Origin of the sequence: Tessaracoccus flavus (genome assembly GCF_001997295.1) — a bacterium.
GTDB classification, from domain to species: Bacteria; Actinomycetota; Actinomycetes; order Propionibacteriales; family Propionibacteriaceae; genus Arachnia; species Arachnia flava.
Genome location: NZ_CP019605.1, coordinates 971,816 through 1,085,390, shown reverse-complemented (window position 1 = coordinate 1,085,390; position 113,575 = coordinate 971,816). Strand labels below are relative to the sequence as shown.

Genomic DNA, 113,575 nt, shown 5'->3' with positions numbered 1-113,575 from the left:
GAGCGACAGAGGCCGGCTCGCATCGAGGGCATGCGCCGGGAGGGATCCGTCTCGCGGAGCAGGGTCGCCGTCTGGGAGCTGTGGCACGCAAGCGAGTGTAGGCCCGGCACAATGGTGGCGATGACTTCTACACCAGCCACCGACCCGCTTCTCCGCCCGGCGACCCCTGAGGACTACCGCGGAGCCCACTCGACGCCCGCCCCCGACGCGACGATCGTCGGCGACCGTTACAGGATCACCGTACTGACCGAGGGCCTGCTCCGGTTCGAGTGGTCCGACTCGGGGGAGTTCGAGGACCGCCCCACCACCCTGGCGATCTTCCGGGATCTGCCTGCGCCAGAGTTCACCGTGGTGCGCTCCGATTCCGGGATCCGGGTCCAGACACAGCGGTTCGACCTCAGCTATGACGAGCAGCCCCCCACCGCCGCCGGTCTGCAGGTCCAGGTCAGGGGCAACGTGACCGCCCACCAGTCCGTCTGGCGATACGGGGACCAGTCCACGCTGCCGGCCTGGCACCTGCAGCCGGACTTCCAGCATCGGGTCCCTGCCCGCGGGAACCTCGGCGGAACCGCGCGCACCCTGGACGAGGCGAACGGTGCGGTCCCACTCGAGCCGGGGGTCGTGTCGGAACGCGGCTTCGCCGTGCTCGACGACTCGTCCTCCATGGTGTTCACACCCGACGGATGGGTTGCCGCCCGCCCTCGACGCACGGCGGCGCAGTACCAGGACCTCTACGTCTTCACCCACGGGCACGACGCCGCTGCCGCCGTCCGTGATCTCTACCGCCTCTCCGGCTCACAGCCCGTCCTACCCCGCTGGGCGCTCGGCAACTGGTGGAGCCGCTACCACCCCTACTCGGCGCAGAGCTACCTCCAACTACTCGACCGCTTCGACGTCGAGAGGGTCCCCTTCAGCGTGGCGGTCCTCGACATGGACTGGCACGTCACCGACGTCGACCCCCGCTTCGGTCCGGGCTGGACCGGTTACACGTGGAACCGCGACCTGTTCCCCGATCCCCCCGCCTTCCTCGACGAGCTCCGGCGACGCGGACTGCGCACGACCCTCAACGTGCATCCCGCCGACGGTGTCCAGCCACACGAGGACGCGTACGAGAAGATGGCTGAGGCCATGGGCATCGACCCGTCGACCGAGCTCTCCGTCCACTTCGACGCGTCGGACCGGCGGTTCATGGACGCGTACTTCCAGTTCCTTCACCACCCGCTCGAGGACGAAGGGGTCCAGTTCTGGTGGCTCGACTGGCAATCGGGCCCCCACTCCCGGGTCCCCGGCATCGACCCCCTGTGGGTGCTCAACCACGCCCACTTCGTCGACAACGGCCGCGGCGACCGCACCCCCCTGACGTTCTCCCGCTACGCCGGCCCCGGATCGCACCGCTACCCCGTCGGCTTCTCCGGCGACACCCACATCACCTGGGAGTCGCTGCACTTCCAGCCGTACTTCACCGCGACCGCGGCCAACATCGGCTACGGCTGGTGGAGCCACGACATCGGCGGTCACATGTTCGGCTACCGCGACGACGAGCTGATGGCGCGGTGGACCCAGCTCGGTGTCTTCTCCCCCATCCTCCGGCTGCATTCGTCGAACTCGCCCTTCGCTGGCAAGGAGCCGTGGCTGTACGCCGAGCCGCACCGCAGCGCCATCTCGGAGGCGCTACGGCTCCGCAACCGGCTGGTCCCCTATCTGCACACGATGAACCGCGTCCAGGCGACCACGGGACAACCGCTGGTGCGGCCCCTCTACCACGTGCATCGCCGGATCGAGGCCCTTCAAGTCCCGAACGAATACTTCTTCGGGACCGAGCTGCTCGTGGCCCCCATCACGCAGCCGGCCGACGATGAGACACGCATGGGTGCGGTCACGGCCTGGCTGCCACCCGGGCAGTGGTTCGACCTTCAAACCGGCTACCGCTACGACGGGGAGCGCCGGCTCCAGCTGCACCGGCCGGCCGACGGCTTCGCAGCGCTGCTCCGCGCCGGAGGCATGGTGCCGATGAGCACCGACGGCCTGCAGCGCGCGGACGCGAACCCCGAGGCGGTCACGGTTGTCACGGCTGCAGGCGCGGACGGAGCCTTCGAGCTCGTCGAGGACGACGGCTCCGACTCGGTCGCGACGACGCGACTGGTCCTCGACTGGGCGGCGGGCACCCTGTCCGTCCACCCGGCCCAGGGCGACACGAGCGTCGTTCCCGAGACGCGCGACTGGACCTTCGAACTGCTCGGCTTCGCGGACATCTCAGCGACGCTGGAGGGCTCCGGGCTCCTCTCCGAGGTCACCCGCCTCGACGATTCCCGCCAGCTGGTCAGTGTGTCCGGGGTCCCGCGCGACGAGGGATTCACACTGCGCGCCGAAGGGCTGGCCGTCTTGGCGCCCAACCCCGCGCTGGCACGGCTCGAGGAGTTCCTACAGCAGGCGCAGATCGGCTTCAGCCTCAAGGAGGCCATCCTCAACCGCGTCCGTGATCTCGGCGTAGGTGCCCTGGCCGAACTCCCCGTCCTGCACGTGGCCTCCCCCTCCGGCCTGGATGAGCCGCACGCGCGGGCCTCGTCGCCGGTGATCTCCGCGGTGACCGAGATCCTGTTGGCGAGTAACTGACCCCATGCGGAAGTTGGCGGCGCTCGTCGACGACGGGGCCAGCCTCCCCTTCGCCTCCGCGACGGCGGCGCTGCGCGACGCGGTGACGCAGCGGCGGCTCGCAGTCGTCGAGGCCCCACCCGGGACCGGCAAGACGACGCTGGGGCCCCCGACCGTCGCCGGGTGTGTTCACGGGCGGGTCATCGTCACGCAGCCCAGGAGGGTTGCCGTGCGCGCCGCTGCCCGGCGTCTCGCGGACCTGACCGGCACCCGCGTCGGCGATCTGATCGGCTTCACCGTCCGCGGCGAGCGGGCGGTCACGCCGCAGACGAAGATCGAGATGGTCACCCCCGGGGTGCTGCTGCGCCGCCTGTTGCGCGACCCGTCGCTCGAGGGCGTCGGCGCAGTGGTTCTCGACGAGGTCCACGAGCGCGGCCTGGACACCGATCTGCTGGTCGGGTTGCTGGCTGAGGTGCGGGAAATGCGGCCCGACCTCGTCCTGGTGGCGATGTCGGCCACCGTCGACGCGGCGGGTTTCGCCTCGCTCCTGGGCGGCGACACCCCCGCCCCGGTGGTGAGCGTCCCGGCGGTGCTGTTTCCCCTGTCCGAGCAGTGGTCGCCGGGTCCCGCCCCCCTGGGCGCGCGGGGGGTCGCTCCGGAGTTCCTCGACCACGTTGCGGCCACGGTACGAACGGCGTTTCGCGAGCGCCCGGACGATGGCGATCTGCTCGTGTTCCTCCCCGGGGTCCGCGAGGTCCGCCACGTGACCGGCCACCTGGGGCTCGACGCCGAGGTGATCGAGCTCCACGGACAGGTCTCCCCCCGGGCACAGGACCGCGCCGTCAGCGGCCGGCGGCCTGGCGATCGGCCCCGCGTCATCGTGTCGACGGCCCTGGCCGAGTCGTCCCTGACCGTGGCCGGGGTGCGGGTGGTCGTCGATGCCGGGCTCTCCCGGGAGCCGCGCCGAGACGCCGGGCGCGGCATGTCGGGGCTGGTCACGGTGCGGTGCTCGCGCTCCTCGGCCGACCAACGAGCAGGCCGGGCGGCGCGGCAAGGGGCCGGCACGGTGTGGCGGTGCTACGACGAGCGGACCTACGGGGCACTCCGCCCGGACGTGACCCCCGAAACCCAGACAGCCGACCTCACCGGCGCGCTGCTGGCGCTGGCCGCCTGGGGAGCGCCCCGCGCCGAGGGGCTGAGGCTGCCCACCCCGCTTCCCGCGGGCCCGGTGCGCGAGGACGAGGCTGTCCTCACGTGGCTCGGTGCGGTCGACGAGAACGGGAGGATCACCGCGCGCGGCCGCCGCCTCGCGGAGACCCCCGTCTCGCCGCGCTGGGCGCGCGCCCTCGTGGACGGCGCACCGCTGGTCGGCAGCCGCAACGCGGCCGAGTACGTGGCAGCCGCAGAGCTGGGCGCAGACGGGGACCTGACCGACGCGATCGTGGCGCTGCGCGCGGGACGGCACCCCCTGAGCCGCCAGTGGCGCGAGGAGGCGTCACGCCTCGCGCGGCTCGTGGCGGACACTCCCGGCCACGGAGAGCCCCCGGCAGCCACCATCGTCCTCGCCTACCCCGAGCGGGTCGCGCGCCGGACAGCGGACGGAGCGTACCTCCTGGCCTCCGGCACCCGTGCCGCCGCCCCCGCCGAGCTGGCGGGCCACGAGTGGCTGGCCGTCGCCGAGGTCTCCAGAGCCGCGGGCAACGCCGCCGCCGGCACCGGCGCCATCATCCGGTCAGGCGCCCCCGTCACCGAGGCCACAGCCCGCTCGGCCGCGCACGAGCTGCTCGTCGAGGAGGTGCGTGGCGAGTTTGCGGGCGGTCGGGTCCGGGCGCGCCGCGTCACCGCACTGGGCGCCATCGAACTGACCTCCACCCCGGTGCCCGCGGCGGAACTCGACGCCGGGGCCGTGACGACGGTCGTGAAGGAGCGGGGGCTGGGGGTCATCGGCTGGTCTCCCGATGCGGAGGAGTTGCGTCGCAGGTTGGCTTTCCTCCGTCGGGAGGTGGGCGACCCGTGGCCCGACGTGTCCGACGCCTCGCTGCTGGACCGGCTGGAGGAGTGGCTCGGACCAGAGCTGGCCCGTGCCTCCCGAACCGGTGATCTGAGGGCCATCTCGTTGACAGCGCCGCTCCGCCGCCTGGTGCCATGGCAGGTCGCGGCACGCCTCGACGACCTGGCCCCCTCCCGACTGGCGGTGCCGAGCGGTTCCACCATCCGACTCAGCTACCCCGACGCCGAGCACGGCGGCCGGGTGGTGTGCGCGGTCAAGCTGCAGGAATGCTTCGGACTCGCGTCATCGCCGCTCCTGGCCGACGGTCGCGTCCCAGTGCAGTTCCAGTTGCTGTCACCCGCTGGCAGGCCGCTCGCCGTCACTGACGATCTGGCCTCATTCTGGTCGGGGCCGTACGCGCAGGTCCGGGCTGAGATGCGTGGGCGCTATCCCAAGCATCCGTGGCCCGAGGATCCGTGGTCGGCCACGGCGACGGCGCGGACGAAGCGCCGGTCCTAGGCACCGTCGCTACTTCTTCGCGGACTCCGAGGTCGACAGCGCGGCGACGAAGGCCTCCTGGGGCACCTCGACCCGGCCCACCATCTTCATCCGCTTCTTGCCTTCCTTCTGCTTCTCCAGCAGCTTCCGCTTACGCGAGATGTCACCGCCGTAGCACTTGGCGAGCACGTCCTTGCGGATGGCGCGGATGGTCTCCCGGGCGATGACCCGCGAGCCGATGGCGGCTTGGATGGGCACCTCGAACTGCTGTCGCGGGATGAGCTCCTTGAGTTTGGAGGCCATCAGGAGGCCGTAGGAGTACGCCTTGTCCTTGTGCACGATCGCCGAGAACGCATCCACCGGATCCCCGTGCAGGAGGATGTCCACCTTGACGAGTTCGCTCGACTCTTCGCCGTCCGGCTCGTAGTCGAGGGAGGCGTAGCCCTTCGTGCGCGACTTCAGCGCGTCGAAGAAGTCGAAGACGATCTCCGCCAGCGGCAGTGTGTACCGGATCTCGACGCGGTCCTCGCTGAGGTAGTCGAGGCCACGCTGGATACCGCGGCGGGTCTGGCAGAGCTCGAGAATCGTGCCGATGTACTCCGACGGCGCGAGGATGGTGGCGCGAACGACCGGCTCGTACACCTCCGCGATCTTCCCCTCGGGATACTCCGACGGGTTCGTGACCGTGTGTTCGGAGCCGTCCTCCATCACGACGCGGTAGACGACGTTGGGTGCGGTGGAGATGAGGTCGAGGTTGAACTCCCGCTCGAGCCGCTCCCTGACGATCTCCATGTGAAGCAGCCCGAGGAAGCCGATCCGGAACCCGAACCCGAGCGCACCGGAGGTCTCCGGTTCGTAGGTGAGCGCCGCGTCGTTGAGCTGGAGCTTCTCGAGCGCCTCGCGCAGCTCGCCGAAGTCGTCGCCGTCGATCGGGTAGAGACCTGCGTAGACCATCGGGTTGGGGTGGCGGTAGCCGCCGAGGTCCTTGGCCGCAGGACGGGAGTCGATGGTGACCGTGTCGCCCACCCGGGACTGGCGCACATCCTTCACGCCGGTGATCAGGTAACCCACCTCGCCCACGCCGATGGCGTCCGACTTGATGGGCTCGGGCGAGATGACGCCCACCTCCAGCAGCTCGTGCGTGCCGCGGGTGGACATCATGAGGATGCGCTCGCGGTGCTTGAGCTCGCCGTCGACCACCCTGACGTAGGTGACCACGCCCCGGTACGTGTCGTAGACGGAGTCGAAGATGAGCGCGCGGGCCGGAGCCGTCGGGTCACCGACGGGGGCTGGCACCATGTCGACGACGTGATCGAGCAGTTCCCGCACGCCGTCACCGGTCTTGCCGGAGACGCGGAGGACATCTCTGACGTCGCAGCCGATGATGCCTGCAATCTCGGCGGCGTACTTGTCGGGGTTCGCGCTGGGCAGATCGATCTTGTTGAGCACCGGGATGATGGTGAGGTTCGCGTCGATGGCCAGGTAGAGGTTGGCCAGCGTCTGCGCCTCGATGCCCTGCGCCGCGTCGACGAGCAGGATCGCGCCTTCGCACGCCTGGAGCGACCGGGAGACCTCGTAGGTGAAGTCGACGTGCCCCGGAGTGTCGATCATGTTGAGGACGTGCGTGACGCCGTCCTTATCCCACGGCATCCGGACGGCCTGGGACTTGATCGTGATGCCGCGCTCGCGCTCGATGTCCATCCGGTCGAGATACTGGGCGCGCATCTGGCGAGCGTCGACGACACCGGTGAACTGCAGCATGCGGTCGGCCAGCGTGGACTTGCCGTGGTCGATGTGTGCAATGATGCAGAAGTTGCGGATGATCGCCGGGTCGGTCTTCCCTGGGCGCGGAGCAGGCATTCGTCTCCTCGTCGATGAACTGGGACAGGCCATACTCTCACGACTGCCGCGATTTTGCAGGCCGGGACCTGCTCAGGTAATCTTGACCGTCGCGTGCAAACGCGAGACCGAGTAATCACAAACTTCACCGTAAAGAGGCTTGCCCAGTGGCGAACATCAAGTCCCAGCAGAAGCGCAACAAGACCAACGAGAAGGCGCGCCTGCGCAACAAGGCCGTCAAGTCGGCTCTCCGCACCCACGTCCGCAACGCCCGCGCCGCCGTCGCCGAGGGCGACCCCGCGAAGGCCGCCGCGCTCGCCGCTGTTGCCAACCGCAGCCTCGACAAGGCCGTGAGCAAGGGCGTCATCCACAAGAACCAGGCTGCCAACCGCAAGTCGGCCATCTCGCAGGCTGTCGCCGCTCTCTGAGCCCAGCTCTCAGCGCTCCAACAACAGCGTCTTGACCCTCGGTCGTCAGGGCGCTGTTTTCGCGCGCCCTGAATCAGCTCAGCGTCGCCGGAGCTTGAGCACCCCGAGCACCATCCTCTCAAGCGCGAAGTCGGCGTTGGTGGCGGCGCCCTTGACCTCGCCGTCGGCAATGCCGATGATCCTGATCGCCGACGCCACAGCGCCTGATTGCCAGTTGCTGGCCGCTCGGGAGTAGTCCTTGATCTTCCAGTACGGAATGCCAATCTGGCGGGCCATGTCAGCGTCGCTCAGCCGGCTCCCCTGCGCATCGAGGTAACGTCCCATCCCGCGGAACGCGCCGGCCATCGCGCTGGTCACCAGGACGGGCGCGGCGCCCGTCGACAAGGCCCACCGCAGCCGTTCCAGCGCCAGGCTCGCATTGCCGGCCAGGACGGCGTCGGCCACGGCGAAGCTCGTGACCTCCGCCCTCCCCGCGAAATACCTCCGGATGAGCGCGGCGTCGATCTCACCGGATCCGGCATCGGAGGCTAGTTGGGACACGGCGGCGGCGAGGCTGCGCAGGTCGTGCCCCACCGCGGCGACCAGCTCGCCCGCGGCCTCCTGACTGATGCGCACCTTGTGTCGCTTGGCTTCCGCTGCAACGAATTTCGGCAGCTCCCAGGGCTTGATCGCCGCCACCTGCTCGACCTGCACCTTCGCCTTCTTCAGCTTGTCGACCAGGCCCTTGCCCTTCATCCCGCCCTGGTGGACGAGGATGAGGCACAGGTCCTCGGGCGGGTCCGCCGCGACGGCCACGAGTTGGTCGACCACCTCAGGTGGGCAGGCGCCGACGTCGTCGATGATGGCGATGATGTGCGAAGAGAACAGCGAGCCGCCCACCACCTCCGACAGCATTGAATCGGCCAGTTCGGTGGCCTGGATCTCGTTGATGTCCGCCTCGGGGTGGGCCGCCAACGCCCGGCGTTTGGTGTCAGCCACAATCCGGCTGGCCAGAAGGCTCTCGGGACCGGTGATGAGGAGCGAGGTGCCGAACGCCGAGGTCATGGTGGATAGCTTGCCAGGGATCACCGTCAACTTCTCCCCCCTCCCGCTGGAATGCCGACGCCACCCGTGGCAGGCTTCATCATGTGAGTGAACGTATCGAGATCAGCACCATCGTCGACGCCCCCATCGAGGCTGCCTGGGCGGCCTTCACCGATGAGGACGCCATCCAGGCCTGGAACCATGCCAGCGACGACTGGCACTGCCCCCTCGCCAGCAACGACCTCCGTGAGGGGGGCGAGTTCAGCTACACCATGGAAGAGGTCGACGGCGACGAGTCGTTCGAGTTTGCAGGGACGTACACCACCGTCGTCGACCACCGGCTCATCGAGTACACGCTCGACGACGGGCGCTCGGTCAGCGTGACCTTCGAGACGCAGGCGGACGGCACCACGCTGGTCCAGCAGTCGTTCGACCCTGACGAGGAGGAGCCCACCGACCCGCAACGCGCCGGCTGGCAGGCCATCCTCGACAACTTCGCCGAGTACGCCGAGAAGGATGCCCAATGAGCGGGGCGATCCGGATCGGGATTCTCGGCGCCGCCGGGATCACACCGACTTCGCTGATCGAGCCGGCCCACACCAACCCGGACGTGGAGCTGGCCGCGGTCGCCGCCAGGGACAGGGCCCGTGCCGAGGAGTTCGCCGCCGAGCACGGCATCGCGCGAGTGGTCGACAGCTACGAGGCGCTCGTGGCCGACCCCGACATCGACGCGATCTACATTCCGCTTCCGAACTCACACCACGCGGCGTGGACGATTCGCTCGCTCCAGGCCGGCAAGCATGTCCTGGTGGAGAAGCCGTTCGCCTCCAACGCCGAGGAGGCGCAGCGCGTGGCGGAGGTCGCGGCCGCATCCGAGCTCGTCGTGATGGAGGCCTTCCACTACCGCTACCACGCCCTCACCAGGAAGATCATCGAACTCGTCGAGCTCGGCAGCATCGGGGAGCTGCAGGACATCACGGCGACGTTCAACATCAACCTGCCGGACCGCACCAACATCCGTTACCGCTACGACGTCGCCGGCGGAGCCACCATGGATCTGGGGTGCTACCCCCTGCATCTGGTGCGCAGCATCGTCGGTGAGGAGCCCACGGTCACCTCGGCCACCTACCGTCCGTCCCCCGAGGACGCCCGCATCGACGAGGCGCTCACGGCCGAACTCGAGTTCCCGTCAGGGGTGACCGCCACGATCTCCAGCTCGCTGCTCGAGGACGAGGAGGTTCAGACCGCCGTGCTCACGGGCACCCGCGGCACGATGGAGGTCTCGGGCTTCGTCAAGCCGCAGGAGGGTAACTGGTTGCGCGTCTCCGGCGAGAATCCGACCATGGAACTGCCCACGAAGCCCACCAGCTACGAGGAGCAGCTGGCGGTGTTCGTCTCGGCGATCCGGGAGGGCACCGAAGTGCTGACCGATCCCACCGACTCGGTCAAGACCATGCGGGTCATCGACGACATGTACCGCGCTGCGGGGCTCACGCCGCGCGAGACGCTGGAGGCATAACCACCCGGATCGGCGGTCAGTCGGCCGCCGGTCGGCGCTCCAGGAGCGGTGCAGGCCTCTCAGCGTCCTTTCCCATGCGCGGTCGAAGCCACAGGAAGCCGAGCACTGTCACGATGAGCGCCGCCGAGGCGTCGATGATCAGATCGATCATCGTGTCGTGGAGCGCCGACCGTCCGATCAGTACCTCCCCCGCCTCGGTCACGTACTTCTGCATGTTCGTGCCGAGCAGTGAGTCCGCCGTGAACTCGTAGATTTCCCACACGACGCCGCTCGCCAGGGCGAAGCAGAAGGCGAAGAAGGACACGAAAGCGGGGCTCAGCTCCACATGGAGGCGCTGTGAGTCGTTCAGCAGTTGCACCAGGACGAAGCCGAGCGCCCCGAGCATGGCGCCACTGAAGAAGTGCAGGACGTTGTCCCAGTACGGGATGCGGAAGTAGAACGAGCGCACCTCTCCCAGGTAGATGGCGCAGTAGAGGAACACGAAGAACGCGATCTCGATGGCGCTCGGAAGGTGCACGGCGAAGCGTCTCTGCACGATGAGGGGCAGGAACATCACCACGATCCCCAGCGCACACTGCAGCAGCATCAGAACGTAGTCGCTCTGCACCCGGACGCTCGGATCAGCGGACGCCGCCGGTGCCGTGGCCAACCGGACCGACGCGAAGACGATGGAGCCCATCAGGGTCACCAGCAGGATCGCCCGGACGACGGTTCGAGCTTCGGGCATGTGGGAGCGGGTCACGCCCCCATCGTGGTGCATTCCCGTTGCCCGACGAAATTGGTGCCCACCATCATCCGGCGGTGCGGATCACGAGCCCGTCCCCGCGCCGTGCGACGGCGACGTCGCCATCCATGTCGGTTCTGGCCACCGTCATGCCGAGGTCTCGGCTCAGTTTCATGGTGCTCGCCGACGGGTGACCGTACGAGTTGCCCTCTCCGGCCGACGCCACCGCGACGCTGGCCGACGTCACCTCGAAGAACCGCGGGTCCTGGCGTGAGGAGCCGTGGTGCGGCAGCTTCAGCACGTCGACGGAGAGGTCGATCCCCTGCCGGGCCGCGGACCTCAGCGCAAGGCTCTGCCCGCCAGGTTCGAGGTCGCCGGCCAGCAGGACGCTGACGTCACGCGAGCGGGCAACCGCCACGACCGACGCATCGTTCTCCGCCGATCCCTCGCCGTCTGGCTCGGGTTGCCAGTCGGCGAAGGGCTCCGTGGCGGACACGGTCTGCCACTGCACCCAGCCGACCCCGAGGACTTCTCCCGCGGCCGCTTCGCGGACGACGACGCCGGCCTGCGTCGCGGCCGAGGCCAGCCAATCCGGAGGCGATCCCGCCCTCACCAGGATCAGCTCTGGACGAAACCTCGCTATGACGGCGGCCGCCCCACCGACGTGGTCAGAGTGGTAGTGGCTGAGTACCAGCATGGGCAGGGAGCGCACGCCGAGCGACTTCAGGCACGCCAGTGTCGGCGCAGCCTCCGGTCCTGCGTCGACCAGAACCGCCGCCCCTCCGCCCGCGTTGAGGACCGTCGCATCCCCCTGCCCGACGTCGCAGAACACCACCGCCCAGTCCCCGGGCCAGCCCAGCGTCACCGGTCGGACCACCGAGCCCCCGAGGATCGCGCCGATGAGAAGCACGAACCCCCACCGCCGCGCCAGGAGGCGGGGCAGCACCCACGTCGCACCCAAGGCGGCGCCGGCCACGATGGTCAAGCCCGCAGCGGTCGGCTGCCATTCCCACGCGGCTGACGGCAGGGCCGCTCCGCCGTCGGCCAGCCAGAGGATGGGTTGGGAGCACCAGCCGGCCAGCCAGCCCGGACCTACCGCCAACACGGGCACGAACCACAGGAGGGCAGCCCCAAGTCCCAGGATCGTGGTGGGACCGACGAACGGCCCCGCCAGGGCGTTGGTGACCACACCGATGACCGACACCTGCTCGCTTAGCGCCGTCACGATCGGCTGAGTCGCCACCTGCGCCGCTAACGGGATTGCGATCGCTTCCGCAAGCCAGCGCGGCGCCCATCTGGTCATGGCCCCCACCAGTCTGGGGCCGAGCAGCACGATGCCGGCACAAGCAGCCACCGACAGCGCGAACCCGGCCGACCTCGACAGCCACGGGTCCAACCACACCAGAGCAAGCACGGCGACGCTGAGTGCCCGGACACTCCGGCGTCCGCGGCCCACCCCGACGGCGGCGAGCGCCACCAGGCCCATCGCCGCGGCTCGCAGCACCGAGGGATCCTGACCGCAGAGGACAACAAACCCAAGTACCCCCGCGACCGCGGCAGCTCGCACGGCCCACCCTCGCACCCCGACGGCGCGGGCAACCGCGAGGACTACCCCGAGCATCAGCGTGAGGTTGGCCCCGGACACCGCCATGAGATGCGTCAGCCCCGTCGCCTGAAAGTTGTCACGCATGCCCCCATCGACCGCAGAGGTGTCACCGACCACGAGCGACGGGACCAGCGCAGCCTGATCGGGTGGCGAGTGGGCCACAGCCGACCGCAGCCCCGCCCTCATCGCGTTGGCGCCGGCGTCGAGGAGGCCTGGCTCCGCGGTCTGACGCACGACGCGGCGCAGCCGCAGCAGCGCGGCCGCCGCGTCGTCGCGCTCGGTTGCGGCCAATCGTCCCTCCAGGAGGTACTCGGCACCCGCGGTGAGCGACAGCAGTTCTTCGCCAACCGTCCCCACACCGATCACGACGATGGGAACCGCGGCTTGGATGCGGCGTCCCCGTGCTTCGGCCCAGACGAGTTCGGCCCGACCGATGCTCGCCTGACGTCCAGGCTGGGGCTCGGCCCTGAGCCTGAGCAGGACCGTCGCTGTGGCGCCCTCCTCGGCCAACTGGGCAACAGCAGACGTGTGACGATGGTGCGACTGCAGTCCCGCCGTGGAGGCCCCCACCGCCAGGACTGCCAGCGTGAGGGCGGTCCACCGACGCCCCGACCGCCCCGCCATCACGCCGAGCAGCCCCACCCCTGCGAGGAGGGCCATGACGACGTCCCGGCCCGGCGTCCAGCCCGCCGTTCCCATCCACGACGCGGCCCACGCTGCGGCCGCCACGGGGACGAGACGCCAGTCGTGCGGCCACGCCTGGTCGGTGCCGCCCATCAACCCACCCTGACCAGCGGAGCCAGTTTCTCAAAGGTCTTGGGTCCGATACCGCTGACCTCCTGGAGCTCAGCGACGGAGGTGAAGCGGCCATGCTCCTCGCGCCACGCCACGATGGACGCGGCCGTCACCGGGCCGATGCCGGGCAGGGACTCCAACTCCGCGGCGGTGGCGGAGTTGAGATCCAACTCTGAGGTGCTGCCTCCCTCCCCGCCATCGCCCTGTCGGATCTCACCCATCGGCTCGTCCCCCGTGCCGACGACGATCTGCATCCCGTCAGCGACGGGGGCCGCCAGGTTGAGCAGTGCCGCGTCCGCCTCCGGGGTCAGGCCGCCGGCGGCGAGGAGGGCGTCCTGGACGATGGAGGCGGCGGGTACCCGGACGACCCCCGGCCGGGCCACCGCGCCTGCCACATGCACCCGCACCGTCGGCGGTGCGCTCGGCGAGGGTGGTGGGGTCGAAGTGACCACGACGGGGGCGACAGGAATCTCCGTCGCGGCACTGCGGCCCAGGGCCGCGAACGCCACTCCTACCGCGCACAGCAGCAGGACCACGACGACGGCCACGTGTCGCGCGGTCACGGCGGGCATGGACCACGGCGCAGGCGTCGTGGCCGGGCGGGTTAGCGGCTCGACGCTCTCGGCGCCCCCATCCGGTACGGCGTTGGCCGGCAGCGCGACGTCGGCATCCGCCTCGGGGGCAGCCCGACGGGGTGCGCTGAGCGGCGGCAGGCCGGCGCTGACGAACGCGAGCCGGGCGCGAGCCAGTTCCTCGGCTTGGTTGGGCTGCATGCCCGCATCGTCGTCAGCGTCGACCCGCTTTTCCCACGCGGATCCTCACCTGTGGACAGGGCACGCCGAGTCGTCAGCGTGAGGTCACTGCGGGACGATGCTCAGCATCTTCGGCAGCCGGGCGATCACCTTGGCTACCCCGCGTCCGTCGAGGCTCCGCTGGACACCCGCGTCGGCGAGCGCCATCTCAACGGCTTCGTCCTCGGAGATGTCAGCCGCGACCTCGAGCTTCGCGCGGATCTTGCCCTGGATCTGCACGACCATCGTCACGGTGTCGTCCACCGTGAGCGAGAGGTCGGCCTCAGGCCAGGCGCTGTTGGCCACCGACGGCTGCAGGCCCAGAACTTCCCACATCTCCTCGGCCACGTACGGCGCGACGACGCTCAGCGACTGGGCCACAAACATGACAGCCTCGCGCACGGCGGGATCAGCGGGTCCGGCCTGCCCGTCGATGGTCTTGCGGGTGGCGTTGACCAGCTCCATCGTCCGCGCCACGGCCACGTTGAACCGACCGGAATCGAGCAGCGTCGTGATCTCGGCGATCGCCTTGTGGGTGGCCTTTCGCAGCTGGGCGTCACCGTCGGCGAAGTCCACCGTGAGCGGCGAGGTGACGTCGGCCGCCAGGCGGTAGGCGCGCTGCAGGAACTTCAGGCTCGATGCCGGGGACATCTCGGCCCAGTCGATGTCGTCCTCCGGCGGTCCGGCGAAAACCATCGTGAGCCGCACGGCGTCGACGCCGAACTCGTCGATCTGTTTGCCCAGGTCGACGCCGTTGCCGAGCGACTTGCTCATGGCGCGGCCCTGGTTAATGACCTGGCCCTGGTTGAGCAGCCGGAGCATGGGCTCGTCGAAGTCGACCAGACCCATGTCGCGCAGCACCTTGGAGAAGAACCGCATGTAGAGCAGGTGCAAGATCGCGTGCTCGACGCCGCCGACGTACTGCGCCACCGGCATCCAGTTGCGCACGTCCTGGGGGTCGAACGGGCCCTCGGTGTAGCCGGGCGAGCAGTAGCGGAAGAAGTACCAGGACGAGTCGACGAAGGTGTCCATGGTGTCGGTGTCGCGCCTGGCGTCCTCACCGCAGGAGGGGCAGGGGACGTTGACCCAGTCGGTGGCAGAAGCCAGAGGGGAGGTGCCCTTCGGGGCGAGCGCCGCGCCGCGGAGGTCGGGGAGGCGGACCGGCAACTGATCGTCGGGCACCGGCACCTCGCCACAGCTCGGGCAGTGGATCACCGGGATGGGGCAACCCCAGAAGCGCTGGCGTGACAGCAGCCAGTCGCGCAACCGGAACTGGACCGTGCCGGTGCCCATCTGGTCTGCCTCGAGCTGCTCGATGATGCGGGCAACGCCCGCGGCCTTGTCGCTGAGTCCGTCCAGGAGGCCGGAGTTCATGTAGGCCCCGTCGCCGACGGTGGCCACGCCCGTCTGCGCCGGATCGGTGCCGTCGACGTCGAGGACGGTCCTCACCGGAAGGTCGAACTTCCGCGCGAAATCGAGGTCACGCTGGTCGTGGGCCGGTACCGCCATGATGGCGCCTGTGCCGTAGTCGGCCAGGACGTAGTCGGCGGCCCAGATGGGCACCTGCTCACCGTTGACGGGGTTGGTGGCGTGCACCCCGAGCCAGACACCGGTCTTCTCATTCTCGGTCGACTGGCGTTGAATCTCGGTGGTCCGCTTCACCTGCTCGAGGTACTCCTCGAACGCCGGCCGGCACTCGTCCGTGACGAGTTCCTGCGCCAGCTCGCCGTCGGGAGCCACCACCATGAACGTTGCCCCGAACAGGGTGTCCGGACGGGTCGTGAAGACCGTGATCGGCGCCTGCCTGCCCTCGACGCGGAAATCCACGTGCGCACCCTCGGAACGGCCGATCCAGTTGCGCTGCATCGCGAGCACATGGTCCGGCCAGCCGCCCTCGAGCTGGCTCATGTCGTCGAGCAGCTCCTGGGCGTAGTCAGTGATCTTGAAGTACCACTGGTTGAGCTTGCGCTTGGTGACGGGGGTCTTGCAGCGTTCGCAGGCGCCGTCGACGACCTGCTCGTTGGCCAGCACCGTCTGGTCCTTCGGGCACCAGTTGACGAACGAGTCCTTGCGGTAGGCGAGCCCACGCTCGTAGAACCGGTTGAAGAGCCACTGGGTCCAGCGGTAGTAGTCCTCGTCCGACGTGTGGAGGCGACGTGACCAGTCAAGGCTCAGCCCATACCGTTTGAACGAACGGGCCTGCGTCTCGATGTTGTTGTAGGTCCAGGTGGCGGGGTGGGCGTCGGCCCTGATCGCCGCGTTCTCCGCGGGCAACCCGAACGAGTCCCAGCCGATCGGGTGCAGCACGTCGTAGCCGCGCAGGCGCCAGTAGCGGGCGACGACGTCGCCCATCGCGTAGGCCTCGGCGTGACCCATGTGGAGGTCGCCCGACGGGTACGGGAACATGTCAAGCACGTACCGGCGCTCACGCGACCCGTCATCCAGGGGCTTGAAGGTCTCGTCTTCCTCCCAGAAAGCCTGCCACTTCTCCTGGGCCTGGACCTTGTCGTACTGTGCGGCCTCTTGGCTCACGACTATTTCTCCTGATGCTGGTTCGCGGGCGCGCCCAGACGGCGCGAAGGCTCAATATACCTCCGAGCCACGGGGGCGCGATTCACTCGAGGAACGCGTCCACCTCCGCGGCGGACGGCGGTTGGGCGCCCTTGCGCGTGCAGACGATCGCGGCGGCCGCTGCCCCGCGCGCCAGTGCCGCCGCGACGTTGTCGGGATCCTCGGCGAAGGCGGACAGGAAACCCGCCATGAAGGTGTCCCCTGCGCCGACGGTGTCCACCACCTGAACCCGGTTCCCAGGGACCCGGATCACCCGTCCGTCGGGCTTGACCGCCGCGACGCCGTCGGCGCCGAGCGTCACGATGAACAGGCTGAGCCCGAACTCCGCCGCCCAGGCCTCGGCGTAACCGAGCGGGTCGGTGTCATCGTCCACGAGCCAGGCAATGTCCTCGTCCGAGGCCTTGACGATGCCCGCATGGCCGCCGACGGCGGTCATCAGGTCGGTCACGAGCGCGAAGTAGGCGGCGCGATCCGGAAGGCACGACGGGCGGACGTTGATGTCGAAGCTGACTGCCGCCTGGGTGGAACGCACGAAGTCGAGGACCCGCTTCGCCCCGGGGCCGATGACGGCACCGATCGAGCCGAAATGCAGCCAGTCGTCGCTGTCGAGGACCGGGAACTCGTCGGCCTTCCAGTTGAAGTTGCTGGTGCCCTCGAAGTGGAAGGTGTAGGAGGCATGCCCGCGTTCGTCGAGCGAAACCACGGCCACAGACGTCGGGTCGTCGGTGGAGACGGAGATATCGGTCTGTACGCCTGACGCCTCGAGGTGGCTGCGGAGCTGTCGGCCGAACGCGTCGTTGCTCAGCCGCCCCAGGAAGTGCGAGTCCCGGCCGAGCTTGGCCAGGGCCGCCGACGTGTTGAGTGGACCGCCACCCGACCGGGCGATCCACCGGCTTTCGGCCGGGGAGATCGACTCCTCGGGCATCAGATCAATGAGGGCTTCACCGCACACCACGAAACGCATGGCATGACACTACCCGCATTCGGACCACCGGCTCGGGGGGATCCCCAGTTGGTGCATCACCTCCAAGGTCCCGGTCACGGGATGGTCCGGGGCCACGCGGCCCAACTGCTCGATGAGCGAGGTGTACTCCGCTCCTCCCCCGCGGAGCCAGGAGGCCATCGCCAGCACCGCCAGCACCTCCCCCTGCCCCTCCTCAGGGACGACGGTGCGCGCGCGGAGGAGATTGGGCCAGGCAGCCTTGGCCGACTCGATGGTGAACGCACCGACGACGCCATCAGCCAGCTCGGTGTCAGAGAGAAGCAGCGCCAACTCGAGGGCGTCGTCATCCGACAGGCGGTCCTCGGCCAGCAGCAGCTCCCACAGCCGATCCTCGGGATCGGCAGTCTCCCCCAGCGCCTCGACGACGCGATCGACCTCGGAGGGACTCGCGGGATGCCAGGTCTCGACGGCGGACACCGCTTCGGCGCGGTCGTGAGAGATGACTCTCCCCTCATAGACCGCCTGCGCCGCCACCGAGGATGTGTCGAACTCGAACGGGAACGGCTCCCCGTCGTCGAGCGACCAGTAGCGAGTTCCGTCAGTCACGAGTGACTCCCGCACCCGCGTCGGACCCAGGGCTGCGGTGAGTTCTGTCACGGAGAGGAACGCAAGATCGGGGTCGGCTGCGTAGCCGAGGATCACGAACTCGTCCGCGCCCACCTCATGGGCGGCATTGCTGATCTGCGCCGAGATCTGCCGTGGTCCGCGCAGGTGCCAGTCGAGGTCCAACCGGGCGGTGAACCCCACGGTCGAGCCGACCATGCCCATCACCACGCAGGATTCCGCCGGGTGGAATCCGAACAGGACGGCTGGCACGGCGAGCAGGTCCGCGCGGGTGGTGCATTTCATCACAGGTATCGTCATGCCTGCACCTTCGGCACGAGGACCGCGCAATTGCCGTGCCAGTACCTGCTTGTGGACAACCTCCCCGTCGGTGACGACGGGTGGCGGGTCTGGGTACGCTGGATCGATCATGAGCAATCAGCAGTGGCCTCCCCCGGGCAGTCAGCAGAACAACCCGTGGGCGCAGCAGGATCCGAACTGGCGTCCGCAGCAGTTCCACGACGCTCAGGGCCGAGACCCGCGCCAGCCGTTCGGCCAGTCCGACCACCGGCAACCGTCCATCGAAGAGTTGACCCCACCGCGCAAGAGCAAGGGCGTCTGGGGGATCGTGATCGGCGTGGTCGTCCTCATCGCGACGCTGCTCGTCGGTGCTCAGTTCTTCACCGGCGGCCCGGCCGAGCCAGCCGCACCTGTCTCCGCCAGCGCCGACGCCCAGGCGACCCCGACCGAGAGCCGAACGGGCAACTACATCCCGTTCGAGGGCAACGGTGACGGGATCTTCGAAATCGTCGATTACCAGTGGGGCGAGCAGAAGCTGCGTCTGCGCATCCGGGTGGAGATCGAAACGGGCGAATACGGTTTCGCGGTGTTCGCCTTCACCAATGAGAGCCGGGACAGCTACGATCCGGTGGACCCCAGCTCGTTCATCGTCAGGGCAGGCGAGCCCGTCGAACGCGAGGTCACGTTCTACATGCCCCAGGCGGACTCGACCATCGTGTTGACCACCCCATCGGGTCGGGTGGCCCTCAACGCGCTGCCGGTCGAAGCACCCTGAGCACTCGCCGACGACGCGTCAGGAGATGGGAGGAGCGGCGGCGGGAGCGTTGGCTTCAGCGGCGACCCTGCGCTCTTCGATCGCGTCCGGGTGATCCTTCGACAGAAGAACGACGCCGTACACGGCCAGCGCGCCGAAGCCAGCCATGCCGAGTGCGGGCCCGACCCCCATGCCTGCACCCTCGCCGAGGACGAGGAGGCCAAACAGGACTGCGACGAACGGATCCACCGTCGTCATCGTCCCCACTGTGATCTCCGCCGGTCCTGAGGCGTAGCCCTGCTGGATCATCCACACCCCGAGGCCGTAGCAGGCCACCATCATCGCGATGGTGCCGAGGACAGCGGGCTCGGCGAAGGATCGGTCGTGCTTGAGGATCATGTCCATGGCTGCCTTCATGAGACCGGAGGCCAGCCCGTAGAAGGTCGCTCCCACCGACGACCACATCATGGCCTTCAGCCAGGGAGCCGACTTCGTGGCGACGTACGACAGGACCGCGCACACGAGGCACACCACCACGAAGGCAACGAACATCGGCGCGAACGTCACGTTCTGCACCGCCGTTGCGAACGTCGAGGAAAACATCGTGAAGCCCACCACGCCCGTCACTGTGATCGCGACCGCGCGCCAGATCTTCCCGGAGAGCTTGTGCTTGTGGATCCGGGCGGCCAGAAGGACGGACCAGGGAACAGCCAGGATGCCGACGGGTTGCACCACCGTGACAGGCGCGAACGACAGTGCGACGAGGTGGATGCCCGCTCCCGCGAACACGAACGTGAGTCCGAGCAACCACTTGGGGATGCGGAACAGCGACAACAGACCGGCGATCGTGAGCCGGTTCGACGAGGCCGTGCCGGTCGGATCGAACGTGCTCTTGACTCCGAGACTCTGCAGGATCGCCCCGCTCGCGAAGAGGAACGAGGAGACAACCTGCATTCCGATGGCCAGCCAGATCACTACCGAGGCCCCTTTCGTCCGGACGCACGAAGACTAGCCCACGGCCGCGCCCTCGGGCAGAGCGACGGTGCCCGCAGGCGAACATCGCTCACTGATAGACGACGACCTTGTCCCCCTCGCGGGAGGCGTCGAAGAGCGCCATGACGGCCTGCTTGTCACGGACGTTGACGCATCCGTGGGAGGCGCCGTCGTAGCCACGCGCCGCGAAGTCCGCCGAATAATGGACGGCCTGCCCGCCGGAGAAGAACAGCGCGAACGGCATCGGCGAGTCGTACAGGCTGGACACATGGTCGCGGGACTTCCAGTAGACCGAGAAGACGCCGTTTCGAGTGGGGGTCTGCACGGATCCGAACCTGACGTCCATCGTCGACTGGATCTTGCCGTCGATCACCCAGGCGAGCCTGCGCTGCGACTTCGAGATGCAGATGACGCGGCCCTGCAGACAGCGGTCGTCCAGCACCATGGCCGGGGTCGGCGCCTTCTCGGGCACGACGTTGTTGAGTTCGTCGGAGGTCGGCTTGCGGGTCATGCCGTAAAGACGGTCAAGGGTTCGCTGATCGACCTCGCCCGTGACCGGGATCTGCCGCTTCTCCTGGAATCCACGGACCGCCTCCGTCGTCTTGGGCCCGTAGGTCTCGGCGATCGCGTCGTGGAACCAGCCGATCTGCTTCAACCTCGCCTGCAGGTCCTTGACGTCGTCGCCCTGGCTGCCGGGCGCGAGGATCGCAGGGCCGGGCCGCAGCACGTTGTACATCTCGTCCTGCGTGGGCTGACGCGTCATGGCGTTCAGCACGTCGAGGGTGGCCTGGTCGACGGCGCCGGTGGCGCGTAGCCCCCGCTTGGTCTGGAACCCTTCGACGGCCAGCCGGGTGGCGTCGCCGTAGCTTCCGGTGATCTTCCCCTCGAACCACTCCAGCTGCAGCAGGCGGTGCTGCAGGTCCCGCACCGAGTCGCCGCTGGCGCCCTGCTCCAGCAGTGCCGGCGGCGCAGGTGGCGCCTCCGGCTCGGGCCGGACGGTCTCGGTTTCCGCCGGCGTGGGTTGGGGTTCAGGAGAGGGGCTTGGCTCAGGCGACAGCACCGGGCTGGAGGTCAGGGTGGGCGTCGGCCTTGAGGTGGGGGTGAAGATCGGCGAGGAGACAACGGTCGGCGCCGGGCTTGTCGGCTCCCCGATCGGAGCGGGGTCGCTGTCCTCGGGGCTTGGCTCGGGGGCCACAACCGGAGGACGGGGCGTCGCCAGGATGTCCGGGGCCATGGCACCCGGGGCGCATCCCGTGGCCAGGATCGCGGTCACGGCCATGGCTGTGAGGAGACGCCTCGCGCCGGGGAAGGAAAACACGCTGGACCTCGCAGGGGGAAGAACTGGGTAGCCAGCGGCAGCATAAACCGATCTATCGGCGGTGTGCGGGTAACACGCGGTGTGGGTCACGGGGAACTCCTTCGAGAGGCTTCACCCTTGTCTACGCACGAGCGACGGTTCCCGGTTGAGTAGATCTTCAGCGATCTCCAGCAGAGCGGTCCTCAAGGGGGCCGCCTCCGCGGCAAAGCCCTTCTGGCGCTCGACGTAGTCGGCCCGCCCCGCCGGCGTCTCCACACGGATCGGTTCAATTCCCCAATCGCTGAGGTCGTAGGCGGACGCAGCCATGTCCACCCGTCGGATCCTTCTCGCGAGCCGGAACGTGTCCAGCAGGACCGTTGACGGGACGGCCGGGCTCAATTTCGAGGCCCACTTGTACAGATCCATATTCACGTGGAGGCAACCCGGTTGATCCAACTCGGCCTGCCGATCCCTTGAGGGAGCGACCAGGTTGAGGGGTTTCGCAGCGGGGGTGAAGAACCGGAACGCGTCGAAGTGGGAACATCGACACCCCACGTCCTCCACGATCTTCGCCAGCGCGTCCGGCGGGAAGCGCAGTTGCAGGTAGGGGTGGCGTGTCTCGTCGGGCTCGAGGCGGTAGACCATGGCCCACTCGTGCATCCCGAAGCAACCGAACCTGGGGGCTGCGGAGGCGGTCGCGGCGAGGAGGTCCCGCGCGGTCACCACTGTCGCCCCTCGCTTGGCCAGGAAGGCTCCCACGTCGAGGCGTGCCACACCGTCGACGGAGGAGTAGAACGGGCGGTCTGCGTACTCGGCGGCGTCGTCCAGCGCCACGCCCGCTCCGGGATGCCACTGGGCGAGCTGGCTCGGCCGCAGGTTGTAGTAGTGGAAGAGGAAGTCGTCGACGGGGTGGCGCTGGCCGCGGTCGCGCCGGTAGACGACGTCGGCCAGTTCGCCCTCGACCTCCACGCGGTGGGTTTCTGCCGCCGCGCGCCAGACCTGCGCCTCCAGCGTCGTCACAAAGGCCCCTTCAACTGGCCCCGGCGTCGCCGCCAGTCCGGCAGAGCCGCATCCATCCGCGCGTAGAACGCGGGGCCGTGCCCCCGCTCCCACAGATGGGTCAGCTCATGCACGAGCACGTACTCGAGTAATTCGGGCCTCCGCTCGGCCAATGCGATGTTGAGGCTGATGGCACCGGTGGCCGGCTGGCAACTCCCCCATCGGCTGGTCATCCGCCGGTACCGGAAGGTCGAGGCCGCGCGCCCCGTGATGGCCGCCCACCGATCGTGCAGTGCCGGCACGGCCGATTGGATCTCCGCGCGGTAGAGGTTTTCAAGCGCCTGGCGGCGCTCCCCCTCGTCCGCGGCGCTCAGCCTGATCGTCCGGCCGTCGACTCGGGCGCTGACGCGGCGTCCCTCCTCCAACCGGACCTCGTGCCATTCTCCCCACAGCAGGGCGCGCCCCCCATCGGTCAGGGGCTCCCGGGCGGGTGCCATGAGCCGCGCCTTCGCACGCGCCTGGACGATCCAGTCGCGCTGGCTGATCACGAACCTCTCCACGTTCTCCGCGGGGGTGCGGTACGGCGCCGAGACGCGCACACGGCCGTCGGGGGGCAGCACGCGCAGGCGGATGTTCTTGATGTCCTTGTAAGTGACCTCCGCCTCGATCCCGTCCACCGTGAGGGAGTCCGTCCACAACGTCCGTTTGTTCATGCGGCGCATCGTAGGCACCCCCTCCGACATTTCGCCGACTTGTTCTAATGCTGCACCGCCGTAGCGTCACCGCCCACCAAATGTACCCGTGCCCTGTGCTCAGGCCGACCCCGATTCGGAGATGCGAAGGCCGTGCGTGCACACTGGAACACGTGCCCCCCGAACTCATCGTGTTAGCGCTCGTTGTCGTCGTTGCTCTGGCCTTCGATTTCACCAACGGATTCCATGACACGGGTAACGCGATGGCGACGTCGATCGCCACCGGCGCCCTGCGTCCGAAGACCGCCGTGACCCTGTCGGCAGTGCTCAACCTCATCGGCGCCTTCCTGTCGGTGGAGGTGGCCCTGACGGTCACCAACGCCGTGGTCAACATCCAGGACTCGAGCGGGGCTCCGCGACCCGAACTCATCGGGGACGGGGGCATGGCACTGCTGATGATCATCCTGGCCGGTCTCGCCGGTGCCATCATCTGGAACCTGCTCACCTGGCTGCTCAGCCTGCCGTCCAGTTCTTCGCACGCCCTCTTCGGAGGGCTTGTCGGTGCGACGATGGCGGGCCTCGGGGTCAACGGGGTCAAGTGGGTCGGGGACGGAACGAAGCTCGACGGTGTCGTCGGCAAGGTCATCCTGCCCGCCCTGATGTCGCCGGTCGTCGCTGTTCTGGTGGCCGCCGTCGGTACCTGGTTGGTGTTCCGGATCACCCGGGGCGTGGCCGAGAAGTACCGTGAGAGCGGCTTCAGGTGGGGCCAGATCGGTTCGGCGAGCCTCGTGTCTCTCGCGCACGGCACCAACGACGCCCAGAAGACGATGGGCGTCATCACGCTCGCGCTCATCGCCACCGGCGCGTGGACCGACCTCACCGCCGTCCCGTTCTGGGTCAAATTCACCTGCGCCCTCGCCATCGCTCTGGGCACCTACCTCGGCGGCTGGCGGATCATCCGCACCTTGGGCAAGGGGCTGGTGGAGATCGCGTCCCCGCAGGGCATGGCCGCCGAGTCGTCCTCGGCCGCGGTCATCCTCGCCTCAAGCCACATGGGCTTCGCCCTGTCCACCACCCACGTCGCCACGGGCTCGATCCTCGGCACAGGCATCGGCAAACGCGACGCCACCGTCAACTGGCGGATCGCCGGGCGAATGCTGCTGGCGTGGGGCATCACCCTGCCAGCCGCGGGCCTCGTCGGTGCAGCCCTGTGGGTCGTCGGTCACCTCATCGGCGGCCTGCCAGGTGCGCTCGTGGTGTTCTCGATCCTCGTCGCGGCCTCGGCCTGGATGTACCAGCGCTCGAAGCGCAGCGCAGTGGACCACCGCAACGTCAACGACGAATGGGTTGAGCTCGCCACGGCCCAGAGCCCCGGCGCTCCCGCCGTCATCCCTGAGGAGCCGCTCGTCATCGACGAGAGCGCCCCGGCCGCTGAGGAGGTCAAGCAGTGAACACAGTGTGGCTTGCGCTCGAAGGGGCGGGAAATGTGCTGCTGGCCGGCCTCGTGCTGGGGGCCGGGCTGCCGGCGATCTTCGCCATGGGCATCCGAGCGCTCAGCTGGGGTTCCGGCACGATGGTCAACACCGAGGACCACAGTCCCCACCTGGTGGGCCGCGTCGTCGGCTACGCCTGCTTCGCGATCGTGGTGGTGGCCATCCTTCTGGGCGTCGGCGTCATCGTCGCGAGCGGGATGGGGATGCGTCTGTCCTTCGACAGCGTCATCCCGATGTTCGTCCCCAAGTGACGCCTGAGCGTCCTACGCCTGGACGGTGACCCCGCCATCCCCCCGGATACAGCGGACCAGCCTCTCGTGACGTCCGACCCGACAGCCGTCCCACACGACTGATTCGACGACAGAGCCCTCCACGACGGCGCCCTCACCGATGACGCTCTCGCCCCCGTTCGCGAGAAGATTGGCCGTGAGGTAGTCAGCGGGCGTGCCGGTGTCGACGACCGGACCGTGTGCCTCCACGAACTCCAGGCGGCCGCGCTCATGCTCCCCAGCCCACACCTCGTCATAGAGGCCGCTGAACCCCGTCGGCAGGTCGCGGACGAAGCGGTTGGGCAGCAGGGAGACCCCGACGTAGTTCCAGCCGCCGAAGTCGCCGACGCCGTCGGCCGGTGTCACCAGCAGACGGGGCAACTCCCCGTCCCAGTTGCTGATCAGCGTGGTGAGGTCGTCGACCAGCCAGGCGTCGGCGTTGTGGATGAGCACGTCGCGGTCCCCGATCCATCCCGCCAACTGTGCGATCGCCCCACCGCTACCGAGAGGCTCCTCCTCGTAGGAGATGTGGACGCCCGTGCCGTCCAGGTGTCGCCGGACCTGGTCAGCCAGGTGGTGCGCGTTGACGGCGGACCCGCTCACAAACGGCCTGATCCTGCGCAGCGCGTGATCGAGCAGGGGCACGCCGGCCACCGGGCATAACGCCTTGGGCCTGAACTCGGTGAGGGGGCGCAACCGGGTGCCCAGTCCCGCGGCCAGCACGACGCCGGCGGGTGGGGAACTGATCGGCATGGCATCTCCTGACGCTGCGGGTGGACAGGGACCGTCGCCCTGAACTGCGCCCATTGAACCGGATCAGCCACGGCGGCGCCACACCTGTGACTACGCTCAGGACGTGGGCGCTGAGATCGAGACCACCGAGGACGGCCATCACATCGTCGTGGGCGGCCGACGCTGGCGCGCCACGGATCCCGCTATCCCGGAGACGCTGAAGGCACAGCTGGTCGGCGCCCTCATGGACGCACGGCGCGCCGTCAAGGCCGACGGCGATGCGGCGCGCCACCGCGTCCAGGACGCGAAGGTCGCCCTCGGCGAGCGCGGCGACCCGTGGTGGGAGGAGGCCACTACGGAGGGTCTGACCACCCGCATCGACTCCACCATCCGGGCCCTGCTCCGCCGCCGCCCCGACGGCACCATCTGCCCCAGCGAGGTGTCGCGCGTGGTGGGCGGCGATGGTTGGCGCGATCTCATGGACGCGGTACGTGACCGCGCCTGGGCGCTCCGCGATCGCGGGGAGGTCGACGTGCTCCAGGCGGGCGCGCCCGTGGAACCTGGTGCCCGAGGCCCGATCCGCATCGGTCGAGGGCCGCAGTTCCCCGAGTAGCCCTCCGCTCCCTGAGCTTGTCCCCTCCGCTCCCTGAGCTTGTCCCCTCCGCTCCCTGAGCTTGTCCCTTCCGTTCCCTGAGCTTGTCGAAGGGTCACGGCACCGTGGTCGACCGCCGCCCCTGTCCACGGGGGCGGCGACCACAGCCGGGGCCGTTACCCTTCGACAAGCTCAGGGAACAGCCGGGGCCGTTAGCCTTCGACAGGCTCAGGGCCTTGATTGGCCCCTGTCCACGCGGCAGCCCTCTCCCCCGCGGCGGCACCGCGTCTCAGCGCGCCCTGGAGGGAGGCCTCGCCTGCGTCGGTAGCCACGTAAAGGCCTGGACCCGCCTCGATGGTCGGCGCTTCCCTGCCCGGCAGGACCGGCGTGAGGGCGTCGCGCACCACGTGCGCGGCGACCACCCGCCAGTCGGCCGTCGAGCTCCCGTAGATCGCCTCCGCGTGCCGCCTGACCTCAGATTCCGTCGGCTGCCGGTCCTCGCGCCACAACGTCGATGCCTGCACGAGGTGCCGTCCCGCCGGGGCGTAGGACGGTTGGGCGTTGCTCACGACGGCGGTGTTGACCACCGGTCCCCGCCGATCCACCTCGAGGTGGAGGAGATTCGATCGGGTTGGCGCCACGGGGGCGTCGAACCACCAGGTGGCGAGCCCGCGGGCCGGCGCAGGCGACGGCCCACCCGCGAGGGCCACAGCGGTCCACGGGTCGGTCGCGATGATCACCGATCTGGCGCGCCAGGTGTCACCGTCGGTCTTCACGACCCAGCCCGAACCCTCAGGGGACACCGAGGTGACCCGCACCCCGCGCCTCACCTGTGCACCCGACCGCTCCGCGAGGCGGGCCGGCAATGCAGCCATTCCCTGGGCAGGCAGGCCTGGGGTTCCGAGCAGGAACCAGCCAACCAGGCCCCGGGTGAAACTCGCCGAGGTCGAGCCGGAGTCATCACCGATGACCCCGGCGAGAAATCCCTCGAGCAGGGAGCGCCAGAATCCGTGCACCTTGGCCTTGTCGAGCGATTCGCTGAGGGTGACGTCGGCGCCCGCACGGTCACCGAGCCACAGGGCCAGACGTCCGACTGCCCGCGGATCGCGCGCGGCCAGCCGGGCCGCAGCGCCCCGCCAAGGAGCCCGCGAGGGATCCATGATCTCGACGAGGCGGCCGTCAGTGCGCGCGCACACTCCACGCCCGAAGCTCCTGAGACCCAGCTCGCCGAGGTCCACCGCCTTTCTGAGGGCGGGATAGCCGGGGTTCAGCACCTGAAAGCCGACGTCCACTTTGAAACCGTCGACGAGTTCGGTGCGGACTCGGCCGCCGATCTCCTGAGACGACTCCAGGACCACGGGCGTCGCCCCTGACCGCTTGACGACGCGGGCCGCGTTAAGGCCGGCCACCCCCGCTCCGATGATGACGACGTCTGCATCCATCGCTTCAGCTCCTTCTCTCGTGCTCGGTGGGCTGTGTCTCGCGGGCGTCCCGGGCCTCGGAGAGCCGCTCCAGCGCCTCAGCCCGCTCGGCCTTCAGATCGATGATGGGGGTCGGGTAATCGAGGTCGCGGGCGAGCGCCGTGCGCCACGGTTCATGCACGGCCGCTCCGTCGATGGGACGCAGCTCAGGCACCCACCGCCGGACGAAGTCGCCGTTGGGGTCGAACTTCTGCCCCTGCAGGATGGGATTGAACACCCGGAAATAGGGGGCGGCGTCGGTGCCGGTGCCGGCGACCCACTGCCACCCGTGCTGGTTCGAGGCCAGGTCGGCGTCGGCCAGCCTGTCGAGGAAGTGGTCCGCACCGACCTGCCACCTCGTGTGGAGGTGCTTGATGAGGAAGCTCGCCACCACCATGCGCAGTCGGTTGTGCATCCACCCTTCGCCGAGCAACTGCCGCATCGCGGCGTCGACGATGGGGAATCCGGTTCTCCCCTGCCGCCAGGCCTCCACCGCCGCCCCCGGCTCGTCGTAGCGCATGTGCGTGAGCGCTGGGCGCAGATCCTGCCACAGCGAGTCCGGATGATGGTGGAGGACGTCGGCGTAGAACTCCCGCCACGCCAGTTCGAGTCGGTACCGCTCGGGGCCCGTGCCAGTCCTCGCCTCCAGATCTGCGAGCAGGGTGCGGGGATGGACCACTCCGAACTTGAGGTACACGGACATCCGCGACGTGCCGTCGAGGTCGGGCCGGTCGCGGTCGTGCCCGTAGCGCTCCAGCCCCTCGTCGAGGAACCACTCCCAGCGTTCCTGGGCCGCTGCTTCGCCCGCCTCCGGGAGCTGAACCTCATCGCAGCAGGCCGCCTGGGCGACGACCTCCCACGCCGATGGATCGCTGCGGTCGTCGGCCAGTCGGAGGTCCGCGGGCTCCTCCGCCGGAGCCCGCCACCCGTGGTCCCGCCAGCCGCGACTGAACGGGGTGAACACCTGGTACGGCTCCCCATCGGCTCGACGGATCCGTCCGGGGGTGACGGCGTACGGGCTGCCGGTCGCCACCAGGGTCACCCCCCGCTCGCGCAGGGCGGTGCCCGCCGCGGCGTCCCTGGCTGCTCCCTGCGGCTCGGTCTCGGTGGAGATGTGCACGGAGGTGGCACCGAACTCGCCCGCGATCTCGGGAAGCAGCGCCTGTGGATCACCGAGCCTCAGTGTGAGCCTGCCCTCGTAGGAGTCGCGCAGCGCCATCAGTGTTCGCGCGAGCCACGTCCGCCGCGGCGCGCCCGCGGTGTCCCAGAAGGCCGGGTCGAGGACGAAGACGGGAGCGACACTGCCGCTGCGTTCGGCAGCGGCGGCGAGAGTTGGCAGGTCATGCCTGCGGAGGTCTCTCCGAAGCCAGACGATCTCGCTCGTTGTCATTGCACTCCTCCGGCTGCGCTGGCCCCTATTCAACACGCGTGCGTGGGCGACTGCCGTCCGAAACGCGAAATGCCCCGCAGTGCGGGGCAGATCGGGCGGGTGATGTGGTGGAGCTAAGGGGATTCGAACCCCTGGCCTCTTCCATGCCATGGAAGCGCGCTACCAACTGCGCCATAGCCCCGTGACGCCCTCCGGCGACTTGGAATACGTTAGCGCACGAGCTCCGAAAATGAAAAATCGGGCGATGGTCGATGCGCACGACGGTTTTGTCGGACATGCGTTCTAAAGTCAGGAGCATGAGAACTTTGTCAACCGCCGGGCCCGGCCCCGATCAGGCCTCGCGAATTCCACTCCTCAGGATTGCGGCGTGGGGGGCGATGGATCTGCCGCTCCTGGCAGCAGCCGATGCTGCCGCGTTACCGACGTCCCCCGAGGTGGGCGAACCTCGCCAGTACCGCGACCCTTATCGAGGTGGCTCAGCCGCCGCGGATCCCCCGAGCATCGCGGTTTCGAGCTAGGAGGGTGCTGAACAATGCTGCCTCCGGTGCGCCGCAGCCGAGGCATGATTGTTCAGCAGGCTCCTAGCTACGGGTACGCTCCAGCGCCCGGGCAAGGCCAGCCACGCCGTAGTCGTCCTTCTGGACGGCCACGGCCAGCACGGGTAGCCCTGCTGCCCTCGCGGCGCTGGCGGTGTCGTCGTCCCACACCACCACCTGCACGTCGTCGCGATGGCCGAGAAGTTCCATGTAAGGGCGCACCTGCGACGGGGTGACGAGGAAGACTGCATTCCAGGCCCCCTCATCCCACATTTCCTTCAGCTTCGCGTCCGGTTCGTCCAGGTCGGCCATGGTGTAGACCTCGAGCCGGAGAACCTCGTACCCCTTGGCGCGGAGCCCGTCCTCCAGCCGCGTGGCGAACTGGTCGGCGCAGGGAATCACCACGCGCACCTTGCCCTCGGCCTTCGGGAACAGCTCCACCAGCTTCTGCGAGCTCGCGGGACCTTCAGGGCACAGATCGACGTTCCTGCCGGCCTCCTCTACGACGAGCCGGGTGGTCGTGCCCATGGCCGCAAGTTTCGCGTCGCCGGGGATGTCCCATCCCCTCTCACGAAGCGCCCAGACGGTCTGCGCAGACGGGACCACGACCCAGTCGCCCCAGTCGAGCCGGTTGTCTGCGGACACCAGCTTCGCCTCCTGGAGCGCCACACAGTCGACGCGCAGCCCATTGGCCCGCAGGGCCTGCGACATGCGGCCCTCCGGCCGGGGCAACAGAACGCGGAGCCTGTCGTCGTCCTCGAACTCGATGAAGGAAGAATCCTCCGCATGGTCGGCCGTCATCTTGAAGGAGGCGATGGCCTCCTCAGAGATGAACCGCTCGGCCTTGCGCGCCAGGAGCGCGTTGGCGACGTTGAAGCCGGTTCGCTGGGCGTGGTAGAGCGAGGTCGGCAGACCCACTTCGAGGACGTTGCGCTTGGCGCCGTCCACAGAGAAGACGCCCGCCTTGAGCCCGAGGATGCCTCTGCGGGTGGCGATCGCAGCCACCGGCGCCATGTAGGTGGTCTTGAGGCCGGTCAGTACCGCCCGCTCGGCGTCGATGCAGATGCGGGTCTCGATGTCGTCGAACTCGGCAAGTGCGGCGACCACGTCCTCGTCGGCCGCCCGACATTCCAGCGCCAGGGCGCCCTGGCCCGGCGCGGTCATGATCGGCAGATACTCGGCCACCCGGTCCTCGAGGCCGAGCGACTGGATGCCCGCGGCGGAGGCCACGATGCCGTCGAGTTCGCCGGGTGCAAGCAGACGCAGGCGGTCCACCAGTGTCCCGACGACGTCGACGAACGTGAGGTCCGGGCGCAGGGCCTTGAGCTGGGCAAGGCGCCTCAGCGAGGTGATGCCGACCCTGGATCCTCGCGGAAGCGCAGAGAGCGGGACACCGGAGGTGGTGCAGAGTGCGTCGCGGTGGTCGCCGCGCTTCAGGACCGCAGGGAAGACCAGGTCGCCGGGCTTGTACGTCAGCGGCACGTCCTTGACCGAGTGGATCACAACATCGCACTGGCCATCCTCGAGGGAGCCGCGGAGCACCTTGGCGAACTCGCCCAGCGAGTACCCCTCGGGCATATGGATGGTGTCGGTGTCGTGCCCGGAGACCTTGACGATCTCCACCTCGTGTCCAGCACCCCGCAGCATCTCCGCCACGGCCTCCGAACGCGCCATCGCCAGCGCCGAACCGCGCGTACCCAACCGAAGCTTCACCGTTGATCCTCCTGAATGTCTGTGCTGCCCTAGCTTCTCACGAATCCGCCGCAGCCCGTGCCGCCTGCGGAAGGGCGTCCGTGATCCGGGCCATCGCACGGTCGTCGTGTGCCGCCGACAGGAACCAGGCCTCGAAGGCCGACGGCGGCAGGGCGATCCCCGAATCCAGCATCGAGTGGAAGAAGCGGGCGAAGGCCGCCGTGTCCTGATCCTTCGCGTCGTCGTAGGTGCGCACCGGCTCGGCGCGGAAGAACACGGAGAACAGGTTGCCGGCGTTCTGAACGACGTGCGGAACGCCGGCGCGGCTGAGGGCCTCCCCCACGGCGGACTGGAGTTCAGCCGAGCGCCTGTTGACGTGCTCGTACACCGCGTCGTCCGCGAGGCGGAGAGTGGCGAGCCCGGCCGCCGTGGCCAAGGGGTTACCCGACAGGGTCCCAGCCTGGTAGACGGGGCCGAGCGGGGCCAGCATTCCCAGGAGATCGGCCCGCCCGCCGAGGGCCGCCAGCGGCATGCCTCCCCCGACCACCTTGCCGAAGGTGATGAGATCCGGCCGATAGCCGCCCTCGAGCCCGAGCCATCCGGCAGGACCCACGCGGAACCCCGTCAGGACCTCGTCGAGGATCATCAGGGCTCCGTGGCGCGCCGTCAGCTCACGGATGAGCGCGTTGAACCCGGCCGAGGGTGGCACCACCCCCATGTTCGCGGGGGCCGCTTCCGTGATCACCGCAGCGATGCGGTCTCCCATCCGCTCAAACACAGCGTCGAGCGCGGTCGGGTCGTTGTATCCGACCACGATCGTGTCCGCCGCAGCGGCGGCGGTGACCCCCGCCGATCCCGGCAGCCCCTGCGTGGCCACCCCGGACCCGGCGGCGGCGAGCAGAGCATCCGAGTGACCGTGGTAGCAACCGGCGAACTTGACGATGATGTCGCGGCCAGTGGCGCCGCGCGCCAGCCGGACAGCCGTCATCGTGGCCTCGGTGCCGGTGGAGACGAACCTGACCAGTTCGGCGGCGGGGACGCGGCTGCGGATGGCTTCGGCCAGCTCGACCTCGGCCTCCGTTGGGGCGCCGAACGAGAGGCCACGCCCGGCGGCCCCGCGGACGGCTTCGACCACCTCCGGGTGGGCGTGCCCCAGCAACGCCGGCCCCCAGGAACACACCAGGTCCACGTACTCGACGCCGTCCGCCCCCACGATGTAGGGGCCGCTCGCGCGCGACACGAAGACCGGGGCGCCACCGACCGATCCGAAGGCCCGCACCGGGGATGACACCCCACCGGGGATGACCTTCCGCGCCCGCTCGAACAGATCCTGATCTGCGTTCACCGCAACCACCCTGCCAATTCCTCAGCCCAATACGTCAACACGATGTCAGCCCCGGCCCGCACGATCGCCGTCACGGATTCCTCCACCGCCGGGCGCCGGTCGATCCAGCCCCGTTCGGCGGCGGCCTCGATCATGGCGAACTCCCCCGACACCTGGTAGGCAGCCATCGGCACCTGCGAGGCTGCTGCGACGTCGGAGAGCACGTCGAGGTAGTACCCGGCGGGCTTGACCATCACCATGTCCGCGCCCTCGGCGAGATCGAGCAACGCCTCGCGAAGCCCTTCCCGACGGTTGGCGGGATCCTGCTGGTAGGTCCGCCGGTCTCCCACCAGAGAGGAGGTCACCGCCTCGCGGAACGGCCCGTAGAAGGCCGACGCGTACTTCGCCGAGTACGCGAGGATGGCCGTGTCCTGCAGTCCGGCGTCGTCCAGACCGGAGCGGATCGCCGCCACCTGGCCGTCCATCATCCCCGACGGCGAGACCACGTGGGCCCCCGCCTCCGCCTGGGCCACGGCCATGGAGACGTAGTGGGCCACCGTCGCATCGTTATCGACCGTCCCGCTCTCCCCCAGTACGCCGCAGTGGCCGTGCGAGGTGAACTCGTCAAGGCAGGTGTCGGCCATCACGACGATGTCGTCGCCGACCGCCGAGCGGACAGAACGGAGCGCGCGCTGCAGGATGCCGTCCGGGGCCCAGCCCTGGGTGCCGTCGGCATCCTTGACGTCGTCGGACGGCACACCGAAGAGCATGATCCCGCCCAACCCGAGCGCTGCTGCACGCTCCGCCTGCCGCGCCACGTCGTCGACGGTGAGCCGGTTGACCCCCGGCATCGACGAGATGTCGCCGGGTTCGTCGGCCACGAAGGTCGGGAGAACGAGCTGGGACGGCCGGACGGCCACTTCGCGCACGAGGGCGCGCATCGCGGGGCTGGTGCGCAGGCGCCTGGGCCTGATCTGGGTCATCTCGTGTCCTTTCGGATGGAGGCGACGGCGGCGATGAGGCCGTCTGAATCCTGGGTCTGGGCCGTGGCGGCCACCGGAACTCCGAGCGCCGCCAGGGCGCGGGCCGACGGCGGGCCGAACGCCACCACGGCTGTCGCCGGGGGCCACCCTAGAAGCTCGTCGACGGCGCGGGCCATGGAGCCGGACGTGATGACGATCACGTCGTAGGCGCGATCGACGACGCCGCGTGCCAGCTCCTGCGGAGGTTCGGCAAGCGCCTCCATCGTGTAGATGGGGAGGGTGTCAACCTCGTACCCCTTGGCCCGGAGACGCTCGGCCAGGACGGGTGACGAGAGCGCCGATCCGGGGATGACCACGCGGCCTGCCCCCGCCGGCCAGGCCTCCGCGAGCGCCTCGGCGGTGGAGGGTCCCTCCGGCACCAGGTCGACGCGCCACCCGGCATCCGACACGGCCCCGGCCGTCGCTCGCCCCACGGCCGCGATCCGGGTCTCGGCCGACGGCCTCAGACCGAGCTCACCGAGCACCGTCACGGTGGCGGGTGACGTCACGGCCATCCAGTCGTACCCCTCCACGCCGGTGGCGGGGTGCAGCGTGACGCGGCGCTGCAGCGGGGTCTCGGTGACCTCGGCTCCGGCCGCCCGCAGCGCCTCGCCCAGCCGGCCACCCTCCCGAGGCAGCAGCACGTTGATCCCCGCCAGCGTGGTCTCTCCCCGCCAGAGGGAGGCGTCGTCGTGCAGGTCGGCGAGTCGGGAGGGTCGAGAGGCCACCAGATCCGCGATCTCAGCGGCCCCGTCGTCGAGGAGAATGCGGGCGGCATCGGCCCCGGAGTGTCCAGTCAGGGGCAGCTGAGTGCGCCGGGACCCTGTCCCAGCGAGTGCGAACACCCCGGCGGTCAACAGCTCCCCGCGCCCCCAGGCCGCGATGGGGGCGGCGCACCCACCGCCCAACGCTGCCAGCACCGTACGCTCGGCCTCCACCTCGAGGCGGGTGGCAGGGTCGTCGAGTTCCGCCAGCGCCTCCGCGACGCCCGGGTCATCCGTGCGGCACTCCAACGCCAGCGCGCCCTGCCCGGGGGCGGGAAGGATGTCGAGAAACTCGGTGACCCGATCGAGCAGACCCAGGCGGGCCAGCCCGGCGGCGGCGAGCACCACCGCATCGAGATCCCCGGGAGCGACCCGCGCCAGGCGCGTGCCGATGTTGCCCCGGACGTCGACGTAGCTCAGATCAGGCCTGAGTGCGCGCAGCTGGGCCACTCTGCGCGGCGACCCTGTGCCGACCGTCGCCCCGGGCGGAAGATCCTGCAGCCTCTGTCCGTCGACGGCGATGAGGACGTCCCGGGCGTCGGCCCGAGGGGGGATGGCTGCGATGTGCAGGCCGGGCACGGGAGTCGTCGGCAGGTCCTTCAGCGAGTGGACCGCGAAGTCCACCGCACCGTAGAGGAGTGAGGTGCGCAGCTCCGCCGCGAACACACCCACGCCCCCGAGCCGGGTGAGGGAGCCTTTCGCCACATCTCCGCCGGTCTTGATGCGGACCAGCTCGACGTCATGACCCCGGTCGCGCAGGAGTCCTGCCATCTGCTCGGACTGGGCGACGGCGAGGGCGGACCCCCTGGTCCCCAGGCGCAACCTCATCCGGTGACCCGATCGCAGCCGGCGACGACGGCGGTGATGCCGTTGCCGTCCAGCCACGCTCCCACGACGTCGATCCCGGCCTTCGCGACCGTGTCGAGAACGAACTCGCGAACCGGCGCGTCCAGCCTGCCGGGCATCGCGTCCCACGTGACGGCGGCAAAGCCAGTGATCTGCGCGTCTCGCAGCTCCACGCCGAGGAACCGCGAGGCGTCGGCCATGACATCGGTCCTGCTCGGGACGTGGTTCTCGGGATAGGACAGACGGAAGATCTCCTGGTCTCCCCTGCGTGCCCACGGCCATTTGAGTGAGTAATGGGTCAGCGCCTTGGCGCCGATGGACGGATCGGATTCGCCCACCAACAGCCCCGAGCCGACCGGGCCGTCCGCGAGTCCCGGATGCTCGACCGCCAGCACCGCCTGCCGCGCCTTCTTGATGGGGGGCGCCGCGACGTCGACCGCCAGACGGCCGAGGAGGGAGACCGCGGCAGCGCCGGGAGTGGCCAGCACGAGCCGGTCGGCCCGCAACTTCTCGCCGCCCGGCAGCCCGACCACGAAGTCGGGGCCCGCGTGGGCGACGGCAACGATCGGGGACGCTGTGCGCACCTCTCCGCCCAGGTCGACGATCCGCTCCGCGAGAGTGTCGATGAGGGTGTACATGCCCCCGACGGGTTGCTCCACAGCCGCCCTTCCGGGATGTCGCATCGACGCGACGGCCGCGAGCAACGAACCATGCTCGGCCAGGGCCGCGAGCAGTCCGGGGGCGAACGCGTTGAGCGGCATCCTGTCGGGGTCGAGCGCGTAGACGCCATGCGCGACCGGCGCCACCAGACGCCGGACCGCCCCGTCTCCCAGCCGTGCACGGACCAGCTCACCGACAGTCGAGGCGTCGGCCCCGACCGATGCCGGCAGCTCCCCGTCGCGGGTGAGCGTCTCGAGCTCATCGGGATCGAGAGCCCCGAGCGCCGGATCGTCCAGGGAGGCGGGGATCCCGAGCACGCCCTCGGCCATGGGCCAGGTGCCGCGGGGCCACCACAGGTGGGGCTGGCCCGCAGGGGCGGCGAGTTCCAGCCCAAGCTCCTCGCACAGTGCCCGGGCGGCACCGCCGCGGATGGCATAGGCCTCGGCGCCGGCGTCGACCCGAACGCCTCCCACCTCGACGGGGTGGATCATCCCGCCCAGCCGCGTCGTGGCCTCCATGACGGTGACCCGACGCCCTGCCTTGGCCAGCCGGTAGCCGGCGACGAGGCCCGCCAGGCCTCCGCCGACGACGATGGCGGTCATAGCGCGTGGAGGAGGGCAACCAGGTCGGTCAGCACCCCCGGGTCGGTGGTCGGGGGCACGCCGTGGCCGAGGTTGACGATGTGCGCAGGGGCGGCCTTGCCACGCTCGACGACGTCCAGGGCGTGCCGCTCAAGGGCGTCCCAGCCGGCGGCAAGCAGTGCAGGATCGATGTTGCCTTGAAGGGGCAGCCCCGGCAGGAGCCACGCGGCCTCGTCGAGCGGGGTGCGGTAGTCGATGCCCATGGCCTCGACGCCGCAGGCGGCCATGTCGTCCAGAATGTGCCGGGTGCCGGTCCCGAAGTGGATGCGCGGCACGAGACCTTCGACGGCGGCGAGGGCCGCCGCGGAGTGCGGAGCCACCCGCTCGACGTAGTCGGCGCGGGTGAGCGCGCCCGCCCACGAGTCGAAGAGCTGCACCGCACGGGCGCCGGCGTCGACCTGCACACGCAGGAATTCGCCGGAGAGCTCCGCGCACCAGGCGAGCAGCCGCTGCCAGGAGTGCGGGTCGGCGTGCATCATCGTCCGCGCCGCCAGGTGGTCCCGGGAGCCCTTCCCCTCCACCAGGTAGGCCGCGAGCGTGAACGGCGCGCCTGCGAAGCCGATGAGTGGGGTCTCGTCTCCGAGCTCGTCGACGACCAGCCGCACCGCCTCGCTGATGGCTGACGGATCGGCCATCTCACGCCCGACCAGCGCGTCGACATCTTCAGCCGTGCGGATCGGCTCGTCGATGACGGGACCGACGCCCGAGTGGATCTCCACGCCCACTCCGGCCAGCACCAGCGGCATCATGATGTCGGAGAAGAAGATCGCCGCATCCACGCCGTGACGGCGCACCGGCTGCAGGGTGATCTCGGCGGCAAGCTCCGGCTTCAGGCAGGCCTCGAGGATCGTTGTGCCCTCCCGTACCTTCTTGTATTCGGGGAGTGAGCGTCCCGCCTGGCGCATGAACCAGACGGGCAGCTTCTCGGGGCGTTGGCCACTCAGGGCGGTAAGCAATGCACTCATGTCGGGATTGATTCTGCCTTATCCAGCAAAGGGTGCTTGAATAGGGGCCAGTCATGACTATGCGAGTCTTTTCCATCTCCCACCACCGGCAAGGCTTGTCGGAGGTTGAACGCACCAGCACGACGGCCAGCGACATCGCCGCAGACCTCTTCGAGCACCCAGGCGTCGAGGGCGTGATGGTGCTCAGCACCTGCAACCGGGTCGAGGTCATCCTCGACACTGACGACACTGTCACCACCCACCGCCTGCGAGGCGCGCTGACCGCGCACTACGAGGAGGCACCGGCCTGGGACGTGTTCCTCGGCGAGGTGGCGTTGAAGCACGTGTTCCGCGTCGCGGCGGGTCTGGACTCCATGGTCGTCGGTGAGAGGGAGATCGCGGGACAGCTCCGCCGCTGCCTGACCGATGCGCAGGCGGCGGGACACACGTCGCTCCCCCTGTACATCGCCGTCGACGAAGCGCTCAAGACTTCGCGCCGGATCGCGCGCGAGACCTCCCTTGAGGGGGCCGGGCGCTCGGTCGTCGGCGTCGGGCTCGACCACGTGGGGATCGACGACTGGGCCAGCACGCGAGCGTTGATCGTCGGTACCGGTTCTTATGCCGGTGCTGTCGTGGCCGCGCTGCGCGGTCGGGGGGTGCAGTCGCTGCAGGTCCACTCGTCCAGCGGCAGGGCGGCGGAGTTCGCCGCCAGCCACTCCTGCGAGCACGCCGAAGAACTGTGCGAGGCGCTGCGCGAGGCTGACCTTGTCGTGACGTGCCGGGGCCTCGGGCGGCCCGTCATCGGGCCCGCGGAGGTGCAGGGACCCGCCCGTTTCCTCGACCTGTCGCTCCATCGCGACGTCGCCGAGGAGGTGCGATCCCTGCCTGGCGTGAGGCTCGTCGATCTCGCCACCATCCAGTCAGCGGTCGGGCCCGCCTACGCCGCGGACACGCGCAGGGCGGAGGCGCTGGTTGAGCTCGGGGTGTCACAGACCCTCACCAAGCTCCGTTCCCGCGTGGTCGACCCCGCCGTCGTGGGCCTCCGCGAGACCGTCATGGCCATGGTGGCCGACGAGATCGGGAGGTTGCCCCAGCGGCAGCTCAGCCACGACGACGCCGCCCTCGCGCTGCGGCGCCTGGCGACCCGCCTGCTGCACGTGCCGTCGACCAAGGCCCGAGCGGCCGCCGAGCACGGCAGGACCCACGAGTACCTGCATGCCATGCAGGAGTTGTACGGAATCGGCCCCGATGTCGACCCCGACGATCTCGAAACTGAGCGTTGCCCCGTCACCCACCTCAAGGTGTGCGACCTCGACAGCTCCCAATCCCAGGAGGCCATGTGAGCATCGCACCCTATTCGGCAGTTCTCTTCGCCTCCTACGGCGGCCCCAACGAGTCCGCCGACGTACTCCCGTTCATGCGCAACGCCACCCGCGGCCGCGGCATCCCTGACGAGCGGCTGCTCGAGGTGAGCCAGCACTACGAGATGTTCGGGGGCCGCTCCCCCATCAACGAGCTGAACGCAGCCCTCATGGAGGACGTACGCGTCGAGTTGGCCCGCCGAGGCATCGATGTTCCGGTGGTCATCGGCAACCGCAACTGGCACCCCTACTTCGCCGACACGGTCGACGAGCTCGTGGCCGAGGGGCACGAGCGCGTCGTTGCCGTGGCGACCTCCGCCTACTCCTCCTACTCCAACTGTCGGCAGTACTGCGAGGATCTGGCCGGGGCGTCCGACGGCAAGCCGATCACGATCGACAAGATCGATCCCTTCGGCGAGAGCCGCGAGTTCGTCTCCGCCAACGCCCGCGCCCTCGTCGAGGCTGTCCGCACCCTCCGCGCCCGGATCGGGGATCAGACCCTTCGCGTGCTCTTCGTGACGCATTCGATCCCGACGGCGATGAACGAGGCCTCACACACCGGCCAGCCCGAGAACCGGTACGACGCGCAACACCTGCGGGTGGCCGGCGCCGTCGCAGCCGAGGCCGGCGAGGAGCTCGGTGAGCAGCTGACCTGGGAGCTGACCTTCTGCTCACGCTCAGGCTCGCCGCATGTGCCGTGGCTGGAGCCTGACGTCAACGACCGCATGCCCGAAGTGCAGGCCGAGGGGGTTGCCGGCGTCGTGGCAGCACCGATCGGGTTCATCTCCGACCACATGGAGGTCATCTACGACCTCGATACGCAGGCCAACGAGACCGCCGCAGAGCTCGGCCTCCCGTACGAGCGCGCGGCCACGGTCGGGCCGGACCCCGAGTTCGTGTCGCTGCTCGTCGACCGGCTGCTGGAGCAGGCGGCCGCCGCCCGCGGCGAGGCGGCACCCCGTAACCTCTGCCAGTTCTCCACCGGCCGCTGCTGCCTGCCGCGCCCGATCACCACCTGAAGGAATCCATGAGCAAGCACCCGGGACGCGACGAGCGCGACGAGCACGACGTCGATCTGGAAGCCATCAACGCCACTCCCCTGTACGCCCTCTACTCGGTCTTCGCCCTCCCGGAAGCGCTCCCCGCGGGTGAGCTGTTCGAGGACGTCGAGGAGGCCATCACTGGCGCCGGCGCGTCGGTCCGCGGCTTCTACGACGTTGGCGGTTTCCGCGCCGACGCCGACCTCATGGTGTGGCTACTCGCCCACGATCCCGCCGAACTCCAAGCCGGTTATCACGCTCTGCGGCGCACGGCCCTGGGCGAGCACCTGGCCCCGGTCTGGTCCGTCATGGGCGTGCACCGGCCCGCGGAATTCAACCGGACGCACGTCCCCAGCTGCTTCGCCGGCTTCGCTCCGCGACCGTGGCTGACCGTCTACCCGTTCGTGCGCAGCTACGACTGGTACTACCTCGACAATGACCACCGGTCGCGGATGCTGTACGAGCACGGCGTGGCCGGACGGGAGTTCCCCGACGTCATCGCATCGACGCTGTCGGCCTTCGCGCTGGGCGACTACGAGTGGATCCTCGCGTTCGAGGCCGACGAGCTCCACCGTCTCACCGACGCCATGCGTCACCAGCGCGGCGTCGAAGCACGGCTCCACGTGCGCGAGGAGACGCCCTTCTTCACTGGACAGCGGGTCGAGCTTGCGGAGTGGATCGCCCGCCAGCCGACGCGGGAACGAAACGGCTAGACCCGCCGACGTTGTGGGCGAGCAGGCGCCACGCGCCGTGATGGTGCAGGACCTGCGAGAAGTGCGCGTTCATCAGTCCGCCGAGCACCCGGCCCTCGATGCCGAGCAGGGCGTGCAGAACCCTGTTCAGGAGTTGGCCGTGCGAGACCACGAGGATTGATGCCCCCGCCGGTTGGAGCCCGAGTTCGTCGAAGAAGGGCATCGCACGGGCGACCATCTCGCTCGGCCGCTCCCCGGTCGGCGACCGTCTGAAGTCCACCCCGTTGGCGTAGTGCTCCGGGTAGGAGGGCATCTCGGCGATCACCTCGTCGCGGGAGAGCCCAGCCCACGAACCGACGTCGATCTCACTCAGCCTGGGGTCCGTGACAACGTGACTGCCGGGCCGGACCAGCTGCGCGGTTTCCAATGCGCGGCTGAGCGGGGAAGCGTAGACAGCGTCGAAGTGCCACTGGGCCAGCGCGCTGCGGAGCTTCACCGCCTGCTGGCGGCCGGCGTCGTTGAGAGGGATGTCTGCATGGCCCTGGAAGCGCCGATCGCGGTTCCAATCCGTCTCGCCGTGCCGCAACACCACGAGCTGGGTGTCGGGCCGCGGCGTCACTGCTCGTCGTCGGACGGGTCCGCCGCGGGAGGCAGATCGAGGTCCAGCGGGATCTGAGGGCAGTCCTTCCAGAGCCGCTCAAGGCTGTACAGCGTGCGTTCCTCCGAATGCTGCACGTGGACGACGAAGTCGACGTAGTCAAGCAGGACCCAACGGTTCTCGCGGTCGCCCTCCCTTCGCAGTGCCTTGTAGCCGTGCTTGAGGAGCGCCTCCTCAACTCCGTCGACGATGGCGCCGACCTGGCGTTCGGTGTTGGCCGAGGCGATGAGGAAGACGTCGGTGATGGCGAGCTGCTCTGACACGTCGAAGGCGACGATGTTGTGCCCCAACTTGTCCGCCGCCCCTTGGGCGGCGATCCGGACCGGCCGCAGCACGTCGTCACTCACTGTCATCTGGCACTCCTGTTTCTGCGGCCGGATAGAGACCGCGCTTGGCGATGTACTGGACGATACCGTCGGGGACCAAGTACCAGATGGGATGCTGCGCGCGCACCCGCTCACGGCACGTCGTGGAGGAAATGGCCAGCGCAGGCACCTCGAGGAGAGTGACGCCTCCCTCAGGAAGGTGGGCGAGGTCACTCTGGGTCAGGGGTACGCCGGGTCGGGTCACCCCGACGAAGTGCGCGAGGTTGAACAGCTCGTCCGCGCCGCGCCAGGTGAGGATCTGCCGCAACGCGTCTGCGCCGGTGATGAAGAACAGGTCGGTCTGCGCGCCCCGCTCCGCCCGGAGATCCTTGAGGGTGTCGACGGTGTAGGTGTCACCCGGGCGGTCGATGTCGACGCGGGAGACAGAGAAGCGCGGGTTGGACGCGGTGGCGATGACCGTCATCAGGTACCGGTCCTCGGCGAGCGAAACCTGGCGGTTGCGCTTCTGCCAGGGAACGCCGGTGGGCACGAACACCACCTCATCGAGGGCGAACTTCGACGCCACCTCCGAGGCGGCGACGAGGTGACCGTGGTGGATGGGGTCGAACGTGCCGCCCATGACCCCGAGCCGGTACCGGCCCTGGCGCTCGGCCCGGGCGATGCCCAGCTCGGTCGTCGTCACTTGGAGTGCGGGCGGCCGGACCCGAAGCCGACGATCCAGGCGATGACCCCCAGCAACACGAGCAGCGTCAGCGCTCCCATCACCCAGGTCGGAACAGCGGGCGCGGCCGCAGCGGTCTCCAGCAGAAGGCTCATGGGTGCAGATCCTAGCAACTACGACCGGACCTGGCCGTCGCCTTCTACGACGTACTTCGAACTGGTCATCTCCTGCAATCCCATGGGCCCGCGTGCGTGCAGCTTCTGGGTGGAGATGCCGATCTCGGCGCCGAACCCGAACTCCCCGCCGTCGACGAACCGGCTGGAGGCGTTGACCAGCACGGCTGCGGCATCCACTTCGGCGACGAACCGGTCCGCCGCGCTGCGGCTGCGCGTGACAATGGTCTCCGAGTGGCCGGTCGTGTGCTCCCGGATGTGCTGGAGAGCCTCATCCATGGACCCGACGACCTTCGCGGCGAGGTCGAGGGTCAGGTACTCGGCGTCGTACTCGTCGGGGCGCGCTGGCACCACACCCTCGCCGTAGCCCGCCGTCGCGGAGTCCCCGTGGACAGTCACGCCCGCCTGGCGGAGCGCGCTCAGCGCCCTCGGCAGGAAATCGGGCGCGGCTGCGGAGTGGACGAGCAGCGTCTCGGCCGCATTGCACACGCTGGGCCGCTGCGTCTTCGCGTTGAGCAGTATCGCCAGCGCCTGGTCGACGTCAGCGTCGGCGTCGACGTAGATGTGGCAGTTGCCGGTCCCCGTCTCGATGACGGGCACCGTCGATCCGTCGACGACGGCCTGGATGAGGCCTGCCCCGCCCCGTGGGATGAGCACGTCCACGAGCCCACGCGCGCGCATCAACTCCGTGGTGGCGTCACGATCGCCCTCGATGAGGTGGACCGCGTCCTCGGTGACCCCCGCGTCCTTCAGCCCGCGTCGGAGTGCCTCCACCGTCACCCTGTTCGTCTGGAGAGCGGATGAGGAACCCCTCAGCAAGGCAGCGTTGCCCGACTTGAGACAGATGCCGGCGGCGTCGGCGGTCACGTTGGGGCGCGCCTCGTAGATGATGCCCACGACGCCGAAGGGAACACGAACCTGCGTCACGGAGACTCCGTTGCCCAGCTTCCAGCCACGCACGACGTCGCCGACGGGGTCCGGCAGCGCCGCTAGGTCACGCAGCCCCTGCACCATTCCCCTGATGCGATCGGGGTTCAGCGACAGCCGGTCGACGATGGACTCCTCCGTGCCCGCTTCACGAGCGCGGGCCACGTCCACCGCGTTGGCCTCGAGGAGCTCGCTCTCAGCAGCAGCCAGGGAGTCCGCCATCGCGTTCAGCGCGGCGTCCTTCTGCGATCGGCGCAGCGTGGCGAGTTCGACGGCGGCCGCTCGCGCGGCGATGGCTTGATCGCGGAATTCCATAGGTCCAGAGTCTAGGCTCCGAACCGCCCGGGACCTGGCGCGATCTCAGCCCGGGGCTCAGGCGGCGAGGGCGACCCGGTGCTGGGCGCGGCGCACGAGGTAGACCGCGAGGTTGATCGAGCAGATCACAACCATCGAGCCCGCGCACACGATGAGTGCCCAGTCGACTGTGGCGAGCCCGAAGATGAACCACATCGTCTGCACCAGCAGGATCACGCTCAGGTACCCGAGCGAGACCCCGGTCAGGTCCGGCGCGCCGATCATGAGGCGCAGCTGGGAGAACTGTCCGACGAGTTGCGGCACCGCGACGAGCAGGCCGAAGACCAGCGCACCGAGCCACAGGTTGGATCCGATGAGAAGCGCAGCGACGGCGGTGGGCAGGAGAAACTGCCGCAGGACCGGCTCCCCGCGGTCGCGCAGCACCATCACCACGATGAGCGAGGAGAGCGCGGCCATGAGCAGGTTCGGCCACTGCATCTGGGGGGCGCTCACGAGGAAGCCGTGGACGCACCACGCGGCCGTCGACGCGGCGGTCACCTGCCACAGCTGAACCGACACCCCCGCGCTCGTGCGCTCCCTGAGGATGCGGATCAACTGGGGAAGGTTGGACGACACCCCGAGGGCAGCAGCCACCCACCCGAAAACCTCAATGAACACCGCTTGAGACTAAGCCTTGTTTCACGGCCGACCAAAACGTGCACGCCCCCGGTGACCCACGAGCGGCCAAGGGAACGAGCCTTCCCGTCTCCCCGACGCGAGAAAGCGAGCCGCCCCCGCCTCCCGACGCGAGGAACCGCCCCAACGTCGCACTGAGTTGCGAGCGAGGAACGAGCGGGCGTATCGGAAAACGTGGACGGGCGACCGTCCGTCCCTCACGGGGCACGCCAACGGTTTACCGCACACGCCAAGCGATAGTCACAAACGCCAACGGGCAGGCCGCAACGCCAACCGAGAAGCCTCGACGCCGACGAGGCTCATCGACGCCCGCGAGATCTCGCGGGCGTCGATGGGTCTCGCGGGCGTTAGAGGATGTCGGTTGGCGTTCGGCTCTGCCTGTTGGCGTTCGGCCCTGCCTGTTGGCGTTCGGCCCTGCCTGTTGGCGTTCCGTCCTGCCTGTTGACGTTTGGTCCTGTCTGTTGGCGTACGCGTCGTCGCGTCGATTCACGCGCAGGCTGCTCGCGGAGCGACCCATCGGTGGATCCAGACAGCTACAAAGGAAGCTGAGGTGCGCAGCTCAGTCGGTGGCCAACATCATGTGGTCGCGGTGCACAACGGGGCGCTGGTGGCGGTGCCCCGCCTCCGAACTCGAGTGACCCATCTCGTGCTCAAGGTCAGCGCTCGAGTAGGCGACGAAGCCGCGACCGACCGGGTGCCCGTCCGGGCCGATCATCTCCACCGGCTCGCCCTCGGAGAAGACCCCCCGCACCTCACGGATGCCAGCGGCGAGGAGGGAGGCCTTGCCGTGCAGCAGAGCATCGCGCGCGCCGGCGTCCACGTGGAGGAAGCCGCGTGGCTCGGCCGCGAAAGCCAGCCAGAGCAGCCTGCGCGGGCGGCGTTTGCGAACAGGCGCGAAGAACGTGCCCACCTCATCGCCGGCCAGAGCACGCTCGAGGTCGTCGGCATGGCCCAACACGACGCTGACCCCGGCCTGGGTGGCGATGTCCGCCGCCTGCAGCTTGGTCCGCATGCCACCCGTGCCGACCTTCGACCCTACGCGTGACGTATCCACGTCCAGGGTGGTGAGGTCGTCGACCCTGTCGATCCGGCGAGCCCCTGGGGTATCAGGGTGGGCGGTGTAGAGCCCGTCGACGTCGCTCATGAGCAGCAGCGCGTCGGCACGGACGAGATGGGCGATGAGGGCTGCCAGCTTGTCGTTGTCGCCGAACCGGATCTCATGGGTTGCCACCGTGTCGTTCTCGTTGACGATGGGCACCACCCCAAGCCGGAACAACCGCGAGATCGTGTTGAGCGCGTTGCGGTACGTCCTGGGACGCAGGACGTCCTCGACGGTCAGGAGCAACTGCGCCACCGTGACCCCGTGCTCGGCGAACGCGTCCGCGTAATGCCGGACCAGCAGTCCCTGCCCCACGGCAGCAGCCGCCTGTTGCGTTTCCAGGTCGCGGGGGCGGCGCGTGAGTCCCAGCGGCAGGAGGCCGGCGGCGATCGCGCCCGAGGTCACCAACACGACGCGCGCGCCGCGGCCATGCAGCGCCGACAGCAGCCGTGCCAGCTCGCGCACCCGGCCGTGGTCGAGATGCCCATCCGGGCCGGTCAGGGACGAGGATCCCACCTTCACCACGACGCGCTTGGCGTCGGCGATCTCACTCCTCATCGTCGGCTTCGGGCTGGTAACCGCCGGTCGCGTAGTCCACCGCCTTGGCCGCGTGGTACTCGGCATCCATGCGTCGACGCCGGGTGACGGCGGGTCGCTGCTCCTCCAGCCGCGTGTCCTCGCCGCGACGGCTGAGAATCTCGGCCCCCACATCAACCTGCGGGGCGAAGTCGAACACGACCGCATCCTCGCCACCAATGGCCACAGCATCGCCCGGACGGGCGCCGATCTCGAGGAGTTTGTCCTCGACGCCGAGCCTGTTGAGCCTGTCGGCCAGGTAACCAACCGCTTCGGCGTTGTTGAAGTCGGTCTGCCTGATCCACCGTTCGGGCTTGGCGCCGCGCACCCGCCAGACGAAGCCGCCCTCGCCGTCGCCCTTCTTGACGATCGTGAACTCCTCCTGGGAGCCCTTGCTCGCCACGGGAGAGGGCCGCAGCACCTTCTTCGGGGCAGCCGCGGCGGGCAGTGCAGCGCGACGGGCCGCGACGACTTCGGCCATCGCGAACTTCAACTCCGGCAGTCCCTCTCCGGTCTTCGTGGAGATACGGAAGATCCTGTGGCCGAACTTCTTCAACTCAGGCAGGGCGATATCGGCCAGGTCGGGGGCGTCGGGCAGGTCGATCTTGTTGAGCGCGATCATCCTCACCCGGTCCTCGAGGCCCCCGTGCGCAGCCAGTTCGGCCTCGATGACCTCCAGATCCGAGATGGGGTCGCGTCCGGGCTCGTAGGTGCCGAGATCAATGACGTGGACGATCGCCTGGCAGCGCTCGATGTGGCGGAGGAAGTCGAAGCCCAGGCCGCGGCCCTCCGATGCGCCTTCGATGAGCCCGGGCACATCGGCGACCGTGTAGGTCACGTCTCCGGCGACGACGACGCCCAGGTTCGGCACGAGGGTGGTGAACGGGTAGTCCGCGATCTTGGGCCTGGCGCGGGAGATCGCGGCGATGAGCGACGACTTCCCGGCCGACGGGAACCCGACCAGCCCCACATCGGCGACGACCTTCAGTTCCAACTGGACGGCCCGGGACTGTCCCTCTTCTCCCAGCAGCGCAAAGCCCGGCGCCTTGCGACTCGCGGATGCCAGCGCGGCGTTGCCCAGTCCGCCCTTGCCACCTTCGGCGGCGATGAACTCAGCGCCAATCTCCGTGAGGTCGGCGAGCACCTCCCCGGTGTCGGCGTCGGAGATGATCGTGCCGCTGGGGACAGCGAGCACCACATCCTGGCCACGGGCACCGTGCTGGTGGTCTCCGCGACCGGGCTGCCCGTTGACCGCGCGACGCACCGACTGACGGTGGTATTCGACCAGCGTGGACAGCGAATCGTCCACGCGGAAGATGATCGAGCCGCCGTCGCCGCCGTTGCCGCCGTCGGGACCGCCGAGAGGCTTGAACTTTTCACGGTGGACGGAGGCGCAGCCATGCCCGCCATTTCCCGCCTCGACCGTCAGCTTGACTCGGTCGACGAATGAGGGAATCGCCATGTCGGTGCCTCCTAAGGGATCACTGGGAGTGTAGCGAGAAAGCAAGAACGGCCCCGGAGGGCCGTTCTCGAGGAATGTGATCTGCCGGTCAGGCGGGCAGAACGTTGATGACGCGACGTCCGCGCTTCACGCCGAACTGCACCTCGCCCTGGACCAGAGCGAACAGGGTGTCGTCGCCACCGCGACCGACGCCGTCACCCGGGTGGAAGTGTGTGCCGCGCTGGCGGACCAGGATCTCGCCGGCGCCGACGACCTGGCCGCCGTAGCGCTTGACGCCCAGACGCTGCGCGTTCGAGTCACGACCGTTGCGCGTCGAGGACGCGCCCTTCTTGTGTGCCATGTGAAACTCCTCAGGCCTTGATGTCGGTGACCTTGACCTGGGTGTACCGCTGGCGGTGCCCCTGGCGCTTCTTGTAGCCGGTCTTGTTCTTGTACTTCAGGATCCGGATCTTCGGACCCTTCTTCTCGCCAAGGACCTCGGCGGTGACGGACACCTTGTCGAGTCCCTTGGCATCAGAGGTGATCTCGTCGCCGTCGACCAGCAGCAGGGGCTGCAGGGAGACGGTACCGCCGACCTCTTCGGACACCAGATCGATGTCCAGGACGTCGCCGACAGCAACCTTGTGCTGACGACCACCGTTGCGCACGATCGCGTACACGACTGACCTACCTTCGTTTCATGTGAAAAGCTGCGGGTGAACCCAACCTCACGCCGAAGCGGAGGCGGCAAAGCACCGATGGACCACTCTACGTGGCGAGCGCTAGCGGGTCAAACCGGGTCAGGTCGTCACCACCACAGGCACGATCATCGGACGGCGACGCAGCGCCTTGGCGACCCACTGCCCCACTGTCCTCCGCGTGACCTGCTGCAGCCGGTACGCGTCGTTGACCCCGTCGTTCATCGCGTCGGTGAGGGCCTTCGTCAGGCGCTTCTCGGCCTCGGCGAAGACGTGATCCTCCTCTGCCAGACCGCGGGTGTGGATCTCCGGTCCCGACACGATGCGCCGGTTGTGCAGGTCGACGACCGTGATGACGGAGACGAAACCCTCCTCGCCCAGGATGCGCCGGTCCATGATGGACTCCGAGATGTCACCGACGGTCGACCCGTCGACGAAGATGTAGCTGGCGTCCACCGAGCCCACCTTGCGTGCCACACCGTCCTTGAGATCCACGACGTCGCCGTCGCCGATGACGAGCACCCGCTCAGCGGGAATCCCTGTCTGGGTCGCGAGCTTGCCGTTGGCGACGAGGTGGCGTACCTCGCCGTGGACGGGCAGGACGTTGCGGGGCTTGATGATGTTGTAGCAGTAGAGCAGTTCGCCCGCGGATGCGTGGCCGGACACGTGGACCATCGCGTTGCCCTTGTGGACCACGTTGGCGCCGAGCCGGGTGAGCCCGTTGATGACGCGGTAGACCGAGTTCTCGTTCCCGGGGATGAGCGAGCTGGCCAGCAGGACCGTGTCGCCCTGCCCCACCGAGATCACCGGATGGTCCTGGTTGGAGATTCTGCTGAGCGCCGCCAGCGGCTCACCCTGCGAGCCCGTCGAGACGATCACCACTTCGTCGTCGCGGTACTTGCCGATCTCCTTCAGCTCGATCAGGGTCGAGGCCGGCACCTTGAGGTAGCCGAGGTCGCGGGCGGTCGACATGTTGCGCACCATCGAGCGGCCGACGTAGACGACCTTGCGCCCATGCTTGACCGCCATGTCCATCACCTGCTGGATGCGGTGGACGTGGCTGGCGAAGCTGGCCACGATGAGCTTGCCCGTGGCGGCTTCGAAGACCCGCTGCATGGCCGGTTCGATGTCCTTCTCATGCGTCGTGAAGCCGGGTGACTCGGCGTTCGTCGAGTCGACGAGGAACAGGTCCACCCCCTCCTCGCCCAACCGGGCGAAGCCGCGCAGGTCCGTGATGCGGCCGTCCAGCGGAAGCTGGTCCATCTTGAAATCGCCGGTGTGCAGCACGGTGCCGCCATCAGTGCGGATCGCGACGGCGAGTGCGTCCGGGATGGAGTGGTTGACCGCGAGAAACTCGAACTCGTAGTTGCCGATCTCGAGAATCTCGCCCTCCTCGACCGCATCGAGGACGAATTCGCGGATGCGGTGTTCGCGGAGCTTCGCGCTGAGGAACGCCAGCGTCAGCTTGGAGCCGTAGACCGGGATGTCGCTTCGCATCTTGAGCAGGTAGGGCACCGCGCCGATGTGGTCCTCGTGGCCGTGGGTCAGCACGAGCGCGACGATGTCGTCCAGCCGGTCGCGCAGGTAGTCCAGTGCGGGGAGGATCAGGTCGACGCCGGGGTGATGATCCTCCGGGAAGAGCACGCCACAGTCGACGATCGCGATCTGGCCGTCGATCTCGAAGGCCGTCATGTTGCGGCCCACGTCTCCCAACCCGCCGAGCGGGATGACCCGCAGCGTTCCGGGAGCGAGCTTGGGTGGCAGTTTCAAGTCGGGCATAGGGCTCAGGCTAGTGGATCAGCCTGCTCCCTCTACTATGGCCGCATGTCCGCCATCGATACCGTGCGCCTTGCGCTGCCCGCTGAAGCCGTCGACATCGCCCGCATCCAGCGGCGGGTGTGGTCCGACTCGGGCCTGCTCAGCGCTGCCGCCGAGAGCTTCAGTGCCGACGAGGCCACGCGTGCCTGGCACGACGCCATCGTCAAGCCGGCACTGGCGCACCAGCGCGTGCTCGTGGCGATCGCCGAAGCTGGGGTGGTCGGTTTCGCCGTCACCGGACCCAGCGCGGACCCGGACCAGCAGGAGCGGGTCGGGCAGATCGCCGAATTCGTCGTCGATCCGCGCCACCGCGGCGCGGGGCACGGTTCCCGCCTCATCAATGCCGCGGTCGACACGCTGCGGCAGGACGGCTACCTCGTGGCGACCATGTGGCTGCCGACCACCAACGACTCGCTGCGGGCCTTCCTCTCGTCCTGCGGCTGGGGCCCGGACGGCGCCCACCAGGAGGTCGGCGCCCAGGACGGCGGGACGACCCTCAAGCTCATCCGGCTCCATACCGACATCTCCACCCCGACCGCCTGAGCCCGACTTCGCGACCAGGGATTTCCGTGGCAAGGTAGGGCGGCCACCCCGACCTAGGCACACTCTTCGGCGTCGCCACCTCGCTGGGCTTCGGCATCAACCAGATCACGGCCGGGCTGGAGCACCTCGGCGTTCTCGAAGCGACGCCTGGGATCAAGGTTGTGCTGATCACGATCATCACGGCGCTGGCCACCGTCTCCGTGGTCACGGGACTCGACAAGGGAATCGCGTTCCCCTCCCGTGCCAACCTCGCGCTGGCCGCTCTCTTCCTGGTCGGAGTCCTCATCCTCGGACCGACTCTCTTCATCCTCCGCGACCTCATCGCCAGCATCGGCAACTACGTGCAGAACTTCGTCTCGCTCTCCTTCCAGACCTTCCCGTTTTACGGCGAGGCGGGGGCGTCGTGGCTCGCGGGGTGGACCACCAACTACTGGGCGTGGTGGATCTCGTGGTCGCCGTTCGTCGGGGTGTTCATCGCTCGGATCTCACGCGGGCGCACCGTCCGGGAGTTCCTCGTCGGAGTGCTGCTCGTGCCTACGCTCATGACCATCGTCTGGTTCTCGGTGCTGGGTGGAGCGGCACTGCACCGCGAGATCTTCGGCGGCGGAGGCATCATCGACGACGGAGCGGTCGACACCGACACGGCCCTGTTCGACCTGCTCGCCACGATGCCGGGATCGGCGCTCCTCTCTGGTATCGCCATCACCCTCGTGGTTATCTTCTTCGTCACGAGCGCGGACTCCGGTGCCTTTGTGGTCGACATGCTCGCTAACGGTGGCAATCCCACTCCACCGGTCTGGTCCCGTGTCATGTGGGCGGTGCTCTCCGGATCGATCGCAGCGGTGCTGATCTGGGCGGGAGCCAATAGTTCCTCGGACATGCCTGGAGCCAACACCGTGGGGATGGCCGCCCTACAGGCGCTCACGCTGCTGGCCGCAACACCCTTCTCACTCGTGATGGTCGCGATGGCCTTCGCGACGGTAAAGGCGCTGCGCGCCGACCATGCGCAGTGGCAGGCGGCCCAGGATCGGGCCACCCGACGGGAACTCGTTCGCGACACCGCTGAACGGGTGCTCGAACGGCCCAACGGCTAGAGCCCGAGGACCTGCTCCATCTCCAGGGTTAGCCCTGGCTGCTCCACCACGTGGCGGATCGCAGCCACCACCCCGGGCATGAACGAGACCCGGTCGAAGGAGTCGTGCCGGATCGTCAGCGTCTCCCCCTCCGCCCCGAAAAGGACCTCCTGGTGGGCCACGAGCCCGCGCAGGCGCACGCCGTGGACGTGGATACCGTCGACGACCGCGCCCCGCGCCCCGTCGTCGTGCACGGTGGCGTCCGGCACCTCCCCCAGCCCCGCCTCTGCTCGGGCTGCGGCGATCCGACGAGCCGTCGTCGCGGAGGTGCCCGACGGGGCGTCGGCCTTGTTCGGATGGTGTAGTTCGACGATCTCGGCGGACTCGTAGAACGGAGCTGCGAGCGCTGCGAACTTCATCATGAGCACGGCCCCGATGGAGAAGTTCGACGCGATGAGCACGCCCACCTCCGGATGCGCCTCGCAGAGCTCCCGGACGCGTTCCAGCCGCTCCTCGGTGAAGCCGGTCGTCCCGATGACCATGTGGATGCCGAGCTGGAGACACCACTCGATGTTGTCCATCACCGAATCGGGGTGGGTGAAGTCGACCACCACCTGGGCGCGCCCGATCTTGTCCCGGTCCTCGTTGATGTCGACACCGCCGACCGTCGTCATCCCATCGGCCCGCGTCACCGCACGGACGACCTCGCTGCCCATCTTTCCGCTGACGCCGAAAATTCCGACCTGGATCTCGCGCACGGTACTTCCCCTCGCTTGGATGTTTTTTCCGCCTGGACGGCTGGGACCAGTCAATCAGACCCGACAAAGAGGAGGGGGCGGGTCCGGTTTCCCGGACCCGCCCCCTACCAGGTTGCGGTCGACGCTCAGGCTCAGGCCTCGGCGTCATCCTTCTCGTCAATGACGGGGATCAGCGACAGCTTGCCCCGATCGTCGATGTCGGAGATCTCGACCTGGAGCTTCTGGCCCACCGACACGACGTCGTCCACACTCTCGACGCGCTGGCCGCCCGCGAGCGGGCGGAGCTTCGAGATGTGCAGCAGCCCGTCCTTGCCCGGCATGAGCGACACGAAGGCGCCGAACGTCGTGGTCTTGACGACGGTGCCGAGGTAACGCTCGCCACGCTCCGGCATGTGGGGGTTGGCGATCGCGTTGATCGCCGCGACGGCCGCCTCCGCAGCCTCCCCGGAGTCCGCGCCGACGTAGACGGTGCCGTCGTCCTCGATCGCGATGTTGGCGCCGGTCTCGTCCTGGATCTGGTTGATGACCTTGCCCTTGGGGCCGATGACCTCGCCGATCTTGTCCACCGGGACGCGCAGCGAGATGATCCGCGGTGCGTAGGGGCTCATCTCGTCGGGAGCGTCGATGGCCTCGCCCATCACGTCCAGGAGGGTGTGGCGGGCGTCGCGAGCCTGCAGCAGTGCCTTCTGGAGTTCGACGGCGGGGATGCCGTCCAGCTTCGTGTCGAGCTGGAGCGCGGTGACGAAGTCACGGGTGCCCGCGACCTTGAAGTCCATGTCGCCGAGCGCGTCCTCCGCGCCCAGGATGTCGGTCAGCGCGACGTACTTGGTCTCGCCGTCGACCTCCTCGCTCATGAGCCCCATCGCGATACCGGCGACCGGGGACTTGAGCGGGACACCGGCGTTGAGCAGCGACAGCGTGGAGGCACACACCGAGCCCATGGAGGTCGAACCGTTGGAGCCGAGAGCCTCGGACACCTGACGGATCGCGTAGGGGAACTCCTGGCGAGGGGGAAGCACTGGGATCAGCGCGCGCTCCGCCAGCGCACCGTGGCCAACCTCGCGGCGCTTCGGGGAACCGACGCGGCCGGTCTCGCCCGTGGAGTACGGCGGGAAGTTGTAGTTGTGCATGTAGCGCTTGGTGTTCTCCGGCGACAGCGTGTCGATCTTCTGCTCCATGTCGAGCATGTTGAGCGTCGTCACGCCGAGGATCTGGGTCTCGCCGCGCTGGAACAGAGCGGAACCGTGGACGCGCGGGATGACCTCGACCTCGGCAGAAAGCGTGCGGATGTCGCTCGGGCCACGCCCGTCGATGCGGACGCCCTCAGTGAGGGAACGGTGACGCACGATCTTCTTGGTCAGAGCCTTGAGGGCAGCGGAGACCTCGCTGAGGCGCTCGGGGAAGCGCTCGGTGAGCTGCTCGGTCACGTCCATGCGGATGGCGTGGGTGGCCTCGTCGCGCTCCTGCTTGCCGGCGATCTGCATCGCCTCGGCGACGCGGTCGTGCGCCAGCTCGGACACGGCCTCGAAGACGTCGTCCTCGTAGTCCCGGAAGACCGGGAAGTCGTAGGTCTCCTTGGGCAGCTTCGCGGCCAGCTCGGACTGCGCGTCGCAGAGGGCCTTGATGAACGGCTTGGCCGCCTCGAGCCCTTCGCCGACGACCTCTTCGGTGGGGGCGGTCTTGCCGGAGCGGACAACTTCCCAGGTCGATTCGGTGCCGCCGGCCTCGACCATCATGATGGCGACGTCGCCGTCGGCCAGCACGCGGCCCGCCACGACCATCTGGAAAGCGGACTTCTCGATCTGCTCCACGGTCGGGAAAGCGACCCACTGGTCGTCGATCAGAGCGACGCGCACGGCGCCGATGGGACCGGAGAACGGCAGACCGGCGATCTGCGTGGACATGGAGGCGGCGTTGACCGCGACCACGTCGTACATGACCGACGGGTTGAGCGCGAGGATGGTGACGACGACCTGAACCTCGTTGCGGAGGCCCTTGACGAAGGCCGGGCGCAGCGGCCGGTCGATGAGTCGGCAGGCGAGGATGGCGCCCTCGCCGGGGCGACCCTCGCGCCGGAAGAACGAGCCGGGGATGCGGCCCGCGGCGTACATGCGCTCCTCGACGTCGACCGTCAAGGGGAAGAAGTCGATGGACTCGCGGGGGGTCTTCTGGGCGGTCGTCGCCGACAGAAGCATGGTGTCGCCGTTGAGGTAGACGGCAGCCGAACCATCGGCCTGCTGGGCCAGGTGGCCCGCCTCGAAACGTACTGTGTGCTTGCCGAACTTACCGTTGTCGATAACGGCCTCGGCGAACTCGATGCCTTGTCCTTCCACGGACAGGCTCCTTTCGGGTGTGTGCCACCCGCGCAGGGCAATGACGCCCTTTGAAATCTGCACCTGCCGGTCTTCGATCGAGGCTCGCGGGGGACCGTGTTCGGCACCCGAAAACCACTACCGAGGACCAGACTGGATACTGCGCTGGGCGGCGGGATGGTAACTGTCTTTATGAAGTTGTTTCGCGTGCAGTCTACCCCGCTTGCGACAAGATGGGTTAATGCCGTTGTTGCACTCCTATGCCGCCATCGCCACCGCACGCCGATGGGCCCGGGAGAGCTTGAATCATCCGGAGCCCCCCGCCGCCACCCTGCTGGCACGCACGCTCAGCCACCCTGGCGGCCTGCGCTTCACCCTCGATTTCGTCGACGGCGTGCTGAGACCCGAAGATCCCGGGGTCGGGGCCTCGGCGCTCCGCGAGCTTTCCACACGACCCGCCGGATTCCTACCGATGCCGCTTCAGCTGGGGCTCCGTGCCGCTGGCATGGCCCCGGCGTTGGCTCTGCCAGCCGCCCGTCGTGCATTCGAGGCGCTGGTCGGTGACCTGGTCGTGGACGTGGGTCGGTCGCTGGGTCCGACGCTGAACCGGCTGCGGCGATACGGCGCTGATCTCAACGTCAACCTCCTCGGCGAGGCGGTCCTCGGCGACGGGCACGCCCAGCGCCGGCTGGCCGCCACCATGGGGCTCCTGGAGCGGCCGGAGGTGGACTACGTCTCGGTGAAGGTGTCCGCGGTGCTCGGCCCCCATGCACCCTTCGGACACGGCGCTGCGGTGGAGCGGGCCATGGAACGGCTGCGACCGCTGCTGCTCACCGCCGCCGGGCTCGGCAAGTTCGTCAACCTCGACATGGAGGAGTACAGGGACCTCCACCTCACCCTCGACGTCGTCGAGCGGCTGCTGCTGGAGGACCGGTTGTTGGGGCTTCGGGCGGGGGTCGCGGTCCAGACCTATCTCAAGGAGTCGCACCTCGTGCTGCGCCGGCTCGACGAGTTTGCCGCCGCTCGCGGCTCCCGCGGCGGCGAGCCGATCAAGGTGCGGTTGGTCAAGGGTGCGAACCTCGCGATGGAGCGGGTCCAGGCCGAGCTGCGGGGCTGGGACGACCCTGTCCTCCCCACGAAGGCCGACACGGACGCCAGCTTCCTCGAAGCCCTCGACTTCTGCCTCCGCCCGGGGAGGGCCGACCGGATGAGGGTCGGCGTGGCCAGCCACAACGTCTTCTCGTTGGCGGCGGCGTGGGAACTCGCGCGGGAGCGGGGGGTCGCCGACGCGATGGACGTCGAGATGCTGTCCGGCATGGGAGTACCCCTCCAGCGCGTGCTCCAGCAGGAGATCGGGCGCCTGCGGCTGTACGTCCCCGTCGTCCCGCGCCGCGAATTCGACTCGGCCATCGCCTACCTCGTCCGTCGGCTCGAGGAGAACGCCGCACCTGAGAACTTCATGTCCGGCGCGCATGCGCTCGGCTCCGACGCCGCGTTCCTCGACCGCGAGGAAGCCCGCTTCCGTGCAGCCGCGGCCCGCGCGCCGCTCTCCCGCCCCGACGACTGGGCCACCCAGCACCGATCCCTACGGGACCCCGGTGAGCCGGACCCCGGGTTCGCCAACGCCGTCGACACCAACCCCGCCCTCCGCCACAACCAGGTCTGGGCCGACCGCATCCGCGCCCGGCTCCCCGAGCCCGAACTCGGCTCTCACCGCGTGCACGCTGCCGCGATCGGCACCCATGCCGAGGTCGACGACGTGCTGGACCGTGGCCGGATCGCGGGCGAGGCATGGGCCGCGGTCCCGGCGGAACGCCGCGCCGAGGCGCTCAGGCGGCTGGCCGGCGAGATCGAACGCCTGCGCACGGACTTCGTGACGGTGGCCGCGGACGAGGTGGGCAAGCTCATCGACCAGTCCGACGTCGAGGTATCCGAGGCGTGCGACTTCGCCGCGTACTACGCGGAGCGCGCGCTGGATCCGCATCCGGGCGTCGTCGCGGTTCCGCCGCGCCTCACCGTGGTTGCCCCGCCGTGGAACTTCCCGATCGCCATCCCGCTGGGTGGCGTCGCTGCGGCGCTGGCCGCAGGGTCGGCCGTCGTCCTGAAGCCGGCGCCGCCCGCGCGCAGGACAGCCGCCCTGCTCCACGAGGCCTGCCGGAGGGCTGGACTGCCGGCAGACCTCGTCCAGTTCGTCGTCGTCGACGACGGACCCGTGGGGCGTCGGCTCATCGACGACGATCGTGTCGACACAGTGATCCTCACGGGTGCCGCGGAGACCGCCGAACTCTTCAGATCCTGGCGCCCCGACCTCAGGTTGTTCGCCGAGACGTCCGGCAAGAACGCGATCGTCGTCACTCCGTCGGCCGACCTCGACCAGGCCGTCGCTGACGTCGTGTCGTCAGCCTTCGGCCACGCCGGCCAGAAGTGCTCCGCGTCCTCGCTGGCCATCCTCGTCGGCTCCGTCGCGCGGTCTGAGCGGTTCCGGCAGCAGCTCGTCGACGCCGTGTCGTCGCTCCACGTCGCCTGGCCCGACGACCCGGCGGCACAGGTCGGTCCCCTGACCGAACCACCCGGCGAGAAGCTGCAGAGGGGGCTCGGCACCCCCGAGCCCGGGCAGTCGTGGCTCGTCGAGCCTCGGCGCATCGACGAGAGACTCTGGCGCCCTGGGATCCGGGTCGGTGTCCAGCCTGGGAGCGATTGCCACCAGACCGAGTACTTCGGGCCGGTGCTGGGCCTCATGTCGGCCCGGGACCTTGACGAGGCGATCGAGTGGCAAAACGGCACCGTCTACGGGCTGACGGCGGGACTCCACTCTCTGGACCGGGGGGAGATCGCGCACTGGCTCGACCGCGTTGAGGCGGGCAACTGTTACGTCAACCGCTCGATCACCGGCGCAATCGTGCGACGGCAGCCCTTCGGGGGCTGGAAGCGCTCGGCCGTCGGACCCGGCGCGAAGGCGGGCGGACCCAACTACGTGGCATCGCTTGTGGACTGGGTGGCGGAGTCCCCCGCCGGTTGCGCTTTGCCGACCCGCGAGGACGCCGTCGAGTTCCTCGACCGTCACGATCCGTCCGCGCTGACGGCCGAGATCAACGTGCTGCGCTACCTGCCGGCGCCCGTCACCGTGCGGGTGGAGGATGCGTCACCCGGTGACGTGCGGCACGAGGCGATGGCCGCGCTGCTCGTCGGATCACGGCCACGGTTCAGCTTCCGTCAGCTACCGGAGGGTCCGCTCGCAGGGGCACTGGCCTCGGCGGGGTGCAGCGTGGCGGTGGAGAGCGACGAGGTCTTCGACCAGGCGGCCTCTGGACGGATCCGCCATCTCGGCTCCCGCTCGCTGAACGGGGCGCTGCAGGGCTCGATCGACGCGACCGTCTACGGCGGGATGCCTGTGCCGGGGAGGTTGGCGTTCCTGCCCTACGTCCGGGAGCAGGCCGTCTCCATCACCAACCACCGCTACGGGCACCCTGTGGATCAAGTCCTCTTCTGAGGTGCGGACATGACAAAGGCACCCCGATCGGGGTGCCTTTGCAGTGGGTGCGCTCGGTTGCTCAGCGACGAAGGCCGAGGCGCGCGATCAGCTCGCGGTAGTGCTCGACGTCCTGCTTGGCAACGTAGTTGAGCAGGCGACGGCGCTGGCCCACCATGAGCATCAGGCCACGGCGGCTGTGGTGGTCGCCCTTGTGTTCCTTGAGGTGCTCGGTCAGGTGAGCGATCCGCTTGGTCAGCAGTGCGATCTGCACGTCGGGCGAACCGGTGTCGCCCGGCTGCGTCGCGTACTCTTCGATGGTCTTCTTCTTCAATTCAGCGTCCACGATGGGGCTCCTTCGGCTCGCTGCACGGCGCCCCAGTCGCTGATGCTGTCGGGGCTCTTACTGGACCGTGGCCGATCTAACGGCAACCGCAAGACCTTAGCACCGGCGCGACACGCGAGGCCAATCGACACTCCGTCGCGCGGGAGCGGCGCGAGCCTCGAGCCACCGATTTCCGGGTCCGCCCAAAGCGCTAGGGTAGGGCCATACAGCGAATCTCGAGGAGCACCTATGGCGATCAGCGTTCGTCCCGCAGAAGCGGCAGACCTGGACCAGTTGCGCGCCAAGCAGGCACGCCCCGAACTCGGCCTTGTCGATAAGCACTTCGAGGCGCAGGAGGATGGCACGCTCATCTACGCCGTCGCCTTCGAGGACGGCGAACCTCTGGGCACGGCGATCCTCGACCTCAGCGAAGGCCAGATGATGCCCGAGCTCCGCAATATGTACGTCTATCCCGAGGCGCGGCGTCGCGGCGCGGGTCGTGCGTTGACCACCTACATCGAGGAGTTGGCCCGCCAGGCTGGGCACGCGGCCGTCTACCTGGCTGTTGACCCCAACAACGCGAAGGCCGTGCCGCTCTACGTGTCGCTGGAGTACTACCCGACCGGGGAGCACCTCTTCGTCGAAGCCCCGGAGATCGATCAGGTCGACGACGGCCAGCAGGCCAGCACGCACTACGCGATCTACAAGAAGTCGCTCACTGCACGTTGAGTGATTGCGTCCGTTGGCGCACTTCGCCCGCCCAGTTGCTTGTCGCTGACGCGACGGGAGACTACAGTTCCCCGGTGCGACGGGGGCGGGCTGCACCTGCGCACGCCCACACACTGGGAGATGGATAACACATGGCTAGGCCCAAGGTTCATGATGAGCGGCTCGCGGAAGTGCTGCTCGAGCAATCCGCTGTCATCGTTGCCAAAGGCGGTCCGGACGCGCTCAGCCTGCGCAAGCTGACCGACGCCGTCGGCACTTCCACGTCAGCCGTGTACTCGCTCTACGGGAGCAGAGAGGCCCTGCTGCTCGCCGTGTACGAGCGGGCTCTCGCCAGCTTCGAGCGCTCCGCGCAGGAGTTGCCCGTCACCGACCGCCCCATGAGTGACCTGTTCCGGATGGGCCGGGAGTACCGACGCTGGGCGCTGTCCAACCCGCAGTTGTACCCGGTGATGTTCATGGGGCCCGCCGGCTCGGGGCCGGAGCAGCGCCGCGCCCTCGCGATGCCGACCATCGACCGGCTCATCGCGGCGCTCCGGCGCTGCATCGAGGCCGGCGAGCTCCGCGACGCCGAGTCGATCGAGGTCATGGCCTGTCAGCTGTGGGCCACGGTCCACGGTCACGTCTCGTTGGAGTTGATGGGTCTGCTCACCCCGAGGTGACGGGCAGGTCGAGCGAGGAGATCGACCGATCCTTCGACGACCTCCTCAACAGGTCGGTCGCCACCTGGCGCGTCAGCTGAGGACGCGTCGCGCCTGCTCCACGTCACGACCCATCTGGAGCACCAGTTCGTCGACGTCGGAGAATCGCACCTGGCCACGGAGCCGCTGAACGAAGTCGACGGCGATCTCCGCACCGTAAAGCTCAAGGTCCGTGCGATCGATGACGTAGGACTCCACCCGACGATCAGACCCGTCGAACGTCGGGTTGCTGCCGACCGAGATGGCGGCCGCCATGGGCATCGCACCGGGTTCGTCGAGTCTGGTGACCCAGCCCGCATAAACGCCGTCGGCCGGCACGGCCATGTCCACCGGCACCGACTGGTTGGCAGTGGGATACCCGAGGTCGCGGCCGCGTTGGTCCCCGAGGACCACCACGCCGCGGAAGCGGAACGGCCGCTCCAGGTGCTCGGCTGCGCCCGCCACGTCGCCGACGGCCAGAAGCTCGCGGATGCGGGTCGAGCAGGAGATCTCGTCGCGGACTGATTCCAGCGGCAGCGGAATCACGTCGAACCGGCCCTCCCCCACCTCGGCCAGGAACTGCACGTCCCCGGCGGCGGCATGCCCGAACCTGAAGTTCTCCCCGACGACGACCCGCACGGGGTTGAGCGGCAGCAGGAACCGGTCGATGAAGTCATGGGGGCTCATCGCGGCCACCGCCTCGTTGAACCGGATGACCCGCACCTCGTGTGCGCCGGCCTCCTTGAGGAGCTCGATGCGGGTGTGGAGATCGCTCAGCAGCTTGGGCGCCGACTCGGGGCGCAGCACCGTCACCGGGTGCGGCCAGAACGTGATGACCACCAGGGGGTGGTCGACATCGCGGACAGCCTCCGCCAGAACCCGGCGGTGTCCACGGTGGACACCGTCGAAGTTACCGATCACCACTACCGTCTGCATCGTCGACTCCTCCGTCCCCGGCAAATCTGGCACGCTCACACGAACACCGCAACTGGGCGCGCGCCCGAGCCGGAAGGCTCGTACAGCGCCAGGAGCTCGCCCCCCGGCGACAGCAGCCCGGTGGGCCGTCCAGGCACGTCGAGTGCCAGCGGCCGTCCGAAGGTGACGTCCCGGGCTTGGTCTGCAGTCAGGTGCACGACAGGGAAGCTCCGCCGTGCTGCTTCCGCCATGCTCATCAGGCTCGGCGCCTCGTCGCCCAGCGCGACGGCGTCGTCGAGCGAGTAGCCGCCGATCCGCGTGCGGCGCAGAGCGGTGAGGTGGCCGCCCACGCCGAGCGCAGCGCCGAGGTCGCGGGCGATCGCCCGGACGTAGGTCCCGGACGAACACTCAACGTCCAGCTCGACATCGACCGTGGCCCCGCCGGGCCGCACGGAGAGCACGTCAAGGGCGCTGATGGTCACGGGTCGTGCCTTCAGCTCGACGGTCTCCCCCTTCCGCACGCGGGAGTAGGAGCGCACACCATCGACCTTGATCGCAGAGACGGAGCTCGGTATCTGAAGCACGTCGCCGCGTTGCGCGCCGAGGGCGGCGTCGATCTCCTGCCGCGTGAGATGTGAGGCGTCCGCGACGGGGACCACGTCACCGTCGGCGTCGTCAGTGGGCGAGGATTCGCCGAGACGGACTGTGGCGACGTACCGCTTGTCGTGCAGGGCCAGATGGCCCAGAAGCCTCGTCGCCCGGTTCACACCCAGGATGAGGACCCCTGTCGCCATGGGATCGAGAGTCCCGGCGTGACCGATCTTGCGGGTGCCGAGGAGACGCCGGAGGCGCCCGACCACCTGGTGGGAGGTGATCCCCGACGGCTTGTCGACGATCACCATCCCCGAGGCGTCGGTCACTCTTCGTCGTCCTCCGACTCCTCCCGCGGCTTGCGGTAGGGATCGGCGTCGCCGGCGAAGGTCCGGCCCGCAGCCGCGGCCGCGGCCCGGGCATCGTCGGCCTGCACCTGGGCGAGCAGGTCCTCGATGTGACGCGCCGTCTCCGGCGTGGCGTCGAGGACGAAGCTCAGGCTCGGCGTGAACTTCATGCCCAGCTGGGAACCCACCGTCGACCTCAGCATGCCCTTGGCCGACTCAAGAGCGGCCGCAGTCCCGGCCCGCGCCTCCTCGTCGCCGAGCACGGTGTAGAAGGCGGTGGCCTCCCGGTTGTCGCCGGTCAGCCTCACCTCCGTGATCGTGACGAATCCGAGGCGTGGGTCCTTGACCCGCCGCTCGATGGTGCTCGCAAGGATGACCTGGATCTGGTCAGCCAACTTGGCGTTACGCGGGTTCGCCATCACACACGCTCCTTCTCGACCATCTCGTACGTCTCGATGACGTCTCCGATCCTGATGTCGTTGTAGTTGTGCAGCGTCAGGCCGCATTCGAAGCCCTCGCGGACCTCGGTTGCATCGTCCTTCTCGCGCCGCAGCGACGCGATGGAGGAGTCGGCGACCACCACGCCGTCACGCAGCAGGCGCGCCTTGGCGTTGCGCCTGATGGTGCCGTCGGTGACCATACAGCCGGCGATGTTGCCGAACTTCGAGGAGCGGAAGATCTCGCGGATCTCCGCCTGACCACGGATCTCCTCGGCGAAGATCGGCTTGAGCATGCCCTTGAGAGCCGCCTCGATCTCGTCGATGGCCGAGTAGATGACCGAGTAGAAACGCATATCCACGTTCTCGCGGTCCGCCATCTGGGCTGCGTGCGGCGTGGGCCGCACGTTGAAGCCGATGATGACGGCCTTGGATGCTGCTGCCAGCGAGACGTTGGTCTCGGTGATGGCGCCGACGCCGCGGTCGATGACCCGGAGCGACACCTCCTCGCCGACCTCGATCTTGCTGAGGGCATCCTCCAGTGCCTCCACGGAGCCAGCCCCGTCGCCCTTGAGGATGAGCAGCAGTTCCTGCGTCTCGCCCTTCTCAAGCTGCTCGAAGAGCTGGTCGAGGGTCTTGCGACGGCTCGTCTTGGCCTGCATCGCAGCCCTCATCCGCGCCTCACGCTTGTCGGCGATCTGGCGCGCCATGCGGTCGTCGTCGACAACGAGGAAGTTGTCTCCGGCGCCCGGCACGGACGTCAGGCCGAGGACCTGCACCGGCATGGACGGAAGCGCCTCGTCGACGGTCTGACCCTGATCGTTGACCAGAGCGCGGACACGGCCGTGCGCCGAGCCGGCGACGATGGAGTCGCCGATGCGCAGCGTGCCGCGGTGCACCAGGACGGTGGCCACGGGGCCGCGGCCCTTGTCGAGGTGCGCCTCGATGGCGACACCCTGAGCGGGCATGTCCGGGTTGGCGCGCAGATCCAGTGCCGCGTCGGCCGTCAGCACGATCGCCTCGAGCAGTTCGTCAAGACCCTGGCGGGTGATGGCCGAGACGTCCACGAACTGGGTGTCGCCGCCGTACTCCTCGGGCACGAGGCCGAACTCGGAGAGCTGGCCGCGAACACGGGTGGGATCGGCAGTGTCCTTGTCGACCTTGTTGACCGCGACGACCACCGGAACTTCGGCGGCCTTGGCGTGGTTGAGCGCCTCGATGGTCTGGGGCATCACGCCGTCATCGGCCGCGACGACCAGCACCGCGATGTCCGTGGACTTGGCGCCCCGGGCACGCATGGCGGTGAACGCCTCGTGACCGGGAGTATCGATGAAGGTGATGGCCCGCTCGTTCTCGTCCACTTCCGTGACCACCTGGTAGGCGCCGATGGCCTGGGTGATGCCGCCTGCTTCCTTCCCTGCGACGTTGGCGTGGCGCAGGGCGTCAAGCAGCTTGGTCTTGCCGTGGTCGACGTGGCCCATGACGGTGACGACGGGCGGACGGGCCGCGAGATCGTCCTCATCGCCGATGTCCTCACCGAACTCGAGGTCGAAGCTCTCGAGAAGCTCGCGGTCCTCGTCCTCCGGGGAGACGACTTCGATGTTGTAGTCGAGTTCAGCGCCGAGCACCTCGAGGGTGTCGTCCGCGACAGACTGGGTTGCGGTGACCATCTCGCCCAGGTGGAACAGCACCTGCACCAGCGACGCCGGCTCGACGCCGATCTTCTCGGCGAGGTCGGTCAGCGAAGCGCCGCGGCGAAGACGAACCGTCTGGCCGTCGCCCTTGCGGACGCGCACACCGCCGATCGACGGGGCCTCCATCTGATCGAACTCTTGCCTGCGCTGCTTCTTGGACTTGCGTCCGCGCCTGCTGGCAGCTCCGCCGCGCCCGAAGGCGCCCTGGGTGCCGCCTGCGCGTCCCCGGCCGCCACCGCGACCGCCGGGTCCTCCCATCGGGCCACCGCCCATGGGGGGTCCGCCTGCACCGGGGCGACCTGCGCCACCACCGGCAGCTCCGGGACGGCCCCGGCCGGGACCGCCGCCGGGACGACCGCCACGGCCACCGGGGGCACCGCCGAGCTGTGTGTTCGCCGTCTTGGGCATCATCGCCGGGTTGGGGCGGGGCATGCCGGGAAGGCCGCCGGTTCCGCCGGGACGCGGCATCCGGTCGCCGCCGCCGGGCGCACCCGGCCTGGGGGCGCCCCCGGGGCGGGGTGCGTCGGGACGGGCTGGGCGGCGCTGCTGCGTTCCCATGCCCTGCGACGACGCGAAGGGGTTGTTGCCGGGGCGGGGTGCGCTCGGCTTGCGCGGGCCGACGGAGCCGGGGGTGGCCCCACCGCCGGGACGGCCGGGGGCACCGCCGGGACGACCGCTCGGGGCGCCCGCGGCGGGACGCTGCTGGGACGGCGCAGGCCGGCCGGGAGCGGCAGGCCTCGGAGCACCGGGACGCGGCGCAGGCGGGCGCGGGGTGTCAGCTGCGGGTGAGGATGGTGCCGGTGCCGACGGCGCCGGTGCGGGACGCGGCGCTTCGGGGGCCTTCGCCACAGGCGCGGCCTCCTCCGGCTGGGCCGCGGGGGCGCTCGGCGCAGCCGGGGCGGGCTTGGCGGCCCCGGGCTTGCCCATCGGCTTGGGTGCCGAGGGTGCCGGTGTGGAGGGGGTGGTTGCCGCGGGGGCGGCTGGTGCCTGGGGCTTGTCGTCGGACGGCTTGGCCAGCGTCTCGCGCACCTTGCGCACGACGGGGGCCTCCAGCGTCGACGAGGGACCACGGACGTATTCGCCGTTCTCGCCCAGCCAGGCTAGTAGTTCTTTACTTGTGATCCCGATTTCCTTGGCGATCTCATGGACGCGGGGCTTAGCCACTGCTCTCCTTTGTGCGGCCCGACCTCCAAGGTACGGACCTAGTTGATGTTGGTCATCGTTGGGTACTCATCGAGTGGTCATGAGCTTCTGGCCCACCTTCTGGTTGTCGCCCGACCGGGCGTGGAACGATGTGTCTGCGCGCACGCAGGCCAAGGGATACTCTATCGCGCTGCGGGCGATGCTTCCACTTCGTGCGATTCGCCCCCGCTGAACAGCCCCTCGACGACGGCCCCGGGGCCGAAGGTACGCCGGAACGCGTGCCGTGCCAGTGCGAGGTCGAAGCAGTCGCGATGCAGGTAGGCTCCCCGGCCCGCGAGCCGTGGTTCGGTGGCGTCGACGATCCTGTCCCCCACCCGAACCAACCGAATGAGGCTGCCCTGTTCGGCACGCTCGCGGCAGGCAATGCACGTGCGTATGGGACTCACCCGGCCATCATAACGGTGCCCCCATCCCTGCTCAGGCGAGCTGCGCTGCTAGCGTGTGGCCCGTCCAAGGGGGGGACCATGCGCATCGCTTCATTCTTCATAGCACTCCTGCTGAGCTTCACGCTCGCTCCCGGCGCACGCGCCGACACGCCGGACTGGCGGATGACCCGACAGGCGTCGCCCACCGACCTCGGGGGCTACTCCGTCGGAGAGAGCCTTCTTCCCGGCGAGCCGCTCCGGTTGAAGATCGCCGGCACCGCCTCCGAGGTCAGCATCCACACGTTCCGGATGGGGCACTACGACGGCGCGGGGGCTCTGCTGGTGGCTGAGCAGCACGGGGTTGAGCTCGCGGCGCAGCCGCCCTGCACGGAGATCGAGCGCACCGTCGACTGCTCGTCATGGGCAGTCACCCAGACGTTCGACACTGTGGGCTGGGAGCCCGGACTGTACCTGACCCTGCTCACCGACGATCTGGGCCGCCAGCACTATGTGGGGACCGTGCTCCGATCCCCCGACCACCGGGGCCGGGTCGTCGTCATGTCGGCCACCTCGACCCACGCCGCGTACAACAACTTCGGCGACTACTCGCTGTACAAAGGCCCGAGCGGCGACGCCGGGGATCGTGCCTACACCGTGAGCCTGAACCGCCCGAGCCGGGCCAACGGTGCCGACAAGATCTGGAGCTACGAACTCGGCCTGATCCAGCATCTGGAGTCGCTGGGCGTCCCACTGTCGTACACGACCAACGCGGAACTCGATCGGGGGTCCGACGTCTACGCGGGTGCCCGCGCTCTCGTGATGCTCGGTCACGACGAGTACTGGTCGGTGGCCATGCGCGATCACGCCACGACGCTGAGGGACGACGGCATCAACCTCATCTTCCTCGGCGCCAACTCCAGCTACTACCGCACCCGCTGGAGCGAGGACTACTCGAAGGTCACCTCCTACAAGCTGAGCTACCTCGACCCCGTGCAGACGCGGGAGTCCACCGGAACCTTCCGCTCCTCGCCGTTCCCCGATCCCGAGGAACGACTCGTCGGGTCTCAGTACGTGTGCTACGGAGATCTGAACGCCCAGACAGACCTCATCATCAGCAACCCTGATTTCTGGGCCTTCGCCGGCACCGGGGCCCAGCGCGGGAGCCGGTATCCCAAGCTCGTCGGGCACGAGATCGACAAGGCTGGTCCCGATTCGCCCGCCAACGTGCACATCGCGGCGCACAGCGACTACGTCTGTCGGAGCGGGGCGAATGTGTCCGACATCACGTACTACGTGGCGCCCTCGGGGGCCGGCGTGCTCAACCTCGGCACGATGGGGTTCGCCTACGCGCTGGCCCCGGGACGGGGCTATCCCGCCGAGTCTGTCGCGTTCGTCGAGCGCGTCGTGGGGACCATCATCACGGAGGCAGCCGCCGGACCGCTCGGGCTCCGGCACGTCGAACAGCCGAACTACGCCGACTTCTATCCGCCCGCAGTCCCCAAGCCGTTCGACGTCTACACGGAGGAGGGGACCCACGAGCACAACGGCCGACTCTGGCGGACGGCGTGCGAGCCGTACTCGCAGACCTCGCGGTGCCGCACGGAGATCTGGGCCACCACGGTCCGCCAGTCCGGTTCCACGTTCGTCCCGACCACGGGTTGGTCCTTCAACAACCTGACGTACCTTCCGCTTGCGCGGCAAGCCTGGAGCGCGAACCCGCTGGGATACACAGGGTCCTTCACCCGCGACGGGCGGAACTGGCGCACCGAGTGCGACTCGGCGGCCTCCGGGGGCAACGGCTGCCGCAGCTACATCTGGGCGAGCTACATCGAGAGCACCCTGTCGCCGTCAGGACACCGGTCCTACCGGTGGACGAACGGCTGGCTGTTCAACAACATCGTCCGCTTCGCCTGACGCCCGAACCCTTGAGCCGCGTCAGCGCTGGCGGAAGCGCTCGTGGACCGTCTCCCATTCGAGGTACCAGCGGAGCGCATGATCCCGCTGCTCAGCCATCCAGGCGGGGTCGGTCGTGTCCGCGAGGTCGTTCAGCTCGAAGGGGTCCTCGGCGATGTTGTACACCTCGTCGCGCCGGTCGCCGAAGTGATGGATGAGCTTCAGATCACCGTCGAGGGTGGTGGTGCAGAGCGCCCGGGCGAAGCAGGTCGCGATGACCGGCCCCTGTTCCTCCCCGCTGTACAGCGACGGCTTGTAGTCGTACTCGGCCTGCAGATCGAAACCGAGCGCGTCGACGGCTGTCGGCAGGATCGCCGCCTGGCTCACGGGACCCTCGACGACCTCGCCCGCACGCTGGGGGTCGTGGATGAGCAGGGGCACGCGCGCGCCCTCCTCATAGATCGTGTTGTCGTGCTGGTAGACCCGGTGCTCACCGAAGCCCTCACCGTGGTCGCCGACAATCACGAAGACAGTGTCGTCGTAGAGGCCGAGGTCGCGGAACTGGTCGAGCACCTTGCCCACGAAACGGTCCTGGTAGTGGACGCTGTTGAGGTACTCGTTGAACATGGGGTCGTCGACGAAGTCGATCTTCTCGTAGCCCTGCAGCACGTAGTCGTGGTGCGCGGTGACGGTCAGCATGCTCAGCATGAAGGGGCCGCGATCGGCGTTCTGCTCGAGCCATTCCCGTTGGTGCGGCAGCATGATGTCGTCTTCATAGCCGAAGTAGTTGGCCTTGTGGTAACCCTGCTTGTCCATGGAGTCGACGGCGCGGAAGTAGTCGAACCCGAGGTTCCGCACGGTGCTGCGGCGGCGCTCGAAGTTCTCCGTTGCGGACTGGAAGAAGGCGGTCCGGTAGCCCTGCTCGGCCAGCAGTTCGGGCAGGCAGCGAGCCGGCAGACCCTCGTCGTCGGCCTCGGTGTTCTCGGAGTCCAGCGGCGGGGCGACGCCACAGTGGATGGCGGTCACGGCCTTCGACGTGTGGGGCAGGACGGTGTACGCCCGGGTCACCGTGAGCGACTCGGCTTCGAGCGCATCCAGTACCGGCGTGACCGGCTCACGGGTCGGAGGCAGCGTCGAGGTGGCGCGCTGGGATTCCAGCATGATGACCACCAGGTTGCGTCGTTCATCCGTCCGCGGATCGAGCGTCGTGGCCGCAAGGTCCGGCAACTCCCCCGCGGGCGCCAGATGGTCCGGGTACGCCGCTGACTCGCGGACCTCGGCGACGGCGAACTGGACCGGAGCGGCCAGCGAGAATGCAGCCGACGTGGACGGCGCAGTCCAGAAGGAGGCCACAAGCAGAGCGACAGCCGAGACCACGCCGAGGCGACGGACAGCGGGTCTGGGTCGGCGGACCAGGAAGGATGAGACATAGCGGCCGAGCAGGAGCGGAAGGACGCTGACGCTCAGGAGGACTCCGACGAGAAGGCCGATGGTCACGGCGTTCATCTGGGACCCGATGAGCTCGTTGAGGCCCTCCCGGTTCTCCCAGCCGTAGACCAGCCGATCGAGCGTCAAGGGGGTCCCCGTGCGCAACATGAACTCGTGGTTGACGATCAGGAAGATCCCAAGTACGCCGGTGGCGAGGTGCGCCAGGAAAAAGTTCAGCGTCCGCAGCCAGATGGGACCGAAGGCCGCCAGGGCCACCCAGAGCAGAACCCAAGAGGTACCGAAGGCGACGTCGGAAGCCACCGACACCGTCGTCTGCCAGGCATCCGCCCCCGGGAAGAAGGCTCCGATCCGGTACATCTTGAGCCAGATGCCCAGCACGGTCACGGGGAGGAGCGCGACGAGCAACCGCCCCCACTTGTGTGGGGGGCGGAGCAGGCGCTGGGTGAACGGCGGGTTGACAGGCATCGACGACAAGCTTACGTCACCGCCGGGAGCGGGTCCCGGCGCGACGGTCAGGCGCAGGACCAGGGCTGGGTGCCCCGCTGGGCGTAGAGACGGTTGGCGACGGTGATCTGCTCGGCGCGGGAAGCCTGATGCGGGTACGGGGCGAAGTCGGTGCCACCGACGGAGCGCCAGGTGGGCAGGTTGAACTGGAGTCCGCCGTAGTAGCCGTTGCCGGTGTTGATGTTCCAGCGGTTGTTCGACTCGCACTCTGCGATCCGCACCCACATGGCCTCGCGGGCGAGGTTGAGCCCGCTGGACGAGGTCGACGCCGCAGGGGTCGACGAGCTGGAGCTCGACTTGGACTCAGTCTTCTGCGGGGCAGGGGCAGGAGCGGGCTTCGGCTTGGGCTTCGCCTTGGTCCCGATCGACGTCACCTGAGCCACGGGCTGCTTCGTCACCTCGGAGCCGGCCAGTTCAGAACTGACCAGCACGCCGTCTTCGTAGATGTCGGTGTAGGTCTCGGTCTTGACCCCCACGACACCCTTGGTGGTGACCTTCTGCTCCCCCGTGTAGAGCTTGTCGGTCTTCACGCTGGTCTTCTCGTACGGGAGCTCCACGGTCTTGGTGCTCTGTTTCACCTCGACAGCCACCACCTGGATGGTCATGCCGTCGGCCAGTGCGGTGGTGGGCGCCGGGCTCACCTTGTCATCGGCGTCGGGCGCGACCCCGGCCTTGTCCAGGACGTCCTGCACGGTGCCGGCAAGCGTGATCGACGTCGTCGATCCCGCGGCGATGAGCTGGACGTCCTTCGCCGTCTGGATGTCCACCTCGAGGCCGGCGCGTCCAATGGACTGGGAACGGGATGCCGACACGAGCGAGGTGGACGCATCAAGGTCCAGCATCCGCAGCGCCTCGCCGACGCTGCGCGCAGTCGTCCAGACCCGTCGGCTCTCGCCGTCCACCGTCACGTCGAGCGGCCGGCCATAGGCGACGCTGATCTCGATTCCGTCCACGATCTCGGAGTCCGCCGCGGGCAGGACCACGTCGTGCGACCCGAGTTCGATCCCTTCGAGCTCAAGAACCTCAGCCACGGTGTCTTCGCGCAACGCCACTGTCTTGGCGGTGCCGTCAACGACGAGGGTGACGTCGTTCTTCTCGAGGGCCGAGACGGCCGTCGCTCCACCGACCAGCGCGAGCGCGCTGACGCCGGCGAGAACGGGGATGAGGTAGCTGCGTGCCATGTAGCAAGATCTCCTAGTCAGGGGGTCACCGGAGGCGACCGGCCCTCTAAGAGTAACAACTGGCTGAACGAATCCCAAAAATACTCTGAGAAAATCTCAGTAAGGTCTAGCGCTGGGGTGCCGTGTCTGGTTGGATGTCGATCCGCCACCCGGTCAGTCGCGCCGCCAGTCGGGCGTTCTGCCCCTCCCGACCGATCGCCAGCGAGAGCTGGTAGTCGGGGACGATGGCCCGGCAGGCGCGGGCGTCCGGATCGAGGATCTGGACCGAGAGCACCTTGGCCGGGGACAGCGCGGCCGCGACGAAACGGGCGGGATCGTCCGAGTAGTCGACGATGTCGATCTTCTCCTCGCCCAGTTCGTTGGTCACCGCGCGGACCCGCTGGCCCATGGGCCCGATGAAGGCGCCCTTCGCCGAGACGTCCGCGTGATTGGAGCGAACGGCGATCTTCGTGCGGTGCCCCGCCTCGCGGGCCACCTCCATGATCTCAACGATGCCCGAAGCGATCTCCGGAACTTCCAGTGCGAACAACTTGCGCACCAGATTCGGGTGGGTGCGAGAGACCACAACCTGCGGGCCACGCATCTCCCGGCGGACCGCCACCACGTAGACGCGCAGCCGGCGCCCGTGCGAGTAGTCCTCGCCGGGAACCTGCTCGGCCAGGGGCATGATGGCCTCCAGCGTGCCGAGGTCGACCCGCACCGCCTTCGAATCGCGGTCCTGCTGGATGGTGCCGACGAGGATGTCGCCCTCGGAGCCCGCGAAGTGACCGAACTTCTGGTCGTCCTCGGCCTCGCGGAGGCGCTGGAAGATCACCTGACGCGCGGTGGCGGCGGCGATCCGGCCGAAGTCGTCGGGGGTGTCGTCGTAGAAGCCGATGACCTCGTCGTCGTCATCGAACTCGGGGGCGAGCACCGAGACCTTGCCGGTCTTGCGGTCCACTTCGACCTTGACGCCGCGCAGCGCGTGCGGGGTCTTCTTGTAGGCGTTGAGTAGCGCGTCCTCCAGCGCCTTGATGAGGTAGTCGAAGGAGATCTCCTTGTCGCGCTCGATGGCGCGAAGGGCAGCCAGATCCACATCCATGTCAGTCGTCCTCTCCGTCAAAGTCGTCGGCGGGGCGGTTGAGTTCAACCTGGACCACGGCCTTGGTGATGTCCGCCAGCGCGATGACCCGCTGGGTCCCGTCGATCTCGATGGTGACGGTGTCGTCGGCAACCTCCTGGATCCGCCCGGTGAGGGTTTCGTCGGCCAGGTTGAGCTTGACGAGCCGTCCGGTGTTGCGCCGGTAGTGCTTGGCCTCGGTCAGGGGCTTCGACACTCCTCGCGAGCTGACCTCCAGCGTGTAGGGCGAGTTGCCGACGGCCGTGCTCTCATCGAGGGCCGCCGAGATGGCGGAGGAGGCGGAGGCGATGTCGTCGAGGAGCGGGCCGCGCCCGCTGGGGCCGTCGCCGTCGACCGTGATCCTCAAGATGGAACGCTTCCCGACGGGGGTGACGTCGAGACTGTCAAGTTCCAGCCCGTGGCTGGCAAGAATCGGCTCAATGACTGAGGCGAGTTGGCTGTCCTGCATGTACGCGCTCCTTTATCCGGTTGTGGGCCCAGTTGTGAATGTCCCAGCATACCTGCGCCCGCCCCCACCCGCGATTGCCACTACCCTGGGGCGCATGTCCCTGACCCGTCGAGCCGCCCTCGGCGCTGCTGTCGCTGCGCTGTCCGGCTGCGCGGCGAGCCCGGTCGTCACAGGGACTCCCCGACCGGCACCCTCCCCCACACCGCCCGTCCAGGCTCCCGAGGCGGCCGAGGCGGCAGCCTCGGTGGCGGAGCTCGCCGCAGTGCTCGGCTCGTTGATCGACAGCCCGGTCTGGCCGGAGCAGCCCTGGGCCGTCGCCGCGAAGGCCCAGACGGACGACCATCTGGGCAGGCTTGTGGCGCTCGATCCGCTCGGCGCTGAACCGCGGGAGTCCTTCGATGTGACGGTTCCGACGCCGACCACTTACACCGACCTCGCCGCCGCCGAGACGGCGCTGGCCTCCTCCATCGACGGGACGCTCCCCCCGCTCGAGGCGGCAGCCGCCGCCGCGCCGGATCCCGAGCTACGGCTCCTGTACGCCTCCGTCGCGGCCGCCACCGTCGGGCTCCGCTCGCGGGCGCAGGCCCCCGTGGCGGGAGACGCCCAGCCGCGACCCCTGCAGGACACGACTCTCGAGGCGTCGCTTCCGGTCGTGCTGGGGCACGTGTGGGCGCTCATCTACGGCCTCGGAGTGGGGCTCGGACGGCTCGACCGCGACGATCCCCTCATCGGCGCCGGGTCTGAGCGCCTGGACGAGGCACGGGTGCTGCGCAACGACCTCCGTGAGATGCTGCCGGCGACGGCCGAACCAGGGCAGCCCGCAGCGTTCGCGCTTCCCACGGCGATGGACACGGCGGAGTCGATTCGCGCAGGGTGGGCGGAGCTGGAACTGCGACTGCTGGAGGCGTTCGGTCGCCTGGTGGCCGCTGACCCGGCCCCGCAGTGGCGTGAGACGTTCCTGCTGCAGGTGCCGGCAGCTCAGAACTTCGGCGCGGCGCTGGAATATTGGCCAGGATGGGTCGCATGACTATCGCGGAATCACGCAAGAGCTGGATGATCGGCGGCCTCACCTCGTCCCTGGTGGGCCTGGGGCTGATGGTTGCGCCCACCTTCCCCCACGGCGACGCGGGGCACTCGTGGTGGTCTCCCACGCTGGTGACCGACGGCGCGTTCCTCGCACTTCCCGCCGCGCTGGCGGCGGTGGCCGCCGCCGTGCTGGGCTTTCTGAAGTGGCGGTCCGCCGGGCAGCGGTTCGTCTGGGCGCCCGCCATCTGGTCCCTGGTCTCAGGGGTGTTGGCAGCCGTCGCCCTGGTCATGGCGGGAGGGCTGACGCTGTGGGCGGGCCTGGCTGTCGCCGCGATGGTGGTCGCCGCCGGACTGTGGACCCAGACCGCGAGGCCGGCCCTGCCCGGGGCCCTACCGTCCGGCCGCGGCTAGCACCTCGGCGACCGCGTCGGCGACGGCGATCTCACGCTTCTCCCCCGTGGAGCGGATGCGCAACTCGACCTTGCCGTCCGCCAGGCCGCGCCCGACGACCACGATCAGCGGCATTCCCATGATCTCCGAGTCGGCGAACTTGACCCCGGGGCTGGCCTTGCGATCGTCGTAGAGCACGTCCAGGCCCTGCTGCGACAGTTCCCCGGCGATCCGCTCGGCCTCCTCGAAGACCGACGCGTCCTTGCCGGTGGCCAGCAGCTGGACCTGGTACGGCGCCAGCGCCAGGGGCCAGGACAGGCCCTTGTCATCGCAGGTGGCCTCGGCGACGGCGGCGACGGCACGGGAGACTCCCACGCCGTAGGAGCCCATCGTCACGGTCACGAGCTTGCCGTTGCGGTCCAGCACCTTGAGGCCGAGGGCCTCGGCGTACTTGCGTCCGAGCTGGAAGATGTGGCCCATCTCGATCCCGCGGGCGAGCGTGAGGGGGCCCGACCCGTCCGGGGCCGGGTCGCCCTCGCGGACCTCCGCGACGTCGATGACGCCGTCGGGGGTGAAATCGCGACCCACCGTCACCCCTGTGAGGTGGGTGTCGGGACGGTTCGCGCCCGTGGCCCAGTACGTGCCCTCCGCAACGCGCGGGTCGGTGAGGTACTCGATGCGGGTGGTCGATTCCTTGCCCAGCACCCGGGTGCCGTCGAGGGAGACCGGCGAGATGTAGCCCCCCACCAGGTCGCTGTAGGCGGCGAAGTCGTCGGCGGTGAAGGGCTCGGCCTCGGCGGGCTCGAGGGCTGCGGTGAGCCGCTTGACGTCGACCTCGCGGTCGCCGGGGAGGCCGACGGCGAGCGCGCGGACGCGGCCGTCGGGCTCGGTCACCTTGAACAGCACGTTCTTCAGCGTGTCGGCGCCGGTCCAGGCACGGTCGGCCAGCGGCACGTCGCGGTTGAGGATCTCCACCACGCCGGCGATCGTGCCAGCGTTGGGGGTGGCCACCTCCGCCATGGCCGGCGCGTCGGCGATGGGCAGGGCCTCGGGGGCGGCGAAGCGGACGGCCTCCACGTTCGCCGCATAGCCACCAGCCGAGCGCACGAACGTGTCCTCGCCGTTGTCCGCCACGGCGAGGAACTCCTCCGAGCGCGAGCCGCCCATGGCGCCGGCCATGGCGGAGACGATCACGTAGTCGAGGCCGAGACGCTCGAAGATTCGCTGGTAGGCCTGGCGGTGGAGCTGGTAGCTCTGCTCAAGACCCGCCTCGTCGATGTCGAACGAGTAGGAGTCCTTCATGATGAACTCGCGCCCGCGCAGCAGCCCCGCGCGGGGACGCGCCTCGTCGCGGTACTTGGTCTGGATCTGGTAGAGCGAGATCGGCAGGTCCTTGTAGGAGGAGTAGAGGTCCTTGACGAGCAGCGTGAACATCTCCTCGTGCGTCGGGCCCAGCAACAGGTCGGCCTGCCTGCGATCCTTGAGGCGGAAGAGGAGGTCGCCGTATTCGTTCCAGCGGCCGGTCTCCTCGTAGGGCTCGCGCGGCAGCAGCGCCGGGAAGCTCACCTCCTGAGCACCGATCGCGTCCATCTCCTCGCGCACGATCCGCTCCACCTTCTGCAGCACCTTCAGCCCCAACGGGAGCCAGGAGTAGATGCCGGGAGCGGCGCGCCGGATGTAGCCCGCACGGACCAGCCAGCGGTGGCTCGGCACTTCCGCGTCCGCAGGGTCGTCGCGGAGGGTACGGACGAACAGGGTGGAGAGCTTCGATATCACGCGCCCAACTGTAGCGGGACGATCGGGCCCGGCCGCGCGCAGCGCGGACCGTCAGTAGTGGACCGTCGCCAGGGCGCCGATCTCCGCAAACCCGAGACGCTCGTAGGCTCGGATGGCGGGCGCGTTGAAGTCGTTGACGTAGAGGCTCATCTGGGGGTAGCGGACCATGGCGAGGCGCAGCATGCCGGACAGGGCGGGGACGCTCAGCCCGGTGCCACGGAGCGCCGGGTCCACCCAGACCCCCTGCAGTTGGGCTTGGCGGCCGAGCTTCGGCCCCAGATCTGCCTTGAAGATCACCTTGCCGTCCTCGACGATGCCGTAGGCGTCGCGGTCGACCAGGCGCTGCATCACGAAGCGTTCGTAGCCGCTGCCGTACTTGAACGGCGAACTGCCGATCTCCTCGGTGTACATGTGGACGGAGGCGTCGAGGTAGCTGGTGTAGTCGTCGCGCGTGAGCTGGCGAACCCTCGGGTCCGCTTCGGCCTCGGGCGGCTGCTCGAGGAGCATCAACGGCTGACGCTTGCGGATATTGCTGACGTTGCCCCAGGACCCCTTCCACCGCTCCGACAGACCGACGTAGAGTCCCAGGACGGACACCGACGGCCCCAGGATGGACGAGCAGCGTCGGACGGGCCCCAACTGGCCCACGAACGCAGGCAGCGCCTCCGGGTCGAAGCCTGCGACGAAGACCGTCCCTCCGTCCAGGAGCAGCGACGTGATGCGCCCGTCACGCTCGAAGGCGTGGATGTTGCCCAGCCGACGACGGTCGATCCCGTACGCGGCGATCTTGCTGGCGAGGAACAGGTTCTCGATCGGGCTCTCTGCGAGGAAGGCGAGCGCCTCGTGCCGGTCGGCGCCTCCGAGTGCGCGCAACCGGGGTGTCATGGAGGATAACTCTAGGAGACGGAGACCTCGGGCTGGCCCAGTTCGCCCATCTCGGCGGCGAGCCTGCGCGCCTCGAACAGCAGTGTCTCGACGATCTCCTCCTCGGGGACGGTCTTGATGACCTCACCCTTGACGAAGATCTGGCCCTTGCCGTTGCCGGAGGCCACTCCGAGGTCGGCTTCACGCGCCTCTCCCGGTCCGTTGACCACGCAGCCCATGACGGCGACGCGGAGCGGGGCCTCCATGCCCTCCAGCCCCTTGGTGACCTGCTCGGCGAGCGTGTAGACGTCCACCTGCGCGCGTCCGCAGGAGGGGCAGGAGACGATGTCCAGCTTGCGGGGGCGCAGGTTGAGTGACTCGAGGATCTTGAGCCCGACCTTGACCTCCTCGGCGGGAGGGGCGGACAGCGACACACGGATCGTGTCGCCGATGCCCTGGCTGAGCAGCGCACCGAAGGCGACGGAGCTCTTGATCGTCCCCTGGAAGGCGGGGCCGGCCTCGGTGACGCCGAGGTGGAGGGGGTACTGGCACTTCTCGCTCAGGAGCTCGTAGGCGCGCACCATGACGACGGGATCGTTGTGCTTGACGGAGATCTTGAAGTCGTAGAAGCCGACCTCCTCGAACAGGGACGCCTCCCAGAGGGCGGACTCGACGAGCGCCTCCGCCGTCGGTGCGCCGTACTTGGCCAACAGTCGCTTGTCGAGCGAGCCGGCATTGACGCCGATGCGAAGGCTCACCCCTGCGTCGCCGGCGGCCTTGGCGATTTCGGCCACCTTGTCGTCGAACTGCTTGATGTTGCCGGGGTTCACCCGCACTGCGGCACAGCCGGCGTCGATCGCAGCGAAAACGTACTTCGGCTGGAAGTGGATGTCGGCGATGACGGGGATCTGCGACTTCATCGCGATGATGGGCAACACCTCCGCGTCGTCCTGGCTCGGCACGGCCACGCGGACGATGTCACAGCCGGTCGCGGTCAACTCCGCGATCTGCTGCAGCGTGGCGTTGATGTCGGTGGTCTTGGTGGTGGTCATGGACTGGACGCTGATCGGCGCATCGCCACCGACGGCCACCTTGCCGACCTGGATCTTCCTGGTGGGCCGGCGAGGGGCCAGGGTAGGAGCAGGTGCGGCGGGCATACCGAGTTTCACTGACATGCGACCAAGCCTATCGCGCGCGCGGTGGGTTCCGATCCTCCAGCGCGACGCCCGCCGGGAGTGAGCCCCCGCGGCTTCAGAACAGGCGGATGGGGCTGATGATGTCGGCCAGGATCAGCACCACACCGCCCAGGAGGAGGAAGCCGCCGACCAGGTAGGTGATCGGCAGGCCCTTGGCCGTATCGACCGGTCCCGGGTCGGGCCGTCCGCTCATCCTGGCCAGGACCCGCCGCAGCCATTCGTACACCGCACCCGCGACGTGCCCGCCGTCCAGCGGGAGGAGCGGCACGAGGTTGAGCAGCGCCACGAAGAGGTTGACCGCGGCCAGCAGCGACACCCAGGTCACCACCTTCTCGGTGGCCTCCAGGCTGTCGGTGGTGCCGATCTCTCCCGCGACGCGGGAGGCGCCGACGATGCTGAGCGGAGAGTTGACGTCGCGGGGTTGGCCGGTGACCAGATCCGCGGCCACGTTGTAGATCCGCACCGGGAAGCTGGCCAGAGCGACGGCGGACTGCTTCGTCAGCGTCCACATCTGTTGAGCCGTGGCCACCGGACCGCCGCGCACCAACGCCGTGGCGGGCGAGACGCCGAAGAAGCCGGCCTCGACCATCCGTGTCGGGTCGAGCCGGTCGGGGACGTAGTTGAGCACGGTGTTGACCGTGGGCAGCTCGACGAGTTCCCCGTCGCGCTCCACGACGACCGTCGCGGGCTGGTCGCGATTGTCGCGGATGAGGTCGCCCATCTGCTCCCAGGACGTCAGCTCGGTGCCGTTGAACGACACGAGGACGTCACCGGTCGAGACGCCGGCGAGGGCTGCGGGGGTCGATGGATCGCCCTGGGTGCAGGTCTGATCGGCGCGGTCCGCGCGCACCGCGCACTCGGACACCTGCTCCACGGTCAGCGTCGGCTCGTAGCTTCCGTGGAAGACGTTGATGCCGAGGAAGAGGACGAAGGCGATGAGCACGTTCATCGCGGGCCCCGCGAGCATGACGATGACCTTCTGCCACGTCTTCTTCTGGAAGAAGAGGCGGCCGTCGTCCTGGGGCCGGATGTCCTCCCACTCGTAGGCGCGGGCCTGGTCGGCGAGGCGTTCCAGCCGTCCCTTCGCGTCCGCACGGTGCCTCTGGGGCGGGTACATGCCGACGAGGCGGACGTAGCCGCCGAGCGGGAACGCCTTGATGCCGTACTCGGTCTCGCCCCGGCGGAAGGACCACAGCGTCTTGCCGAAGCCGACGAAGTACTGCGTCACCTTCACCCCAAAGAGCTTCGCGGGGACGAGGTGACCGACCTCGTGCAGGGCGATCGAGGCCATGATCAGGGCGAAGAACAGCAGCGCGAACAGCACCGTCAGCAGGACGGTCACGCCGCGACCCCGCAGATCTCGGCCGCCCGCGCGCGGCCCCACGCGTCCGCAGCCAGCACGTCGTCAACGGTGAGGCTGTCATCGGTCACGTGACCGCGGTCGAGGTGCTCGTCGACGCACTGGCCGACGATCCGGGTGATGTCGAGGAAGCCGATGCGGCCCTCCCAGAAGGCGTCGACGCAGGCCTCGTTCGCTGCGTTGTACACCGCGGGGGCTGTGCCGGCGGCCTTGCCTGCCACCCGCGCGATCTCCACGGCGGGAAAGGTCTCGGAGTCGAGGGGCTCGAACGTCCAGCTGCTGGCCGTGCTCCAGTCGCAGGGCTGTGCGGCGTCTGCGAGGCGCTCGGGCCAGGTCAGCGCGATGCCGATGGGCAGCCGCATGTCGGGCGGCGAGGCCTGCGCGATCGTGGAACCGTCATGGAACTCCACCATGGAGTGGACGATCGACTGGGGATGGACGGTCACAACGATGTCGTCGAAGTCGACGTCGTACAGCAGTGCCGCCTCGATGAGCTCGAGACCCTTGTTCACCAGCGTCGAGGAGTTGATCGTGATGACGCGGCCCATGTCCCAGGTGGGATGGGCCATCGCCTGTTGGGGAGTGACGTCGACGAGTTCCTCGCCGGTCTTTCCCCGGAACGGACCGCCCGAGGCCGTCAGGATGAGCCTGCGGACTTCGTCGGCTCGGCCGCAACGCAACGCCTGGGCGAAGGCGGAATGCTCAGAGTCGACCGCGACGATCTGACCCGGGGCGGCTGCCTGCGTCACCAGCCGCCCACCGATGACCAGCGATTCCTTGTTCGCCAGCGCCAGAGTGCTCCCGGCCTTCAGAGCGGCCAGGGTCGGGCCGAGGCCGGCGGCACCGGTGATGGCGTTGACGACGACGTCGGCGCCCTGCGCGGCGAGGGTGGTGGACGCGTCGGGCCCGAGGAGCAGCTTGGGCAGTTGGTAACCGCCCTGGTTCCACTCGTGCCTGTCGGCCTCCGCGTAGAGCAGCCGCTGGAGCTCCTGGGCTGCGCTCGCCCTCGCAAGAGCCACGACGTCCGGCTTGAACTCGATGATCTGCCGCGCCAGCAGCTCCAGGTTTCCGCCGGAGGCTGACAGGCCGGTGACCCTGAACTGGTCGCGTCGCGAGGAGATGACGTCGAGGGTCTGGGTACCGATCGAGCCGGTGCTGCCGAGAAGGACGATGGTGCGCACCCCATCAGTCTAGGGAACGCTCCTAGAGCGACGGATCACTTGACCCGGCCTGCCATGATCGTGGGCATGACGCTCACCTCCGCTCCCCCGCCCGGAACCCCCGTCCCCTTCGCCATCACCCACTGGGCGGCCGCGCATGGCCGCCGCGTGGCCGAGCTGGTCTGGCGCAACGAGGCCGGGGGCATCACGGCCCGTCTCGTCGCCGACGACACCAAGGATCTCTACGCGAAGTGGAGCCCCGACGACCTGGAGCCGGAGGCCGAGCGCCTCAGCTGGCTGTCCAGCCGCCATCCCAGCCCGCGGATGTTCGACTATGAGGAGACCGACGACGGCTGGCTGATCGTCACCGGCGCCCTCGTCGGCAGCAACGCGGTCTCGCCACGGTGGAAGGCCGACCCTCAGCGCGCTGCCTTCGCGATCGGCGAGGGCTATGCGAGGTTGCACAGCCTCGACCCCGACGACTGTCCCTTCGGGACCCCTGACTGGATCGGGGTCCAGGACGATATCGACGTGCTGGTGGTCGTTCACGGCGATGCGTGCGCCCCCAACACGATCCTCACCGACGAGGGTGCCTTCGCCGGTCACGTCGACATGGGCGAGCTCGGGGTGGCGGACCGCTGGGCGGACCTGGCCATCGCGTCCTGGTCACTGGAGTGGAACTTCGGGTCCGGGCTGGATGACGCGTTCTGGCGTGGATACGGCGAAGCGCCGGATCCTGAACGGATCCGGCGCTACCGCACGCTCTGGGGTGAAGCCCCGACCGGCTCCTAGACCAGGCCGAAGGCCTGGATGGCGTTGGCGACCTTCTCGAAGCCGTGGATGTTCGCCCCCATGACGTAGTCGCCAGGCGCTCCGTAGCTCTCCGCGGTCGTGGCCACCTGGTCATGGATGTTGACCATGATGTCGGTCAGCCGCTCCTCGGTGTATTCGAAGGTCCACGAGTCGCGGCTGGCGTTCTGCTGCATCTCGAGCGCGGACGTCGCCACGCCACCGGCGTTGGCGGCCTTGCCCGGCCCGTAGAGGACCCCAGCCTGCTGGAAGACGTGGATGCCCTCCGGCGTGGTCGGCATGTTCGCGCCCTCGGCCACGGCCTTGACACCGTTCTTGACCAGGGTGGCGGCCTGTTCGCCGTTCAGCTCGTTCTGCGTGGCGCACGGGAGCGCCACGTCGACCGGCACGTCCCAGATGGAGCCGCGATCGGAGAAGCTGGCGGACTCCCGGCGCTCGGCGTAGTCCGACACGCGCCCCCGCTCGATCTCCTTGATCTGCTTGAGCAGGTCGAGATCGACGCCCGCCTCGTCCACCACGTAGCCGGACGAGTCGGAGAAGCCGATGGGCAGGCCGCCGAGCTGGCGGACCTTCTCCATCGCGTAGATGGCCACGTTGCCCGAGCCCGAGACCATGACCTTCTTGCCGTCGATCGATTCGCCACGCGTCTTCAGCATCTCGTTGGCGAAAACCACCGTGCCGTAGCCGGTCGCCTCCGTGCGGACCAGCGACCCGCCCCAGGCGATGCCCTTGCCCGTGAGGACGCCCGACTCGTAGCGGTTGGTGATGCGCTTGTACTGGCCGAACATGTAGCCGATCTCGCGGCCGCCGACGCCGATGTCACCCGCGGGAACGTCCGTGTACTCGCCGAGGTGGCGGTAGAGCTCCGTCATGAAGGACTGGCAGAACCGCATCACCTCGGAGTCCGACTTGCCGCGCGGGTCGAAGTCGGAACCACCCTTGCCGCCGCCGATCGGCAGACCGGTCAGGGAGTTCTTGAAGATCTGCTCGAAGCCGAGGAACTTGATGACGCCCAGGTAGACGCTGGGGTGGAACCGCAGTCCGCCCTTGTAGGGGCCGAGCGCTGAGTTGAACTCGACGCGGAAACCACGGTTGATGTGCACCTCGCCCTTGTCGTCCATCCACGGCACGCGGAAGATGATCTGGCGTTCCGGCTCGCAGATGCGTTCGAGCATCTTCATTTCGAGGTATTCCGGGTGCCGGTCGATGACCGGGCCGAGGCTTTCCAGCACCTCCCGGACGGCCTGGTGAAACTCGGCTTCCCCGGGGTTCCGAGCCACGACGGCGTCGTAGACGCCTTCCAGCTTCTGGTCCATTGGGTACTCCTTAGGGTCGGGGTATGGCGCGCCTGATCCTACAGATCGCCACCCCGGATCCCGTCAGCCGCCCATGATTCGACGAGGAGTGAGACTGGACCCTCTCCTCAGGACGCCTCGACCGTGGCGGCGAGCTGGCCGCAGGCGCCGTCGATCTCGGATCCTCGGGTGTCGCGCAACGTCACGGGGACTCCCCTGCGTTCCAGTGTGGCGACGAAGGCACGCTCGTCCTCCTTGCGGGAGGCGGTCCACTTGGACCCTGGGGTGGGGTTGAGCGGGATGAGGTTGACGTGGACCCATCCCCAGTCGCCGCGTCGCTTCAGGATGTCGGCGAGGAGGTGGGCGCGAGACACCTGGTCGTTGATGTCGCGCATCATCGCGTACTCGATGGACACGCGGCGCTTCGTCGTGCGTGCGTAGTCCCAAGCCGCATCGACGACCTCCGCGACCTTCCAGCGGTTGTTGACGGGTACGATCTCATCGCGCAACTCGTCGTCGGGGGCATGCAACGACACAGCGAGCGTCAGCGGCAGTTCCTCCTCCGTGAGCTTTCTGATCTGCGGGACCAGGCCGACCGTCGACACGGTGATCCCGCGGGCGCTCATGCCGAAGCCGTCCGGGCTCGGTGCCAGCAGCGTTCGGATCGAGCCGAGCACCGCCCTGTAGTTGGCCAACGGCTCGCCCATGCCCATGAACACGATGTTGTTGAGCCGCCCGGTCGTCCCGGGCACCTCACCCCTGGTCAGCATCTGATTGGCGGCGAGCGCCTGGATGGTGATCTCGGCCTGGCTGAGGTTCCGCTTGAGGCCCCCCTGGCCGGTGGCGCAGAACGGGCACGCCATGCCGCAGCCCGCCTGGGACGAGATGCACAGGGTGGAGCGGTTGGGGTAGCGCATGAGGACCGACTCCAACAGCGAGCCGTCGTGGAGCTTCCACAGCGTCTTGACGGTGGCCCCCTTGTCGGCCGTTCGAGTGGTCACCCGTTCCAGCAGTGACGGGAAGATCTGCTCGGCGAGGTCCTCCCGGATGGCAGCGGGAAGATCGGTGAAGTGCGTCGCGTCGTCCTCGAGTCGGTCGAAGACGTGGCGGGAGATCTGGTCGGCGCGGTATCGCGGCAGGCCGAGCTTCTCCGCGGTCTCGCGCCGCTCGTCGGGGGTCAGATCGAGCCAGTGCTTGGGCGCCTTGCCGCGCGCGGGCGCATCGAAGACAAGGGGAAGCGGGGAGCCAGACATTGGCGTGCCTTTCGGGTCAGAGGCCGAGCGCGAGGTGCAGGATCAGCCAGCCTACCGGGACGGCCAGCAGCATCGAATCGAGTCGATCCATGACCCCGCCGTGTCCGGGCAGGAAGTTGGACATGTCTTTGAGCCCCGCGTCGCGCTTGATGAGCGACTCGACGAGGTCCCCCAGCACCGCTCCGAGCGACACGAACAGGCCGAGCGGCAGGCCTACCCACCAGGGCGCCCCCAGCAGGAAGACCGAGGCGAGCACTCCCACCGCCATGGCGGTGATCACGCCTCCGGCGAGCCCCTCCCAGGTCTTGCTGGGGCTGATGGTCGGGGCCATCTTGTGCCGGCCGAACAACACTCCGAACGCGTAGGCGCCGACGTCGGCTGCCACGACGCAACCGATCACCGTCAGCATCCGCAGAGCCCCGAGGCTCGAGCCCAGGAGCAGTGGGATGAAGACCCCCAGCAGAGGGATGTAGGCGATCACGAAGGCGCTGGCCGCCGCGTCCCGGACAAACCCGTGGGCACCGCGTGGCAGGCGCGCGGCCAACGAGGCGAACAGGGTTCCCGCCAGACAGATCACGACGAAGGTCGTCGGCTCGATCCTGAGATCGATGACGCTGGCCAGGTAGCCGCCCAGCACGCTCAGACCGGTTCCCACAACGATGGGGACGGTCTCCGCGTGCATGTGCTTGAGCCTGAGGGCACGTGCCACCTCGATGGCCCCCAGGCACAGGGCGACGGTGGCGAGCGCGATGAACAGCCAGTGGACCCAGATGAGTCCGATCGCGAGCACAGCGAACAACGCCACACCGACCCCGATCGCCGCCGGGAGGTCCCGGCCGGCGCGCGAGGTCGGTCTGGTCGCCGGCGCGTCGCTCATCAGATCTCGTTGAGCTCGGCTTCCTTGTGCTTGAGGATCTCGTCGATGCTCTCGACAAACTTCTTCGTCGACGCGTCGAGCGCCTTCTCAGCCCGGCTCAGGTCGTCCTCGCTGATCTCGCCGTCCTTCTGCAGCTTCTTGAGCTGATCGTGGGAGTGGCGACGGACGTTGCGCACCGCGATGCGGGCGTCCTCAGCCTTGGCCTTGGCCATCTTGATGTACTCCTTGCGGCGCTCCTCTGTCAGCTGCGGCATGACGATGCGGACGGCGTTGCCGTCGTTGCTGGGGTTCACGCCGAGGTCGGCCTCGCGGATGGCCTTCTCGATTGCGCCGATGGCGCTGCGGTCGAAGGGGGTGATCATCATCGAGCGGGGGTCGGTCGACGTGAAGGTCGCCAGCTGCTGCAGCGGCGTGGGCGCTCCGTAGTAGTCGGCCTGGATCTTGTTGAACATCGCGGGATGGGCACGTCCGGTCCGGATCGTGGCCAGGTCTTCGCGGGCGTGGTCGACCGCGTACGACATCTTGTTCGAGGCTTCCTTCTGGATTTCGGCGATCATGATGCTCCTACTGTTGTGCTGGGTTTCGGCTGACGAGGGTACCGATCGGTTCGCCGGCCACCGCGCGTGCGATGTTGCCGGGCACCGACAGGTTGAAGAAGACGATGTTGAGGTCGTTGTCCCGGGCGAGCGAGATCGCGGTGGCGTCAGCGACCTTGAGGTCCTCGGTGAGGAACTGGTCGTACGTCAGATTCTCGAACTTCACCGCGTCGGCATGCGCCTGCGGATCCTTGTTGTAGACGCCGTCGACGCCCTGCTTGCCCATGAGCAGCACCTCGGCGCCGATCTCGAGCGCGCGCTGGGCGGCGACCGTGTCGGTGGAGAAGTAGGGCATGCCCGAGCCTGCACCGAAGATGACGAGGCGCCCCTTCTCCAGATGACGCTCCGCGCGACGCGGGATGTACGGCTCGGCGACCTGCGCCATATTGATCGCGGACTGCACCCGGGTCTCAATGCCGGCCTTCTCGCAGAAGTCCTGCAGCGCGATCGAGTTCATGACGGTACCGAGCATCCCCATGTAGTCGGCCCGGTCGCGCGCCATGCCGGTGGTGGTGAGCTCCGCGCCCCGGAAGTAGTTGCCTCCGCCCACCACGACCGCAACCTGGGTGCCGGACCGGACGACCTCGGCGATCTCCTTGGCGATGCTGGCGACGACCACGGGGTCGACGCCCAGCTTGCCACCGCCGAACACCTCTCCCGACAGCTTCAGTAGTACGCGTTGGTAGGCCACTTGGGACTCCTCCTGGACCGGGAACATGGCGAGGTTTACCGCATGGTGGGACGCGGCTCCCGCCACTCTACTGGAAGTGCACCCCCCGCTGCTCCGGAGTGTGACCCGTGGCCCGAGAACGCGAAACGTGCGCCGCGGCCGATGGCCACGACGCACGTCCCGCAATCTTTGTGCAGACTGCCGGTCAGCCGACCGAGAAGCGCACGAAACGCTGGACCTCGGTGCCGGACGCCTTGAGGGCGTCGCCGACGGTCTTCTTGTCCTCCCAGACGGCGGGCTGGTCGACCAGGACGACGTCCTTGTAGAAGCCACCGACACGGCCCTCGACGATGCGCGGGATGGCGCCCTCAGGCTTGCCCTCCTCCTTGGCGGTGGCCTCGGCGATGCGCTTCTCGTTCTCGACGATATCCGCGGGGACATCCTCGCGCGTCACGTACTGCGGCGACATCGCGGCGATCTGCATGGCCACCTGGTGGGCAGCAGCGGAGTCGCCCGTGTACTCGACGAGGACGCCGACCTGCGGGGGCAGGTCAGCAGCGCGACGGTGCAGGTACAGGTGGGTCTCGCCGTCGAAGTTGGCAGCGTTGGCCACGGAGATGTTCTCGCCGATCTTCGCGCCCAGCTCCTTGACGGCGTCCTCGACGGTCGTGCCCGAGGGCAGCGTGGCCGCGTTGGTGGAGGCGACGTCGGTCGCGCCCGACTCGAGTACAGCAGACAGGATCTCGTCGGCAAGCCCGACGAACTCGGCGTTCTTCGCCACGAAGTCGGTCTCGGCTGCGAACTGGATCAGCGCACCGCCGCGGCCCGCGACGATGCCGTTGGTGGCTTCGCGGTCGGCGCGCTTAGCCTGCTTGGCCAGACCCGAGATCCGCAGGCCCTCAACGGCCTGGTCGAAATCGCCGTTGGCCTCGGTGAGGGCCTTCTTGGCGTCCATCATGCCCGCGCCGGTGGCGTCGCGGAGCTTCTTCACATCAGCGGCAGTGATAGCCATGGAAATCGTTGGTTCCTCTTCGTAGATCAGTTGGCGGGGGTCTCGTCGGCAGCCACGGTCTCGGCCTCCGTCTCGGAGACCTCCTCCGCGCGCTCGGCGACGGCGTCCTCGGCTGCGGCCTCGTCAACCTCGGCGGTCGCCTCGGCCTCGATGGCGTTGGCGTCGTCGCGCTCGACGACCGGGTTGTCACCGGCTGCCTCCACCTGCTCGGCCTGGTCGGCACCCAGGAGCTCGCGCTCCCAATCGGGCATGGGCTCGGCCACGGCCTCTTCGCCGGTGCGGCCGGAGGAGCGCTCGATGAGGCCCTCCGCGACGGCGTCGGCGATGATGCGGGTGAGCAGCCCGACGGAGCGGATCGCGTCATCGTTGCCCGGCACGGCGTAGTCGACCTCGTCGGGGTCGCAGTTGGTGTCGAGGATGCCGACGATCGGGATGTTCAGCTTGCGGGCCTCGTCGACGGCGAGGTGCTCCTTCTTGGTGTCGACGATCCAGACGGCCTGCGGGGTGCGGGCCATGTCGCGGATGCCGCCGAGGGTGCGGTCGAGCTTGGTCTTCTCGCGCTCGAGCTGCAGCAGTTCCTTCTTCGTCAGGCCGCTGGTGCTGGACTCCGTGAGATCCATGCCCTCGAGCTCCTTGAGGCGCTGGATCCGCTTGGTGACGGTGTGGAAGTTCGTGAGCATGCCGCCGAGCCAACGCTGGTTGACGTAGGGCATCCCGACGCGGGTGGCCTGCTCGGCGATGGCCTCCTGGGCCTGCTTCTTGGTGCCGACGAAGAGCACCTGGCCGCCGCGCGCGACGGTCGACTTGACGAAGTGGTACGCCTTGTCGATGTAGCTGAGCGACAGCTGGAGATCGATGATGTAGATGCCGTTGCGCTCGGTGAAGATGAACCGCTTCATCTTGGGGTTCCAACGACGGGTCTGATGCCCGAAGTGAACGCCCGATTCGAGCAGCTGGCGAGTGGTGACGACGGCCATGGCCGGTCCTTTCGCGGCAGGGCTGAGCCCCACCTGATCATGGCGGGCCTTCGAAGCCCACTGGTGGTTAGGTGCCTGATGCGCCCGGTTCGCCGCACTCGCCGAAGCGAGACCACGCGGCGGCCGTGAGCGGCGCATGCGATGTCAACCCAGACGGGTTGCGGGCCCCATCCTAGACTGCGCGACCATGGGCGTCCAAACCTCCGCCGAACCGTTGCTCGCCGAGGTTGTCCACAGGACACCATCGTCCCGGGAAAAGGGCCGCCCGCCCGCCGAGAGTGCTCGGCATGAGACTCCTGCTGCCGATGGTCGTGGTGCTGTTGTTGGCCATCCCCGCCCCTGCCGGCGCCGCCGGGTTCGAACTCGTGGCTCCGATCCCTGGGCCGGCGGTGAGGGGCTACGACGACGTGGGCCGGTTCGCCGCAGGCCACAGAGGGGTGGACCTGGGAGGGTCCACCGGCGATCCGGTGCGGGCTGCCGCGGCGGGTCGGGTGCTGTTCGCCGGGAACGTCGCCGGCCGGGGCACTGTGTCGGTCGACCATGGCAACGGCTGGCGCACCACATACCAGCCCGTTCTCGCGACGGTCGGGGCTGGCGACGTCGTCGAGGCGGGTGACGCCATCGGCTCACTGTTGGCGGGCCACTGCGCCGGGGCCTGCCTGCACTGGGGACTGACCGACGGCGAGACCTACGCCAACCCGCTCGCCTTCCTCCGCCTGCCGCCGGTCCGGCTGGTACCCGCCGGTTCTGCTCCGCCTCCGCTCCCCCGCATTGCCGCGGCCACCGTCGGGGCGCTCGACGGACTTCCCCTGCGGGGGCGGCTCACGTCACGGTTCGGACCTCGCCTGCACCCCGTTCTCGGGGTGTTCAGGCTGCACGACGGAGTGGATCTGGCCGCTCCCTGCGGCACTCCGGTCGTCGTCCCCAATGGCGGAACGGTGACCCGCGTCGACCACCACCCCGCCTACGGGCGACGCGTCGTCGTCGACCACGGCGGCGGGCGCGCTACGGGCTACACCCACCTGCAGCAGGCTCACGTGCGCCGGGGCCAGGTCGTGGCGGGCGGCGATCGCATAGGCACCGTCGGCTCCAGCGGCCTGTCGACGGGGTGCCATCTGCACTGGATGGCCTGGCGGGACGGCGCCGTCGTCGACCCGATGGGGTGAGCCGCGTGGTTCCCTAGGCCCGTGGGTGGGCGTCGCGGAAGGCCTGGCGGAGGCGCTCGGACGTGACGTGGGTGTAGAGCTGCGTCGTGGCCACAGACGAGTGACCGAGCATCTCCTGGACACTTCGCAGGTCGGCCCCGCCCTCGATGAGGTGGGTGGCCATCGCGTGGCGCAGTCCGTGCGGCCCCACCTCCGCGCCCGGCCCGGCCGCGGCCGTCGCGGAGTGGACGACGCGCCGCGCCACCCTCGGATCGAGGGGTCCGCCCTGCACGCCGAGGAACACGGTGTCAGGGCTCCTGTCCGTCGCGATGGTGGGGCGCACCAGCAGCCAGGCGTCGAGTGCTCGCAGCGCCGGCAACCCGAGGGGCACCACGCGCTCCTTGCCTCCCTTGCCCACCACGGTCACGGACCTCCGGTCACGATCGATCTGCCTCATCGTGAGGGCGCACGCCTCCGAGACGCGGAGCCCGCATGAATACAGCAGCTCCACGAGCGCGAGGTCCCGCAGCGCCTCGGGATCGCCTTCCTCAGTCGCGCGGGCCTCCGCCGATCCGAGGGTCGTCGCCACGGCGGTGGCCGTCGGTACGTGCGGCAGGCGTCTCGTCTTGCGGGGGGCTTTGAGCCGGAGCGACGGGTTGGGTGTCACGAAGCCTTCTCTGTCCGCCCAGGTGAAGAACCCGCGGACGCTCGCCACGCGTCGCTGGATCGTCGCCGACGAAGCCCCCTCGTCGCCCAGCCAGGCCAACCAGCTGCGCAGCCTCGAGAGCGTGACCCGCTGCGGCGCGACGTCGGCGTGCCGCGCCAGTCCCCGCAGATCCGCCAGGTACGCCCGCACCGTGTGCTCGGACAAGCCACGCTCGCGGCCGAGGTGCGCGCCGTAATCGTCGAGCACCCCGTCCCAGCCCGGAGGAAGATCCATGACCCCAGTCTCCCAGGGGTACCTGGCCCGATGGGACCAGCGACACCCGGTGCGGCATACTTGCCTCGGCCAACGATCTAGGAGATGTCTCATGGCAGACGCAGACCTCACCCGGGGTGGCACGGTCCGTCCCATCACCCGCTGGGGAACCCCCGTCATGCACCAGAAGACGGCACCCGTGGTTGAGTTCGACGAGGAGCTGCACGAGCTCATCCGCGACATGTTCGCCACGATGGCGGCGGCCGACGGCGTCGGCCTGGCGGCCACGCAGGTGGGTGTGGGCCTCGCGGTCTTCATCTACGAGTGCCCGGACGCCGACGACGTCATCCACCGCGGAGTGGTGTGCAACCCGGTGGTCACCGTGCCGGAGGGCAAGGACCGCAGGCTCGAGGCCGCCGACGAGGGCTGCCTGTCGTTCCCGGGCGGGTACCAGTCGCTCGCCCGCCCGGACTTCGCCGTCTGCCGTGGGCAGGACGAGAACGGCAACGACATCGTCGTGGAGGGAACCGGTCTGCTGGCCCGGTGTCTCCAGCACGAAACGGATCATCTCAACGGCACCGTGTTCGGCGACCGGCTGTCGGCGCGCTCCCGTCGGCAACTGAACACCAAGGTCTCGGAGGTGGCGTTCCGCTACCCCGACGACTGGCCCGTCTCCCCCAAGGCCGTGGCCACACCCCCGGCCCCGAATTCCGAAACGTAAACGGCTAGCGGTTTTAGCGTGACGGTGTTTCATTCTGGGTCAACCCCGCGTTAAGGTACGTTCCCTAGGCTCAACGCCGAGCCCAACCGACACTCATGGGAGTACCGTCTATGTCATTCACCAAACGCGCCGTGGCAGTAGCCTCGGCGGCCGCCCTCATCGGCGGGCTGACCGCCGCTATACCCGGCACCGCGGCTGCCGCCCCGACCACGCTGATGATCAGCACCTACATCGAGGGCAGCAGCAACAACAAGGCCCTCGAGGTCTACAACCCCACCGACGCAGCGATCGATCTCGGGGGCTACACCCTCCAGCGCTTCTCCAACGGTGGCAGCAACAACGCCCCGGCCTGGGTCCTTGAGGGCACGTTGGGTGCCGGCGAGCACCTCGTGGTCGTCTATAACCAGGCCAGCCCGGAACTCCGGGCGTACGCCGACGACATCAGCACGCAGACCAACTGGAACGGCGACGACGCCATCCAGCTCTGGCTGGACGGCGCCGTCGTCGACTCCTTCGGCCGGACCGGCGAAGACCCGGGCACCGCGTGGACCGCAGGCGGCGTCACTACCCTCGACCGCACACTGGTGCGCTCCTCCTGCGTGGTCGACACGGACCCGACCGATGCGTTCGATCCGTCCGCCCAGTGGGTCGAGCACCCCTCCGACACGTTCGACGTACTCGGGACGTTCTCCTGCGACGGCACGACCGATCCCACGGACCCGACGGACCCCACGGATCCCACCGATCCGCCGGCGGTGCTGCCCATCGGAACCGTGCAGGGCACCACTGATGTCTCTCCCTACAAGGACCAGACGGTCGCCGTCGAAGGCGTCGTCACGGGCAACTTCCAGACCGGCGGCTTCAACGGCTACTACATCCAGGACGCCGGTGACGACAAGGCGGACACCTCCGACGGCATCTTCGTCTACGCCCCCGGCGCCGCAGAGGTGCCGGTCGGGACCCATGTGCGGGTGACCGGCACCGTGAGCGAATACAACGGGCAGACGCAGATCTCCCCGACCGCCGTCGTCACCCTTGAGGAGGACCTCACGGTCTCCCCCACGGAGCTGACGGTGCCCCTGGTCGACCAGGAGCAGTACGAGTCGATGTGGGTGACGTTCCCGCAGGAACTGACGATCATCGAGTACTTCAACTTCGACCGCTACGGTGAAATCGTCTACGGCAGCTCGCGCCAGTACACCCCGACCGCCGTGGTCGAGCCCGGGCAGCCCGCCCAGGATCTGCTCGCCGTCAACCTCGCCAACCGCCTCGTGGTCGACGACGGCCGCACGGGCCAGAACCCGACTCCGGCGATCCACCCCAACGGCGAGCCGATGAGCCAGGAGAACTACTTCCGCGGTGGTGACACGGTCACCGACATCACCGGCATCCTCACCTACAACTTCGGCGCCTGGAAGGTGCAGCCCACCGAGGGCGCGGACTACACCCGCGTCAACGAGCGCCCGGCCGTCCCCGACGTCGAGGGGGACGTGCGCGTCGCCTCGATGAACGTGCTCAACTACTTCACGACCCTGCGCAGCGAGGACCGCAACGCCCGCGGCGCCGACACCGTCGAGGAGTTCGAGCGTCAGCAGGCCAAGATCGTCGCGGCCCTCGCCGAGCTCGACGCCCACGTCGTGGGCCTCATGGAGATCGAGAACAACGGCACGGCGGTTGAGAACCTCGTCACCGCGCTCAACTCGCACCTCGACGAGGACCGCTACGCCGCGATCAACACCGGCGTGGTCGGCAGCGACGCCATCATCCAGGCGATCATCTACCAGCCCGCCGTGGTGGAGCCCGTCGGCGACTGGGCGGCCCTCGACTACAACGACGGCAAGAACCGTCCCACGATCGTTCAGACGTTCGCGGAGATCGAGACCGGCGAGATGTTCAACGTGGCCGTCAACCACCTGAAGTCGAAGGGTTCGGCCTGCGAAGGCGACCCCGACCTCGGCGACGGCCAGGGCAACTGCAACCTCACCCGCGTCGATGCGGTCGAGCAGATGGTGGAGTGGCTCGCGAGCGACCCCACCGACCAGGGCGAAACCCGCACGCTGGTGCTCGGCGACATGAACGCCTACGACCACGAGGACCCGATCGACGTCTTCATTGAGGCCGGCTACACGGATCTCGAGAAGGAGTTCAGCGGCGAAACGGCCTACGGTTACGTCTTCGACGGCATGGTCGGCTACCTCGACTACGCCTTGTCCGACGACACGCTCACCCCCTACGTCACCGGTACCGCCTCCTGGCACATCAACGCGGACGAGTCGGACCTGTACGACTACGACATGAGCTTCAAGCAGCCGGCGGAGGACGCTCTCTGGGCGCCCAACCCGTACCGCTCCTCCGACCATGACCCGGTTCTCGTCGGCCTTACCCTGACCGAACCGAACACGGCCCCGGTCATCGAGACGATCCCGGCGGCCTCGGTCGTCGAGGGCGCTCCGGTGAGCATCCAGGTCGTGGCGTCCGACGCCGACGGTGACACTCTCACCTACTCCGCCACCGGACTGCCCGATGGCCTCGAGATCGACGCGGCGACCGGCCTCATCACGGGAAGCGTTGCTGAGGCAGGGAGCTACACCGCGGTCATCATGGTGCAGGATAGCTTCGGCGCCACCGCCGAGACCGAACTGGCCTTGACGGTCACTGCTGAGCCGGTGACCCCTGGCGGCGGCGAGTACGTGCGCACCATTCCCTACACCATGCCTGGGACGCACGACTTCAACGGTCGTCTGTGGCGCACCACCTGCGAGGACTACTCGCAGACCGAGCGCTGCCGCACCGAGATCTGGGCCTCCGTGGTCAAGCGCACCGGCACGACCTTCACCATCGAGCGTGGCTGGGCCTTCAACAACCTCACCTACCTGCCGTACATGACCCGTGCGCAGTGGGCGGACAACCCCCTCGGCAAGACCGGCACCTTCGTCGGCACCGACGGCCAGCAGTGGCGCACCGAGTGCGACACCGCAGCCACCGGTGGCAACGGCTGCCGCACCTACCGCTGGACCACCGTGTACAACGCGGTCAAGTCCGAGAAGACCGGAAGGTACAACTTCACCCAGGAGAACAAGTGGGTGTTCAACAACCTCGTGCTGTTCGGTAACTACGAACGGCCGACGGTCAGCTGACACTCCCTGCTAAACCAGAGGTGCCCCGCCGCGTCAGCGGCGGGGCACTTTGCCTTGTCAGGTCAGTGGAGGATCTCCTCGATCAGCGTCAGCACGGCGTCATCAGTGTTGCGGCCCGTCCGATGACTGGCCACCGCCACGAGTTCGTCGCGCGCACCCTCCATGGCATACCCGCGCCCGGCGGCCTGCAGCAGTTCGACGTCGTTGCCTCCGTCGCCGAACGCGACAACGTCGTCCCAGGAGACGCCCCACCGGTCAAGGAGCAGACCCAGCCCGAACGCCTTGGTCACGCCCGGCTGATTGAGGTCGAGGTCGCGCGGCCCTGAGACGACGACGCTCATCACGTCACCGACCTCTCCTTCGATCCGCGTGGCGACCTCGTCGGGGTCGACGTCGGTGATCATGGCGAACTTCATCACCTCGACGTCGAGGTCCCTGAGATCCGAGACCACCTCGAGGCGGTGGTAGTAGCGCCGGACCAGGTCGACGAAGTGCGGCGGCGCGTCCGCTCTCACGAAGGCGCACTCGGTGCCGCTCATCACGTACGGGAACCCGACGGCGTCCAGCGCGTTGATGACGCGCAGCGACGCATCGGCGGCGAGGACAGAGCGCGACAGTGGTGCGGTGGAACCCTCGTCCACGACGATGTGGCCGTTCTCGGCCACATAGGCGCACCCGTCGGCCTCGGCGAAGAACGACCGCAACTGATGGAGCTGATTACCGCTCGCCACGACGAAACGGACCCCCTGGGCGCGCATCCGCTCCCTCAAGCGCTCGAACCGCGCGCGATCGTAGGTGTCGTCGGGTCTGAGAAACGTGCCGTCCATGTCCACGGCGATCACTGCAACCATGCCGGGCACCATAGCCTGGATCCGCGCTCAGGCCAGCCGCTCAGCGAAGCGCGTAGGCCAGGATGGCGGCCGCGGTCGCCACGTTGAGGGAGTCCACGCCAGCGGCCATCGGGATCGTCACCTGGTCGTCTGCCGCCGCGAGCCATTCGTCGCTGAGCCCGAACCCCTCGGTGCCGAGCAGCAGAGCCACCCGGTCGGACGGCCGGTAGTCGCGCAGGTCGGTGGCACGGGGCGCGAGCGTCGAGGCCACCAGCCTGAACCCGGCCTGTTTGAGCAGGGTGAGGTCACCGTCGGATTGCATGCGCCGCCACGGCAGCGACAAGGTGGCGCCCATGGACGACTTGATCGCCCGTCGGTAGAGCGGGTCGGCCCCACCTGCGGACACGAGGAGTCCGTCCCAGCCGAGTCCCGCCGCCAGCCGCGCGATCGCCCCGGTGTTGGCGTGGTCGACGATCCCCTCGCAGACCACGAGCCGACGTCCGCTCAGGAGCCCCTCCCACGCGGCCTCGCCCGGCCGGTCGAAGGATCCCAACGCCCCCCGGTGCACGTGGAACCCGCTCACCTGCTCGATCATCGCCTCGGTGCCCACATACACGGGAACCTCCGGCCACGCACGCAGGAGCTCGTCGAGCCCGTCCAACCAGCGTGGCTGTAGCAGAAGCGCCCGCGGTCGACAGCCAGCGGCAAAGGCGCGCTCGATGATCTTCAGCCCTTCGGCGATGAACCGCCCCTCGGCCTGCCGCAGGCGTGCGTCACGTAGCCCTACGAAGTCGTTCAGTCGGGGGTCGCTCGGGTCGGAGACGTCGATCAGCACCGGTCCAGCTTAGGGAAGCAGGGAACCTGGCTACCCTTGGGCGTCATGGAACCGTTCGCGCTGCTCGACGATGCCCGGGCGGGCAGGGCGACGCTCCTCACCCACCTCCGGCACACCGCGCGCGTGACTCTCGACACCGTCGATGAGGAGCTGCGACGGGGGTGGGACCGCGGCTGGCACTGCCTCGCCTGGCTGCCCTACGACCTGGGCGAGGCGCACCTGGGGGTGCGTCCTGGGGGTGCCGGCGCGCTGTACTGGTTCGCGGACCGCACCCCCGCCGATCCCGAGGGCTGGCTGGCCACCGGCTCCGCCTGGCTGGCCAACCCCGGCCACGACGTCGACCAGCAACGTTTCTCGACCACCGTCGACCGACTCCACCGTGCCATCGCGGACGGCACTGCGTACCAGGTCAACTACACCCACCGCGTCCACGCGCGGGCCGTCGGGGATCCCCGCGCTCTGTACGCCCGGCTCCGGCGCCGCCAGCCGGTCGAGTTCGGGGTGCTCGCCCACCTGCCCGGGCCTGCAGCGCCCTGGACCCTGAGCCTCTCCCCGGAGCTGTTCCTCCATGTCGAGGCGGGCACGGTGATGAGCCGGCCCATGAAGGGCACGGCCCCGTCGGACGACCCCCCTCGACTCTCAGCGATGACCCGAAGAACCGCGCCGAGAACCTCATGATCGTCGACCTCATCCGAAACGACCTCAGCCGCGTCGCCCTTCCCGGCACCGTCGAGGTTCCTCGCCTGTTCGAGGTGGAACGCGTCGGCCAGCTCTGGCAGATGACCAGCACCGTGCGCGCCGAGCTCGCCCCTGGGACCACCCCTGGCCAGGTCCTGGCCGCCACCTTCCCCTGTGGCTCCATCACCGGCGCCCCCAAGCTCTCCAGCATGGGGCTCATCCGAGACACTGAGCTCGACCGCCGCGGGCTCTACACCGGGTCGCTCGGCGTGATCGAACCCTCGGACGGCCCTCTCGGGTGGACGATGACGCTCAGCGTGGCGATCCGCACCCTCGAGATCGACGACGACGGCTCCGCCACGCTCGGCGTGGGCTCCGGCATCGTCGCCGACAGCACAGCGGAGACGGAGTGGGCCGAGTGCCGCGCGAAGGGCGGCTTCGCCACCGCCCTGGAGCCCGACGTCGCCCTCATCGAGACCATGCGGGTCGTCGACGGCCAGGCCCCGCTGCTCGCGCGTCACGAGGCCAGGCTCGCCGCCTCGGCCGCAGCACTCGGCTTCCCAGCTCCCGGCGACGCGGTCGCGGAGGCAGTGAGGGGCACCCCGGCCGGGTCCTGGCGTGTCCGGCTGCAACTGTCCTTCAGCGGGGAGGTCTCGGTGACGCGGAGCCCGCTGGCGCACACCGCGGCCCCGGTCAGCGTCCGGCTGGACGAGCGCCCCTGGCCGCCCAACGCTCTGGCCGCCCACAAAACGACGGGCAGGCCCGTCATGGACGCGGCAGTCGCGACCGCAGAGCGGTGGGGGGTCTTCGACGTGATCGGCTTCGACGCGCGGCGCCGGGTGCTCGAGGGTGGCAGGTCCAATGTGTTCGCCCGCGTCGACGGCCGCTGGGTCACACCACCGGTCAACGTGGGTCTGCTGCCGGGGACGCAACGCGACGAGGTACTCGCACACCCCGAGCTCATCGGAGCCACCCACATCGACGAACGCGTCGTGACGGTCGACGAACTGCTGCGCGCTGAGGCTATCGTCGTCACGAACGCCGTGCGCGGCGTGCTCAACGCACGGCTGGAGGACGCCCCATGAAGCTGAAGCTCGACCCAACGGTGTTCCTGATCCTCGGGGCACTGGCGCTCGGGTTGACCCTGCCGATCCGCGGGGACGCTGCCGCCGCCTTCGACGTGGTGACCAAGGTGGGCGTGTTCGTCCTGTTCTTCGGCTACGGCGCTCGGCTGTCCGCGGCCGAGACGCGGGCTGGCCTCATCAACTGGAAGCTGCACCTCACCATCCTGGCTACGACGTTCGTCGTGTTCCCCCTGTTGGCGCTCCCCATGCTCGCTGTTCCGGGGCTGTCGGAGCCGATCCGGATCGGTCTGGTCTTTCTCTGCCTGGTGCCCTCCACGGTCCAGATGTCGATCACGATGACGTCGCTGGCGGGCGGCAACGTGCCGGCCGCCATGGTGTCAGCCACCGCGTCCAACATCGCCGGCGTCGGGATCACTCCGCTGCTGGCCATCCTCTTCTTCCCCGGTGCCGACGGCGGCGGGATCGGCTTCGATCAGCTGGTGGGTGTCGTCGTGCAGCTGGCGCTGCCGTTCCTGCTGGGCCAGCTCTCACGCTTCGCCACCGCGGGATTCATGGCGAGGCACCGCTCGCGGCTGAAGTACCTCGACCAGGTGGTCATCGGACTCATCGTCTACGGTGCCTTCTCCGACCTGCGGGTGTCCGGCGTGTGGCGGCAGCTGCAGCCCCTGGACCTGGTGCTGGTAGTGCCGATCGTGCTCGGGCTCATGGCCGCGATGTTCTGGCTCACGTGGCGGGCCGGGGGTTGGCTCGGCTTTCCGCGCGAGGACCGCATCGCACTGATGTTCTGCGGCACCAAGAAGTCGCTGGCCACCGGCGTACCGATGGCCAGCGTGCTGTTCGGCGGAGCAACCGTCGGGCTCCTGGTGATACCGCTGATGCTCTACCACCAGGCGCAGCTCCTGACCGGTTCCGTGGTCGCAACCCGGATGTCGAGGTCAGCCTCTAGCGACTAACTCTCCGCAGGGTCCTCCTGCGGCTGGGCCTCGGGCTGATCCTGAGGCTGGGCGGGGGGCGTGGCCTTCTGATTGATGGCGGCGGGGCCACCCGCCAGCCGTGACGCCTTGTTCTGCTCGAGAGCCTTGGCGTCGGCGATGGCCTTCTCGACGGTCTCGTTGGACCGCTGCCGGTCCCTCCTCGCGTGTTCCTCGATCTCGGCGTGAACGTCGACCTTCTCCGGTGCCGTGAACTGGCGTGCGGCTCGCGAGACGTACTCGCGGACCTCGTCGGACCCGGACGCCTGGCCGAGGCCCTTGAGCGCGTCGTTCAGTTCGCTGGGGATGATCCAGACCTTGTTGGAGTCGCCCTGTGCCAGGTTGGGCAGCATCTGCATGTACTGGTAGGCGAGCAGGGCCTGATCGGGCTCACCCGCATGGATGGCGTTGAAGACCGTCGTGATCGCCTGGGCCTCGCCCTCGGAGCGGAGCATCTGGGCCTGCCGGTCGGCCTGGGCTCGCAGCACCGCGGCCTCCCTGTCGCCTTGGGCGCGCAGGATCGCGGCCTCACGGTCGCCTCCCGCGGAGAGGATCATCGACTGGCGCTGGCCCTCGGCGAGCAGGATCTGGGCACGCTTGTCGCGCTCGGCGCGGGCGCCCTTCTCCATCGCGTCACGAATGGTCGCGGGCGGCTCGATGGCCCGCAGCTCCACACGGTTGACCTTGATGCCCCACTTGCCGGTGGCCTCGTCCAAGACGGCACGGAGGCGCTGGTTGATCTCCTCGCGCGACGTCAGCGCCGCCTCCAGGTCCATTCCGCCGATGATGTTTCGCAGGGTGGTCATCGTCAGCTGCTCGATGGCGGAGCGGTAGTCCTGCGCCTCGTACGCGGCCCGCTTGGGGTCGACGATCTGGAAGTAGATGACCGAATCGATGCTCACCATGAGGTTGTCCTCGGTGATGACGCCCTGCGGCGGGAAGGGGACCACCTGCTCGCGCATGTCGAGGGTGTAGCGGATCTGGTCGAAGAAAGGCACCACGAGATGGGGCCCAGGTTCGAGCGCCTTGCGGAACTTGCCCAGCCGCTCGACAAGCGCCACCTGCTGCTGCCGGATGATCTTGAGTGTGGCCGCGAGCAGCATGACGATGACGACGACCAGCGCGATGAGAATGAACAGACTTGCATCTGGCATGGGGGCCTCCTAATGGCCTAGTTGCCGTTGGCTTGGGTAGATGATGAGGGTGATGCCGTCAAGGCCATACACCTCGATGTGCTCGCCGGCGCTGATGACGACGCTAGGGTCGAAGCTGCGCGCCTGCCAGACCTGACCGTCGACCTTCACCTCACCTGTCACACCGGTGATCTCCGTGGTGGCCACACCGCTCGTCCCCACCAGCGTGTCCAGGCTGGAGCGATAGCCGGGGGCCTTGCGCACCTTCTCGAGAAGAGTGGGCCGTAGCAGGAACAGTGTCGCCACCGCGGTCACGATCGCGACGATGAGTTGCAGCCAGATGAGCGAGGGAAAGATGAGGGCGGTGACGCCGCCCGCGGCCGCACCGACGGCGAGCATGAGCAACGTGAGGTCCAGGGTCAGCAGTTCGGCGGCGGCCAGACCGAGCGCCCCGACTCCCCAGCCGACCCAGAGGTTGTCCCGGATCCAGTCCAGCAGTTCACCCACGTCGGCTCCTCGCGCTCCAGCGGCCCTCGACCTGACCCACCGACAGTGGCATGTCAAACGTCCGGCTGAGGTTCTCGTCGGTCAGCGTGTCGGCGAGCGGGCCCGCCGCCACGACCCGTCCGGAGTTGAGCAGAAGGCAGTGCGTGATGCCCTCCGGGATCTCCTCGACGTGGTGCGTGACGAGCACCGTCGCCGGCGAGTCCGGATCGGTGCAAAGCTCCGACAAGGTGTCGACCAGCGCCTCCCGACCCGCGAGGTCGAGGCCCCCGGCGGGTTCGTCCAGCAGCAGCAGTTCGGGGTCGGTCATCAACGCCCGGGCGATCTGCACCCGCTTGCGCTCCCCCTCGCTCAGGGTGCCGAACGTGCGTTCGGCGAGGCGTTGGACGCGCAGCGAGCCGAGCAGCCGTTCGGCCTGCTCGACGTCGTAATCGTCGTACTCCTCACGCCAGCGCCCGACAACGGCGTAGGCCGCCGACAGCACGACGTCGCGGACCTTCTCGTCGTGCGGAATCCGCTCGGCCAGCGCCGAGGAGGTGAGCCCGATCCGCGGCCTCAGCTCGAATACGTCGACGGCGCCGACCACCTCGCCGAGGACGCCGACGACCCCATCGGTCGGGTAGAGCTGGGCGGAGAGCAACTGGAGCAGCGTGGTCTTCCCGGCTCCGTTGGGGCCGATGACGACCCAGCGCTCTTCTTCGCGGATGACGAGGCTGATCTGGTCGAGCAGAACCGCGTTCCCACGCCTGATCGTTACCCCTGCCAGTTCTGCCACCGATGCCATGACCACAACGCTACCCGACCGATGGTGAGCGCCGCGCTCCGCCACCCTGGGCAGCACCCGGATCATCGCGGGCGGTCGTCGGTCCGGGTTCAGGCTCCGGTGGAGTGGAGCCCTCCGTCGACGTGGACCATCTCGCCGGTGGTGGCAGGGAACCAGTCGCTCAGCAGTGCCACCACAGCCTTGGCCGAGGGGACGGCGTCGCTCGAGTCCCAGGACAGCGGGGCCCGTTCGGCCCAGATGTCGTTGAAGCTGGATGCGCCCGGGATCGCCTTCTTCGCCACCGTGTCCACGGGGCCGGCCGCAACGAGGTTGCAGCGGATCCCATCCGGACCGAGGTAGCGCGCCAGGTAGCGCGACGTGGATTCGAGTGCAGCCTTCGCCACCCCCATCCAGTCATAGGACGGCCAGCTCACCCGGGCATCGAACGTGAGGCCCACGACACTGGAACCGCGGTTGAGCAGCGGCTTGGCCGCCATTGTCAACGACTGCAGCGAGTAGGCCGAGATGTGCAGCGCGTTGCCGACGGTCTCCCAGTCGGTGGTGAGGAATGCACCCCCGAGCGCCTTCTCCGGATCGGCATAAGCGATCGAGTGGACGATGCCGTCGAGCCCGCCGTCGATCAGCACCCCGAGCCGCTCCGGGAGCTCCGCGAGGTGCTCAGGGTCGGTGATGTCGAGCTCGATCAGCGGCGGCACCGTCTCCAGTTTCGAGATGGCCCGCTGTGCGGGGGCGACGGCCCGACCTGCGGCCGAGACCACCACGGTGGCCCCCTCCCGCTGGGCGATGTCCACCACCGCGTAGGCGATCGACGTGCGCATGGTCACGCCGGTGACCAGGATGTTCTTTCCTTCAAGCAACCCCATGAGATCTCCTTGGTGTCTAGTGGCCCATGCCCAGGCCGCCATCAACCGGCAGGACCGCGCCGGAGATGTAGCCGGACGAATCATTGGCGAGGAACAGGACGGCGCGGGCCACGTCATCGACGCTCCCCAGGCGACCGGCTGGGATGCGCTTCCTGTAATCGGCGATGGTGTCCTCCCCGAGCACGGAGGTCATGTCGGTCTCGATGAAGCCGGGTGCGACGACGTTGGCGGTGACGTTCCTGGTCCCCAGCTCGCGGGTCAGGCTGCGGGCCATGCCGACGAGGGCGGCCTTCGACGACGAGTAGTTGATCTGTCCGGGCGATCCGAGCAGCGCCACCACCGATGAGATCAGCACGATCCGCCCGAATCGGGCCCGCATCATCGGGCGGGCTGCGCGCCGCACGACCCGGAAGGTTCCGGTGAGGTTGGTGTCGATCACCGTCTGCCAGTCGTCGTCGGACATCCGCATCAATAGCGTGTCGCGGGTGACACCCGCGTTGGCGACGAGCACCTCGACCGGGCCAAGCTCCTTCTCAATGGTCTCGAACGCCTGGTCGACCTGGCCCTGGTCCGTGATGTCGCAGGTGACGCCAAGGACTCCGTCCGGGACCCCGCCGGAGCGGTAGGTCGCCGCCACCCGGTATCCGGCGTCGCGGAACGCCTCGGCCATGGCCCTGCCGATGCCCTTGGACCCGCCGGTCACGAGCACCACTCTTGATTCAGTCACGGGCAGCAACCTACCGCACCGTAGTTTCCGCAGGAAGAGCTCTTCCCAGCCCCGGACTATGCTGGTTGCCATGGCCAAGGCACCGGATTCGACGCTCATCACGAGCGCGGGTCGCAGCCGCTCGCTCGATCTCGAGGAACGCCAGCGCCGCTATCTGATCACGATGGGCGTGCGCACGGCCTGCTTTCTGCTGTTCCTGGTGGTCCCGGGATGGTGGAAGCTGGCAGCCCTCGCGGGTGCCGCGCTCCTGCCCGCCTTCGCCGTGCTCTTCGCCAACAGCACCGACCACAGGCCGCCAGCAGTGGCGCCGGAGATGAAGGAGCAGGAGGGGCTGCGTGCCCTTCCCGCCTCGCACGTCGTCACAGGCACGGTGGAGGAGACCGAGTGAGCAGACAGGTACGGCGCTGGGTCGCGATGGGTGTGCTCGGAGCGGTGCTGGCCACCGCGTTCGTGCTGCTCGGCCGATGGCAACTGGATCGACTCGACGAGCGACGCACCCAGAACGCGACTGTCCAGGCGCACACGGCCCTGCCCGTCGTCCCGTACTCCGAGGTCATGGACGGCGTCATCGAGGATGACGACCAGTGGTTCCGCGTATCGGCCACCGGCACATACGAGCCCGAGCAGTTCCAGTTGCGCTACCGATCGCTCGACGGAGCGTACGGCAGCGAGGTTTTCGGCGTGCTGAACACCTCCTCCGGCTACGTCCTCATCAATCGCGGGTTCCTCCCCCGCCAGCCCGGATTCCCCGACGGAGAGATGCCGCCGGCGGCCGGCGGTGAGGTGACGGTCACCGGCTACGTGAGGCGCAACATGCGCGGTGACGACAACTCGAAGACACCGCACGAGGGTCAGCTCCGGACCATCGACTCCGAGTTCATCGGTGCCGCGATCGGCGAGGACCTGACCGACGGCTACATCCAGCTCATCGAATCGACCCCTCCTGAGACAGACGTCCTCACGCCGCTGGGCGAGCCCTCACTCGACGAAGGCAACCACCTCAGCTACGCCCTGCAGTGGTTCGCGTTCACCATCATCGGCGTCGTCGGGATGGGAGTGCTCATCCGAGGTGACATCCGCGACCGCGCCAAGGCCCGCGCAAGGGCCTCCGCGGCAGCCGATACGCACGCCCCGGCATGACGACTGTGCTCAGCCAGTGGCTGCGCTGCCCGGTCTGCGCCGCTGACCTCCACGAGACCGAAGGCTCCCTGGTCTGCCCGTCGCGACACGCGTTCGACGTCGCCCGTCAGGGCTACGTCAACCTGACCAGACGACCCGTCCCCAACAACGCCGACACGGCCCCCATGCTCGACGCGCGAGCGAGATTCCTCGCGGCGGGGCACTACGAGGCGTTGGCGGACGCGGTCGCCGCGGCGGCCGGACCCGCCGAGCGCATCGTGGAGGTGGGGGCGGGCACCGGTTACTACCTCGCTCGCGCACTGGAGGCGAACCCGGGCGCGCGGGGCCTGGCCACCGACGTGTCCCCCGCGGCGGCCAAACGAGCCGCACGGGCGCACCCGAGAGCAGGATCCATCGTGGCGGACACGTGGGCAGGGCTTCCCCTCCGGGATGGTGTGGCCGACGTGGTGCTGTGTGTCTTCGCACCACGCAACCCGGCGGAGTTCGAGAGGGTGCTCTCCCCCGGCGGGACTCTCGTTGTCGCCGTACCCGGGGCTGACCATCTCGCCGAGCTTCGCGAGCGGTACGACCTCCTCGGCGTCGATCGGGACAAGGCCGAGGCCGTCGCTGCCTCCTTCCCCGGCTGGGGGCACCGCCGCACGGAGGTCCGCGCACAGCTCGAGCTCAGCGCCGACGAGGTGGCCGATCTCATCGCGATGGGCCCGAACGCCTTCCACGGCCCGCCGACGACAACCGCGCCGACGCGGACCACACTCGCGGTCACCGTCGTCTCCCTGACGCGCCCCTGAGCACTAGGGTGAGCCCATGGAGAGTCAGCCGGGACGGGTGACGCCCGGCACGAGGTGGGGGTTCGGCCTCGGCACGTTGGGGCGCGACATGGTCGCAGCGCTCGTCTCGATGTACCTGCTGTTCTACCTGACCGACGTGCTGGACATCTCCGGCACACGCCTGGCCGTCATCACGGCGATCCTCGTCGCGATGCGCATTTTCGACGCGGTCAACGATCCCTTCATGGGGGTGCTCGTCGACAACACCCACACCCGGTGGGGCAAGTTCAAGCCTTGGATCTTCTGGGGTGCGATCCTGTGGGGGGTCGCCACGCTGCTGCTTTTCTTCGACTTCGGAGCCGACGGCTGGGGATACGTCATCGCCTTCACCATCGTCTACCTCGTCTACGAGATCGGCTACACGATCAACGACATCTCGTACTGGTCGATGCTTCCGTCGCTCACCCGTGACCAACCCGAGCGCGAACGGATCGGCGTCGTGGCCCGCATCTGCGCCAACGTCGGGCTGTTCGCGGTCGTGGTGGGCATCGTCCCCATCACGTCGGCGCTCGGCGCCGCGCTGGGGTCGGCGGAGGCGGCGTGGTTCGCGCTCGCTGCCGCGCTCGTCGCCATCATGGTGGTGTTCCAGACGCTCACGCTCGTCTTCGCCCGCGAGCAGGTGACGGCGCGCCAGGAGGCGACACCGCTGCGGGAGTTCCTGGGGGTCATAGTCCGCAACGACCAACTGTTGTGGGTGACCGTCTCGATGGTCGCGTTCATGGCCGGATACATCACCACGACCTCGTTCGGCCTGTACTACTTCAAGTACATCTTCGGTGACGAGGGCGCCTACGCGGTCTTCGCCGCCATCCTCGGGGTCACCCAGATCACCGCGCTGGCGTTGTTCCCCCTGGCCTCAGCGCGGTTTTCCCGGGAACATATCCATCTCGCGGCCACCGCCTCCTGCGTAACCGGCTACCTGGTCTTCCTCGTCTCAGGCGACTCGCTGATCGTCGTCGGCCTTGCCGGCGTGCTGCTCTTCGCGGGGCAGGGCGCCATCCAACTCCTGCTCGTCATGTTCATCGCCGACTCGGTCGAGTACGGGGAGTGGAAGTTGGGTCGCCGAAACGAATCGGTGACGTTCTCCCTCCAACCGTTCATCTACAAGTTGGGCAACGCCATCGCCAGCGCGGTGGTGGGGGCCACCGTCATCTGGTCCGGCATCGACCGCGCCGAGTCGGCCGCTGACGTGACCGACGAGGGCGCGGCTCTCGTGCGGCTGGCCATGCTTGTCGTTCCCGCCCTGCTGATCCTCGTCAGCTATCTGGTCATCCGCTGGCGCTACAGACTGAATGCGACGTTCTACGCTCAGATCGTCGACGACCTCCGGGAAAGGACTCGCCATGGCACGCAAGCTCCTCACGCCTAAGAGCACCGTCGCGTCGCTCTACCGCAACCCCGTCGGGCGTGACGTGGTCGACAAGCTGTTCCTGCAGACAGGCCTGCCGAGACGGCTCATCTACACGATGGGGTTCCTGCGTCTCGGCTGGATCGAGAAGGCCACCGCCCCGGTCACGGGCGGAGGCATGGTCGACATGGTGCTGACCCTGGTCAACGGCGAGCCGGACCGGCCGCTCAAGGGTCGCGCGCCGCACCCCACCCCGTGGTGGCGCGAGGCCGTCATCTACCAGGTGTACCCGCGTTCGTTCGCGGACTCGAACGGCGACGGCGTGGGCGATATCCGAGGCATCGTCGGCAAGCTCGACTACCTGGCCGACCTCGGGGTGGACTGCGTCTGGCTGTCGCCGGTGTTCGCGTCACCGAACGTGGACATGGGCTACGACGTGAGCGACTACCGCGACATCATGGCCGAGATGGGCACCCTCGAGGACATGGACGACCTCATCAAGGGCTGCCACGACCGTGGCATGCGCCTCATCCTCGACCTCGTCGTCAATCACACCTCCGACCAGCACGAATGGTTCAGGCAGGCCGTCGCCGACCCGGAGGGTCCCTATGGCGACTACTACTTCATGGTGGACGGGGATCCCGGCACCCCGCCCAACAACTGGACTTCCTTCTTCTCCGGGTCGGCCTGGGGCTGGAACGAGGAGGCGGGCAAGTGGGTCCTCCACCTCTTCGCGGACGGCCAGATGGACCTCAACTGGGAGTCGGACAGCGTCCGAGACGAGGTCGCCGACATCGTCTCGTGGTGGATGAAGCGGGGCATCGACGGCTTCCGGCTCGACGTCATCAACTACATCTCCAAGCGTCACGGCCTGCCTGACGGCCACCCGTTCATCGGGAAGCTGCTGGAGTTCATCGGCGTCGAGCACTTCTTCTACGGCCCCCGCCTCCACGAGTTCCTCAGGGGGCTCCGCCGAGAGGGCTTCACCCGCCGCGAAGCGCCCGCCTCCACCCCCCGCCGGCGACTGCCGGACGGGACGCTCGGAGAGCCACAGGGACCGGACATGATCGGGTTCATGGTCGGCGAGACGCCGGGCATCGGCATGGAGCTGGGACGCCTGTTGAGCGGATACGGTCGCGGCGAGCTGGACCTGATCTTCAACTTTGACGTGCTCGACAACCCCGGCCACGTCCGCTGGGATCTCTACGACTACCAGCTCTGGTACCTCAAGCGCTTCTACCGCGCCTACGACAAGCACCTGGCGCCGAGCGACTGGATCGCGGTCTTCCTCGACAACCACGACAACCCGCGGATGCTGAGCAAGTTCGCCCACGGCAAGGAGTCCGACCCCGCCGTCCGGACAGCCATCGGCAAGATGCTGGCCACCATCCAGCTCACCATGCGCGGCACCCCCTTCCTCTTCCAGGGGCAGGAGCTGGCCGCGATCAACCACGCCTTCGAGGACGTCGAGCAGCTCCGGGACGTCGAATCGATCAACCGTCACGCGAGCCTCCTGGCCGACGGCATGGATCCGAAGAAGGCGTGGGCTCAGATCCTGGCCGGTTCGCGCGACCACTCACGCGTGCCGATGCGCTGGACGCCAGACGGCGGGTTCAGCGACGGACCCGCCTGGCTGGCCGGCACCGACACGGTCGAGGGGTTCTCGGCCGAGGAGCAGGTGGCCGATCCCGACTCTGTGTATTCCTGGCACAAGGACCTGATCAGCCTGAGGCGTCGCCATCGTGCGCTCACGATCGGTTCCCTGAAGTGGGTGCACAAGCGCAATCGCTTCTACTTCGCCTATCAGCGCAAGCTTGGCGGGGAGGTGTTCCTCATCGAGTGCAACACCTCCGATAAGCGTCGCAAGCGCCCCCACGTCGCGGGGCGGATCGTCCCGGTGATGGGCGGTCCGCGCGGACGCTGGATGGAGCCGTGGGAGGCGACCGTGAGTCGGGTCTACTGACCGTTTCCATCGCGAAGCCAGGGACGAGCGACCGCCCCCATCTGGAAGTCAGCCCTGAGTCCGCACGCCCCCGGAATCCATCGACGCCCCCGAGATATCAGGGGCGTCGATGGTTATCGACGGCGAGTCCCGATCCACGTTGGCGTTGCGGTCTCTGCGTTGGCATTCCAGTCTCTGCGTTGGCGTTCCAGTCTCTGCGTTGGCGCTCTACGGGGACGCGCGACCGGCCCCACCGTCGCCCTGAGTAGGGAGCGAGGGTCAGAGGCCGAGGAACTCGCGGAACTCGATGCAGGCCCGCTCCGCTTCCTCCCGGGTCGGCATCTCGCAGAAGATGCGCAACAACGGCTCGGTGCCGGAGAACCGGGCGATGATCCAACCATTGTCGAAGTAGATCTTGGCGCCGTCGCGATACGAGGTGTCGACGACGGTGGCGCTGAACTCCGGGATCTCCTTGCGCACCATCAAGGTGTCCAGGATCTCCGGCTTGCGCTCGGAGTCGAACTTGAAGTCCATCTCGGCCATGTAGTGGGGCGGGAACTGACCCGTGATCTCGTCATAGATCTGGCTCAACGACTTACCGACCACGGCGATCATCTCGACGAGGAGAGCGGCCGCGTAGATGCCGTCCTTGCCCGAAATGTGCCCTCGGACCGTGAGCCCACCCGAGGACTCCCCGCCGATGATGGCGTCGGTCTCGAGCATTTTCCCGGAGATCCACTTGAACCCCACCGGCACCTCGTAGCACTTCTCCCCGAACATCTCCGCGACGTGGTCGAGCAGGCTGGTGGTGGCGACGTTGCGCACGACCGGGCCTCGCCACCCCTTGTACTTGAGGAGGTAGTAGTAGAGGATCACCAACAGCTGGTTGGGGTGCAGGAAGTTGCCCTTGTCGTCGATGACGCCGAGCCGGTCCGCGTCACCGTCAGTGGCGATGCCCAGCGCGCAGTCGTTGTCGACCACGTAGCGCTTGAGCGTATCGAGCGTGGCGCTCGTCGGCGACGGTATGCGTCCGCCGAAGAGCGTGTCGTGCCTGTCGTGGATGACCTCGACCTCGCACCGCGCGGTCATCAGGATGGTCTGGAGCGATGTGCGCGAGACACCGAACATCGGATCCAAGGCGATCTTGAGGTCGGCCTTGCGGATGGCCTCCATGTCGACCTGATTGATGATCGAATCGATGTAGCCGTTGAACGGGTTGATCTCCCTGACCTTGCCGGACTTCACCGCCTTGTCGTAATCGATCAGGCCGATCCGCTCTTCGCCGTCGCCCTCCAGCGTCTCCATCCTGCGCTCCACGTCGTGGGTCACATCCTCGTCTGCGTCCTTGCCCCCGGCGGTGAATACCTTGATGCCGTTGTAGAGGGCCGGGTTGTGGGAGGCGGTGATCGCCATGCCGTACGGCAGTTTGCGGTCCTTGACCGTCCACATGATCAGGGGGGTGGGGGCCTGGGCGATCTTGATGATCTGGCACGCGATGCCCTCGCCGGCGAAGACTTCGGCCGCCCAGTGCGCCGACACGTCGGAGAGGAAGCGCCGGTCGTAGCCGATCACGATGCCACGCTCAGCGTGGCCCTCCTCCTTGATACGCTGCGCCAGCGCACCACAGAGCAGGCGGACGTTCGCCCGCGTGAACTCGTCACCGATGATCGCTCGCCAGCCGCCGGTACCAAACTTGATTCTCGCCACGGCACCACCCTAAACCTGGCGGCTCTGAGGGCGCTCGCTCTGAGCATTCCGACGAGCGAATGCGCAACTGAGGTGAGCAGACGCTCAGCCTGAATCAGGCGAGGTCGACCAACTCGGCGTAGTCGTCGCTCCAGAGATCCTCGACACCGTCGGGTAGAACGAGCACACGGTCGGGCTCGAGCGCCTGCACGGCGCCCGGGTCGTGGGTGACGAGGACGACGGCGCCGGCGTAGGTGCGGATGGCGTTCAGGACCTCCGCGCGGGAGGCCGGGTCGAGGTTGTTGGTGGGCTCATCGAGGAGCAGGACGTTCGCGGCCGAGACCACCAGCATCGCCAGCGCGAGCCTGGTCTTCTCGCCGCCCGAGAGCACCTTGGCGGGCTTCTCGACGTCGTCTCCGCTGAACAGGAACGAGCCCAACACTTTGCGCACGTCAGTGTCGTTCAGATGAGGCGAGGCCGACAGCATGTTGTGAAGCACGCTGCGCTCGACGTCGAGGGTCTCGTGTTCCTGGGCGTAGTAACCGATCTTCGCCCCGTGCCCGTGCTCGACGCGGCCCGCCGACGGCTCCTCGATGCCGGACAGGATCCGCAGCATCGTGGTCTTGCCCGCACCGTTCAGGCCCAGAATCACGACCTTGGAGCCCTTGTCGATCGCAAGGTCGACCGCGGTGAAGACCTCGAGCGAGCCGTACGACTTGCTGAGGTCGAAGCCGCGCAACGGGGTCTTCCCGCAGGGCGCCGGCTCGGGGAAGCGGATCTTCGCCACCTGGTCGACCGCGCGCTCACCCTCGACGCCGGCCAGCAGCTTCTCGGCCCGCTTGGCCATGTTCTGGGCCGCGACCGCCTTGGTGGCCTTGGCACGCATCTTGTCGGCCTGGGCCATGAGCTGGGATGCCTTCCGCTCGGCGTTCGCGAGTTCGCGCTTGCGACGCTTCTCGTCGGTCTCGCGCTGCTGCAGGTACCGCTTCCAGTTCATGGAGTAGATGTCGAGCTCTGCCCGGTTGGCATCCAGGTGATACACCTTGTTGACCACCGCGTCCAGCAGTTCTGTGTCGTGGGAGATGACGATGAGTCCGCCGGGGAAGGACTGGAGGTAGCCGCGCAGCCACACGATCGAGTCGGCGTCGAGGTGGTTCGTCGGTTCATCCAGCAGCAGTGTGTCGGCGTCGGAGAACAGGATGCGGGCGAGCTCGATCCGACGGCGCTGGCCGCCCGAGAGCGTCTTGAGGGGCTGCGAGAGCACACGTTCGGCGAGGCCGAGGTTGGCCGCGATCCGCGCGGCTTCCGCCTCCGCGGCGTATCCTCCGGCGGCCATCAGAGCGGCCTCGGCACGCGTGTAGGCTGCCATCGCCTCGTCCCGGGCGCGTCCCTCCGAGGTGGACATGGCCTCTTCCGAGCGACGCATTCGCTGAATCACCTGGTCCAGGCCCCGGGCGCCGAGCACGCGGTCCCGGGCGATCTGTTCCGGGTCTCCGGAGCGGGGATCCTGCGGCAGATAGCCGAGCTGGCCAGACCGGACCACCTGGCCCGAGGCCGGTGTACCCTCACCGGCAAGGATCCTGGTCAGGGTGGTCTTGCCTGCGCCGTTGCGGCCCACCAGCCCGATGCGGTCACCGTTGATGACCTGGAACGAGACAGGCGACAACAACAGACGCGCCCCCGCGCGAACCTCAACATCCTTGACCTGCAGCACCTCGTTAGTCTCGCTGCCGGGAGCGCTCAGGGCAAACCGACGCCGCCCTCGCGTCGGAGCCGCCGACGGGCGCTGGCCGCACGACGGGATGTCAGGAGGGAGTCCGCCACGAACACCAGCACGCCCGCCCAGACAAGAGCGAACCCGGCCCAACGAACCGGCGGCATCGGTTCGTGGAGCACCAGCCATCCGAGAAGGAACTGCCCGATCGGCGCGAGGTACTGGAGAATGGCGATGGTGATCATGCTGACGCGTCTGGCCGCGGCCGCGAAGAGCAACAGTGGCACGGCGGTGACGATCCCGGTGGAGACCAGCAGCAGCCCGTAGCCGTCCGCGAGCGTGGCGCTGGACGCCCCCGTCGCCCCCAGGAAGGCGAGGTAGGCGACCGCGAGGGGAGCGACTGCCGCGGTCTCGAGGGCGAGGCCGGGCAGCGCACCAACCGAGCGGCCCGCGACCTTCTTCACGAGGCTGTAGAGGCCGAACGACGTTGCCAGCAGCAGGGCGGTCCACGGCACCTCGCCGTAGCCCCCGACCATGACCGCCACCGACGCGCCGCCGAGCCCCATGGCCACCCACTGCAGTCGGCGCAGCCGCTCCCCCAGCACGAAGATGCCGAGGGCCGCCACCGCGAGCGGGTTGATGAAGTAGCCAAGGGCCGTCTCCAGCGTGCGGTCGGTCAGGACGGCGAAGACGTAGGTGCTCCAGTTCACGACGATGAGGAATCCGGCCGCCACCAGCGCCGCGGTGGTGCGCCGATCCGCCAACACCACCCTCACCGAGTCCCACTGCCGCAGGACGGTCAGCAGGAGGGCGCAGAAGACCAGCGACCACAGGGCCCGGTGGGCGACCACCTCGAGAGCTCCCGATCGAGCGAAGAGGAGGAAAAACAGGGGAAACAGGCCCCACAGCCCATAGGCGGCGAGCCCATAGAGCAGCCCGGCGCGCGCAGGTTGGATCATGGTGGGGTGAGCATAACGCTGGGCACTAGTCTGTTGCCATGACATCGTCGCTGCGCCCAGAGTTCGTGATCCGGGTGATGCTCGTCGAGGATGACCCTCTCGCCCAGCAGGCCATCAAGACGTACCTCTCCCGGTCGGCCGACATCGAGTTGGTCGGCGTGGCAGGCGACGGTGTGGAGGCGCTCGAGCTCGCCCCGACGGTCAACCCCGACGTGGCCATCGTCGACATCCACATGCCGCGCATGGGTGGCATCGAACTCACCGAGCGGCTGACGACGCCCCCGTCGTCGATCCGTGTGGTCTGCTTCACGGCGCTGGGCGACGACCGTGTCATGCTGCAGGCGCTCAACGCCGGCGCCTCCGGATTTCTGCTGAAGTCCGACAGCCCCGGCCTCATCCTGCACGGGGTCCGCAGCGCCTTCAGCGGCGATGCGCTCGTCTCCCCGAAGCTCGTTGCCGCAGCGTTGGCCAACCGTCGCGGTCAGTCCTCCCCACCCCCTGACCTCAGCGCGACCGACAAAGAACTGCTGGGGCTCATCGGGCGTGGGCTGAGCAACGCGGAGATCGCGCAGGAGCTCTACCTCGCCACGAGTACCGTCAAGACCTACGTGAGCCGGCTCCTCGGACGTCTGGAGCGTCCGAACCGCGCGTCCCTCGCCGCTCTCGCGCACGAATGGGGTCTGGTCGAGCCATGACGCCCAGGGGTCGCCGAAAGTTGATCGAGCCGTCAACAAAAGTGCCCGATTCATCCGGCAAAAGCAGGCCAGGCTCGCCCCGGGCCCGCGTCCTGCGTAGCGTCAGAGGAAACTAGCGCGCCGCATTTCAGGAGGACCCCATGCTTGAGCTAGCCGTCGACGCCGCCCCCATCGCCACTGCCAGCTACATCCAGTACAGGCTACTGCGCCCCTCGGTCACCAGCTTGACGAGCAGCACCCGATCGGGCTGGCTGTGCGCACTGCTGCCGTGGGCGTGCCGCTGATCGCTGGCTAGACTCTCGCCATGGTGGCGGAGCAGACAGCACGCGAGCGTGGCGCGTGGATAGAACCTGTCCTCGCCGCGTTGTCCCTGGCGGTCGTGTTCACGCTGCACCCGCTCGAGCACTCGACGCTCCGGCTCCTCGACCTGGTGATCTGCCTGGGCGCCGCGGTCTCCGGCATGGCCCCCCGTTCGGGGGCGCTGATCAGTGGCGTCTCCCTTCTGAGCTATCTGTTCTTTCCCGCGAACCTGGTCAGCGTTGCCGGGCTGACGGTCTTCATCAACATCTTCGCCGCTTTCCGCCGCGGCCTCCCGGAGCGCCTACCGATCACCATCGTCCTCGGCGTGGCCGTTTACCTGACCCTGGTGCGTCACTCGTACGGGGGGACACCGGAGGAACCGGCCGCGACCGTCATGCTGGTGCTGCTCCTGTCCATCGCGCTGGGCGCCGGGCACGGCTGGCACCAATCGAGACGACGCCTGGCCGTGGAGCGTGTCGGCGCCGAGGAGCGGGTGGCAACGATGCGCGTCGAGTTGGCCAGAGATCTGCACGACACCGTGGCCCAGACTCTGTCCCACGCAGCCATGCGCGCCCACATGGCCTCCATGCACCCCGATGCCACGCCGGAACTCACGGCCGAGCTCGAACTCATCGCCGCTGACTGCAGCTCGTCGTCCCAGGATCTGCGCCAGCTGCTGCGCAATCTCCGCGAGCACGACCAGGGCGAGGGACCGGTCGGAGGCCCGCTCGCGGACGTCGAGAGCCTCACCGCCGTCGTCGCCGACCAGGCCGACCGGCTGCGCGCCGAGGGACTCCAGCCGCGGGTGTCGGTCGAGATAGGCCCGGTGAGCGCGGCCCGGGCAACGACGCTGTCCAAGATCGCGGTCGAAGCGACGAGCAACATGATCAAGCACGCGCCGACCGGCTCCGAGTGCGTCATCCAGATCACGGAGGACTGCGACAACCTCGTGGCCTACTTCGGCAACCCCGGCACCGGCAGGCCCCTGGGCCGCAAGGGGCTGGGGCTCGTCGGCATCGAGGAACGCGCGGCCCTGCTCGGAGGGCGCTGCGCCATCGAGCGGGACGGCCGCACGTGGGGTCTGCGCGTCTGGCTCCCGCACGGTTACGAGGCCAGAGACCAGGAACTCAGGCCCCGTGCCGCGACAGGAAGTCCAGAATTGCGCCCTCCCACTGCTCAGGCTGAGAGTCGTTGACCCCGTGGGGTCCGCCCTCGAGGAGGACAACCTCGGCCCCCTCGACGTACTCCGGCATCCGGGTGCTCGACTTGACCGCCGGGACGTTGATATCCCCGTCTCCGTGGATGACCAGCGTCGGCACTGAGATGGAACGGCAGTCGTCACGAAGATCCGTCGCCCACAACAGGATCGCGTCGGCGGCCGTATCGGGATCCGACTGGCGCGCAATGTCCAGAGCCGCTGCCCGCGTCTCCTCGTCAACCTGCAGGCCGCCGGCTTCGGTGCTGTAGAACCACCCGACGAACTGCTCGAGGAATCCGTCCCTGTCCTCACGGCACGCATCCGACATGCTCTGGAACCCATCGAAGGGCATAGCAC

General features: G+C 68.5%; 103 protein-coding genes, 1 tRNA gene and 2 pseudogenes (2 of these 106 cut by a window edge). 35 read left to right on the top strand and 71 right to left on the bottom strand.

The window, feature by feature from the left end; genetic code table 11:
• On the bottom strand, positions 1 to 87 hold the beginning of the coding sequence (gene hemW / locus RPIT_RS04835) for a radical SAM family heme chaperone HemW (RefSeq protein WP_077341174.1). Its footprint begins 1,104 nt before the window's first position; only the first 87 of its 1,191 coding nucleotides appear in the window; it begins with the start codon at positions 85 to 87; its stop codon lies beyond the left edge, outside the window.
• A 33-nt stretch (positions 88 to 120) separates the two neighbouring features.
• On the opposite strand from hemW, the gene RPIT_RS04830 reads away from it, so the two are divergent.
• Positions 121 to 2,613, top strand: coding sequence for a glycoside hydrolase family 31 protein (locus RPIT_RS04830; protein WP_077341172.1), 2,493 nt, complete (start codon positions 121 to 123; stop codon positions 2,611 to 2,613).
• 4 nt (positions 2,614 to 2,617) lie between these two features.
• Entirely contained in the window at positions 2,618 to 5,101 is a 2,484-nt protein-coding gene (gene hrpB, locus RPIT_RS04825; protein WP_077341170.1) for an ATP-dependent helicase HrpB, read from the top strand.
• 9 nt (positions 5,102 to 5,110) lie between these two features.
• Here the strand turns inward: hrpB and lepA are convergent, their stop codons facing one another.
• A complete protein-coding gene (gene lepA, locus RPIT_RS04820; RefSeq protein ID WP_077341168.1) occupies positions 5,111 to 6,940 on the bottom strand; it encodes a translation elongation factor 4 in 1,830 nt (609 codons plus the stop codon).
• 146 nt (positions 6,941 to 7,086) lie between these two features.
• Here lepA and rpsT point away from each other — a divergent pair, with 146 nt between their 5' ends.
• Positions 7,087 to 7,347, top strand: coding sequence for a 30S ribosomal protein S20 (gene rpsT / locus RPIT_RS04815; RefSeq protein ID WP_077341166.1), 261 nt, complete (start codon positions 7,087 to 7,089; stop codon positions 7,345 to 7,347).
• Positions 7,348 to 7,425: 78 nt separating this feature from the next.
• Here the strand turns inward: rpsT and holA are convergent, their stop codons facing one another.
• Positions 7,426 to 8,391 carry a DNA polymerase III subunit delta gene (gene holA, locus RPIT_RS04810; RefSeq protein ID WP_077344213.1) on the bottom strand — a complete coding sequence of 322 codons (966 nt, stop codon included), beginning with the start codon at positions 8,389 to 8,391 and terminating at the stop codon, positions 7,426 to 7,428.
• An 83-nt stretch (positions 8,392 to 8,474) separates the two neighbouring features.
• Between holA and RPIT_RS04805 the strand changes: the two genes are divergently transcribed.
• Positions 8,475 to 8,897 (top strand): SRPBCC domain-containing protein, encoded by a 423-nt coding sequence (locus RPIT_RS04805; RefSeq protein WP_077341164.1) that lies wholly within the window; start codon positions 8,475 to 8,477, stop codon positions 8,895 to 8,897.
• Positions 8,894 to 9,889 carry a Gfo/Idh/MocA family protein gene (locus RPIT_RS04800; RefSeq protein WP_077341162.1) on the top strand — a complete coding sequence of 332 codons (996 nt, stop codon included), beginning with the start codon at positions 8,894 to 8,896 and terminating at the stop codon, positions 9,887 to 9,889. Before RPIT_RS04805 ends, RPIT_RS04800 begins: the two co-directional genes overlap by 4 nt.
• 16 nt (positions 9,890 to 9,905) lie before the next feature.
• Here the strand turns inward: RPIT_RS04800 and RPIT_RS04795 are convergent, their stop codons facing one another.
• From RPIT_RS04795 to RPIT_RS04770, 6 genes are all read right to left on the bottom strand, one after another.
• Positions 9,906 to 10,631: a DUF2238 domain-containing protein gene (locus RPIT_RS04795; protein WP_218121522.1), complete on the bottom strand. Its 726-nt coding sequence runs from the start codon at positions 10,629 to 10,631 to the stop codon at positions 9,906 to 9,908.
• A 49-nt stretch (positions 10,632 to 10,680) separates the two neighbouring features.
• Positions 10,681 to 12,996, bottom strand: a complete 2,316-nt coding sequence (locus tag RPIT_RS04790) for a ComEC/Rec2 family competence protein (protein ID WP_077341160.1) — start codon at positions 12,994 to 12,996, stop codon at positions 10,681 to 10,683.
• Positions 12,996 to 13,787, bottom strand: a complete 792-nt coding sequence (locus tag RPIT_RS04785; RefSeq protein ID WP_226996340.1) for a ComEA family DNA-binding protein — start codon at positions 13,785 to 13,787, stop codon at positions 12,996 to 12,998. The genes RPIT_RS04790 and RPIT_RS04785 overlap by 1 nt, the downstream gene beginning before the upstream one ends.
• A gap of 84 nt (positions 13,788 to 13,871) precedes the next feature.
• Positions 13,872 to 16,337 (bottom strand): leucine--tRNA ligase, encoded by a 2,466-nt coding sequence (leuS, locus tag RPIT_RS04780; protein ID WP_418361371.1) that lies wholly within the window; start codon positions 16,335 to 16,337, stop codon positions 13,872 to 13,874.
• Positions 16,338 to 16,419: 82 nt separating this feature from the next.
• Complete coding sequence (locus tag RPIT_RS04775) at positions 16,420 to 17,340, bottom strand: carbohydrate kinase family protein (protein ID WP_077341156.1); 921 nt, start codon at positions 17,338 to 17,340, stop codon at positions 16,420 to 16,422.
• 9 nt (positions 17,341 to 17,349) lie between these two features.
• The gene (locus RPIT_RS04770; protein ID WP_162274496.1) at positions 17,350 to 18,228 is read right to left on the bottom strand and encodes a DUF4192 family protein; all 879 of its coding nucleotides are present in this window, start codon (positions 18,226 to 18,228) and stop codon (positions 17,350 to 17,352) included.
• 124 nt (positions 18,229 to 18,352) lie between these two features.
• Between RPIT_RS04770 and RPIT_RS04765 the strand changes: the two genes are divergently transcribed.
• A complete protein-coding gene (locus tag RPIT_RS04765; RefSeq protein WP_077341152.1) occupies positions 18,353 to 18,997 on the top strand; it encodes a hypothetical protein in 645 nt (214 codons plus the stop codon).
• Between the two features lie 18 nt (positions 18,998 to 19,015).
• Here the strand turns inward: RPIT_RS04765 and RPIT_RS04760 are convergent, their stop codons facing one another.
• The 4 genes from RPIT_RS04760 to RPIT_RS04745 form a co-directional block, all read right to left on the bottom strand.
• The gene (locus tag RPIT_RS04760; RefSeq protein WP_077341150.1) at positions 19,016 to 19,951 is read right to left on the bottom strand and encodes a hypothetical protein; all 936 of its coding nucleotides are present in this window, start codon (positions 19,949 to 19,951) and stop codon (positions 19,016 to 19,018) included.
• A gap of 88 nt (positions 19,952 to 20,039) precedes the next feature.
• Entirely contained in the window at positions 20,040 to 21,248 is a 1,209-nt protein-coding gene (locus RPIT_RS04755) for a L,D-transpeptidase family protein (RefSeq protein WP_226996339.1), read from the bottom strand.
• 150 nt (positions 21,249 to 21,398) lie between these two features.
• Positions 21,399 to 22,286 (bottom strand): hypothetical protein, encoded by an 888-nt coding sequence (locus RPIT_RS04750; protein WP_093664703.1) that lies wholly within the window; start codon positions 22,284 to 22,286, stop codon positions 21,399 to 21,401.
• Positions 22,283 to 22,978, bottom strand: coding sequence for a M48 family metallopeptidase (locus RPIT_RS04745; RefSeq protein ID WP_162274495.1), 696 nt, complete (start codon positions 22,976 to 22,978; stop codon positions 22,283 to 22,285). Before RPIT_RS04745 ends, RPIT_RS04750 begins: the two co-directional genes overlap by 4 nt.
• 152 nt (positions 22,979 to 23,130) lie before the next feature.
• On the opposite strand from RPIT_RS04745, the gene RPIT_RS04740 reads away from it, so the two are divergent.
• Together RPIT_RS04740 and RPIT_RS04735 are read left to right on the top strand one after the other, a co-directional pair.
• Entirely contained in the window at positions 23,131 to 24,408 is a 1,278-nt protein-coding gene (locus tag RPIT_RS04740; protein WP_218121521.1) for an inorganic phosphate transporter, read from the top strand.
• Entirely contained in the window at positions 24,405 to 24,701 is a 297-nt protein-coding gene (locus RPIT_RS04735) for a hypothetical protein (RefSeq protein WP_077341144.1), read from the top strand. Before RPIT_RS04740 ends, RPIT_RS04735 begins: the two co-directional genes overlap by 4 nt.
• 12 nt (positions 24,702 to 24,713) lie before the next feature.
• Here the strand turns inward: RPIT_RS04735 and RPIT_RS04730 are convergent, their stop codons facing one another.
• Entirely contained in the window at positions 24,714 to 25,472 is a 759-nt protein-coding gene (locus tag RPIT_RS04730; protein ID WP_077341142.1) for an NTP transferase domain-containing protein, read from the bottom strand.
• Between the two features lie 103 nt (positions 25,473 to 25,575).
• On the opposite strand from RPIT_RS04730, the gene RPIT_RS04725 reads away from it, so the two are divergent.
• The gene (locus tag RPIT_RS04725) at positions 25,576 to 26,064 is read left to right on the top strand and encodes a DUF3253 domain-containing protein (RefSeq protein WP_218121520.1); all 489 of its coding nucleotides are present in this window, start codon (positions 25,576 to 25,578) and stop codon (positions 26,062 to 26,064) included.
• A gap of 191 nt (positions 26,065 to 26,255) precedes the next feature.
• Here the strand turns inward: RPIT_RS04725 and RPIT_RS04720 are convergent, their stop codons facing one another.
• The 10 genes and pseudogenes from RPIT_RS04720 to hemE form a co-directional block, all read right to left on the bottom strand.
• Entirely contained in the window at positions 26,256 to 27,485 is a 1,230-nt protein-coding gene (locus RPIT_RS04720) for an FAD-dependent oxidoreductase (RefSeq protein ID WP_077341140.1), read from the bottom strand.
• A 4-nt stretch (positions 27,486 to 27,489) separates the two neighbouring features.
• On the bottom strand, positions 27,490 to 28,893 hold the full coding sequence (locus RPIT_RS04715) for a cryptochrome/photolyase family protein (protein ID WP_077341138.1): 1,404 nt from the start codon (positions 28,891 to 28,893) through the stop codon (positions 27,490 to 27,492).
• 105 nt (positions 28,894 to 28,998) lie between these two features.
• Positions 28,999 to 29,074 (bottom strand) — tRNA-Ala (locus RPIT_RS04710).
• Between the two features lie 400 nt (positions 29,075 to 29,474).
• Positions 29,475 to 31,142 (bottom strand): hydroxymethylbilane synthase, encoded by a 1,668-nt coding sequence (hemC, locus tag RPIT_RS04705; protein WP_077341136.1) that lies wholly within the window; start codon positions 31,140 to 31,142, stop codon positions 29,475 to 29,477.
• A 37-nt stretch (positions 31,143 to 31,179) separates the two neighbouring features.
• Entirely contained in the window at positions 31,180 to 32,466 is a 1,287-nt protein-coding gene (hemL, locus tag RPIT_RS04700) for a glutamate-1-semialdehyde 2,1-aminomutase (RefSeq protein ID WP_077344207.1), read from the bottom strand.
• On the bottom strand, positions 32,463 to 33,428 hold the full coding sequence (gene hemB, locus RPIT_RS04695) for a porphobilinogen synthase (protein WP_077341133.1): 966 nt from the start codon (positions 33,426 to 33,428) through the stop codon (positions 32,463 to 32,465). Before hemB ends, hemL begins: the two co-directional genes overlap by 4 nt.
• Positions 33,425 to 34,111 carry a uroporphyrinogen-III synthase gene (locus RPIT_RS15610; protein ID WP_226996382.1) on the bottom strand — a complete coding sequence of 229 codons (687 nt, stop codon included), beginning with the start codon at positions 34,109 to 34,111 and terminating at the stop codon, positions 33,425 to 33,427. The genes hemB and RPIT_RS15610 overlap by 4 nt, the downstream gene beginning before the upstream one ends.
• A 63-nt stretch (positions 34,112 to 34,174) precedes the next feature.
• Positions 34,175 to 35,059 (bottom strand): annotated as a pseudogene (hemC, locus tag RPIT_RS15605) (hydroxymethylbilane synthase); the annotation flags it as partial.
• Complete coding sequence (locus RPIT_RS04685; protein ID WP_077341131.1) at positions 35,056 to 36,339, bottom strand: protoporphyrinogen/coproporphyrinogen oxidase; 1,284 nt, start codon at positions 36,337 to 36,339, stop codon at positions 35,056 to 35,058. The gene RPIT_RS04685 and the pseudogene hemC (RPIT_RS15605), both read right to left, overlap by 4 nt.
• Entirely contained in the window at positions 36,336 to 37,343 is a 1,008-nt protein-coding gene (gene hemE, locus RPIT_RS04680) for a uroporphyrinogen decarboxylase (RefSeq protein WP_077341129.1), read from the bottom strand. Before hemE ends, RPIT_RS04685 begins: the two co-directional genes overlap by 4 nt.
• A 53-nt stretch (positions 37,344 to 37,396) precedes the next feature.
• On the opposite strand from hemE, the gene RPIT_RS04675 reads away from it, so the two are divergent.
• Genes RPIT_RS04675 through hemQ form a run of 3 tightly spaced genes read left to right on the top strand, consistent with a single transcriptional unit; the run spans position 37,397 to position 40,436 of the window.
• Entirely contained in the window at positions 37,397 to 38,665 is a 1,269-nt protein-coding gene (locus tag RPIT_RS04675; protein WP_077341127.1) for a glutamyl-tRNA reductase, read from the top strand.
• Complete coding sequence (locus RPIT_RS15600; RefSeq protein ID WP_226996338.1) at positions 38,662 to 39,702, top strand: ferrochelatase; 1,041 nt, start codon at positions 38,662 to 38,664, stop codon at positions 39,700 to 39,702. The genes RPIT_RS04675 and RPIT_RS15600 overlap by 4 nt, the downstream gene beginning before the upstream one ends.
• Before the next feature lie 8 nt (positions 39,703 to 39,710).
• Positions 39,711 to 40,436 (top strand): hydrogen peroxide-dependent heme synthase, encoded by a 726-nt coding sequence (hemQ, locus tag RPIT_RS15595; protein WP_226996337.1) that lies wholly within the window; start codon positions 39,711 to 39,713, stop codon positions 40,434 to 40,436.
• Here the strand turns inward: hemQ and RPIT_RS04665 are convergent.
• The 11 genes from RPIT_RS04665 to RPIT_RS04620 all read right to left on the bottom strand — a co-directional run bounded on the left by RPIT_RS04665 (position 40,369) and on the right by RPIT_RS04620 (position 49,743).
• A complete protein-coding gene (locus tag RPIT_RS04665) occupies positions 40,369 to 41,034 on the bottom strand; it encodes a histidine phosphatase family protein (protein WP_162274493.1) in 666 nt (221 codons plus the stop codon). The two genes, hemQ and RPIT_RS04665, sit on opposite strands and share 68 nt — an antisense overlap.
• On the bottom strand, positions 41,031 to 41,426 hold the full coding sequence (gene rsfS, locus RPIT_RS04660; protein ID WP_077341123.1) for a ribosome silencing factor: 396 nt from the start codon (positions 41,424 to 41,426) through the stop codon (positions 41,031 to 41,033). The genes RPIT_RS04665 and rsfS overlap by 4 nt, the downstream gene beginning before the upstream one ends.
• Entirely contained in the window at positions 41,413 to 42,018 is a 606-nt protein-coding gene (gene nadD, locus RPIT_RS04655; RefSeq protein WP_237267861.1) for a nicotinate-nucleotide adenylyltransferase, read from the bottom strand. Before nadD ends, rsfS begins: the two co-directional genes overlap by 14 nt.
• Positions 42,019 to 42,077: 59 nt before the next feature.
• The gene (locus RPIT_RS15320; RefSeq protein ID WP_169835150.1) at positions 42,078 to 42,215 is read right to left on the bottom strand and encodes a hypothetical protein; all 138 of its coding nucleotides are present in this window, start codon (positions 42,213 to 42,215) and stop codon (positions 42,078 to 42,080) included.
• Positions 42,216 to 42,233: 18 nt separating this feature from the next.
• Positions 42,234 to 43,475: a glutamate-5-semialdehyde dehydrogenase gene (locus RPIT_RS04650; protein WP_077341119.1), complete on the bottom strand. Its 1,242-nt coding sequence runs from the start codon at positions 43,473 to 43,475 to the stop codon at positions 42,234 to 42,236.
• A 57-nt stretch (positions 43,476 to 43,532) separates the two neighbouring features.
• Complete coding sequence (locus RPIT_RS04645; protein WP_077341117.1) at positions 43,533 to 44,132, bottom strand: SemiSWEET family sugar transporter; 600 nt, start codon at positions 44,130 to 44,132, stop codon at positions 43,533 to 43,535.
• Positions 44,133 to 44,709: 577 nt separating this feature from the next.
• Complete coding sequence (gene proB / locus RPIT_RS04640) at positions 44,710 to 45,807, bottom strand: glutamate 5-kinase (RefSeq protein WP_077341115.1); 1,098 nt, start codon at positions 45,805 to 45,807, stop codon at positions 44,710 to 44,712.
• Positions 45,797 to 47,287, bottom strand: coding sequence for a GTPase ObgE (gene obgE / locus RPIT_RS04635; protein ID WP_077341113.1), 1,491 nt, complete (start codon positions 47,285 to 47,287; stop codon positions 45,797 to 45,799). Before obgE ends, proB begins: the two co-directional genes overlap by 11 nt.
• An 88-nt stretch (positions 47,288 to 47,375) precedes the next feature.
• Positions 47,376 to 47,627: a 50S ribosomal protein L27 gene (gene rpmA, locus RPIT_RS04630; protein WP_077341111.1), complete on the bottom strand. Its 252-nt coding sequence runs from the start codon at positions 47,625 to 47,627 to the stop codon at positions 47,376 to 47,378.
• A 10-nt stretch (positions 47,628 to 47,637) separates the two neighbouring features.
• Positions 47,638 to 47,946, bottom strand: a complete 309-nt coding sequence (gene rplU, locus RPIT_RS04625; RefSeq protein ID WP_077341109.1) for a 50S ribosomal protein L21 — start codon at positions 47,944 to 47,946, stop codon at positions 47,638 to 47,640.
• Positions 47,947 to 48,066: 120 nt separating this feature from the next.
• Positions 48,067 to 49,743 (bottom strand): ribonuclease J, encoded by a 1,677-nt coding sequence (locus RPIT_RS04620; RefSeq protein ID WP_077341107.1) that lies wholly within the window; start codon positions 49,741 to 49,743, stop codon positions 48,067 to 48,069.
• 45 nt (positions 49,744 to 49,788) lie between these two features.
• Between RPIT_RS04620 and RPIT_RS04615 the strand changes: the two genes are divergently transcribed.
• The gene (locus tag RPIT_RS04615) at positions 49,789 to 50,325 is read left to right on the top strand and encodes a GNAT family N-acetyltransferase (RefSeq protein ID WP_077341105.1); all 537 of its coding nucleotides are present in this window, start codon (positions 49,789 to 49,791) and stop codon (positions 50,323 to 50,325) included.
• Positions 50,326 to 50,408: 83 nt separating this feature from the next.
• Entirely contained in the window at positions 50,409 to 51,419 is a 1,011-nt protein-coding gene (locus RPIT_RS04610; RefSeq protein ID WP_077341103.1) for a BCCT family transporter, read from the top strand.
• Here RPIT_RS04610 and dapB read toward each other — a convergent pair.
• Together dapB and RPIT_RS04600 are read right to left on the bottom strand one after the other, a co-directional pair.
• The gene (gene dapB, locus RPIT_RS04605; RefSeq protein WP_237267859.1) at positions 51,416 to 52,114 is read right to left on the bottom strand and encodes a 4-hydroxy-tetrahydrodipicolinate reductase; all 699 of its coding nucleotides are present in this window, start codon (positions 52,112 to 52,114) and stop codon (positions 51,416 to 51,418) included. The genes RPIT_RS04610 and dapB overlap by 4 nt on opposite strands.
• A gap of 173 nt (positions 52,115 to 52,287) precedes the next feature.
• Positions 52,288 to 54,489: a polyribonucleotide nucleotidyltransferase gene (locus tag RPIT_RS04600; RefSeq protein WP_077341101.1), complete on the bottom strand. Its 2,202-nt coding sequence runs from the start codon at positions 54,487 to 54,489 to the stop codon at positions 52,288 to 52,290.
• Between the two features lie 220 nt (positions 54,490 to 54,709).
• On the opposite strand from RPIT_RS04600, the gene RPIT_RS04595 reads away from it, so the two are divergent.
• The gene (locus tag RPIT_RS04595) at positions 54,710 to 57,958 is read left to right on the top strand and encodes a proline dehydrogenase family protein (RefSeq protein ID WP_077341099.1); all 3,249 of its coding nucleotides are present in this window, start codon (positions 54,710 to 54,712) and stop codon (positions 57,956 to 57,958) included.
• A 61-nt stretch (positions 57,959 to 58,019) separates the two neighbouring features.
• Here the strand turns inward: RPIT_RS04595 and rpsO are convergent, their stop codons facing one another.
• A complete protein-coding gene (rpsO, locus tag RPIT_RS04590) occupies positions 58,020 to 58,283 on the bottom strand; it encodes a 30S ribosomal protein S15 (RefSeq protein WP_077341097.1) in 264 nt (87 codons plus the stop codon).
• Between the two features lie 228 nt (positions 58,284 to 58,511).
• On the opposite strand from rpsO, the gene RPIT_RS04585 reads away from it, so the two are divergent.
• Complete coding sequence (locus RPIT_RS04585; protein ID WP_162274492.1) at positions 58,512 to 58,991, top strand: GNAT family N-acetyltransferase; 480 nt, start codon at positions 58,512 to 58,514, stop codon at positions 58,989 to 58,991.
• Between the two features lie 131 nt (positions 58,992 to 59,122).
• A complete protein-coding gene (locus tag RPIT_RS04580) occupies positions 59,123 to 59,650 on the top strand; it encodes a TetR/AcrR family transcriptional regulator (RefSeq protein ID WP_077341093.1) in 528 nt (175 codons plus the stop codon).
• Positions 59,651 to 59,722: 72 nt separating this feature from the next.
• Here RPIT_RS04580 and RPIT_RS04575 read toward each other — a convergent pair whose 3' ends face one another.
• The 5 genes from RPIT_RS04575 to RPIT_RS04555 form a co-directional block, all read right to left on the bottom strand.
• On the bottom strand, positions 59,723 to 60,604 hold the full coding sequence (locus tag RPIT_RS04575) for a bifunctional riboflavin kinase/FAD synthetase (protein WP_093664697.1): 882 nt from the start codon (positions 60,602 to 60,604) through the stop codon (positions 59,723 to 59,725).
• A gap of 35 nt (positions 60,605 to 60,639) precedes the next feature.
• A complete protein-coding gene (gene truB / locus RPIT_RS04570) occupies positions 60,640 to 61,485 on the bottom strand; it encodes a tRNA pseudouridine(55) synthase TruB (RefSeq protein WP_218121531.1) in 846 nt (281 codons plus the stop codon).
• A 14-nt stretch (positions 61,486 to 61,499) separates the two neighbouring features.
• On the bottom strand, positions 61,500 to 61,940 hold the full coding sequence (gene rbfA / locus RPIT_RS04565; RefSeq protein ID WP_077341087.1) for a 30S ribosome-binding factor RbfA: 441 nt from the start codon (positions 61,938 to 61,940) through the stop codon (positions 61,500 to 61,502).
• Positions 61,940 to 64,792 carry a translation initiation factor IF-2 gene (gene infB / locus RPIT_RS04560; RefSeq protein WP_418361378.1) on the bottom strand — a complete coding sequence of 951 codons (2,853 nt, stop codon included), beginning with the start codon at positions 64,790 to 64,792 and terminating at the stop codon, positions 61,940 to 61,942. Before infB ends, rbfA begins: the two co-directional genes overlap by 1 nt.
• A gap of 185 nt (positions 64,793 to 64,977) precedes the next feature.
• Positions 64,978 to 65,241 carry a YlxR family protein gene (locus RPIT_RS04555; RefSeq protein WP_077341083.1) on the bottom strand — a complete coding sequence of 88 codons (264 nt, stop codon included), beginning with the start codon at positions 65,239 to 65,241 and terminating at the stop codon, positions 64,978 to 64,980.
• Between the two features lie 78 nt (positions 65,242 to 65,319).
• On the opposite strand from RPIT_RS04555, the gene RPIT_RS04550 reads away from it, so the two are divergent.
• Positions 65,320 to 67,134 (top strand): N,N-dimethylformamidase beta subunit family domain-containing protein, encoded by a 1,815-nt coding sequence (locus RPIT_RS04550; protein WP_077341081.1) that lies wholly within the window; start codon positions 65,320 to 65,322, stop codon positions 67,132 to 67,134.
• A gap of 21 nt (positions 67,135 to 67,155) precedes the next feature.
• On the opposite strand, the gene RPIT_RS04545 is transcribed toward RPIT_RS04550, so the two are convergent.
• The 4 genes from RPIT_RS04545 to rimP form a co-directional block, all read right to left on the bottom strand.
• Entirely contained in the window at positions 67,156 to 69,027 is a 1,872-nt protein-coding gene (locus RPIT_RS04545) for an LTA synthase family protein (RefSeq protein ID WP_077341079.1), read from the bottom strand.
• 47 nt (positions 69,028 to 69,074) lie between these two features.
• Positions 69,075 to 70,247, bottom strand: coding sequence for a resuscitation-promoting factor (locus tag RPIT_RS04540; RefSeq protein ID WP_077341077.1), 1,173 nt, complete (start codon positions 70,245 to 70,247; stop codon positions 69,075 to 69,077).
• Between the two features lie 106 nt (positions 70,248 to 70,353).
• Positions 70,354 to 71,328 (bottom strand): transcription termination factor NusA, encoded by a 975-nt coding sequence (gene nusA, locus RPIT_RS04535; RefSeq protein WP_077341075.1) that lies wholly within the window; start codon positions 71,326 to 71,328, stop codon positions 70,354 to 70,356.
• A gap of 1 nt (position 71,329) precedes the next feature.
• Entirely contained in the window at positions 71,330 to 71,815 is a 486-nt protein-coding gene (rimP, locus tag RPIT_RS04530) for a ribosome maturation factor RimP (RefSeq protein ID WP_077341073.1), read from the bottom strand.
• Positions 71,816 to 71,909: 94 nt separating this feature from the next.
• Between rimP and RPIT_RS04525 the strand changes: the two genes are divergently transcribed.
• Complete coding sequence (locus tag RPIT_RS04525; protein ID WP_077341072.1) at positions 71,910 to 72,842, top strand: hypothetical protein; 933 nt, start codon at positions 71,910 to 71,912, stop codon at positions 72,840 to 72,842.
• Positions 72,839 to 73,252, top strand: coding sequence for a hypothetical protein (locus RPIT_RS04520; protein ID WP_077341070.1), 414 nt, complete (start codon positions 72,839 to 72,841; stop codon positions 73,250 to 73,252). The genes RPIT_RS04525 and RPIT_RS04520 overlap by 4 nt, the downstream gene beginning before the upstream one ends.
• Here RPIT_RS04520 and RPIT_RS04515 read toward each other — a convergent pair.
• The 5 genes from RPIT_RS04515 to dxr form a co-directional block, all read right to left on the bottom strand.
• Positions 73,232 to 75,007, bottom strand: coding sequence for a proline--tRNA ligase (locus tag RPIT_RS04515; protein WP_077341068.1), 1,776 nt, complete (start codon positions 75,005 to 75,007; stop codon positions 73,232 to 73,234). The two genes, RPIT_RS04520 and RPIT_RS04515, sit on opposite strands and share 21 nt — an antisense overlap.
• Positions 75,008 to 75,058: 51 nt before the next feature.
• Complete coding sequence (locus RPIT_RS04510) at positions 75,059 to 75,892, bottom strand: GNAT family N-acetyltransferase (RefSeq protein ID WP_077341066.1); 834 nt, start codon at positions 75,890 to 75,892, stop codon at positions 75,059 to 75,061.
• An 11-nt stretch (positions 75,893 to 75,903) separates the two neighbouring features.
• A complete protein-coding gene (ispG, locus tag RPIT_RS04505) occupies positions 75,904 to 77,046 on the bottom strand; it encodes a flavodoxin-dependent (E)-4-hydroxy-3-methylbut-2-enyl-diphosphate synthase (protein WP_077341064.1) in 1,143 nt (380 codons plus the stop codon).
• A 76-nt stretch (positions 77,047 to 77,122) separates the two neighbouring features.
• Complete coding sequence (locus RPIT_RS04500) at positions 77,123 to 78,409, bottom strand: M50 family metallopeptidase (protein ID WP_077344205.1); 1,287 nt, start codon at positions 78,407 to 78,409, stop codon at positions 77,123 to 77,125.
• Positions 78,406 to 79,608 carry a 1-deoxy-D-xylulose-5-phosphate reductoisomerase gene (gene dxr, locus RPIT_RS04495; protein WP_077341062.1) on the bottom strand — a complete coding sequence of 401 codons (1,203 nt, stop codon included), beginning with the start codon at positions 79,606 to 79,608 and terminating at the stop codon, positions 78,406 to 78,408. Before dxr ends, RPIT_RS04500 begins: the two co-directional genes overlap by 4 nt.
• A 66-nt stretch (positions 79,609 to 79,674) precedes the next feature.
• On the opposite strand from dxr, the gene RPIT_RS04490 reads away from it, so the two are divergent.
• Positions 79,675 to 80,379, top strand: a complete 705-nt coding sequence (locus RPIT_RS04490) for a phosphotransferase (protein WP_218121519.1) — start codon at positions 79,675 to 79,677, stop codon at positions 80,377 to 80,379.
• On the opposite strand, the gene gdhA is transcribed toward RPIT_RS04490, so the two are convergent.
• The 7 genes from gdhA to rpsB form a co-directional block, all read right to left on the bottom strand.
• Entirely contained in the window at positions 80,376 to 81,713 is a 1,338-nt protein-coding gene (gene gdhA, locus RPIT_RS04485; protein WP_077341058.1) for an NADP-specific glutamate dehydrogenase, read from the bottom strand. The genes RPIT_RS04490 and gdhA overlap by 4 nt on opposite strands.
• A gap of 107 nt (positions 81,714 to 81,820) precedes the next feature.
• On the bottom strand, positions 81,821 to 82,945 hold the full coding sequence (rlmN, locus tag RPIT_RS04480) for a dual-specificity RNA methyltransferase RlmN (RefSeq protein WP_077341056.1): 1,125 nt from the start codon (positions 82,943 to 82,945) through the stop codon (positions 81,821 to 81,823).
• Positions 82,946 to 82,961: 16 nt separating this feature from the next.
• Positions 82,962 to 83,822, bottom strand: coding sequence for a phosphatidate cytidylyltransferase (locus RPIT_RS04475; RefSeq protein WP_077341054.1), 861 nt, complete (start codon positions 83,820 to 83,822; stop codon positions 82,962 to 82,964).
• On the bottom strand, positions 83,822 to 84,379 hold the full coding sequence (frr, locus tag RPIT_RS04470; RefSeq protein ID WP_077341052.1) for a ribosome recycling factor: 558 nt from the start codon (positions 84,377 to 84,379) through the stop codon (positions 83,822 to 83,824). The genes RPIT_RS04475 and frr overlap by 1 nt, the downstream gene beginning before the upstream one ends.
• A gap of 7 nt (positions 84,380 to 84,386) precedes the next feature.
• Complete coding sequence (pyrH, locus tag RPIT_RS04465; RefSeq protein WP_077341050.1) at positions 84,387 to 85,136, bottom strand: UMP kinase; 750 nt, start codon at positions 85,134 to 85,136, stop codon at positions 84,387 to 84,389.
• 157 nt (positions 85,137 to 85,293) lie between these two features.
• Positions 85,294 to 86,100 carry a translation elongation factor Ts gene (gene tsf / locus RPIT_RS04460; protein ID WP_077341047.1) on the bottom strand — a complete coding sequence of 269 codons (807 nt, stop codon included), beginning with the start codon at positions 86,098 to 86,100 and terminating at the stop codon, positions 85,294 to 85,296.
• Between the two features lie 26 nt (positions 86,101 to 86,126).
• Positions 86,127 to 87,077 carry a 30S ribosomal protein S2 gene (rpsB, locus tag RPIT_RS04455; protein WP_077341045.1) on the bottom strand — a complete coding sequence of 317 codons (951 nt, stop codon included), beginning with the start codon at positions 87,075 to 87,077 and terminating at the stop codon, positions 86,127 to 86,129.
• A 287-nt stretch (positions 87,078 to 87,364) separates the two neighbouring features.
• Here rpsB and RPIT_RS04450 point away from each other — a divergent pair, with 287 nt between their 5' ends.
• Entirely contained in the window at positions 87,365 to 88,243 is an 879-nt protein-coding gene (locus RPIT_RS04450; RefSeq protein WP_093664695.1) for a peptidoglycan DD-metalloendopeptidase family protein, read from the top strand.
• A gap of 13 nt (positions 88,244 to 88,256) precedes the next feature.
• On the opposite strand, the gene RPIT_RS04445 is transcribed toward RPIT_RS04450, so the two are convergent.
• Positions 88,257 to 89,162, bottom strand: coding sequence for a tyrosine recombinase XerC (locus RPIT_RS04445; RefSeq protein WP_077341041.1), 906 nt, complete (start codon positions 89,160 to 89,162; stop codon positions 88,257 to 88,259).
• A gap of 91 nt (positions 89,163 to 89,253) precedes the next feature.
• On the opposite strand from RPIT_RS04445, the gene def reads away from it, so the two are divergent.
• Entirely contained in the window at positions 89,254 to 89,862 is a 609-nt protein-coding gene (gene def / locus RPIT_RS04440) for a peptide deformylase (protein ID WP_077341040.1), read from the top strand.
• 110 nt (positions 89,863 to 89,972) lie between these two features.
• A complete protein-coding gene (locus tag RPIT_RS04435; protein ID WP_162274491.1) occupies positions 89,973 to 92,999 on the top strand; it encodes an ExeM/NucH family extracellular endonuclease in 3,027 nt (1,008 codons plus the stop codon).
• Positions 93,000 to 93,061: 62 nt separating this feature from the next.
• Here the strand turns inward: RPIT_RS04435 and RPIT_RS04430 are convergent, their stop codons facing one another.
• Positions 93,062 to 93,850 carry a Cof-type HAD-IIB family hydrolase gene (locus RPIT_RS04430; protein ID WP_162274490.1) on the bottom strand — a complete coding sequence of 263 codons (789 nt, stop codon included), beginning with the start codon at positions 93,848 to 93,850 and terminating at the stop codon, positions 93,062 to 93,064.
• 40 nt (positions 93,851 to 93,890) lie between these two features.
• The gene (locus RPIT_RS04425; protein WP_077341036.1) at positions 93,891 to 94,664 is read right to left on the bottom strand and encodes a TrmH family RNA methyltransferase; all 774 of its coding nucleotides are present in this window, start codon (positions 94,662 to 94,664) and stop codon (positions 93,891 to 93,893) included.
• Between the two features lie 45 nt (positions 94,665 to 94,709).
• Here RPIT_RS04425 and RPIT_RS15585 point away from each other — a divergent pair.
• The 3 genes and pseudogenes from RPIT_RS15585 to RPIT_RS04410 all read left to right on the top strand — a co-directional run.
• Positions 94,710 to 95,713, top strand: a pseudogene (locus tag RPIT_RS15585) (chorismate-binding protein); the annotation flags it as partial.
• Between the two features lie 108 nt (positions 95,714 to 95,821).
• Positions 95,822 to 96,427, top strand: coding sequence for an aminotransferase class IV (locus RPIT_RS15580; RefSeq protein WP_226996381.1), 606 nt, complete (start codon positions 95,822 to 95,824; stop codon positions 96,425 to 96,427).
• Positions 96,424 to 97,380: a bile acid:sodium symporter family protein gene (locus RPIT_RS04410; protein ID WP_077341030.1), complete on the top strand. Its 957-nt coding sequence runs from the start codon at positions 96,424 to 96,426 to the stop codon at positions 97,378 to 97,380. Before RPIT_RS15580 ends, RPIT_RS04410 begins: the two co-directional genes overlap by 4 nt.
• On the opposite strand, the gene RPIT_RS04405 is transcribed toward RPIT_RS04410, so the two are convergent.
• From RPIT_RS04405 to fabG, 5 genes are all read right to left on the bottom strand, one after another.
• Positions 97,377 to 98,552 carry an SPFH domain-containing protein gene (locus tag RPIT_RS04405; RefSeq protein WP_077341028.1) on the bottom strand — a complete coding sequence of 392 codons (1,176 nt, stop codon included), beginning with the start codon at positions 98,550 to 98,552 and terminating at the stop codon, positions 97,377 to 97,379. The genes RPIT_RS04410 and RPIT_RS04405 overlap by 4 nt on opposite strands.
• A 9-nt stretch (positions 98,553 to 98,561) precedes the next feature.
• Positions 98,562 to 99,029 carry an NfeD family protein gene (locus RPIT_RS04400; protein ID WP_077344204.1) on the bottom strand — a complete coding sequence of 156 codons (468 nt, stop codon included), beginning with the start codon at positions 99,027 to 99,029 and terminating at the stop codon, positions 98,562 to 98,564.
• A 1-nt stretch (position 99,030) separates the two neighbouring features.
• Positions 99,031 to 99,819, bottom strand: coding sequence for an ABC transporter ATP-binding protein (locus tag RPIT_RS04395; protein WP_077341026.1), 789 nt, complete (start codon positions 99,817 to 99,819; stop codon positions 99,031 to 99,033).
• A gap of 89 nt (positions 99,820 to 99,908) precedes the next feature.
• Complete coding sequence (fabI, locus tag RPIT_RS04390; protein WP_077341024.1) at positions 99,909 to 100,682, bottom strand: enoyl-ACP reductase FabI; 774 nt, start codon at positions 100,680 to 100,682, stop codon at positions 99,909 to 99,911.
• 16 nt (positions 100,683 to 100,698) lie between these two features.
• Positions 100,699 to 101,352 (bottom strand): 3-oxoacyl-ACP reductase FabG, encoded by a 654-nt coding sequence (gene fabG, locus RPIT_RS04385; protein ID WP_237267858.1) that lies wholly within the window; start codon positions 101,350 to 101,352, stop codon positions 100,699 to 100,701.
• 127 nt (positions 101,353 to 101,479) lie between these two features.
• Between fabG and RPIT_RS04380 the strand changes: the two genes are divergently transcribed.
• Genes RPIT_RS04380 through RPIT_RS04360 form a run of 5 tightly spaced genes read left to right on the top strand, consistent with a single transcriptional unit; the run spans position 101,480 to position 106,687 of the window.
• A complete protein-coding gene (locus tag RPIT_RS04380) occupies positions 101,480 to 101,797 on the top strand; it encodes a DUF3099 domain-containing protein (protein WP_162274489.1) in 318 nt (105 codons plus the stop codon).
• Entirely contained in the window at positions 101,794 to 102,549 is a 756-nt protein-coding gene (locus RPIT_RS04375) for an SURF1 family cytochrome oxidase biogenesis protein (protein WP_162274488.1), read from the top strand. Before RPIT_RS04380 ends, RPIT_RS04375 begins: the two co-directional genes overlap by 4 nt.
• Positions 102,546 to 103,337 (top strand): putative RNA methyltransferase, encoded by a 792-nt coding sequence (locus RPIT_RS04370; protein WP_077341018.1) that lies wholly within the window; start codon positions 102,546 to 102,548, stop codon positions 103,335 to 103,337. Before RPIT_RS04375 ends, RPIT_RS04370 begins: the two co-directional genes overlap by 4 nt.
• A 16-nt stretch (positions 103,338 to 103,353) precedes the next feature.
• The gene (locus RPIT_RS04365; RefSeq protein WP_077341016.1) at positions 103,354 to 104,745 is read left to right on the top strand and encodes a glycoside-pentoside-hexuronide (GPH):cation symporter; all 1,392 of its coding nucleotides are present in this window, start codon (positions 103,354 to 103,356) and stop codon (positions 104,743 to 104,745) included.
• The gene (locus RPIT_RS04360) at positions 104,720 to 106,687 is read left to right on the top strand and encodes an alpha-glucosidase (RefSeq protein WP_077341014.1); all 1,968 of its coding nucleotides are present in this window, start codon (positions 104,720 to 104,722) and stop codon (positions 106,685 to 106,687) included. Before RPIT_RS04365 ends, RPIT_RS04360 begins: the two co-directional genes overlap by 26 nt.
• A 258-nt stretch (positions 106,688 to 106,945) precedes the next feature.
• On the opposite strand, the gene RPIT_RS04355 is transcribed toward RPIT_RS04360, so the two are convergent.
• The 3 genes from RPIT_RS04355 to rarD form a co-directional block, all read right to left on the bottom strand.
• The gene (locus RPIT_RS04355) at positions 106,946 to 108,373 is read right to left on the bottom strand and encodes a phosphoglucomutase/phosphomannomutase family protein (protein WP_077341012.1); all 1,428 of its coding nucleotides are present in this window, start codon (positions 108,371 to 108,373) and stop codon (positions 106,946 to 106,948) included.
• 94 nt (positions 108,374 to 108,467) lie between these two features.
• Positions 108,468 to 110,066: a ribosomal protection-like ABC-F family protein gene (abc-f, locus tag RPIT_RS04350; RefSeq protein ID WP_077341010.1), complete on the bottom strand. Its 1,599-nt coding sequence runs from the start codon at positions 110,064 to 110,066 to the stop codon at positions 108,468 to 108,470.
• Positions 110,067 to 110,092: 26 nt separating this feature from the next.
• Entirely contained in the window at positions 110,093 to 111,025 is a 933-nt protein-coding gene (gene rarD, locus RPIT_RS04345) for an EamA family transporter RarD (RefSeq protein WP_218121518.1), read from the bottom strand.
• Positions 111,026 to 111,063: 38 nt separating this feature from the next.
• Between rarD and RPIT_RS14920 the strand changes: the two genes are divergently transcribed.
• From RPIT_RS14920 to RPIT_RS04330, 3 genes are all read left to right on the top strand, one after another.
• The gene (locus RPIT_RS14920; protein WP_143028179.1) at positions 111,064 to 111,720 is read left to right on the top strand and encodes a response regulator transcription factor; all 657 of its coding nucleotides are present in this window, start codon (positions 111,064 to 111,066) and stop codon (positions 111,718 to 111,720) included.
• A gap of 140 nt (positions 111,721 to 111,860) precedes the next feature.
• The gene (locus RPIT_RS14915) at positions 111,861 to 112,004 is read left to right on the top strand and encodes a hypothetical protein (protein WP_157633336.1); all 144 of its coding nucleotides are present in this window, start codon (positions 111,861 to 111,863) and stop codon (positions 112,002 to 112,004) included.
• Positions 112,005 to 112,024: 20 nt separating this feature from the next.
• Entirely contained in the window at positions 112,025 to 113,215 is a 1,191-nt protein-coding gene (locus RPIT_RS04330) for a sensor histidine kinase (protein WP_077341004.1), read from the top strand.
• Here the strand turns inward: RPIT_RS04330 and RPIT_RS04325 are convergent.
• Positions 113,148 to 113,575: the 3' portion of an alpha/beta fold hydrolase gene (locus RPIT_RS04325; protein WP_162274487.1), read on the bottom strand. The gene runs 406 nt beyond the window's last position; the window shows 428 of its 834 coding nt (coding positions 407-834); its start codon lies beyond the right edge, outside the window — the gene reads right to left on this strand; its stop codon occupies positions 113,148 to 113,150. The two genes, RPIT_RS04330 and RPIT_RS04325, sit on opposite strands and share 68 nt — an antisense overlap.

What these genes read in the sequence shown, in the direction of transcription:
- hemB (WP_077341133.1), bottom strand. Translation starts at nt 33,428, where the DNA reads ATGACCCAGATCAGGCCCAGGCGCCTGCGCACCAGCCCCGCGATGCGC.
- rpmA (WP_077341111.1), bottom strand. Translation starts at nt 47,627, where the DNA reads ATGGCACACAAGAAGGGCGCGTCCTCGACGCGCAACGGTCGTGACTCG.
- rarD (WP_218121518.1), bottom strand. Translation starts at nt 111,025, where the DNA reads ATGATCCAACCTGCGCGCGCCGGGCTGCTCTATGGGCTCGCCGCCTAT.
- RPIT_RS04545 (WP_077341079.1), bottom strand. Translation starts at nt 69,027, where the DNA reads ATGCCTGTCAACCCGCCGTTCACCCAGCGCCTGCTCCGCCCCCCACAC.
- def (WP_077341040.1), top strand. Translation starts at nt 89,254, where the DNA reads ATGGCAGACGCAGACCTCACCCGGGGTGGCACGGTCCGTCCCATCACC.
- truB (WP_218121531.1), bottom strand. Translation starts at nt 61,485, where the DNA reads ATGGTGATCGTCGACAAGCCGTCGGGGATCACCTCCCACCAGGTGGTC.
- RPIT_RS04405 (WP_077341028.1), bottom strand. Translation starts at nt 98,552, where the DNA reads ATGCCAGATGCAAGTCTGTTCATTCTCATCGCGCTGGTCGTCGTCATC.
- RPIT_RS04510 (WP_077341066.1), bottom strand. Translation starts at nt 75,892, where the DNA reads ATGACACCCCGGTTGCGCGCACTCGGAGGCGCCGACCGGCACGAGGCG.
- fabG (WP_237267858.1), bottom strand. Translation starts at nt 101,352, where the DNA reads ATGGCCGAGGCGTTCCGCGACGCCGGATACCGGGTGGCGGCGACCTAC.
- holA (WP_077344213.1), bottom strand. Translation starts at nt 8,391, where the DNA reads ATGACCTCGGCGTTCGGCACCTCGCTCCTCATCACCGGTCCCGAGAGC.
- RPIT_RS04715 (WP_077341138.1), bottom strand. Translation starts at nt 28,893, where the DNA reads ATGACAACGAGCGAGATCGTCTGGCTTCGGAGAGACCTCCGCAGGCAT.
- RPIT_RS04435 (WP_162274491.1), top strand. Translation starts at nt 89,973, where the DNA reads ATGTCATTCACCAAACGCGCCGTGGCAGTAGCCTCGGCGGCCGCCCTC.
- fabI (WP_077341024.1), bottom strand. Translation starts at nt 100,682, where the DNA reads ATGGGGTTGCTTGAAGGAAAGAACATCCTGGTCACCGGCGTGACCATG.
- RPIT_RS04525 (WP_077341072.1), top strand. Translation starts at nt 71,910, where the DNA reads ATGTCCCTGACCCGTCGAGCCGCCCTCGGCGCTGCTGTCGCTGCGCTG.
- RPIT_RS04360 (WP_077341014.1), top strand. Translation starts at nt 104,720, where the DNA reads ATGGCACGCAAGCTCCTCACGCCTAAGAGCACCGTCGCGTCGCTCTAC.
- RPIT_RS04520 (WP_077341070.1), top strand. Translation starts at nt 72,839, where the DNA reads ATGACTATCGCGGAATCACGCAAGAGCTGGATGATCGGCGGCCTCACC.
- RPIT_RS04620 (WP_077341107.1), bottom strand. Translation starts at nt 49,743, where the DNA reads ATGCCCGACTTGAAACTGCCACCCAAGCTCGCTCCCGGAACGCTGCGG.
- RPIT_RS04770 (WP_162274496.1), bottom strand. Translation starts at nt 18,228, where the DNA reads ATGAAATGCACCACCCGCGCGGACCTGCTCGCCGTGCCAGCCGTCCTG.
- RPIT_RS04720 (WP_077341140.1), bottom strand. Translation starts at nt 27,485, where the DNA reads ATGGATGCAGACGTCGTCATCATCGGAGCGGGGGTGGCCGGCCTTAAC.
- RPIT_RS04330 (WP_077341004.1), top strand. Translation starts at nt 112,025, where the DNA reads ATGGTGGCGGAGCAGACAGCACGCGAGCGTGGCGCGTGGATAGAACCT.
- RPIT_RS04490 (WP_218121519.1), top strand. Translation starts at nt 79,675, where the DNA reads ATGACGCTCACCTCCGCTCCCCCGCCCGGAACCCCCGTCCCCTTCGCC.
- RPIT_RS04580 (WP_077341093.1), top strand. Translation starts at nt 59,123, where the DNA reads ATGGCTAGGCCCAAGGTTCATGATGAGCGGCTCGCGGAAGTGCTGCTC.
- RPIT_RS04615 (WP_077341105.1), top strand. Translation starts at nt 49,789, where the DNA reads ATGTCCGCCATCGATACCGTGCGCCTTGCGCTGCCCGCTGAAGCCGTC.
- hrpB (WP_077341170.1), top strand. Translation starts at nt 2,618, where the DNA reads ATGCGGAAGTTGGCGGCGCTCGTCGACGACGGGGCCAGCCTCCCCTTC.
- RPIT_RS04830 (WP_077341172.1), top strand. Translation starts at nt 121, where the DNA reads ATGACTTCTACACCAGCCACCGACCCGCTTCTCCGCCCGGCGACCCCT.
- dapB (WP_237267859.1), bottom strand. Translation starts at nt 52,114, where the DNA reads ATGGGCAGCGAGGTCGTCCGTGCGGTGACGCGGGCCGATGGGATGACG.
- RPIT_RS04675 (WP_077341127.1), top strand. Translation starts at nt 37,397, where the DNA reads ATGACTATGCGAGTCTTTTCCATCTCCCACCACCGGCAAGGCTTGTCG.
- RPIT_RS14915 (WP_157633336.1), top strand. Translation starts at nt 111,861, where the DNA reads ATGCTTGAGCTAGCCGTCGACGCCGCCCCCATCGCCACTGCCAGCTAC.
- RPIT_RS04595 (WP_077341099.1), top strand. Translation starts at nt 54,710, where the DNA reads ATGCCGTTGTTGCACTCCTATGCCGCCATCGCCACCGCACGCCGATGG.
- hemQ (WP_226996337.1), top strand. Translation starts at nt 39,711, where the DNA reads ATGAGCAAGCACCCGGGACGCGACGAGCGCGACGAGCACGACGTCGAT.
- gdhA (WP_077341058.1), bottom strand. Translation starts at nt 81,713, where the DNA reads ATGGACCAGAAGCTGGAAGGCGTCTACGACGCCGTCGTGGCTCGGAAC.
- RPIT_RS04540 (WP_077341077.1), bottom strand. Translation starts at nt 70,247, where the DNA reads ATGGCACGCAGCTACCTCATCCCCGTTCTCGCCGGCGTCAGCGCGCTC.
- RPIT_RS04550 (WP_077341081.1), top strand. Translation starts at nt 65,320, where the DNA reads ATGCGCATCGCTTCATTCTTCATAGCACTCCTGCTGAGCTTCACGCTC.
- RPIT_RS04445 (WP_077341041.1), bottom strand. Translation starts at nt 89,162, where the DNA reads ATGGATCTTCCTCCGGGCTGGGACGGGGTGCTCGACGATTACGGCGCG.
- RPIT_RS04585 (WP_162274492.1), top strand. Translation starts at nt 58,512, where the DNA reads ATGGCGATCAGCGTTCGTCCCGCAGAAGCGGCAGACCTGGACCAGTTG.
- RPIT_RS04790 (WP_077341160.1), bottom strand. Translation starts at nt 12,996, where the DNA reads ATGGGCGGCACCGACCAGGCGTGGCCGCACGACTGGCGTCTCGTCCCC.
- RPIT_RS04575 (WP_093664697.1), bottom strand. Translation starts at nt 60,604, where the DNA reads ATGCAGACGGTAGTGGTGATCGGTAACTTCGACGGTGTCCACCGTGGA.
- RPIT_RS04730 (WP_077341142.1), bottom strand. Translation starts at nt 25,472, where the DNA reads ATGCCGATCAGTTCCCCACCCGCCGGCGTCGTGCTGGCCGCGGGACTG.
- RPIT_RS04775 (WP_077341156.1), bottom strand. Translation starts at nt 17,340, where the DNA reads ATGCGTTTCGTGGTGTGCGGTGAAGCCCTCATTGATCTGATGCCCGAG.
- RPIT_RS04745 (WP_162274495.1), bottom strand. Translation starts at nt 22,978, where the DNA reads ATGAACAAACGGACGTTGTGGACGGACTCCCTCACGGTGGACGGGATC.
- RPIT_RS04475 (WP_077341054.1), bottom strand. Translation starts at nt 83,822, where the DNA reads ATGAGCGACGCGCCGGCGACCAGACCGACCTCGCGCGCCGGCCGGGAC.
- RPIT_RS04380 (WP_162274489.1), top strand. Translation starts at nt 101,480, where the DNA reads ATGGCCAAGGCACCGGATTCGACGCTCATCACGAGCGCGGGTCGCAGC.
- RPIT_RS04450 (WP_093664695.1), top strand. Translation starts at nt 87,365, where the DNA reads ATGAGACTCCTGCTGCCGATGGTCGTGGTGCTGTTGTTGGCCATCCCC.
- RPIT_RS04785 (WP_226996340.1), bottom strand. Translation starts at nt 13,787, where the DNA reads ATGCAGCCCAACCAAGCCGAGGAACTGGCTCGCGCCCGGCTCGCGTTC.
- rimP (WP_077341073.1), bottom strand. Translation starts at nt 71,815, where the DNA reads ATGCAGGACAGCCAACTCGCCTCAGTCATTGAGCCGATTCTTGCCAGC.
- RPIT_RS04650 (WP_077341119.1), bottom strand. Translation starts at nt 43,475, where the DNA reads ATGGAATTCCGCGATCAAGCCATCGCCGCGCGAGCGGCCGCCGTCGAA.
- RPIT_RS04755 (WP_226996339.1), bottom strand. Translation starts at nt 21,248, where the DNA reads ATGGCCGTGACCGCGATCCTGGCCACGGGATGCGCCCCGGGTGCCATG.
- RPIT_RS04395 (WP_077341026.1), bottom strand. Translation starts at nt 99,819, where the DNA reads ATGGCATCGGTGGCAGAACTGGCAGGGGTAACGATCAGGCGTGGGAAC.
- RPIT_RS04365 (WP_077341016.1), top strand. Translation starts at nt 103,354, where the DNA reads ATGGAGAGTCAGCCGGGACGGGTGACGCCCGGCACGAGGTGGGGGTTC.
- ispG (WP_077341064.1), bottom strand. Translation starts at nt 77,046, where the DNA reads ATGTCAGTGAAACTCGGTATGCCCGCCGCACCTGCTCCTACCCTGGCC.
- hemE (WP_077341129.1), bottom strand. Translation starts at nt 37,343, where the DNA reads ATGAGTGCATTGCTTACCGCCCTGAGTGGCCAACGCCCCGAGAAGCTG.
- nusA (WP_077341075.1), bottom strand. Translation starts at nt 71,328, where the DNA reads ATGGATGTGGATCTGGCTGCCCTTCGCGCCATCGAGCGCGACAAGGAG.
- RPIT_RS14920 (WP_143028179.1), top strand. Translation starts at nt 111,064, where the DNA reads ATGACATCGTCGCTGCGCCCAGAGTTCGTGATCCGGGTGATGCTCGTC.
- RPIT_RS04410 (WP_077341030.1), top strand. Translation starts at nt 96,424, where the DNA reads ATGAAGCTGAAGCTCGACCCAACGGTGTTCCTGATCCTCGGGGCACTG.
- rbfA (WP_077341087.1), bottom strand. Translation starts at nt 61,940, where the DNA reads ATGGCGAACCCGCGTAACGCCAAGTTGGCTGACCAGATCCAGGTCATC.
- tsf (WP_077341047.1), bottom strand. Translation starts at nt 86,100, where the DNA reads ATGGCTATCACTGCCGCTGATGTGAAGAAGCTCCGCGACGCCACCGGC.
- pyrH (WP_077341050.1), bottom strand. Translation starts at nt 85,136, where the DNA reads ATGTTCCCGGTCCAGGAGGAGTCCCAAGTGGCCTACCAACGCGTACTA.
- RPIT_RS04800 (WP_077341162.1), top strand. Translation starts at nt 8,894, where the DNA reads ATGAGCGGGGCGATCCGGATCGGGATTCTCGGCGCCGCCGGGATCACA.
- frr (WP_077341052.1), bottom strand. Translation starts at nt 84,379, where the DNA reads ATGATCGCCGAAATCCAGAAGGAAGCCTCGAACAAGATGTCGTACGCG.
- lepA (WP_077341168.1), bottom strand. Translation starts at nt 6,940, where the DNA reads ATGCCTGCTCCGCGCCCAGGGAAGACCGACCCGGCGATCATCCGCAAC.
- RPIT_RS04430 (WP_162274490.1), bottom strand. Translation starts at nt 93,850, where the DNA reads ATGGTTGCAGTGATCGCCGTGGACATGGACGGCACGTTTCTCAGACCC.
- RPIT_RS04685 (WP_077341131.1), bottom strand. Translation starts at nt 36,339, where the DNA reads ATGACCGCCATCGTCGTCGGCGGAGGCCTGGCGGGCCTCGTCGCCGGC.
- obgE (WP_077341113.1), bottom strand. Translation starts at nt 47,287, where the DNA reads ATGGCGATTCCCTCATTCGTCGACCGAGTCAAGCTGACGGTCGAGGCG.
- RPIT_RS15580 (WP_226996381.1), top strand. Translation starts at nt 95,822, where the DNA reads ATGCGGGTCGTCGACGGCCAGGCCCCGCTGCTCGCGCGTCACGAGGCC.
- RPIT_RS04765 (WP_077341152.1), top strand. Translation starts at nt 18,353, where the DNA reads ATGAGCAATCAGCAGTGGCCTCCCCCGGGCAGTCAGCAGAACAACCCG.
- rsfS (WP_077341123.1), bottom strand. Translation starts at nt 41,426, where the DNA reads ATGACAGTGAGTGACGACGTGCTGCGGCCGGTCCGGATCGCCGCCCAA.
- rlmN (WP_077341056.1), bottom strand. Translation starts at nt 82,945, where the DNA reads ATGTCTGGCTCCCCGCTTCCCCTTGTCTTCGATGCGCCCGCGCGCGGC.
- nadD (WP_237267861.1), bottom strand. Translation starts at nt 42,018, where the DNA reads ATGGGCGGCACGTTCGACCCCATCCACCACGGTCACCTCGTCGCCGCC.
- proB (WP_077341115.1), bottom strand. Translation starts at nt 45,807, where the DNA reads ATGAGGAGTGAGATCGCCGACGCCAAGCGCGTCGTGGTGAAGGTGGGA.
- RPIT_RS15320 (WP_169835150.1), bottom strand. Translation starts at nt 42,215, where the DNA reads ATGAGCCTTCTGCTGGAGACCGCTGCGGCCGCGCCCGCTGTTCCGACC.
- rpsB (WP_077341045.1), bottom strand. Translation starts at nt 87,077, where the DNA reads ATGGCCGTCGTCACCACTCGCCAGCTGCTCGAATCGGGCGTTCACTTC.
- RPIT_RS04370 (WP_077341018.1), top strand. Translation starts at nt 102,546, where the DNA reads ATGACGACTGTGCTCAGCCAGTGGCTGCGCTGCCCGGTCTGCGCCGCT.